Raw genomic sequence first — 115,343 nt, forward strand, 5'->3', positions numbered from 1 at the left:
CGAAACAAGCCGGGTGATGTTGAGCACTAGCTGGGACTGACTGGTTGGCGCTTTTTGCCAATTAGGCAGGCCGGGCTGGGCACAGACATCAGGCTTGTGCAGCTCGACAAATAAACTCAGAGCGAAACAAGCCGGGTGATGTTGAGCACTAGCTGGGACTGACTGGTTGGCGCTTTTTGCCAATTAGGCAGGCCGGGCTAGGCACAGACATCAGGCTTGTGTAGCTCGACAAATCAAAAAAATCGAACCGCTAAATTTCTATAAAGCAGAAATTAGTGGTTCGATTTTTTAATACAGCGATCTCATAATCATGATTCAACGTTGATATCTAATTGCATGGCCGTTTGCGGATCTGGATTCAGGTGTTCAACATAAGTTAATTCTGCACGGTCAAGCTCGTGAACAATTTCTGCTTCAACCGTCGCTAATGGTCGTTTGTCGTTTTTTAACTGATTAATTAGCAATGTGATCTTACCATCGTGAGGCGCAGAAATCGTATAAGCCACGTCCTCAGTATTTAAAATTTCCGTAATTAACTTGCGTTCTTCCATCACCGCTGCCTCCCAAATTTAACCTAAACTCATCATAGGCTTCTTTGGAGGACTTGTTAAGCCAGAAAACCCTTAATAGCACCAAATGACGATCAAGCAACTAGGCTGTAACTCAGTCGATCCGTGCCGGTCGAATGCGTTTGACATAATACCAAATGGCGCCAAGGATGAATAAACCCACGAGTCCCACCGTGATAATGGTCGAGAATGTATCAACAGCCCCAGAAACTTGGTTCCAAGCGCGGCCAGCTAACCGGCCGAGTCCAATTAAGACAATGTTCCAAATCATGGTTCCACAGGCTGTCAGTAGAACGAACGGCTGCCATGGCATCTTGGTCATCCCCGCCGGAATTGAAATCAAACTTCGCACGACCGGAATAAAGCGACCAAAGAAGATTGTCTTGCGTCCGTGACGATTAAATAACCGCTGTGCCTTTTCAATATCTGTCTGTTTTAAACGCAAACTCCGACCTAGCCGACTGTTAATTAATCGTTCTAAGCGCGTAACATTTAGCCAGCGGCCAATTCCGTACAGCAATCCGGCACCGATAACTGCACCACTCGTGGCTGCGATAACGCTCCCCGTAATGGTGAGGTCAGCGGCTAATGTCATAAATCCAGCAAAAGTCAAAATAACTTCAGAGGGAATCGGCGGAAAGACGTTTTCTAAAGCAATCAATAAAACAATGCCGATATAACCAAATTGATTCATAAAATCAATTAACTGTTGTTCCATTAGTGTCACCTTTCAATTGGATGGCAGAGAGGGGCAACTGATACATCGAGACGCTTCTCGATAAAATTAGTATCATCATTATTCCTGATTTACGTGCTCCCGTCGAGGATTTACTGCTAAACTGACAATTTCTTAATCATTTTCAGCTATACTGGAAAAAATACTGAAGAAAAAGAGGCTTCTTGTGCAGAATCGTCAGGACACGCAACAACGTTTTTTATGGCTCGTGATTTCAATTCTTTTAAACGCAACTTTCAATGCGCTAACGATTACCACGAATATGGGGAGTGCCGTTTGGACTGCATCAGCCGTCAACTTGGCGCATTGGGTAACCCACTCGACTAACCCCGCCGTGGCTAGCCAAGCCCTCGGTCTCGTGCTGACCATCTATGGTATTCTCGTGGCATTTTTGGATCTACTTTTGATTGGTCGCTTCGATTGGCGCCGACTCTTGCGAAATATTTTATTTGTCGTGCCTTTTAGTTACCTCATTCAATTCATCGTCCCCTTTTGGTCAAATATTGTGGGCATTAAATACTTACATGGGGATCTAAGCCATCCAATTCAGTTAACGATCTTGGTCATCGTCAATATGATCGGTCTGTTTGGTGTTGGCGCTGCCGTCTCACTCTATCAGCGAGCTAACTTAATCATGCATCCAAATGATGATTTGTCCTATATCATTCGTTTTCGCTACTTGCATGGATTGGCCACGGCATCCCAAATGCTCAGTTACCTACCCCCAGTCATCATTATGATCTGTTGCTTCTTCGCCAATCATCATACCTTATGGGCCGTTAATTTCGGCACAGTCTGGGCATTCTTAACGCAAGGTTGGGTTCAAGGCTGGTCAGATCGACATTTTGTCAAACAACTCAAACACCATTTCACGCAAGCACCGACCAATACCACGAAAAAGTGACTGCTCCAAGAAGTAATTGGGTCCACACGAAAAGCCAGTGTCCACTACCAGACGCTGGCTTTATTCTGTCTCGAATTATCAATTTCTTTATTTTATGCCATCAGCTTATTAGGTAGCAAGATTCTACCGCTAAAACGGTTTAAACAAAACGTCGCTTAAATAAAGAGAAGCACACTCAGCACCGCGAGTAGTGCCGGTAAGCCTTGAACAACAAAGATCCGCCGGCTGACCGTCACTGCACCAACGATCGCGGCCACCACGACAAATCCCATGAACAAGATTAAGACAGCTCGCATCTCTAATGTGGGTAAGGCAAATAATGACCACAAAATACCGACCCCAATAAACCCGTTGTACAGGCCTAAATTCTTGAACAATGCTTTAACCTGCGACTGCTCCAAAAAGCTTTGATCCCCACCGAATGTTTGTTGGGCAATTCGACCGGTTGATTGAAACATTTCTAGCCACATAATGAACAGATGTTCCAGACCAACCACACCGACCAATCCAAGCGTAAATGCCAACACGACTTGTCACCTCATTTGTATTAATGAATGAAGCCTACGCCATTTATGACCACCTGTCTACTGACTCGTTAGCATCATGCCGTAGCGACAGCAACTTTTAGTAAGCAGGAAACTAGACCAGTATCAGATTACCCTTTTTTCAATGTGGTTTACGGTCACTGAACCCGCGACGCAAGTTATCAGTTCTGAAAACTTGTTGCTCAATGTCGATCACGCGAGTAAACTATATTGGTCGCATTGTTCGGCCATGAGCACCTGTGGCTCATAAAATAACTCAAACAAAATTTCTCCGTCTAATTATGGAGGTTTATTGATGTCTGACAAAATGAAACAAGCGGTTAAGCATAGCAGCTGGCTAATGCTCGGGATAATTTTACTCGGATCTAGTTTGCGGATGGTGATCACCGTCATCCCACCAATTCTAGCGCCAATGTCGCGGACGTTACACTTATCCAGTGGTGTTGCCGGTAGTTTAACCACGATCCCGTTATTATGTTTTGCAGTATTATCACCAATTGCGCCACGAATTTCAGCCAAGATCGGAACCGAAGTCGCTTTGCTAATCGCACTAATCATTCTGGCGGTCGGCAACTGGATGCGAGTATACTCAGCCACGGCCTTAATCATCGGTACATTGCTCGTCGGCATCGGCATTGCCTTTTTAAATGTTTTACTCCCTGCGTTAGTGGCTGAAAACTATCCCGGAAAAATTGGTGAAATGACTAGTCTCTATTCATTTTCAATGACCTTTTTCTCAGCAATTTCGGCCGGAATTTCTGCGCCACTAGCCGGAAAAATTGGTTGGCAATTAACCATTCAAATTTTCACGCTAGTTGCTTTAGTCAATATCGTCACTTGGCTACCGAATTTACGCTATAATCATCGCGCTAACACGACCGCGGTGTCGAAGACAACGGCTTCACGTGGCTCTGTTTGGCGTCAACCAACCGCTTGGGTGATGACGATTTTTATGGGATTGCAGTCATTTGTGTTCTACACGTTGATCACCTGGTTACCAACCTTGATGGTCGATCGGGGCATCTCTGCCAATACGGCCAGTCTGCTGTTAGGGCTGTATCAAATTGCCTCATTACCTGCTGCTTATGCTGTACCGGTCATTTCAGCCAAGGCTAGCAGTTTACGTAATCTGTTACTCACGATCGGTCTTAGCTTCGTTTTAGGTATTGGCGGCTTGTTGCTCCCCATTCACACGGTCTGGTACTTTGCAATCCTAAGTATCATCTTGGGATCAGCCACTACCGCTTCATTTGCTTTAGCCATGACGTTATTCAACCTCAAAACAAGTACGCCACAGGAGACTGCTGATCTATCCGGAATGGCGCAGTCTTTCGGCTATCTCATTGCAGCGATCGGCCCCATCGCCTTTGGCACACTGCATGTCCTCCTAGGTGGCTGGAATTTATTAATGGTCATTTTATTAATCATCGCGCTGCTAACGATTGTCACAGCACTATATGTTGACCATAAGCCTGACGTTTTTCATTAAAACAAGCTCCAACTAAGTTCATAAAGACAGCCTCACTTTCAAGTTTCAGGAAAGTGGGGCTGTTTTATTAGTATACTATCGCCATCATCAGCGCTCAGTCGATCACCTTTTTTGAAGGTTGGCGTAAAATTTAAGTGGACGAGATTCTAAGAAAAAAAGAGTGTTCCTGCTAATGCTAGATTGTTAATTGGAACAAAACAATCTAAACACATTGGTGGAATCACGCTTATCATCAATAGTCCAACAGAGTTTTGCCCAGTATGCGATAGTGGTCTTGTCTAATAGGCGAAAATTGTTTTTGGTCTGCCTAACGAAAGCGATCACGCTGCAAGTCGACAGATAGATGAGTTAACTGAAAAATAGACCAACCTGGACGTAGCGGGCATCGGTTCAGCCTGTGAAACCGGTGCTTTTCAGAATTCAGAGCAGGCCCACGGCGTTCCAGCCGAATGCCCGCACAGTCCAGGTTGGTCGGCAGTGAGCAATAATATAAAAAGTTTAATCTAGCACTACTCTGTGTGACTAACCAACTAACAATTGACGCCATCTTTTTGAAGAAAGCAAATTGAGTCCTTGGGTTAAACATGATACGCTCTTGGTATCACTTAACAAAGGAGCGCTCGCCATGTCAATCAAAATGATCGCTACTGATATTGACGGCACTTTTATTCGGACGGATCATCAATTTGATCACGACCGTTTCGCGCGAATTTTACGCCAACTCTCAGCCCGCCGCATCCATTTTGTGATTGCGAGTGGCAATCAACTTCGACACCTTACTGATATGTTTGCTAACTTTGACGGGATCGATTTCTTAGCTGAAAATGGTGGCCTGGTTGTCAGTAATCAGCAAACCTTATTCAGCGAGACGATTTCGCCAAACCTCTTGCAGCAGACGCTGTCTCTAATTCATCAGTCACCCATGCTGCAAGGCGGCGCGATCGTTGTTTCTGGTCTCCACGGGGCCTATTTAGAAACACCGGTAACTGATGAATTGCTGGCCTCGGCCAATTACTTTTACACAGATTTACAATTAGTCGCCGATTTACTCGCAGTTCAAGATGACGTCTTAAAAGTAGATCTAGTCTGGCCCGATAATTTAGCCGATCAACGCGCCGACTGGCTAAATCACCGACTACCTACCTCATTAACTGCAACTGCCAGTGGCTTTGGCGGTCTAGATATTATTCCCAGCCACGTTAATAAACAAGACGGTTTAGCCGTGCTTGAACGTCATTGGCAAATTCCCCCGGATCAAGTCATGGCCTTTGGTGACAATGATAATGATATTGCCATGCTACGCCACGTCGGTCACGGTTATGCTATGTTAAATGCGGCACCCAGAATTAAAGCCGCTGCCAATCAAGTGACGCTGAAAACCAATGACGAAGATGGTGTGCTTGATACCATTGAGACTGTGTTAGCCCTCCCACATTAACCCTTCACAAATCAACCCAAAAGGAATTTTATGAAGACAGAAACCTCACACTATTTCGCGCTTTCAGATGCAGATCAACATGCAATTGCTCAATTAAGCGATCACTATTGGCCCGGAATTGTTGATGATCCCAAACAAGTGCAACAACTTCGCTCATACTATGAACAGATGTTGGTTTTGACGATGAAAGATGACGACGGTCAATTAGTCGGTTCATTAAAGATCCCATCAACCAATGTCGTGATTGCTGATCATCGCTATCAAATCAGTGGTTTATCAGAAGTGATGGTTGCACCAAAATATCGACGAAAAGGCTTCGGTATCTCGCTAATTATGACAGCTTTTGCCTTGATTCAACATGATGATGCCGATTTCTCAATTTTTACCTGTGCACCCGATCTGGTCCCCTTCTATGAACAAGGCGGTTGGACCAGTTCACCGCAAACTGTCTTGATTGGTGGAACCACTGCCGACCCGATTGCCAGCGACAAGATCGGCACTGTCGCAATGCTCAGCCTCTTCACTCCAACCGCTTTAGATCACCAAGCTGCTATCGCTGGCGCGACAATTGCCCTTGGCGTGGGCGAGCGCATTATGTGGTAACGCTTAGCGTTGATGACCGCGACGATGCCGCGAATAACGGCCTTCTTCTCGGTCTTGCTGACGTTTGGTCAATTCAACCAAATCTAATTGACGTGTTTCATCTGCCTGTAGTTGTCTGATCGCTTGGTCAACAGCGGCCCGCTGATTCACCATCGTTTCTGATAAGACGACCTTACTGGCATCAACCCACGTCATAATTTCAATAACGCCAGCTAAGCGCGGCGTTATCTTTTCCGCGATGACCGCTTCGTAGTTTGCTTGGGTGGTGACGTGCTTTTTGAGCCGGTTGGATGCTTGCATCATGTCAGTGACAGATAACCAGCAACCATTAATAATTTCGGCCATTGCCGTTTTGCTGAGTGTCAATTTGCATTTGCTCCTTTGCCTAACACTAGTTTCATAATTAACCTATTATAGATAAGGCTTGCAACTATAATAAGCTAAAATAGACTAAAATTCCCCTTCGATATCAATCGAACTAAATTAAGTTAAGTTCTGATAATGCGCGTGCGCGTATTTGTCAGAACTTTTTTACTAGGTCAAAAACCACAGCCTTTTTGACCTCAGGCCCTAACATCGGCGTTAAGGAGCAAGCATGTCTAAGATAATCCTCAGGCAATTGTGACTATCAATGCTCAGAAAATTAACGATTACCGTCCTGGTTCAAACGTCGCTGCATTTCCGAACCACCATGAAATTTGGCAAGCCGCCGTGCCGAAATCCGAACCGACTTCCCTGTTGTCGTGTTAACAAACCGCGCTTGACTAGTTCGTGGCGTAAACGTACCGAATCGTCGCAACTCAACGCGATGATTCCGCGCCAATTCCTCAATAATAGTTGTCAGAAATTCATTAAGCACGCGTCGCGCTACCACCTGTGACACACAGCTGTGTTGCGAGACATGTTTGATCAGATCATTTTTAGTTACGCGTTTAATTATCATTACCTCCTTCACAAATAACCTCAATGGTCACCACATTAGCCGACAGTGATTTTTAAAAAGTAAGTTCGATAATTTTCAAATTTCGATCAACGTTATTGAATTTTATTTTAAATAATTAAGTCAATAAAGTTAGCCTTACCTCAAAAATAATATACCAGGTTTTAATTTTTGTGTAGATTTCTCCTAAAAAAGTTGTATGATGTGACAGTACCGAGAAAACAAAGGGAGGTATTCTTTTGGATACAATCGAGAAAAAGCCAAAAAAGGAACGGCTCATTCATTATGCGAACGGTCCGTCCTTAGAAGAAATCAATGGAACCGTGAAAGTTCCACAAGGCAAGGGATTTTGGAAAACCTTGCTCGCTTACTCTGGACCTGGTGCGTTAGTTGCCGTTGGCTATATGGATCCAGGTAACTGGTCAACCTCCATCACCGGTGGTCAAAACTTTCAATACTTGCTAATGTCCATCATCTTGATATCAAGTTTAATCGCCATGCTTTTACAATCCATGGCGGCTAAACTGGGTATTGTGACGCAAATGGATTTAGCGCAAGCGATTCGGGCCCGCACAAGTAGAGCATTGGGCATTGTGCTATGGATTTTGACAGAATTTGCCATTATGGCGACCGATATCGCCGAAGTTATTGGGGCAGCGATCGCACTTTATCTATTATTCAATATTCCCCTCGTCATCGCCGTCTTTATTACCGTATTTGATGTCTTGCTATTATTGCTGCTAACCAAAATTGGTTTTCGTAAGATTGAAGCCATCGTCGTTGCGTTAATTGTTGTCATCTTCGTGGTCTTTGCTTACGAAGTGGCGCTATCGAATCCTAATTGGGGTCAAGTCATCGTTGGCTTAGTGCCAAACGCCAAAACGATTGCAACATCACCGACTGTTGGCGGGATGTCCCCATTAACTGGTTCCTTAGGAATCATTGGTGCGACAGTCATGCCACATAATTTATACTTGCACTCTGCTATTTCACAAACGCGTCAATTGGATCACAAAGATGAAGAACAAGTGGCTCAAACGGTCCGTTTTTCAATGTGGGATTCTAACATTCAACTAACAGTTGCTTTCTTCGTCAATGCCTTGTTATTGATCATGGGAGTCGCTGTTTTCAAGAGTGGCGCGGTTAAGGATCCATCTTTCTTCGGTCTACACCAAGCTTTGTCTGACACAGCAACCATGAGTAATGGCGTCCTAGCCAGCGTTGCGCGAACGGGTATCTTGTCAACGCTATTCGCAGTGGCACTACTTGCTTCTGGTCAAAATTCGACGATTACGGGTACCTTAACTGGCCAAGTCATTATGGAAGGCTTCATCCACATGCGTATGCCACTGTGGTTGCGTCGCTTGGTAACCCGACTGATCTCCGTGATTCCTGTATTGATCTGTGTTGCCATGACTAGTGGACAGAGTGCCGTTCACCAACATGAAGCGATCAATGATTTGATGAATAACTCCCAAGTGTTCTTAGCCTTCGCCTTACCATTTTCCATGTTGCCCTTGTTAATGTTTACTGATAGTAAAACAGAAATGGGTAAGCGTTTCACCAACCATTGGTACACCAAGGCAGCAGGTTGGATCTCCGTGCTTGCATTAACAGGGCTCAACATTATGAACTTACCAGCGCAGATTGAAGGTTTCTTCGGCGCTGGCGCCTCTAAGAGTGAACTGGCTTTAGCTGATGGAATTGCTGATGTAGCAATTGTTGCCATCATTGCTTTACTGCTCTGGATGATTTTCGACTTATATCGTGGTAACAAAGCATATGCCGAACATTTAGCCGCGGTAGCGAAAGAATCAGCTGGCACAACGACAACCCCTGAGACGCGTAAGTAGGAGGAAATGAATATGTCCGAATCAGAATCAATTGATAAAGTTTTCAAACGGATTCTTGTTGGTGTTGATGATTCCGCCGATGCGCAACTAGCCTTTCATTATGCGGTTCGACGCGCTGCTAAAGATCAAGCCACATTAATTTTGACCTCGATTCTCGAAAGCGATGAAATGAATGTTTATCAGGCCCTGACCAAAGACTATATTCATGGTGAGCGCGCAGAACTTGTTGAGCATATGAAAGATTATGTCAAAGCTGCTCACGACGGTGGCGTAGAAGATATCGAAGTCATCGTCGATGAAGGAGATCCTGGTGAAACGATTGTTGAAAATGTTATTCCGCAGGCCGATGCTGATTTATTGATCATCGGCTCGCTATCCAAAAAAGGGATTCGTAAGTATTTCGGTTCGCAAGCCGCTTACATGGCTAAATATGCGCCGATTTCAGTCATGATTATTCGTTAAGATTACCATCACGAGAACGATCAGAAACTCAGCGCAAAGCCAGCAGATTTAACCTTTACTGCTTTGTTCGACAAAAATACCCCGAACAAAATTCGGGGTATTTTTGTCGTTATTTTTTAACTTGTTAGGTGACTCATGTGTTCCCCGCCTGTTTCAATGGTTTTAATAACACAAATCCAATGATCAGAATTGGAATAAAGATCAGCAAATCAACGATAATTTCTGCCGTTAATGTTTGTCCCGTGACGACCGTTGCCAAGGCGTCCTTTCCTTGATAGGTCAACATAAAACTCTGCATATCAAAAACGGCGTGGATGACAATCGTCCACCATAAGGTGCCAGTACGTAACGTCACCGCACAGAAGTATACCCCCAAACAAAAAGCATAACCGATTTGTAAGGTCGTATTGATGGGCGTCTGCCCTAGGTGATCAAAAAAGTGCCCAGCGTGACTTAACGCGAAGAGTAGGCTGCTCACACCAACCGCTAATCTGACTCGTTTCAGGCCAAAACTGCGTAACAAGATTTGTAGAATCAGACCACGAAACATTGTCTCTTCAAAAAAGCCGACTAACGCTGCAACCACAATGGCATAAACCAGTGCCGCAATATTTTGATTAATCCACTGATACGCGATAAAGGTCCCACCATTAATGACAACGATCAGTACTCCCACCCAGATCACCGACCAGAACTGAGTCCCAGTCTGTATGCGATAGTTAAGCAGTTCGCGTAGCCGCCAGTGATTCACAGCTAACATTGCTAGAATCATCACTGCTTCGACACTAAAAGTCATGATATTCAATGGCAGCAATGGTTTAAAAATTGTTCTCAATCCCCACAGCAGCAACATCATCCCCCCGGTCAAACCGGTGACGATGCTAAGTGCCACCCGGGGCGATGTTTTTTTGGCGGGTGTCTTCACGGAAGTTTTACCAAGCATTTTTGATTCACAACTCCTTCTTGACAAGTCTACAATACAGCCAGCAAATAAAACGGAGGTACTTTGATGCAATCACAATCAACTCCTACGGCAAGCAACAACTGGTGGGTGCTCGTCGCATTAGGAATTTTTGCTTTTATGTCTAATTTAGACGCCAGCATCGTCAATATCGCAATGCCGGTTATGAGCAAACAACTGCGGATTCCCGTCAATCAAATCGAATGGATTGTTTCCCTTTATCTCATTTTGATGTGTGCCTTATTGCTCTTTTTCGGACGTCTGGGTGATATGTACGGAAAAATCCGGATTTTTCGAATTGGCACCGGCGTATTCGTTTTAGGCTCTGCTCTCGCCGGTCTAAGTCATGCTTTCACATTACTCTTGTTGGCTCGGGCAGTACAAGCTTTTGGCGGTGCGCTCACCTTGTCGAATACTTACGGGATCGTGACTAGTACCTTTGACATCGCCCATCGCGGCCGCGCCATGGGCTTTGTTGGCACCTTTGTCGCATTAGGATCCGTTGCCGGTCCTGCTCTAGGTGGCTTAATTCTTGCAAATGGCACTTGGAATGATATTTTCTGGATTAATGTTCCGATCGGCCTCTTTGCAATTGGCGTGGGGATGGTCGTCTTGCCAAAAAGCGAACCACGACCTGGTGGGGCCATCGACTGGCTCGGTTTATTAAGTTGGACAATGACGATCGTCGGTTTATTTGGAGCCGTCTTCATTGGTCAACAAGCTGGCTATACCGCACCGATACCGATTGGTGGCGCCGTAATCGGGTTGCTTAGCTTGCTGATCTTCTTATGGCAGGAAAATCATAGTGGTTCACCTATGATGCCATTAACCATCTTTAGAAATCGGCCGTTTACACTTGGGGTGACGGCAGCTGTCTTTATCTTTTTGTCAAACTTCTTCAGCGTCGTATTGATGCCATTTTACTTAGAAGACAGTCGTCACTTTACACCCGGTCAAGCTGGCCTGCTATTGATGATCTTTCCGATCGTCTTGGTCTTGGCTGGCCCGTTCGGTGGTTTTTTAGCAGATAAACTTTCTCAAGCAAGTGTTGCCAGTACCGGATTGGCATTGATTGCCCTGTCTCAACTAGGGTATGTGTGGTTTTTAAATGCGACAACCCCCATTTGGCTCTATGCCCTAATCACGATGATCATGGCGATCGGCACTGGCTTGTTCCAATCTCCAAATGGTGACATTGTCATGTCGGTAGTCGCCAAAAATGAATTAGGGGTTGCTGGCAGCGTTAATTCATTAGCACGGAACTTAGGGATGGTCGCTGGCACCGCTGCTGCAACCACCACCTTATTTGCGGCGATGAGTCAGCGGTTGGGTTATCGGGTGACCACTTACTTGCCTAAACACCCAGATGTTTTCTTGTATGGTCTCAAGGTTGCTTTCATCGTCTCATTTATCATGATTGTGCTAGCACTCTTAACTTCCCTGCGGTTAGGAAAAATTATGAAAGGTCGGCAGTTGAACTAGTCCGTGCTTCGTTCAATCGCCACACGTAAAATTGTTTTTCGCTTCGCCTCCGCCACTCTGCGAAAGTCAGATAAATAAATTTCCTTGTGGTCTGGATGCGTTCGTTGGTAGCCTTCTGCATGCAAATAGTAATCCAATCGCTCAAAATCAGTCGATTCTGTATCGAATGAACCAATGTGTAAAATCATTCCGACTAATCCTTCTTTAATCGTAACTAAGCGCAATTGGGCAAGTAATTCAGGCGCAACTTTAGCTTTAACTAATGTCAGCGCGGTTTGAAAGACTTGCTCATTCACAAAGTGTGGTTGTTTAATCATCATTTGATAAATCAACTGATCTTTATCAATCATGTTTCCCGTCGGTTTGTTCGGCAATGTCCACTGCCCTTCCAGCGGATAAACGGTATAATCAAATGCTTCCGGAAATGAGATGCCCTTTTTGGGTGCCATCTTGATTGCGTAACTGATTGCATAGAGCGCTGCAACTTGCTCGGCAAATTCAGGACGGTTGGGATTGCCTTGACCGCTTAAAGTAATAAACTTCTGTTCAGGAATCGTTGTAATCGTTGGCCGTTTCATTGTTGGATAAATTTCGCGTTCGTCTTTACGCCACTCATATTTGGGTTCAGCCATTTTAAAAACCTCTCATTATCTTTTTAGGACTAGGTTCATTATACTGAGATTGAACTTAAATCTGTCATAAAGGAGCCAATCAATATGAAAATTGGTGTAATTGGCGCGACTGGTAAAGCCGGGGCCCTAATCATGGCTGAAGCACAAAGCCGTGGCATTGACGTCGAAGCCATCGTGCGGGATCATCATCGTCTAAGTACCCCTGTTCCTTATTTAGAAAAGGACGTGATGTCATTGACAACCGATGACATTGAAGACCTTGACGTGCTTGTCAGTGCCTATGGTGCCCCACGAGGAGAAGGTTACCGTTATCCGCTGGTGACGCAACATTTAATTGATATTACCAAACAAACGGGCATTCGGTTAATGGTTATCAGCGGGGCTGGTAGTCTATTCACAAATCAACATCGTACCAACCGGCTCTTTGACGAACCTAGTTTTCCGGAAGCCTTTAAGGACACTTCGACTAATATGGGGGAAGCACTCAAACGTTTACAGGCCAGCGATGGTGTCGATTGGACTTATATATCGCCAGCCGAAAATTTTGTCTTCAACGCGCCCAAGACAGGCAAATATCAATTAGGGGCTGACTTCTTAAGCTTCAACGCTGATGGACGTAGCGAAATCAGCTATGCAGATTATGCCATTGCCTTTGTCGATGAAATTCAAAATCACCAGCACCGTAATGAACATATTTCCGTTGTTTCTGTGTGACTATTGGTTGATAATCTTAGTTTTCAGGTCAATGCAAATACAGTATCCGGCCGGCAAATATTTGATCAAAAAGCAAAAATCACCCGTCTCCAATTCGGAGAATGGGTGATTTTTAATTGGGTCCTTTTGACCAGTTTGTTATTGGTCCATACTACACTATGCTTCACTACACTTCACTGTACTTCAATTTACGCTAGGTATAAGCGACGCAATTCGGCAATCTTTTCATCAGACAACTGCAATTTGTCAGACAAATAATGGGACAAATCGTCAGCCTGTGTCTTGACCTCATCCATCGCCGCAGTGAAATAATCTTCATGAACCGTCCACAAAGCACGGATGTTGTCTTTCACTGCTGTCGAAGCACCTTCGCCATCTAGCCGTTCCATATTGGCATCAAGGACAGCTTTAGACACTTCATTGGTCAGCAGATAATCCTGCAAGATGGTCGTTTCTGGGACACCTAAGGCCGCCAAGAACATGATCGCACCAAGTCCCGTACGATCCTTCCCCGCGGTACAGTGAAACAGCACGACGCCTTTTTGATTGGCAATTAAATAATCAAAGAAATTGCGGTAAGCTTGCTGCGAAAAATCATCGGCAATCATCTCATGATAGGTTTGAATCATTTGCCGATGTCCATATCCAGGCTCTGATAGATCCTCGCGGAGTTCTTCACGGGTAGCCGAACTTCGCGTATCATCAATGGCTAAAATGGGATTATGATAATCCTTGGCCCCACCAGGAACCCGATCCGGTGCCCGCAACAGTTCTTGGTTTGTACGGAAATCAAGAATGGTATGCACGCCATAGGCCGACAGCGTAGCTAGATCTGCTCGGTCCAGTTGATTCAAGGCAGCTGAACGTACTGTTCGTTGCCACTTAGTCGTGTGACCATCAGTTGTTTGGTAGCCGCCTAGATCTCGAAAGTTATAGCCATGCTTAATATCTAATAGTCGTTCGATCGTTAACGCCCCCCTGTATTCATTATACTTGCCATTTAGTATAACGTTTTCACGGCTTCGACGAAAGTAATCCTTTGCAGCCAGAGCGTGAACCAGATTGGGTGAGGCCGAGCAACAACGGACAAGCACAATTGGGCGTATTTGGCCCGGTTGTGCTTGTTGGTTGTGCACAGGACTCAAGTCTGGCGAACGCGTTTAAGAAAGAGCGTGAACCAGACCGGTTTGAGGCCGAGCAACAACGGACAAGCACAATTGGGCGTATTTGGCCCGGTTGTGGTCGTTGGTTGTGCGCAGGACTCAGGTCTGGTGAACGCGTTTACACCAGAATACGAGCCATCACTCTAAGGGTTGTTTAAGCTAGCACTGGCTGGCGTTCAGTCTTTTTATTTCGGAGTTCCGACTAAAACACGACCGTAGATAAGAAAACTACGAGAATATTCGAAAGCGTTTTCTTTTCATTGTCATTTTTAGTATGATGATAGTGAACCGTCGGTAGCGACTGTGAGCGTTACGCCACGGAAGAATATACTGGAGGAATCAACATGACTTATAAAGTAATTATGGACACCGATCCCGGAATTGACGATGCAGCGGCCTTAACAATGGCCTTAAATGACGCCAATATCGACCTGCAACTCATCACGGCTGTGGCCGGCAACGTCACTGTGGACAAGACCACTAAAAATGCCCTAACCATCGATAATTTTTATGGCAAGCACGTTCCCGTGGCGGGCGGTGCTAAAGCACCATTAATTAAAGAATTCGAAGACGCTGCTCGGATTCACGGCGCCTCAGGGATGGCTGGCTATGATTTTCCAGAACCAACTGACCAAGCGCTAGAAAAATCTGCCGTTGAAGCATTACACGATGCGATTATGGCTAGCGATGAAAAGATCATTTTGGTCCCAACTGGTTCTTACACTAACATTGCTTTACTATTTACTGAATATCCAGAAGTCAAAGATCGCATCGAGCGGATCATTGCCATGGGTGGCTCATTGGGTCACGGCAACATGACCAGTGCTGCTGAATTCAATGTTTTCACTGATCCTCATGCCGCTCAAATCATGTATCAATCTGGCGTTCCAATTGTAATGGTCGGCTTAGATGTGACCATGAAAGCCTTAATCACTGATGAAACCTTACAAACCATCGACAAGATGGGCCGTGCCGGTCACATGCTACATGAAATCATTAGTCATGATTTCGATCACAGCGATGCCGGAACTGCCGTCCACGATGCCAACACCATTTTCTATCTCTTACATCCAGAAGCTTACACGACCAAAGATTACTGGATCGATGTCATTACTGAAGGTCCCGCAAATGGCGAAACAGTTGCCGACGTTCGGGCCGCTTACCATGATGGTAAAACTAACGCTAGCGTCTGTGTTGACGTTGATGCGGCTGCCTTTAACCAATGGTTCATTGACGAACTAAAAGAAATCAGCGCTCAAGAATAACAAGATCTACGAGATACAACTGCACCCATGCCACTTCACTATTGGTATGGGTTTTTTTTGGCCTTTATTTGTGACCAACAAATTCAAATCACAAACTAATGCGGATTAACCCGCAAAGAAATATACTAAAATTACTGACATACTTTAATCATGGGAGGAAGACACATGGACATCGTTCTTATTGGCGCAGGCCCTCGCGGCTTAATCAGCGCCGAGCGTTTGATTGAATGGCAACGCCAAACAAACACCTATCATCAGTTAAATATCACTTTAGTAGATCCATTCGGGGTCAGTGGCCGCGTTTGGCAAGTTGGTCAACCCCACGAACTGGTGATGAATACGAATCCTGATTTCATTACGTTGTTTACTGACGAGACCATTAAAATGGACGGACCGATTGCCAAAGGGCCCAACTTATTTGAATGGGCCCATCAACAGGCACCGGGTTTCTTATTTCATCACGACCTACCCAATCGCGCAGAATTGCTTAATGAAGCGGCAGCCCTAGTTCATAATGGCTACTCATCACGCAGTTTATTTGGCGCTTATCAATTGTGGTTTTACGAGTATTTGCAACAGCGGCTCACAGATAAGATCACGCTAACCATCCTTAAAGAACAAGCACAATCGGTGCGCCAAATTGAGGCTACCAATCGTTATTTAATCAAAACTGGCACCCATCGTTTTCAAGCGGATGCAGTTATCATGGCGCTTGGTCACTTTGAAAATGATTTAACCGAAGAACAGGTTGGTTTGATGAATTTTGCTGACGAGCATAACCTGAACTACATTGCCCCCACCCAACCGCAAGAGTATCAGTTCGACCATGTAGCAGCCGATCAAACAGTGATTTTACGCGGGCTAGGATTGAGCTTCTTTGACGCCGTAACCATGCTAACGCAAGGCCGCGGTGGCCACTTCACGCAAGACGAACATCAACGGCTCGTTTATCAACCTTCTGGCATTGAACCGCATATTATCGCTGGATCACGCCGTGGTTTTCCTTTGCGCGCTAAGGGGCGTAATGAAAAAGGGTACGGCGAGCTTGATCAACCACACTTCTTCACCGCTGCATGGTTTTCTCACTATCAGGCCGGCTCCTTATTAGGAACCCGATTTATCGAACAATTTCACCATGAAGCCGAGTACGTCTATTACAAACGTTTGTTAGCACTCAAGTATCCACAAGTAGACGCACAAGAATTTCTGCGTGAATTCGTTGCCGCACCTCAACCATCAGCCGTTGTCTTCCGATCACCGATTATTGAAAGTGACTACCTTAATTGGAATCAGTTACTGAATCCAGCCGAATTTTTAGCCCATAGTGAAGACTCAAAAGTCATGGCCGATTATTTACAAGCCGACGTCGAGGCCGCCTTGGCGGGTACTAAGACTGGACCATTGACTTCGTCGCTCGAAATGTTTCGTGACTTACGTGACGTGGTTCGACGGGTCGTTGACAATGAATTAATCCGCGCCGAAGACTTTCGCAATCTATTCCTAGGCCAATTTGATAATGAAAACTCCTATCTATCAGTAGGCCCGCCAGAAAGTCGCATCGCGGAATTACAAGCTTTGGTGGAAGCTGGCATCGTAACCTTACTGGGTCCAGGTATGTTGGTATCCGGCGATGAAAATAGTCAACGGTTTGTCACTTGGTCCAAGAGCGTCCCCGATCAGACTTATCAGGCTGATTGCCTAGTAGAAGCGCGTCTCCCTGCCGTTTCAGCTCGTCACAGCCAAAATCCACTAATTAAACAGCTCATTAGTGCAAAGCTAGCACGACCACTGCAATTAACGATGGAAGACGGGACCATTTTTGAAACTGGGGCTGTCGATGTTGATATGCATACCAACGAATTGCTTGATCAAAACGGCCAAGCTGTCGCTGGTTTGTACTTCTGGGGTGTTCCCACTGAAGGTAAACACTGGTTCACCACCGCTAGTCCCCGCCCAGGCGTCAACGACAGCGTCTTACGTACCGCTGATGCAACAGTTGCCGATTTGTTTAACCGCTTTGCCGACCACTAGGACTGATTTTATGGAAAGAAGATCCTAATATGACCGTTGAAAAGGCAATTAGTGCCCAACAAGCGCGTGCGTTTGATGATTACACGATTAATCACTTAGGCATTCCCTCACCTGTTTTAATGGAGCGTGCCGCTTTAGCTGTCACACAGCGACTAACGACCAGCATCAATTTTGATTTGACTAACGTGTTAATTGTCGCTGGCAGTGGCAACAATGGCGGTGATGGTGTAGCAGTAGCCAGGTTACTACATCTGCGCCACGTGCCAGTGACGGTCTGGCTAATTGGTAATTTAGAGCATGCTTCTGAGCAACTCACGCAACAATATGAAATTGCCAAACATTACGGTATCCACATTACGCAAACGAAGCCAGCCCAACTTTCAACTTTTACCACAATAGTTGATGCGATATTTGGTGTTGGTCTCTCACGACCAATCGTGGGGCAATTAGCTGAGAACATTCAAGCATTAAATCAGATCAACGTGCCCATTTTAGCCATCGATATCCCAAGTGGCGTTGATTCCGATACCGGTCAACCCATGGGCGTTGCCATTCAGGCAATGGAAACCATCACCATGAGTTATAACAAAACCGGTTTAACGACCAAGCTAGGGCAACAGTATGCCGGCCGCATCACAATCGCTGACATTGGTATCTATGATCCTGAAACAATCGAACAATTAAAATAGTCGTTTAACCAATAACAAATTTTTCTGGTGCTAATCCGCGCCAAAAGAGCGAGTTCCGAAAACGGAGCTCGCTCTTTTTGAATTACCATTCAAAATCAGATTGCACATTATTAAAAGTAATCCTTAAAAGCTTAAATGGCTCGAATACATCAGGCTATCGTTGGGCAATAATCTTATTGGCTTCATTTTCCAAGCGAAACATGGTCCCCTCAGGACTTTGTCGATAATCATTGGCAAACGTCTCACTCATTGGACTCACGCGTCCTACAGGTTTGCCCATCACATCAGTTACAACTAAGTCTTGATCCACCCACGTAACTTCATCGTAATGACCATCAAGTAAGTAATCAACCCAGTATTGTAACGTATCGTGAACTGCCGCCGTCATGACATCGGCTTCCGTAACCGGCGCCTGATCGCCGCGTTGTTCGTTTAAGGTTTGGACGCGCAACCTGACTTCATTCATATTCTCTGGAATTGTTTCACTCATAAACGCACCCACCTCACTTTTTTGACTACTCTTATTATATCGTTTCCTCGTACGACGACAATTAAAAAGCGTAAACCATTTTCGGTGTTATAAGTCACGAGTCACTTTATGGGCATTTTCGGCCATTTCCTGCTAGGCTACTGGTGTAGTTTAATCACACACGCAATCCTAGGAGGCAAAAACTTATGGCAAATATCGGTATTAATGGTTTTGGTCGAATCGGTCGTGACTCTTTCCGACGGATTTTGGAATTGGATGACCCAGATTTGAATATTGTTGCCATCAATGATTTAACTAGCCCGGCTATGTTAGCTTATTTGTTTAAATACGATTCTACTTTTGGTCGTCTTAACGCTGAAGTAAGCTCCACTGACGATTCATTAGTCGTAAACGGCAAGAAGATTCGCGTTTACTCTGAACGTGACGCGCATAACATTCCGTGGGTTGCTAACGACGGCGTTGATATTGTGCTTGAATGTACTGGCTTCTATACATCCAAAGACAAATCACAAGCACATATTGACGCCGGCGCCAAGAAAGTTGTTATCTCAGCACCAGCAGGTCCCATTAAGACAATCGTGATGGGCGTTAATGACGATTTAATTGAACACGATGACCAAATCATCTCGGTTGGTTCATGTACAACTAATGCGCTGGCTCCAATGGCTTACTTCTTGAACAAGGAATTTGGGGTTAAAGTCGGCACGATTACCGCGATCCACGCCTTCACCAGTTCACAAATGATTCTAGATGGGCCAAAGGGTTCCAAGTTCCGTCCGAACCGGACCGCATCTGCAAACACGATTCCACATTCAACTGGTGCCGCAACCGCAATTGGTTTAGTTATTCCAGAATTAGATGGTCATCTCAGTGGCCATGCTCAACGGGTGGCAGTTGTCGATGGCTCTGTTTGTGAGTTAGTTTCCATCTTAGACAAAGAAGTCACTGCGGACCAAGTTAACGAAGCTATCAAGCCGCACACCGAAAACAATCCTGCTTTTGGTTGGAACGAAGACGAAATTGTTTCCTCCGATATCATTGGCGACACACACGGTGCTGTATTTGACCCAACCTTAACTGAAGTAACCCAAAATGGTGACTTCCAAGTCGTTAAGACAGCTACCTGGTTCGATAACGAATACGGCTTTGTTTGCAACATGATTCGGACACTTAAGGCAGAAGCCTTAGCTTAATCTTGGTACTACACTAAGTTTGCTAGCATATTCGTCCTTCATCTGATAATTTATATCCAATTGGACCAAAAATAAACACCACCGGCTAACAATTTGCCGGTGGTGTTTTTGTAATATCAAGGAGTTTTATTAACTTAATCAAAGTTGTCGCCCATGGAGCCGGCAAATTCTTTGATTTTGCCTTCGCCTTCCTTAACGTTGCCGCCGATTTTATCGCCAGCATCGCCTGTAATCGCTCCCTTGACTTGCTGAGCTTTGCCTTCTGCTTCATCACTGAAATGATCAAATTTCTGTTTCAAATCTTTCATCTGGTCATTATCTTGAAGCAACATATAGCCCAAGGCCACATTGGCTGCCAAACTGAAGCCTAATAGTAAGTTCTTCATCACTTGTTTCCTCCCGACTTAATCTTTTTTCTTATCACGACTTGAATCATCTTTTTGCTGAGCTTGCCACTCTTCGGGGGTCAGTAAATCCTTCACGTGAAGTTTGATTGAGGTGACCTTATAGCCAGTCATTGAGCGGACGGCAGCGATGATTTTACGTGATAGCTTATCAAAAATATCATTCGCATCACGGCCATACTCCAGCGTGCCATCTAATTCTAAGTCAACAGTTTGATCATCTTCATTAACATCCGCTGAAACACCATGTTCAGGACGATTACCACGAATTTGCGTGGCTAAATTATCCATTAGTCCACCGGAAAGTGACAAGACGCCGTCAACCTCATGGGCTGTTTTACCGGCAATTTTTTCTAAGACATCATCATCAAAGACGATTTGCTTCTTCGTTGCTGCTTCAGCCATTTAATTTCCTCCTTGCACCATTACTTCAAACGGTCGCGGTTATTCAACATGTTTCGCTTCAGGCGCATGTTGCGAATTTGGTTTACCTTTAGTCTGTTCTTGCCAATCACGTTTACTCATCACGTCGTTAATGTGTAAATTCAATTCGATGACATCCAAACCGGTAAAATTGCGAACATCGCGGACCACCCGCTCACTAACTTGCTCAAAGATCTGATGAATATCTTTTCCATATTCAACCGTTGCGTTCATGTCCAACGCAACCTGTTTTTGCCCGACTTCTGCGTCAATACCTTGTGTTGGGTCGGCTTGATTCCTAAAGCGATCGGTAATCCCGCTTAACATGCCACCGTCTAGCGACAAGATACCATCAACGTTACGAGCTGCTAAGCCGGCAATCTTTTCAATGACCCCATCATCAAATGATAAGGTGCTTTTTAAAGGGGGTGTTTTTGTGTCTGCCATTATTCATTCCTCCTATGTGATTAATTTGACAAAAACCGATTAATTTCTTGTTTTAATTGACGGGTACTTGATGGCCAAAAATGACTCACCAAGCTACCAAGAATCGCAATTACAGCGACGAGAATCATGCTCCAAAATCCAGCTAGAACCCAAGCTAAACCAAGGATCAAGCCGACCAAAGTACCAAACATCATTCGATTCATTTAACCACTCCTTTCTAAACCACCCGGGCAGGATGGGTATCAGGGGTTGCCGGTCGGACTTCAATCCGTGGATGCCGGAGGGTTAAACCTAAACTTTTTTGCAAATAATCGGTCACTACCTGCAAGGCTTCTTGCCCCACTTGTTGATAATCCGGATCGGTAGTCAGCGCCGACACCTTCACATCAGCCTGTTTGTGACGACGCACGGTTAATGAAACGTGGGGATGATCTAAACGACCGTTTTCGGCCAAACGATACTGTAAATCATGTTCCATTGCGGCGATCGGCAACCTAATCTCGCCATGATTCTTCTGGTAACGAAGCACTCGCAATCGTTTGCGTTTAAAAATCCCAATCAAGAGCAAGATTCCGCCAGTCAATGCGGTAATGGTATTTAGGACTAATAAGACCCAGCGTGTCACCTGCGGGTTAATTAACAACCAATGATTGAGCGTGCTAGTGACCCCAGGAATGTCAAACGCTAACAAAATTGCTAGGCCACCGGTCACTAAGACAATTAACCCAGTGAGACTAATGATCCACTTACTAACTGGTCTCATCGAGTGACCTCCTAACTAATCTTTGCGTTTACGCACGTTCATAATTAATGACAGGATTAAAACTAAAATGATCGCACCCAGAATTGACGGGATGACTGCCATTCCGGCCAACGACGGGCCCCAAGATCCTAGTAAAGATTGTCCAATCCAAGCACCAATCAGTCCGGCGATAATATTACCAATCACACCGCCAGGAACATCCCGATTGATAATTAAGCCGGCCACGAATCCAATCAAACCACCAACAATAATTGACCATAACCATCCAAGCATTAAAACCACTTCCTTCCTTTTTTGATTAACTTAATCTTATGGTATTGATACACTCAATCGCAAAAAATCCGCTTATAAACGTCGCATATTAAACTTACATACCACCTAGAATGCATCTTTTTCCTTGCTACACAAGGGAAAATAAAAGATAAGACACAAAAATTGGTCTAACAATGCCAAATAAAAAAGTTCGCCTTGGTGACTTCACCAACACGAACTTTCTATCAAGTTGCATATAGTTTATTTTATCCTGCAATATTTTAAAATCTTACAAGTTAACATCCATATTAAAGGTCAGTTTAGACATTCCCAGTCCGTCTGTCACCAATTGGCCGATGAACGCCATCGTCTTATCCCGCATCTGGTTGACGACTTCGTGGTTTTGTTCTGTCAAGTAAGCAGTTAAGGCCTCACCACTTAGCGTCTGTGCTTGCCGGTCAATCGTCTCAATCAATCGACGTAACGCCTCACGACATTCCTTCAAATAATCAGTATCAGCCTGAATAAAATGACTGTAGTGACTTTCGGTTAACATCGAAACGGTCCGGTACATCCAATAGGCGTCTTTCACATTATACGTCATGGACGTGTTAGCAAAGCTGGGGTCGGTGTCCCTCGCATTGGCGTAAAACGGCAGATATGGCGTATAAGCCGGGATTCCGATGGAAATCCACATCACCGCAGAAATTGCCGCTGGGACATTAGTCCGAATCTGCAAGATGTGACTCTGCTGTGTCCGGTTCAATGAAATCGCTCGATAACGTGTCTTGTCTTCGTCGCTACCGTGACCTAATGGATCAAAGGGTGTTTCATTGTAGTGAGAACTTTCGATATATTCAACATCTTCCAAACTGATTAACCGACTAGCATGACAAATAAATGGTAAATCGCTCGACTCCGGATTTTGCTTGATCTCTGGGTTTAAATACCGTTGCGCAAACCAAACGCGTGGTGTGTTGTAATGCCGGTCTTTTTCTGTGTCGGTACCAAAGATATGGCGAAAGTTCCAGCCCGTTTTGTCCGGATTCAAATGATGCTCGGCGACAAATTCACGAATCCCTTCTGACCACATAAAGTTGTCCGGATCATTAAAATCGATTTGTTCTTGCCCGACCTGATTTGCGGCTACGACATAAGCATCGTCTGGAATCCGGGAAGCCACCCAGTGATGTCCCGTCACGATTTCCATATACCAAATGTCGTCTTGATCAGCAAAAATAACCCCATTACCTTCTGGCGAACCGTATTTTGCCACAAGTTCCCCTAGATAACGAACACCATCCTTAGCAGAATCAATAAATGGCAAGACCATCGTCTGCATCGTATCTTCTGCCATGCCGTCTGGAATCAGTGGATCGTAAGCAAGTACCTTTTCGTTGGCATAGACACTTTCTGTGGCAGACATAGCAACATTTTTCTCGTTAAAGCCGCTTTCATCGTAGATACCCTCACCAGCGACATCGACATTTGGTGTTGCTTGATAACGATAACCATTTTCCGGAAGTGGTGCTTTAAACCCATTCTGCGTTGACGCCAGTTCTTCATGCCGACCAGTGACAGCTGGTCGCATTATGACCCGTTGTGGTGCAATTGGCAAAAAGGTGTCGTCATTTCTGGCAACCATGACGGAGCCATCAATTGAGGCCTTTTTTCCGACTAACACGGTAGTACAAGCTTTATCCCATTTCATTACTGGTTCAATCCTTTCTTAATATCCATTTTTATATTTAAAAATAAGTTTACTCCTCTTTAATTTATGAAGCCAGAGCGTGAGCCAGACCGGGTGAGTCCGAGCAACAACGGACAACCGTAATTGGGCGGTCTTGGCCCGGTTAGGGTTGTTGGTTGTGCACAGGACTCAGGTCTGGCGAGCGCGTTTACACCAGAATACGAGCCAAACCGGATGAGTCCGAGCAGGGTTTCTGGTTGGGCACGGTTTTCATCTGATTAATGAAACAGCTTTTCTCAGTTCTATCAATCAGCTCTGGTATAATTAATCTAAATTAACTCAATAACGGTGGAGGCTACTTTTAGATGCAGAACTTTCTTTTTGATGTAGATGGAACCTTGCTTGATTCTGAAAAAATGTACATGCTTGCCATGCAGCAGGCATTAGATGAAACCGGTCGGCATTTTGAGTATGAGCGACTGGCCCAGACATTTGGCACGACCGGCAAAATTGCATTTCAACAACTTGGCATCCCCGATGATGAAATTCCAGGCTTAATCGATATTTGGCAAAATTATACAAAATCGACCTATGATACGATGCGCATTTACCCTGGCATCGAGGCCGTTCTCCAACAACTCCACGAAAATCCTCGGCTAACCACAGCCATCGTGACGTCAAAGCTAGCGTCTGAATATCAACGTGATCTCGTGACTAATTTTCCATTAGATCAGTTCATGGATGGCCACGTAACTGCTGATGAAGTTCAACGCGGAAAACCGTCGCCTGACTCACTGCAACTGGCCCTGACTAAATTAAGCTTAGCACCTGACCAAACAATCTATATCGGCGATACAATTTATGATTTACAAGCAGCCCATGCAGCGGGACTTACATTTGGTTTAGCAACATGGGGTGGCCCAAAAGCCCAATCGCTTATTCGTGATAGCGATGAAGTCTTGGATCAACCGCACGATTTACTGAATTTAATTGGGTAAATGACAACTTCATCATTATAAAAACGGCATCCATCAAGAATAAATGGATGCCGTTTTTATAATGTTTTTTAATCTAATTAACGTAAACCAACTAAACTAGCAAAGACTGGCACGACTGCATTGACAACGATACCAATGATGACCACCGCGATGGCCCCCATTGATCCTTCGACTGACCCTAAACTCAAGGCAAAGGCCGAACCAATCGTGTGACCAGAGGTTCCTAAACCTAACCCTGTCCCAATTGGATCAGAGTCTAACCGGAAGACCTTCACTAGCCACTTACCTAATGCGTAAATAATCACTGCGTTAACGATACATGCCATAGCCGTAACTGCCGGACTGCCACCAATCGCCGCTGAGATTGGTAATGCGATCGCGGTCGTCGCAGCCTGTGGCAACATTGATGCAATCCCTAATTTGCTTAATCCAATGGCCTTAGCTACTAGATAAATCAACGTTAAAGAAATAAAAGAACCAACAACTAACGCTAATAAGATCTCTTTCCAAAATTTCTTCACAATATCATTACGCTTATACAATGGGACTGCAAAGGCAATTGTAGCCGGGTTCAAGAACCAAAAGATAATGTCACCACCCGGCTTATAAGCTTGCGTATAAAAGGCCGCGGTGCTCATCCCAAGCAGCTTGGCTAACGCCATTAACGCTAAAATCCCGGCAACCATGCCGACAAATAAGGGCTGAAATAAAAAGAACCCATGCGAAATTTTAAATAACCATTGACCCAGTAAAAAGACCACAATCGATAGAAAAATGCCAAAAAATGGGGTAACAAAGTAGGCCAAAGGTCCTTTAACAACGGGTGCTGTTGCCATTAGTAACGTACCAATTGTCATTTTGCTTACCTCTCATCTTTCGTTTCTGTGTCCACGTGAGCATCTTGGTGCAACCAGTGAACGCGCATCCAAATAAAAAGCCGCGTACAATAAGCAATCGTAACCAGCAAGATCACCGTCGAAATTATGATGACAACAATGAGCTTCCAACCCTCTTTGCCCAGAATATCAAGAGTACCAGCTAGTTGAATCCCTGATGGAACAAACAAGAAGCCAATAATGCCAATCAAAAAGGCCCCCAAGCCATCCACCCATTCAACTTTAATAATGTGCAAATTCAAAGCGACATATAAGAGCACTAACCCCACTACTGGTGTCGGTAGTGGAAAATTGGGAAAGGTTTTCGCCCCCCACTCAGAAATCAACCAAGAAACAAACAAGACAGTTGCATAAACGCCAATTTGAATCAAAATCGGTGCAGGCTTTGGCGCTGATTTTGGTGTGTTCTTTGACTTCTCCATCAACGTTTCCTCCATTCAATTGAGCAAGCTTGAGTTTGTGAAATTGAGTTTCTTTTCTTGCATTATAACTGATCACGTATCAGATTAGAAGCTTTTGTATCGGCATTGTAAGCGCTTTATAATTTATCGACATTTTGTTAAAGTTTGTTCATAACATTTAGGCCAAATCACAAAATTCACAAGCTATTCGTAGGAACAACCCAAATTTGATGCTAATCACGACTAGTTGATGGTTTTCCGCGATTAGCTGATCGTAAGCTTTAAAAGCGATCCGAAACTAGCTTTACCTCAAAATAATTGATCTGTGGTCAAAAGACAGTTTAGTCACACCACGCTATCTTTCCAATGATCCCGTTATCATATGCTTGCACGTCAAAAGCGCATAGAAACGGGCCTATTGCCATTTCTATGCGCTTCTTTGTTTAATAATTGGTTGCTATTTATCGGCCATTTACCTGATGATCGGCAAATAACACTTACGGCTAGTCCTTATGAAACAGATATTCTAAAGCCGAAATCAAATTAAGCAACTCGCTACCTCTGCGTAGACAGCGCTTAATAATAAACTATGCGTCCTTTATCTCATACAACTTTCGTTTGAACAGATTTATGATGCCTGTTTTACTGATGCAGGACGCTACTTTCCAAAATTACTGACTCGTAAAAAACTTCAAACCCAGGTTCCAATGCCAAGTCCTACATCATGTCCAATACTTGGTTTTTGCAAAGCGGTATAAAGCGCCAGTGCTTCCGCCGAAATGTTCTTTGATAAAGCTAATTTACCAAAGGCTTGTTGTAAATCTTTGATGACCCGTCCCTCATCGACGCCCGAGTTCAATTCATTGATGCCTTCGACAATGATTTTTTGTTCATTTTGCTTTTTTAAGTGCAGCTGTTTTAGCTGACTTAACCAATCTTTGCTCACGTTAACTCATTCCCTTTAAGAGATCTCGTATGAAAATGTTGAAACCAATCATTTATGATAGTTCAACTTAATTGCGATGCAATCGCGTGCTGTTATTAGGACTACATTTGTGCGGTTTAGTGTTACAAAGTGCATCTCACTCAACTACGACAATCACCCAATCCTGTTATAACTGATTACACCTCAGATTAGAAGTTTTTACGTCGTTCATGTAAGCGTTTTATGATTTATCGACCTCAATATTTTGTTTCCGTACCACCAAAAAAACGACACGTTGTCTCAAAGAGACTCAGTGTCGTCACTACCATCATTAATGGTTATTCTAATTAGTGTAAATTAACAATTGCCGAGAAAATCGGTACAACGATATCAATCACGATTCCGATAATAACCACCGCAATCGCAGCCATCGAACCTTGGGCTGAACCGAGTTCCAACGCGAACGCTGAACCAACGGTGTGTCCAGAAGTTCCTAATCCTAGTCCAGTCCCGATTGGATCAGAGTTCAAACGGAACACCTTAACCAGCCAACCACCAAGCGCGTAAATGATCACGGCGTTCAAGATGCAGGCCATGGCCGTAACGGCGGCGTTACCACCGATTGCGGTCGAAATTGGCAAGGCAATCGCAGTCGTTGCTGCTTGTGGGAGCATTGAGGCAATACCGATGTTACTCAACCCGAAGGCCTTTGAGATACCATAGATGATGAACAAGGATACAAAGGCCCCAATAATGAGCGACAGCAGAATTTCTAACCAGAATTTTTTGACAATATCATTACGTTTGTACAATGGCACGGCAAACGCGATCGTCGCTGGGTTCAAGAACCAGAAGATGATATCGCCTCCTGGTTTGTAGGCCATCGTGTAAAACTTCGCGGTATCCATACCTAACATTTTTGCTAACACAATCAGTGCAATAATCCCTAAGACCATACCGACGAATAAGGGCTGAAAGAGAAAGAAGCCATTGAACTTCTTAAATAACCATTGACCTAACAAATAAACAATTACGGATAAGAAAATGCCAAAGAATGGTGTTGCAAAGTAAGCTAATGGTCCAGTGATAACTGGTGCCGTCGCTGCAAGAATGGTAAATGACATGATTGTGCTCCTTTCTACTGTTTATCCTTCGCGTCAACTTCTGCGTCACCGTGGAATAAGTGGACTCGAATCCAAATAAATAACCGTGTCGTGTATGCTACCACGACCAAGAGAATCACAGTGGATAAGATAATGACGACGATTAGCTTCCACCCTTCATGTTGCAAGATTCCCAAAGTACCAGCCAACTGGATCCCTGAAGGCACAAACAAGAAACCAATCAGGCTAATCATGAAGCCGCCGAATGAATCTACCCACTCCACCTTCACGATTTTCAAGGTTAATGCTAAGTACAAGAGCACTAAACCAATCACTGGTGTTGGCAAAGGAAACTTGGGAAAGGTTTTCGCAAAGAATTCTGAGATTAACCACGAAATAAAAAGAATCGTGGCGTAGATCCCAATCTGAATAAGAATTGGTGCTGCCGGCGTCTTTTCGCCAGTTGCTGCCTGTGGTGCTGGTTGATTAGAGCTAGGTTGCTTTGCTGCCATGACAATGACCTCCTAGTCATGTGAATGATTGCGTAACAATGATGAGAACATGAATTCATCTCACCTAACATCATCATTTTACGAATATCCGCGCTCTAATTGCTGTTTCACTTGTCAAAGGTCAAAAAACGCGCTCGAAATGCCATAATCAAGTGATGAAATGACAAGCACATCCGTTGACTTTGATCACGTTTGAACTTATGCGTTTGCTGACACCTAGCAAATACGATAAAACGCATAGTTAAATCAACTAGCTATTCACGACACCAGTAAACCTGTCGTGCCAATAACTACAAACAACAAGCTGTCGTCAGAAAAAGCTGAGACCAAACTAAAATCGCCAAAACGCGGAACAAAGTAAGCTGACTTTGTTCCGCGCGCCAAGATTTAATCAAATTGTGATCGACCTTACATGTTCAACCGCTGTTTCATGTCTTTAACAAAAGAGCGGCTGACAGGCATCTTCTCTCCATTTGTCAGCGTGATTTGGTACGTGTGGTTAAACCAAGGTTCGACCTCTGAAACCGCGTTTACATTCACAACCATGCTGCGATGAATCTGCATGAATTGCTCAGGTGCCAAACGGGTCAGTAACCAGCTCAACGTCTGGTGTGCCCCAATCCGTTGCGTGCTAGTGATAATGACTAATTCTCCATTTTCGACGAAGCCCGCCAGAATATCGCGTTGTTTCAATACCCGTGTCTTCTCATCTTCGGTAATCGAGATCACTGCATTTGCCCTCGGCATCGGCATGGTGTTTGTTTCCGGCTGGTCAACACCGCGCGTCTGCAAAGCCGTCTCAGCTTTGGCAAGGGCTTGATCAATTCGTCGTTGTTCAAATGGTTTTAGTACGTAATCAATCGCGTCAATATTAAAAGCCCGAACCGCGTACTGATCATAAGCGGTCGCGAAGACAACAAGCGGTGGTGTGGCTAATTGGTGCAATTTATCAGCTAAATCAAAGCCATTTTCGTTACTTAACGAAATATCTAAAAAGACCAGATCCATTGGTGTTGCAACTAGCTGGGTAATCGCCGCAGCAATGGAGTCCGCTTGTTGCACTTTAGTCACCACCTGATTTTGACTTAACAAATACTCCAACTCATCACGTGCCAATGGTTCATCATCAACGATGAGCACTTTCATCACCGACAACCTCCTTTTCCGGAATGATCAAACTTACGCGAGTTCCTGTCACGCCCGTTTCAAAATGTAAACGACTCATTTGGCCATAAAGCCCCGTTAGTCGAGCGTTCAAATTTTCCAAGGCGGTTCCACTCCCCTTGGCCGACTTAACAATTTGATGGCCGAGTTGTGGCAATAACTCGGCATCAATCCCTAAGCCATTATCAATCACTTCGATCTGCAGTGCCGCCGACAGTTGGCGGACGTTAACCCACACCTGATTACCGTACCGTCGATCACCAAACGCATGACGCAGCGCATTTTCCACTAGCACTTGAATGGTGAATGGTGGCAACATGACGGTATCTTGAACCGAAGTATTGAAATGAATCTGATATTTATCAGGAAACCGCGTTTGCTCAAGTGACAAGTAGGCTTCAACATGCTCACGTTCCTGCTGGAGCGTAATTTCGGTCTCACGAACGCCCTGTAAATTAGTCCGAAAATAAGTCGACAGCTGTAACAACAATTGTCGTGCTTTATCCGCGTTCGTTCGCATTAGCGCCGAGATCGTATTGATCGCATTAAAGAAAAAGTGTGGATTAACTTGAGCCTGCAAAGACTTAATCTCCGCATCTTTGACTAGTTTCGACTGTTCCTCAGCCATTCCCAAGGCCAACTGACTAGAGAAAATCGAGGCCAAACCAGTTGCTAACTGTTCTTCGACGGGCGTTAAATTCTTCGCATTAGTAAAGTACATTTTTAGGGTGCCCACGACTTGTTGCTGCACGATCAGGGGAATCACTACCGCCGCCGCTAATGGGCAATCCGCATGCGGACAACCAATTTCTACTTTGCTATGGGCAATTCTCATTTCGCCAGTTGCTAGGACCGTTTTCGATAAACTGGTCATCACTTCTTTTTCCGGAATATGGTGATCACTGCCGGCCCCAACATGGGCCAACACATCGACGGAATCAGTAATGCCAATGGCATCAAAATTCGTATAATTGCGAATAATCGTGGCCGCCTGCTGCGCGTTGGCCTCATTCAAGCCAGAACTAAAAAAGGGTAACGTTCGATCAGCCAGCTCCAACACATCGTGCGTTTGCACAGCCCGTAGTTGCTCTTCTTGGTGTAAATAAGCCGAGATGACTGACATAAAGATCGATGTCCCCACACTATTTAAAATCATCATGGGAAAGAAAATCAAGCGGACCAGTGCAAACCCAGCATGACTAAACCCAAAAATGAATAGCATTTGCACTGCTTCCATTGACAGGCCAAGCAATGCTGACGTTGTCGTGCTGGGATACTGATTTCGATCTGCATTGTGTTGACCAACAAGCCCAGACAAGATGCCCACCAACAGTGAACTGGCAATGTAAAATAAGTCAGAGCCATTTCCTTGGATCACCCGATGAACCCCGGCAATTAGGCCAACAATACTCCCCACAACTGGGCCACCGACCAAACCAGCGACTGTGATCGCCAGTGTCCGAGTGTTGGCAATGGAGTCAGTCGCCGGCAGGCCAGTCAACCACGTACTGGAGATGAGCGTATTATGGGCGGTAATCTCCACGCCGGTTAAATTAGAAATAATGGCAAATAACGCAAAAATAATGATTAAAATCCCTTTAGCCGGCCACGTATCCCGATCTTTTAGTAGCTGACGAAAGTAGCGAACATTAACAAGCATGAAAGCCAAGATAATGATTAGGCCGACGCGCTGCATCATTAGTAAAAATAAAGTCAGCATGGTTACATTCCTCTCACAAACTTACATCTATTATACGCGTGACAATCGCATCTCTGAAAGACAAACGTGTTTAAGCGGTTAACGATTTAGCACTAAATGCCGCTGGTGCCGAATCTTCCATAACCATTTTTAAACGGTCAAGATGCCTATTAATCCTGTCTCCAATTCGATGCTCCTCTAAATGTTGTCGTCACCTATCCGCTTGCGGGTCTGTCTTGAAACCCTTATATTAAACGTGGATGTCGCGTCGCATTAGTAGTTAAACGCGCATAACTACCATAACAAGTAAGGAGCTGCTCATATGCCATTAGCCTCGCCCAAACGGCCTGCCAGTGTTCAAGCGTTGTTCACCAAATTGGCACCACGCTATGATCGCATGAACAATATTATTTCACTTGGTCAGCACAAAAAGTGGCGACAACGCGCCATGTCAATCACAACTATCTTACCAGGTGATCTGGCCTTAGACCTTTGTTGTGGCACAGGTGATTGGACGATTGCGTTAGCTAATTGTGTGGGGTCTAAAGGTCAGGTCGTCGGCGTAGACTTCAGTAGTGCAATGGTTAGCATCGCCCAGAAAAAAATCGCGTCCCAAGATTTGACCGATCAAGCAACCGTCATCGTCGGTGATGCCTTACACTTACCATTTCCAAACGACACTTTCGCTGTCGTCACGATTGGCTTTGGTTTACGTAATTTAGCCGATCGAGCAGCCGGTCTCGCAGAAATTTTACGCGTTTTGCAACCAGGTGGTCAGCTGATTTGTTTAGAGAGTTCACAACCAACTGCGCCAATCATTCGGCCGCTTTGGCATTGGTACTTTAGCCGAATCATGCCGTGGCTTGGTCAAGTGTTCGCTCATGCTCATGATGAATATGACTATTTACAACGCACAACGGCCACATTCCCTAGTTACCAAGCGTTATCAGAAGCCTTTGAAACGGCAGGATTTACTAACGTCGCCTTTCAACGGTTTACCTTTGGCGCCGCTGCCTGCCACACTGGATTTAAACCAACCGCAACGCCCGTTTACAGTCATTAAAAATTCGCGTACACTAACACCAAATCACGTTATGAAAGTCAGGGATTCATTGTGTCGGAAGAACGCTACTATCAGCCCAAAGACAGTAAGGATGCAATGCGCTACATTGAGCGACTCTTTAATCGTTACAAAGACGCGCCAATAACCCAAGCATTAGTCGATTATAATCACAATTTAACGGCTTCATTAAGAGACGATATTGCCACTGCGGCAGTTAATGAGGGCGCCCCTAAACGTCGCGACACGGCCCTGTCGATGGCCAATGAAATGGATCGTTGGGCCCGTGTACGTGCTGCGGGGCAACCCTATCATGGGCGATTGCGCCATTTTAAATTTGAAGGTGAGGCTGCTTCGCTCAGATTCAAAGCGAACCAACTGAAAAATCACCAGACTGGTTCTTTGCGCGCCACGCGCCATTAAACTTGGCTTCTTTGCGCTAGTATTTAAATTGATCTGAATAATAGCGATCCCTATCTTCAGCCTGTACTGGCAAAAAGATAGGGATCGTTTTCGTTTATTCGCGGTTCAAAACACGTTATTTAAACAACAACTTCGTCACTAATTTAAAACTCCTCACCGTCGTATGAATTTGGTGATGATTCATATGCTTGAGTAAAATTTCATGATAATTTGAGATTCGTCCGGCGGTCAAATAACGTAACGACTGAGCTTGAACGATTGGAACAGCATTATCCGTATCTTCGCCATCCGTTGACCCATAGACATTATCAATCTGGGCATTACGATTGGCCAATAAATGTGGTGCATCGACCATTAGTTGTCGATAAATCCGGGTGGGACGTTTCGGCTTACCATTGCTGAATAAGTCCTTGGCATGATTAGCGCCTTCATCTACCGGAGTTCCCAACAGTACCATCCGATTTAACCGAGGCAACCGCGTGTCATTGCCGTAGCGGATCAACTGACTGACTAAGGCACTCCCACCCCAAGAATGACCTACGGCGTTATATTGTGTCACCCCATAGCGTTGTTTCAAGAGGATTAAAATCTGATTGAGCCATTTGACCTGTGGCTGATACGTGTTCGCCAAATTCCGGGAGAAGGTTACTTGAATCAGCGGATTAACATCAGTCGCCTTCAAACGACCATACACATGGATATGCCCCAACCAATCAACATTGATTCGCATTACTTTGCCGGCTGTATGTTGTTCTTGCATGTAGCCAATCATTTGATTAAATGAATTCGCAGAGGTGCCCCAACCAGGCATAAAAATGGTCGGGATATGGGTCTGATGAACGTTTGCGTTCACCTTAGCAGCAGTCAAAGGCTCTGGCGCCACGCCAATACTCGTTACTTTTTTGAATAAGGTAAAGCTGGCGCCCAAGACAAGAATTATCGCACCTGCAATGGTCCAAATGCGTCTATGCATAGCCTTTCCTCCCGTGAATTAATCATTGTCACTGTACCCCTTTTGTCCACCGGTGACTAGCAGTGTTACCACCCTTTGAGAAATCTTTAGTTGGTTCACTTTTGTAAGCATTAAAGACAGACATTGTGACACGACACGCTTATACTCATTTTGAACAACCCTATTAAGGAGGAACAATAAAAATGGCAAATCCAATTTTAGCAATCGTCGGCGTTGGCCAGACAGGTTTAGCTCAAGGTCAAGCAAAATTATTTGCACAACACGGTTTTGATATCGCCCTAATTTCTCGCGACCAAGCGGCATTAAAAGCGGCTGCCAATGAACTGGCGGCTTTGAATATCAAGACCACAATTCTGACCGCCGATTTAACCAAATTAGACACGATTACCGTTGCCTTCGACCAAATTAAGTCGCTCGGACAATTACGAGCGGTTATTTTTAACGCCACTTACCGACCAGGAATTGCGCCAACTAAGATGACGGCTGAGCTGGTCCAGACCGGCCTCACAATTGGTGCGGTAGCTCCTGTCGCCATCGTTCAGGCTGCCCTACCGCAATTAACTGCTACTACTGAACCAACCGCGTTATTATTTACGAACAGTATTGCGGGTGCCAAGCCGTCAACAAATGCTGCCTTGCAGGCCATGGAAAAAGCTGCCATGCGCAACTATGTGATTACTTTAAACGAAGACTTAACGAAAAAGAAGTCAGCTGTTTACGCCGGCATGGTCACCATTAATACGTATATTCGCCAGGGCAAAAAGGAAAACCAAGATCCAGATAATATCGCGCGAGCCTACTATAAGTTGTTTGAAGAGCGAACTCCGGTTGAATTACCCTATCATGATTTAATTCCTGAATAGTTCGCCATCAAAAAAGAGTGGGGCATAACGCCGAATTGAGAGCGATCACTAGCGAAAAAGTGGGCACCTTCCAAAAGTATGGAAGGTGCCCACTTTATTGCTAGGTACAGCGCTCAGGCGCTTGTCGCACGTTTTGACCATGGCGACGTAGTACACAAAAGACGAAGCCAACCACCTTTTATAAGTTATGTCCCAAAGGCTTTTATTAACAAATTTTATTTAAAACAAATCTATTTGGTGGTCACTCGGTGTCACTTCATCCACTGCCGACTGCGCCTTCGCCAAAGGTTGCACGCCATCGTGTTTACCGGTTGGATTGTCAGCACTCATGACATCCATCGTTCGATTCAACAATTCATCCACAAATACATTCCCGCGATTATCTGCATGCCCCTTCGTCCATTCAAAACGAAGCTGTTTAAACTGGGACAGCACCTGGCTCATCGCTTGCCAAAGTGCTTGATTAGCCACAACTTCGCCATTGCTCTTGCGCCAGCCACGCCGTTGCCATCCTACTAGCCATCGTTGGGTAATGGCATCTAACACATATTTCGAGTCGAGAACCGCTACGATTGGTGCCTGTTGCCGACCAGTTGCGACTAAGGCACGCAACGCCGTCAATAAACCAGTGAGCTCCATTTTATTGTTGGTTGCGCCAAATTCGCCTTGTGAGTCAAAATATTGATCTGTCGGCGTTTGAACTAAGTAGGCCCAGGCAGCTGGATCACCACTTCTGACATGACCACCAGCGACATTACCCGTGTTTCGTGAACCACCGTCGGAGTATACGACAATTTCATCAGGTCGTGGATTACGAACTCGATTAATCGCTGACTTGGCCGTTGCCTTCTTTTGATATTGACCACCTGCATCTAACCATGCTTGGGCTTCCTGCCTAGTTGGGAAACTCTTATATCGCGCCCCAGCCACGCCGTCGACTTGTTGTTTAGCTTGCGACCAAGTGGTGTAAATCCCAGGAACCTTTCCCTTAGCAATTGCGTAAAACTTATGACCTGCCATGCTTAGCCTTCCTTCCCTTTGTTGGACTCGATAACCTTCGTCCACGCTCGCCATAGCTTTTGTTGTACCGTTGGCATCGCAAATTGCGCAAAGGCTGACGGTGCGATCACTTGACCAGGAAACAAGCTTAGGTCGGGGTCTACTGACAATGTTGCCTGAACCAATTTCAATTGCCATTTTTGATGCGTAAATGTGTGGCTGACACGACGTCCAGGAACCGTCGAAAGAGTCACTTCAATCCCGGTATCGGCAGCAAACATCTCGGCTGCCCGTTTGATTAAAATCTCTTCGTCAAGTTCACCTTGTTTTTCGTCATCTTGCACTAAATCAGCTTCCAACTGCAACGGAAAGGTCCACAATTCTGCCAGCATCCCGGTCGAAGGACGCTGTGTGAATAAGTAGCCCGTTGGCGTTTGGATCACCAAGGCCAAATAAGCCATTGGCACCGGTCGTGGTTTTACGCTTCGAACGGGATAGTCCAGCTCTTTTCCATCTATGAAGGCTTGATTAAATGCACGAACCGGTGAATGTTCACTATCCGGCTGCTTGGCCGTCATGTAGCTACTACCAAGGTCCATAATCGCTTGATTGAAGTCACCCGGCCGGTTAGGATCAATAACTTCGCCAATAACCTGCTCAAATAATTGGCGTGTTTGTGGTTTTGTAATATCGGCGTCGATTTCCATCAACCGGCTAAACACGCGAAAGGCATTACCATCGACCGCTGGTACCGGTTCTCCAAAGGCGATGCTGGCAATTGCGCCAGCCGTATACGGACCAATCCCAGTTAATGTCTGTAATTCAGCTGCCGTCGTTGGCCACTGACCATGACGCTCATTAACGATTTCTTGAGCAGCCCGCTGCAAATTGCGCGCCCGCGAATAGTAGCCTAATCCAGCCCAGGCACGCATCAATTGTTCGGTTGGAGCACTCGCTAATGCATTAACGGTCGGAAACATGGTCATAAAGCGTTGATAATATGGAATGACCGTTTGGACTTGAGTTTGTTGCAACATGATTTCCGAAACCCACACATGGTAGGGATCGTGATCCTTACGCCAAGGTAGCTCCCGACCAGCTTCGTCATACCAAGACAGTAGCGTTTTGCGAAATGCGGTTATTTTATTTGGCGACCAGTGTTCCACGTATAGCGCCTCCCTAAATTCAGTGCTGTTATCGTAGCATATTCTGGGCCGCCACCTTGATTTTATATTATAAGATTAAACAAACCTTTGTACCCAAGTGAGACTATCGGTTCGAGAAAATAAAAGAGACGTTTCATTTCTAATGACTAAGCACCCCAATCAACAAACTCAGAGCGAAACAAGCTGGGCTATAGCTCGACAAACACTGACCTAATTACGCTGGGGTATTAAAATGCTTAACCCTTGTTTACGTAACGAAAATGACAGTGGAATCCAAGCGTTGGTGGTCCGTCGAACTGGCTTACCCGCAGCAATTCGCGCCATCTGCATTTCATAATAACTCAACCCAATCATCGAACCGATCTTACCATCCAGACTTTTAATCCCAGTAGATAAGAAATCTAAAGCAATCGATTGAAATTGGCCAGATCGAATCTGCCTTGGTAAGTCTGGCACTAATGTCAAAACCCGGGCCGTCCCCACCATTTCAGTGGCACCATCGGCCACGGCTGCGTTCATCCCCGCGGCTGTTTTAAAACCACCGGTCACGGCAATGGGCGTCGAAATTTGAGCCTTGACCTTTGCCGCATAGTTAACGAAAAAAGCGCCACCAGTTGTCTTGATCATTTCAGGATTTTCGTAGTTACCGCCAGAAATTTCAATCAAATCGACCCCTAGTTCAGACAACTTTTTAATCACTGTCAATGAATCCGCTTCACTAAAGCCGTCCTCACTGAAATCAGTTGAATTAATCTTAACTCCGATGGAAAAATCATCGCCAACGGCTTCACGCATCCCCGTATAAATCTCAACTAAGATTCGCATCCGATTAGTGAGATTACCTCCATATTCATCAGAACGACGGTTATCATGTGGAGACAAAAATTGATTCAGCAAGTACCCATGTGCCGCATGAATTTCCACCCCATTAAAACCAGCCTTTTTAACGATTTCTGCAGATCTGACAAATTTACGAACGATCTCGTGAATTTCATTGACCGTCAACTCACGTGGCTCATTAAATGCGAAGCTGTTAGCACCTGCCATTGGGACCGCGCTGGGGGCTACAGGATGCTGACTCACGTTACGTGGCGATTGCTTACCTGGATGATTTAATTGCACCCAGATTTGCGCGCCATTTTGTTGACCGGCTTCAGCCCAGGTTCGTAACCAGCCTAGATTACTTTCGTCTTCAATCACAACATTGCCGACCTCACCAAGGGCATTTGAATCGATCATTACATTACCGGTGATGAGTAAGCCTGTTCCACCCTCTGCCCAACGCCGATATAAATTGATTAGCTGTTGCGTCGGACGATGGGCTTTATCTCCCATCACCTCACTCATTGCGGGCTTCAGAAAGCGATTTTTAATTACCGCACCACTAGCTAGTGTTAATGGCGAAAATAAAGTTGATGTCGTCATAAAACGGTCTCCATTCCTTTTGATTGTAGGTTTAAACGAGCGAACTTATGAATTTTAAAAACAGACAACGTTGACCGTTGTCTAAATAATTCTATCCTACGTTCGTTTGTTTAAACCCATTAAATCATAATGATTTTTAGTTTGCAAGTTTAGCTTTTTATGAAACAGTGACTTGCTCACCTACTTTCTGCAAATTAAGTTTATGGTCGACCAATGACACGCCTAACCAGTCGCAATCAATCCGGTATATGGACCACTTTACAGGATCATCGTTGATGATAATAATTTTTCATTGACCACCGCCACGGCATGCTGAATCTGATTTTGGTCATGATGTTCTTGTTCAAAAACGAGTAAGTCATAAGAAAATTCATCGCAGTAAACATCGGTGGCAATCGCGCCTAAATTGCTACCTCGCCGAACGCTAACTTTAACTTGTTTAACGCCTAAAGCTTGCGCAATGTCGGCTAAATCAGTTCCAAAACGCGACGCCTCGGCCATTAAATTAGTCACGTAATTTGGCGTTAATGCATCAAAGATGCTAATTTCATCGTCGTCTACCCAAACGATAATGCCTAGTGTCGCTTGATTCGTTAACGCCGTTTGGAGCGCATAATCAAACCCGTCGACGTTTTGCGTCTTGGCATTAACGACAGTTGCAACAAGGTCAAAGCGAGTCGTATCGATTAATTGCATCCAAATCACTTCCTTCTCGTGAGTATTGTTTCTTTTGGAAACTTTCATGAGTATAACACCCATTGTTTCCTAAAGAAACATTTTGCGTTAAAATAAACCCACAAACCGATTTTGCTTTTAATCGACTATCCTATTCACAAAGGAGAACTAATGGCACAGGATCAATCAAAAAGCCAGGAACTAAATGATCTTTACTCACAATTAATTAACTTCGAAACCGCGCGTCAGCCGTTCGACCAACGTTTTCAACAAGTCATCGATATGCACAGAGCCCATGGTCATCATGGTGATTTTCCGAGAGGGATCGGCTTCGATCCTCACGACATGCATAACTGGCAGCGCTGGTCGGAACATTTTAAGCATCATTTCCGTGAACCTGTTCGCAATGTTTTAATCACCATTCAAAAGAATCCTGGCATTAATGCCCGAACGATTAGCGGTAAATTAGATCTTCTGCCAGGCACTTTATCTAAATATTTGAAGGCCTTGATTGGCCGACGACTCGTCAAGGAAGAAACCAACCCTGACAACCGGCGGGAAAAGTTTTATTACTTGACCGATAATGGCAAATGGTTGCTTTCCTTAGTTCAAGATGTCCAGTCGGATGATCAGCAAGCTAAAACGGCGGTCTTCGACGAGTTCAATGAAGATGAACAAGCTGTCATCATCCGTTTTCTATTGGCAATGCGTCATCGTAATGACGACTAAAAAAACCGGCCGATGGTGACATCAGCCGGTTTTATCAACCTAATTAGTCATGAAATAATGGCGTGGACAAGTATCGTTCACCATTATCAGCCGCTAAAGCCAAGACTTTCTTACCCTTAGGCAGCGCCTTGGCTTTTTCAATCGCTGCCCAAACAGCAGCACCACCAGAGAAACCTAATAAGATGCCCTCTTGACGGCCAATTGCTCGAGCAGTGGCAACCGCATCTTCACCAGTCACATCTGTCACACCATCATAAATCTTAGTATCCAAAACATCTGGGACAAAGCCTGTCCCAATTCCCTGAATGGGGTGTTTGCCAGGGTCGCCGCCATTTAAGACTGCCGAAGCAGCCGGTTCTACACCAATAATTTCGACGTTAGCATTGGTTTCTCGCAAAAACTTGCCCGTTCCGGAAATGGTGCCACCAGTGCCAATTCCGGCAACAAAAACATCAGGCGTTCCGTCGAAATAATCGACGATTTCTGGACCGGTCGTTTCATAATGAGCTTGTGGATTAAGTTCATTAATGAATTGGCCTAAACGAATATAGCCACCTTTTTTTAGCGTTTCATTAACTAGATTAATAGCACCGTTAATCCCTTCTGCGCCTGGAGTCTCAATCAATTCCGCGCCATAAGCACGCATCAATTGTTTACGTTCCTCACTAGCAGTATCCGGCATGACAAGCACTGCATGATAACCCTTAGCCGCAGCCACCGCAGCGATACCAATTCCAGTGTTCCCAGAAGTGGGCTCAATGATGGTTGTCTCAGGGGTCAACGAACCATCCTCTTCCGCGGATTCAATGAGTTTTAAAGCGATCCGATCTTTAACAGAACCGGCCTCGTTGAAGAATTCCAGCTTGACATAAACGTCAGCAGCATCCACCGGTGTCGAACGTTGTAATTTTACAATTGGTGTGTGACCGATGTAATCCAAAATGCTTTCTTTTTTAATCATAATGAAGTTCCTTCCTTCAATTCAGGTTGTTGGTTATAGATATGAATAGCGGGAATTTGTTGTTGCCAGGGTCGAACAACATGTGCTGGGTTACCCGCAACGGTAGTCCCTGAAGCAACTTCCTTGAGCACTACACTACCCGCACCAATTTTAGCTTGACTGTGAACCGTAATCGGCCCAAGGATTAGCGCGTTGGCGCCGATAAAGACGTGATTGCCGATTTTAGGATGTCGGCGGCCGGTGATTGCATGACGTGAACCGAGTGTAACGCCATGTAGTAAAGTCACATCATCACCAATAATTGCGGTTTCACCGATAACCACTCCCATCCCGTGGTCAATAAATAGACGACGGCCAATGGTAGCACCAGGATGGATATCAACACCGGTATGATGACGGGCCCAGTGGCTAATTAACGCGGCCGTTAGTCGATGACCGTGCCGCCAAAATCGATGAGCTACTCGGTATAACACAGTCGCTTGATAACCTGGGTAAGTTAAAACCACTTGCAATCGACTTTGCGCTGCAGGATCTTCTTTGATGATCCGATCAATCGTGTCAAACACGCCTTTTCCTCCTCGTAGGTCAAATTAAAACGCATCCACTTCCGGTAACTCAGTTGAGACCAAGTCAGGGAAGTGGATGCGTTGACGCCGTCATTTAAAAGGTGCTACTGGTTAGCCGACTAGGCCTCCACACAGCTAGCAGTGGTGCTAGACAGATGACGTTTCCCAAAACTTAGTACGCAATCGATAGCACTACAACAAGTTAAGTTAGTCATCGTCCACACCTCTTTTTCCGTTATAAATTATTTGTTAGTGTACCGACTTCTTTTTTGTAAGTCAAGTAAAATCAGAGCAGAGCGTGAACCAGGCCGTTTTGAGTCCGAGCAACAACGGACACCCACAATTGGGTGTATTTTACCCGGTTGTGGGTGTTGGTTGTGCACAGGACTCAGGTCTGGTGAGCGCGTTTAGAAAGAGCGTGAGCCAGGGTGACCCTGCGCATCACTATAGCCTTGAAGAACTGATACAATTTGACTAATGTTCGCTTGAACATCCACTAGCTCATGAAAATTCTGTCATGAAAGGTTGTGACCCATATATGGAAATTATGTTTGCGGTTGGTATCTTAATTGTGGCAGTCATTGCCGCTGAAATTATTTATCAACAATTTTCTGCGATTCCCCTCGCTTTTTATCAGATTGGGGCTGGGGCTTTGTTGTCGTTGACGACCTTGTACCACCACTATCAATTTGATCCTGAATTTTTCTTGTTAGCTATCATCGCACCAATTATGTTCAATGATGCCCAAGAAACTTCGCGCAAGACGCTCTCCCGTAACATCATGGATACGCTATCTTTAGCAATTATGTTGGTGATTACAACCGTTTTAATCGTTGGTTTTGGCGTTCATTTAATTTATCCAGCGTTAACGCTATCTTTGGCTTTCCTGTTGATTGCCATCGTGACGCCAACCGATGCGACAGCCGTCAGCTCAGTCACGCAAAACTTGCAGCTACCTACTGGACTGATGGATACCTTGAAAAACGAATCCTTGTTCAACGATGCTTCTGGAATTGTCGCTTTTGATTTAGCGTTAACTGCTTTTATGTCAGGCGATTTCTCTGTTAGCCATGGTGTCATCTTCTTTTTAGAAACATTTTTCGGCGGTCTGCTGATCGGTGCATTCCTTGGCTGGCTAATCACAGCACTCCGAATTGCGTTGATACGATGGAATATTGAAAGTGCCTCTATCGCCGTGCCAGTTCAATTATTGACCCCATTTGTGATCTATTGGGTGGCTGAAGAACTCCATGTCTCCGGCATTCTGGCAGTTGTCGCAGCCGGTCTGATTCACGGAATCGAACGAGACAACTTACGACTAACTTCTACCAAAATCCAGGTTGTCAGTACCAGTGTCTGGGGGCTATTGACCAGCCTGTTAAATGGCTTTGTCTTTGTGCTACTAGGCGTTAGTTTACCCACTATTATTGATAACCTATTGGCAAAACATCAAATTTCCATTTTGATACTGACAGCCCTAGCCATCGGTATTTATGCCTTGATGATGGGAATTCGTTTTCTCTGGATTCGTCAATTTATCCGATTACCCTTCGGCAAGAGCGTTAATCTATCCGCCGCCCTGCTAAGTCTTAGTGGCGTTCATGGGACAGTAACGCTGGCGATGGCTTTTTCATTGCCATTAACCTTGACAAACGGAACGACTTTTCCCATGCGCAACGAACTCATTTTTATCGCTGCCATTATCATCCTACTCAGTTTAATTGTCCCATTATTCACTATTCCATTTATCCTGCCAGCACAGCAGTCAGAGGATCAAGACGACTTCGATACGGCCCATCACGCCATGTTAGATTATGCGATTGCCTGGTTGAAGAATAACGCAACGGAATCAAATGCCCGCCATCAAGTTATTGAGACGCTTGCCTTTGAAAAAGGCTTGCGCACACGTCCGGACCGTAAACAGGTAGATGCCCTCTTCAAAATGGCAACACAAACAGAGGTGGCTGCAGTAAACCAGCGAATTAATAGTGGTGAACTAACCAACTTCGAGCAGACCCTTTATCAACGCTACGTTTTCATGTTGACGAGTCGGCAAGCAAGTCCGACTGGCCATACACGGATTGGTTTGCGGACAAAATACATTTTGGCCAAATTGATCCACCCGTTCAAACGCTATAAAATGCGCAAAAAGGCCCACCAAATTTACCAACAAGCCGATCTGCGGCAACGCGAATCTTCACAGCGGTCGACCAGCGATCAACAAGTCGCTGTTACCCGCACTAACAAGCAACAGCCGATTAGCCAATCATTGATTACGGCGGTAAATGAACAACCTTTGGCCACGTTAAATCAATCACGTCAAATTATGATTAACGTTGAGCAGCTTGGCAATCAAGCGGTGATGACTTGGCTAAAGAATCAACAGGTGAGTTCCGATCAAGCGGCCATAAATTTTGTCCGGGATACCTATATCAAACGAAGTCGGCGCTTCAAGCGCGATGACGACAAAGCCGATGATGAGATGCTCAACGCACTCTATCTAGCTGCCTTCCAGGCGGAATATCAATTTGTTCAAGATGCCTTAAGTCGCGATAAACTCTCAACTAGTTTAGCCAAAAGCCTACGCGAACAAGTTTCTTACGATCAAATGGTCTACATGCAAAATGACAATCTTTAACCACTTTAGAATTCATCCAGATGGAATTGCCGTCGCAGTTTAGTGACTATCTCATCGCTGAGCGTTTCACTGGTAAACCGTTGCAATGGCGTCCACTGGTGACGATCTTTAAACGCTACCGGTTGCGTTGCTAAAACAGCGATTAGTAAGTTGTTTTCTGTTAAAAATAACTGACCAAGTTGTTTAAAATGACCACGAGTATGTTTACCAGTCCGCCAATCGTGAAGCTTTGACCCTGGGGCAACCACATAATGTCCCGCCGGATCAGTCGTCACGGGAATGCCAATGTAGCGGGTCACTTCATACTTTGCTTTCATAATTATCTCCCTAAAAACTTTCTGCGCTGATTTTACCACAGCTGGGTTTTAGTCAAGTAAGCAGGTGAAAACGTCGGAGACAGGAAAATATGCATTTCCCCTACAAAACGGCTACAATAAACATGTAATCTTTTGTGAAAGAGGTGAATGCACATGGCACAAAACTTTCCAACTGGTCAAGAAGCTAACGAAGAACGGCGGACAGTGAACGTAGATGGCGTTGAAATTACGTTATTTGTTCGTGATGACACGATTGTTAATAAGTAAGGCATAAAAAATAAGTTGCGATCCCTAACCGGACCACAACTTATTTTTTATGCCTGCAGATCACACCATCACTTTAATTAGTTTATCAAAGACGCGGGTTGGCAAAACCGTATGCATAAACACTGATACTTTAGCGCCATAACCAACTAAATATCGTGGATGCGGGTGCGGACTATTGGTAGCGCGAGCAATAGCATTAGCGATGACCATTGGATCTGACAAACGGTTAGAAGTATAGGTCTTTTGCATCTTGTCTGCTGCTTGATCAGCCATCTGCTCATAGACCGTGCCTTTGGATGAATCGCGTAAATGATCGGCAGCGATTAAGCCCCAGTTTGTCTTGATTCCACCTGGTTCGATAATCACAACATCAATGCCAAATGGGGCAACCTCCATTCGCAAAGCATCACTAAAGGCCTCTAGCGCATACTTTGTTGCATGATACCAAGCGCCCATGTAAGTTGTAATTCGACCAGCCATTGAAGAAATATTAATGATCTTACCCGCATGTTGTGCCCGCATATGTGGCAACACCAATTGAACCAAACGAGCCAGACCAAAGATATTTACTTCGAATTGGTTTTTAGCTTCGGAAATTTTCACATTTTCAATGACGCCATACGAACCGTAGCCAGCGTTATTAACGAGTACGTCAATGCGGCCGGCCTGATCAATCACGCTTTGGACCATTTCAGCGATTGAGTCCTCATCCGTAATATCCAAATGGACGGGCGTTACGCCCAGCTGAGTCAAACCAGCCATTCGGTCAACGCGACGGGCCGCGCCAAAAACTCGATACCCTTGCTTGGCTAACTTTTCGGCCGTCTGATAGCCAATACCACTACTGGCGCCAGTAATTAATACAACTTTTTCTTGATTCATCAGAGTGCTCCTTTCACTTAAAAACAATGTTATTGTCAGATAAATAATCATTTGTTTAAACATCTGAACCAATTAGCTAAAAACAAAACCGGCCTATTCCGTGCCGGCCTTACTTGCAATATCTGCTTCTAAAGAAGCCGTTAGCTCCTTAAGTAAATCTAACGCATTTCCCATATGGGCGCTGTAATAACGCTCCGTCCCAATCTGGCTAACCGACAGAATTCCGGCATCACGCATGAGCTTTAAATGATGTGACACTGCGGGACGAGAGAGTGATAGTCGGTCCGTAATCTGGTTAACCGTCATGTGATCCGTCTTGCACAACATGACCAAGATTTGCTGGCGATTTTCATCTTGCAGCATCGTGAAGATGGGGGCACCTTCTTTAAAGATTTCTAGTGTTCTTTCTGCCATTTACTCATCCCTTCAATTAGTAAAATAATTCCTATAAACGTCCATGTTCTCAAACCATTTAACGATATTTGCTTAAATTTGTCAACAAATCTTCGTTGACAGCAGACAACGAACGCGCTAAAATTTCCCTCGTGATTAGTTCAAAAGATTAAACTAATAAACTCAAAACTGGAGGAGAAATTTTGACAACAACAATGAAAGCAGCCGTGATCGATCGCTACAAGCAACCAAAGCCAGTGATCAAAACCGTACCACGCCCTAGCATCGGACCAAATGATGTGCTGGTTAAGATCATGGCAGCCAGTATTAATCCCATTGATATTAAGACCAAAGACGGCGGTTTGCGAATGTTACTCAAATATAAAATGCCCATGATTATGGGGAGCGATTTTGCTGGCATTGTGACTGAAACGGGTTCTTTTGTATCAGATTTTAACGTTGGTGATGCCGTCTACGGTCGTGTCCAAAAGAATCGCATCGGTACCTTTGCTGAATATATCGCCGTGGGTCAAGGCGACATTGCTAAGAAACCGGCGAACTTAACGTTTTCACAAGCTGCTGCGATTCCCCTGGTTGGATTAACGAGCTATCAAGCCCTACATGACATTATGAATATCCAACCGGGTCAAAAGGTGATGATTCAAGGTGGTTCTGGCGGAATCGGTGTCATGGCAATTCAAATCGCCCACTATCTCGGTGCATACATTGCCACGACAACCAGCAAAGACAACTTTGATTTAGTTCGTTCGCTGGGCGCTGATTACCCGATTGATTTTCGGACAACTAACTTTGCTAATGTGCTCAGCGATTATGATTACGTATTTGATACTCGAGGCGGCAAAACGCTTACCGATGCCTTTAAGATCGTAAAGCCTGGTGGAAAAGTCGTCAGTATCTCTGGCTTACCAAACGCCCGTTTTGGCAAAGAATATGGCGTACCCTTGTGGAAACAACTGGCGTTTGGCTTCGTGACTCGTGATTTAACCAAATTGGAAAAGCAAACGGGCGCCTCGTACACTTTCCTATTCATGAAACCAAGCGGCGTTGAATTGGAAACATTGCGTCAGCTCATTGAAGCTGATATTTTGAAACCGGTCATTGATCGCATACTGCCTTTTTCTGCTATTAACGAGGCTTTGGCATACTCAGCTTCCGGTCATGCAACCGGAAAAATCATCCTGAAGATGACTGATGATAGCAGAACGGAGGCCTTGGCATGATCATTTCTGTCGTTAGTTTCCTCGTTGCTATAATCATCACGATGTTACTTCGCCGTCAAACGAATCGGCAACCAACTGCGACTTGGCTGGTAAGTGAAAGCTTGTTCACAGGTTCAACAGGCTTTCTATTTGCCTTAATGTTATGGTTAATCGTTCAGCAGTGGCGGATACCAATTGGCTCCTTTTTAACCAGTCTACTCTGGTTAATCATGTTTGTTGGGGAGGTCATCGCGGTTCGACTGCTAGGAACGCACTTTGCTGCACTTAGTCAGACTGCTCCTAGTTCTTTGAACATCGCAAAACTAGTGGACGGTTTGTCCTATCATGCAGCAACTTTTTGGCAATTGATGGTTGGCATTATGTTGTTCACAATTGGCACCACCCACAGTTGGCCAAATTCGGGTCTCCTAATTGGCTGGAGCTTTGTAATGAGCGTCGCAATTACTTTGCAGAGCGCCGTTAAGTTATTTCATGTCGCGCTTTATGATTAATGATTGAGACAAAAAATTAAATATGAATCGTCGTAAGCAAGACCTGAGTCCAAATTCCAATCGACTCAGGTCTTGCTTTTGCTAACCTATAGGTACAAAAGTTTGGGACATAACTTATGTAATTTGTTGTTCTGATGCACCATGCCGCCACAGTCAAAATGTGTGACAACCGTTTGAGAACTGTGACTAGCGAAAAAGGGAGAATCTTCCGTACGGAAAATTCTCCCTTTTTCGCTAGTGCTCACGCTCAGTTTGTCAATATGTCCCACGCTTAAGATAGAACCCTCTATTTAACTTCGTTGAGTAATAACTTAGCCACTGCTCGAACTGAAAACGGATTTTGCCCTGTTAGCAAATGACCATCTTTAATAGCATATTCACTGTAGAAACGTTTCTTTTCAAAATGAGCACCATGGGCTTCGGCGGCTGCCTTGTTTAAAAACGGGACAACTGATTTCTTACCGGCAATGATTTCTTCAGCGGTCGTAAAACCTGTGACATTTCTTCCATCAATCAAATAATCGCCTTGATCATTCTTGATGTTCAACAAACCCGCAATTCCATGGCAAACCGACGTTACATACCCATCATTGCGATAAATAGCCATCGCTAACTTTTGTAACTCAGGATTGTCAGGAAAGTCCCACATCACCCCGTGACCACCCGTATAATAAATAGCAAAATAATCGGCTGGATTAACTTGATCAGGTCGTAACGTATTCTTTAACGCACGGTCAACAAAATCCTGACTTTCATATACCCGCATAATGGCTTCATCGGTATACTTCATACTTCGCGGATCGAGTGGAACAAAACCACCCTTAGGACTGACAAAGTCGACATCAATCCCAGCATGGTTCATTTCGTCGACAAATTCGGCAGCCTCACCTAACCATAAACCGGTCGGATCCTTGGTGCCTTGATACCGTGTTGTGTTGGTTTCAACCACTAATACTTTTTTCATATCAGTTACTCCTTGTCATGATCTTGGTGACATCGTTTAACATCTGTTGTAATTTATCAAGCGTTTGTGTTTCATGGGTCAAAAAATAATAGTTCTTTGTCCCGACACTATGACATTGCACTAATTGGGCGGCTTTAAGAATCTTTAGATGATGAGAAACTGCCGGTCGCGACAGATGCGTCGCTTCCGTCAGTTCAGTAACTCGCACCCCCTGACAAGCCTGATCCTCTAATAAACGAATGATAATGGCTTGACGCTTTTCATCACCTAACGCGATCAGGAATTCACGACAAGTGGAAAATTCCTCTTTCAATGCGGTAAATTTTGCCATATTGCATCTCCGTTCATCATTTTAAACTATTAAACCATCGAACGCTGTCATTGTCAAATGACCCTGACCAACTTACAGCCACAACTTGAAATAAAAATTGCGTTGAATATTACTTTCAAACTAAAAAAGCAGAACGTAAGGTCACTTATCGACTTACGTTCCACACTCTGAATATAGCTTTAATTAAATAAATTTGTGATCAAACTTAAACTCAATGTTTGCTTAGTGATTTCCATTCATGATCCAATCTGTCGCCATTGTCATCGCTGCTCGAGTAGCATTGGTCTGATCTAATGAGTTAACCATCACAAAATCATGAATCATCCCTTGTAAACGCAATTGCGTCACGCTAACTTCGGCCTCACGCAGCTTGTTAGCGTAGGCCTCACCTTCATCACGCAATACATCCGCTTCACCAGTTACGATCAGCGCCGGCGGCAGTTCTCGTAACTGTTCAATCGTCGCGCGTAAAGGTGACGCGGTTATTTCTGCTCGTTGTTTTTCGTCTGCCGTATATTGATCCCAGAACCACTTCATGCCGTCCTTCGTTAGGTAATAACCGTCCGCAAACTGATTGTAAGACGCCGTTGTAAAATCAGCATCAGTCACCGGATAAAAAAGCAGCTGCTGTAAAATTGGTAATCCACTGCGTTGTTTCGTCATCAGGGTCATCACCGTCGCCATATTCCCGCCGACTGAATCACCGGCAACGGTCAGTCGACTGAGATCAAACTTCTTACTTTCAGCCAAGTGACTCAATTGCTGTAAAACGGCGTAGTTTTGCTCAATTGCTGTAGGATACTTGGCTTCCGGAGACCGCGAATATTCGGGGAACACGACAACTGAGTTCGTCCGCACCGCCAACTCACGAACTAACTTGTCATGCGTTTGGGCACTACCAAAGACCCATCCTGCACCATGAATATAGAAGATGACAGGCAACTGGCGATAATTGCCAGCTGGACGAACAATTCGCACTGGCACGTCGCCCCACTTACCCGTTGCAACAAGGATATCTTCAATATCAACGTTATATTTATTAACTGGTGACGTTTGTACTTTTTCCAATAATGCACGGCCGTCTTTGGGCGGTAATTCATAAATTCGTGGATGCGGTTGATTGGCTTCACAGAAGGCTTGTGCTGCTGATTCAAGAACGATTTTTTGATCCATCAGAATGCTCCTTTACTTAATTACGGTCGGTAATGAGACGACTGCGGCAAGGTACAATTCACGTTACATGCCTAGGATAACTAATTTCCTTAAATGAGCAAAAATTTCAGCCTATGGCCCAACAGAACAGCGACCTAGCCTATCACAATTGGGCAAAAAAATATTTAAATTAAAGTCGAGCATTTTTGTTGTAAGCGTTTTCTCAACGTGCTACTATACTGGTGAGGAAAGGAAGTACCCTCCTCAATCGACGCCTTCTCATCATGATCGTGCCGGGATGGTTCTGGGAACCACGGTCGACGATCATAGCTACCCCAGCGTTTGAAAAGCTGGTAGTCCGCAGGTCACGTAAAGTTATGGATGTTGAGAAACATTTAGACCGCGCCTTGTCAACGAGATTAGCTGACCGCGCGAAGTGTTGGTGACACAGTAGGTTACGGTAGCACCGGAATGTTGAACCATGTTTTACCCGCTCCAAGTTTCAAATTAGGTTTTAAAGTTTCAAGTTGGTGAGCGTGTTGCATCAGTTTTTCTGAGAAACAGCAGGTGATTCCAATGACCCAAGTTGTTTAACGAAACTCGTAATGTGAGTTTCATGCGTACCCTGCACCAAATAAATCACGTTCCAATTTGGAGGTGTATGACTGATAGCTAGTCATATGTGTTCCACGCGTGATGCCTATACCGCCGTTTGCCTGTCGATCAAATGGTGATGAGCGACCAGTCACGAGGTAGTCGTTGACTTCGCCCACATTAGCAGACAGTTTACAAGTGGACAGGTAGGTCAGGACAAGGGATTGCGTAAATTTAATATTGAGGTGTTAGCTCATTCAGAATTGTAAAACGAATGTCGCGCCGATTGAGGATCTTTCCTTGATTAACTAGGTTCCGGGTAGAGAAGGCTCGGAGCCTTTTTTGTCGCTGATTATTGGCGCTATAAAGAGCAAGAAGGTTTCTTAGTGCGGAGCTTGAGACTATGCTATGCTTCTTTTGAATAATAAGTGAATCAAAAGGAAGTGGTCTCATGAAGTATACAATCACAACTAATACTACGTTTCCTGTCGTGGATCTGGCTTTGGCTCAAGATGAAACGATCCAGATCGAATCTGGTTCTCTGATCTATCATAATGGTCTCGTAACCTTAAGTGGTCACATGAATGATAACGGTAAAAAAGGGCTTGGGGGCTTCGTCAGTGCTCTGGGTCGTTCTATGACGAGCGGAGAGAGCTTTTTTATCACAACAGCGACTGGAACTTCAGCCGATGCTAAAATGACCATTGCGCCGAATAACCCAGGAGCCATTAAAGCGCTCGCTATTGATGCTGATCATCAATACCGACTGAACACGGGTGCCTTTCTCGCCATGGATTCAACGGCCAGTTATAATATGGTTAGTCAAAAGACTAGTGGTGCAATCTTTGGCGGAACTGGTGGCTTCTTCATCATGGAAACTTCTGGTACAGGCACTGTCCTAGTCTCAGCCTATGGAGATATTATTCCAATTGAATTAGATGGTAATCACCAATATGTCGTTGATAATAATCACGTGATCGCTTGGGATAGTAGCTTAGAATATTCCATTAAGCCTGCCAGCGGGGTGGTTGGTTTCAAAACTGGTGAAGGCTTAGTCACGGAATTTAGTGGTAATGGCACAATCTACATTCAAACACGAAATCTACAATCGCTGGCTAATTTGATCCAACCATTTTTACCAAGCGATAAAAAATAAACTAATAAATTCGTATTTTTTACTGGTATACCGCTTAAATAAAAGGCAGCCTTCCCGAATAAATTGGAGGGCTGCCTTTATTTGGTCGACCACAAATAGCAACACGCATAATTCAATTATATTAAGGTGTCGTAGTGGTCAATTAAAACATTTTAATTTTCCTGAATGATGACTATTTTGAACGATGCACATCAAAAACAATTCTTGGGGTTCCTTTGGCCTGCCAGGCATCTTCAAAGTCAGCCAAAGGCACTTGTTTAAATGCAAAACTAAATGGCTGCTTAGACTCGGATTGAAGAATTTCTTTAAATGATTTTATAATATCGTGAACACCTACTGATCCTTGTCCAGAGCCAATTAACTGCAACTTAACTGCCCGAAAAGCTGCTCCTGGTAACGGCGCTGTCTGACCAGCCGCTGTACCAATCGAAACCCACTTTAATTCCTGCTCATCATCATTTCGATGAGGAATAATCGCCCACATCGCATTGGCAGTAACCTCACCCCACAGATAATCTAACACAACATCAATATCTTGCCCGGCCAGCGCTAATGTCTTTTTAACCGTGTCAGCTTCTTGACCCAACTCAATCACTTGGGTTGCACCTAAGTCTGACAGCTCAGATTGAGCGATGTGGCGGCCAACGGCAATAATCTCTCCGGCGCCTAAACGTTGGGCAACCTGAATAGCGATTTTTCCAGCATTTCCGGAAGCACCCAAAATCATCACTTTTTGGTGCTTTTTAAAATTGGCCCGATACTTTAGCGCCATCCACGCTGACAATGCAGGATTCATCAATCCAGCCACTTTAAATTCATTGACGTTATTTGGTAATTCAACCCAATGGCCCTTTTCAACCGCTACTTGTTCAGCAAAACTTCCATCAGCGACGAAGTAAACCTTCTTGCCGTTGGGTAGCATACCCACGCCATCAACCCCAGGCACCATGGGTAATTTTCCAGTCGCAGTGTAATGCTGGCCGGTGGCGCTTGACCGTGCCCGATTGGATAGGGACGATGCCAACACGTTGATGATCACCTCATCTGCCTGTTCATTTGGTGTTGGATAATTCGTTTCAAATTTTGGTCTCTCATCAAAATTTCTTACGACAATTGCGTTCATCATTTTTAAGACTTCCTTTTCACTTTTATATTACATGTAATATAAAATCATTATAATCACAGCATGCTAGAAAGTCAAAATATATTACTGGTAATTTAAAACAATCTAGCTTGTAACTCGCTTAACATGCCATACTAAAAAAACTACCCGCCAAAATGACAGATAGTTAAACACGATTTCTCAGTTGACGCAACGCACGATTAGTATAGTCAGGTGTTAATACCAACTAGGCTTGTCTCCGTCAGTATTTGGTTTATTAACCCCCAAAGACGCTTTTACATGTTGATCAGGGTGCGCAGCAATATCGGCCACCAACGCACCGATGCTCTTACGGGAAACCTCGGTTCCTTTAAACGGTTCGCCTTTATTCGTTAGCTCATAGCTCACTTCGTCTTCATTCTGTAACCAAGCAGGTCGAATGATCGTGTAGTCTAAGCCAGAGGTTTCAATGACCGTCGCTGCCGCAGTATATGTTGGCAAATAACCATCGTCAAGCATCTCATGATTCCACTCACCAAATGCACCAGGCACTTCATCATAAATTCCAAGTGTCGAGATCCAGATCAATCGTTTAACACCAGCATGATCCATCGCCACAACAACATTTTTCGCCTGTTGTTCAATATTACTACCAGCTAAGTTGGCATAAACGATATCTTGACCGACCATCGCTTGATTCAATGCCGCGGCATCCGTAACATCACCTGTGACCACCTTTTCATGATCTGGGGTTACCTTTTCTAGCTTATCAGGATGACGCAAGAATAACGTTAGTTGTTGGCCTTGTTCGACCATAAATTGTTCAGCAAATTGTGCGATTTGACCACCCGCACCTAAAACTAATACACGACTCATGAAAATAACCTCCTCGATTAAAATGACAAGCACGATTCTCACACATTATCCGGTGTGGTTAACCCTTGATTTCATCTGAGTCAGCCCCACTGTTTAACTGTAATTATAAATATTACAATTATAAAAACAAGCAAAAAGACTCGACAATACCTCAGAGCGAAGCAAGCCGGGTGATGTTGAGCGCTAGCGGAGGTTGACTGGTTGGCGTTTTTTGCCAATTAGGCAACCTTGGCTAGGCACAGACATCAGGCTTGTGTAGCTGGACAAATACCTCAGCGCGAAACCACCCGGGAGAGCCTGTATACTACCGGCACCTCCGTTACATCAGCGTTTTTAACACAGCCAAATCAGCTTCAACTAGCGGCCGTTTGCTGGGGAACCGGCGGACATATGATGGATGAAACATCGGGAAAAGTGACCTGATCGGGTTGCCAGCTTCATAACGTTTAACTGCCGGATGGTACTGTAACAATGGAGCCTTGATAAGTTGTCCGTGAACTTGGGTAATCTTGTATTGCGGACCCAATAACCGTTGTAAGCCGGTGTTGCCCAACGGTAATATCAGCGTATTGAGAGGAATCCGCGCTAGCTCATGGTCTAACAAGGGCGCAAATGCGGCCACTTCTGCAGCAGTTGGTTTACGATCCCGTAATCGTCCATCGTGCTCATCAAATGGTCGCGCACGTACGGCACCGGTGATATATATTTGATCACGAGTTAACCCTAATTGGGCCAGCCATTCATTTAATTCCTGTCCAGCGGGGCCTTGGAACGGGTGCCCCAACTCGGCCTCTTTCGCTCCTGGTGCTTCACTGATAATAGCCAATTTAGGTGTTAGTGAACCTTCACCAGGTACAAACCCGGTTAACTTTGGATTAGCTGCAATTAGTTGTTTCGCCGTTTCAATTTCAGCTGTCGTCATCATGGTGGTCATTTATCCCGCTCCTTCACGATCTTGTTGCCAAAAGTTATTGATACAAGCAGCTAGCTGATCAAGCCGGTTGACTGATCGCCAATATCGCCAATGTGCCGGAAAAAGTTGGGTATAGCGAGGCTGGCTAAACCGCTGATCCATTAACAAAATAATTCCTTGGTCATGCACACTACGAATTAGACGTCCGGCCGCTTGGAACACGTTGTTTAGTCCTGGTAATTGATAAGCATACTCGAATCCATGCCCATTATGCGCGTCAAAGTAATCGCGAATTAAGTCCGTCTCTGCGTTAAGACCAGGCAAACCGACGCTGACAATGCCAACCCCGATCAGGCGATCTGCTGGTAAATCGATTCCTTCCGAAAAAATCCCACCTAGTACGGCAAATCCAACTAAAGTCTTCATTGGTGACGCCTCAAAACGAGCTAAAAACATGTCGCGGTCAGCACTCGTCATCGCGCCAGTTTGACTGAGCGTATCTACATCCGGGCAAGCTTGCTCAAATGCAGCGACAACTTGCGTTAAATAACCATACGACGGCAAGAAAATTAAATAATTGCCCATTTTGCCAGACACGAGCGCTTGAATACTAGCCACAATTCGTGACAAATTGGCTGCTCGCTGTCGATAGGTGGTTTGAATATAATTCGTGATGAGAATTGCTTGATGCCGCGGTTCAAACGGTGATGGCAGTTGATAGGTCGGACCGTCTTCATCAACACCTAAAACTCGTTGATAATAGTCCAACGGCGATAAAGTCGCAGAAAACAGGACCGCTCCCCGACCTAGGTGCAGCGATTGATTCAAGAATTCACTCGGGTCTAAACAAACCAAACGTACGCTCAAGCCTTGATTTGTACCTACTAACCGGGTTCGATAGGTAGCATTGTATAGTTCACTCAAACGTAGGTAATCTAAACAACTAAAATAAACCGTCAAAACCTGTTGCAGGTCTTCAGATTCCTCTTGATGTGGTAACCAATCCCCTAGATAGTCAACAAAATGTTGCACCTCATCCGTAAACGCATCAAGCGGCGGCTGAAAGGTTAATTCGTCATTTTCCTCCGCCTCAAGTAGCTCATTGAGTGCTTTAAAGGTTTTTACTAGCGAATTAACGCGTCGATGAAAACCCCGTTCACCTTTAAACAATGGTTTTACCGCGGACACCGTTTGCTCATCCAAGCTCGTGGAATACATCTCGCGGGCGCGGCTCAATAAATTATGTGCTTCATCAATAAGGAAGAAGTTATCTTCATCAGGTTCACTAAAAAAACGTTGTAAATAGACTTTAGGATCAAACAAGTAATTGTAGTCACCGATAATAACATCGCAAAAAAGACTAGCATCAAGTGAGAATTCGAACGGGTCCACGGTATGCTTGCGCGCGTATTGCTCAATAACTGGTCGCGTCAACGCATCCTCATTCGTTAGTAAATCCATTAAAGCCGGCTTTAGCCGATCATAATACCCCAACATAAAGGGATTATCCGCCGGTGAAACATCCGCTTCTTCAGGAAACATAATCTGTTGTTTGGCTGTCAGCGTGATACTCTTTAAACGCAATCCTTGTTGCGCCATTAGCGCCATGGCTTCTTCAGCAACTCGGCGCGTACTTTGTTTGGCCGTTAAGTAGAAGGTTCGTTGCATCAGCCCCGCCCCCATCGCTTTTAACGCTGGAAACAAGGTTGAGATTGTCTTCCCAGTTCCGGTTGGTGCTTCGACTAACAATTGTTTTTTCAAAAAAATAGTCTTATAGACCGCCCCTGCAAGTTCATGCTGACCCGTCCGATAAGCTGGATACGGAAAGTTCAGCGCGTCTAGTGAGTCGTCGCGCTGGTGCCGTAATTGAGCACGTAAAATCAACCATGATTCATATTCATCCACCAACATTTGAAAGAACTCATCGGCGTCAGCTTTTGTTAATTCCTGTTCGTTAGTGGTGATGCGGTCTTCACCTGTTTGATAATAGGTAAGCTGTAGGGTGACCGAATCTAATGCCTGATCCGCCATCAATAGATATCCGTAGACTTTAACTTGACCCCAATATAAGGTGAGTGTACTGTCCGGCACATCAGTAAACGGTAAATCAGATGTTTTAATTTCTTCGATGTGGGCATGAGCTTGATCATAAAAAAGACCATCTGCACGACCATGAATCACGTAATCTTGGTGGTTCATGGTCACCGTTGTCTTCAAGCCAACCTCTTTTTGATAGTCGGAATGCGCCGCCAACCGTTGTTTTTGTAAACGACGATGAATTCTGGCACCGGTTAAGGCCGTGTTATTACTGCCAGCCGTTTGCGGATTTAAATCCCCACTGCGCAACACGAATTCAACCAATTCGCGAATGCCAAGTTTAATCATCGCCATCGTCTTCACCTCATCCGTTCAGTTTCTTGATCTACTTTAGCACAAGTTCGTCACTTATCAGGATCCATTGGTCACACCTTCCAAAAGATAACTCTTAAGATTTTGCCCACTTTAAGGAACATTAACAGACCTTTGTGGCTCAGGAGCGTATTGTTATGTACAGAAAAATTTTAGTTTGCTATGAGGTTAAGCTATGCGTCAAACTCCCTTTTTGCGCTATTTGGTCATGATTATATGCCTAATTGCCGGACTAGCTTCGTTTCAGCCAGCTAATGCGGCGACCAAGCCTGGCCAATTCAATGGCCTTACACTTGACGTTGCTCGTCACCATTACCAAATTCAGACACTCAAAAAATTCATCCACCAAGTCAAAATCGATCATGGTCAATTCGTCCAATTGCATTTAACCGACAGTCAGTCATTTGCCATCGAAAATGAGACAGTCGGTCAAACCCTGACCAACGCGATCGAATCAGATGGTGTATGGCGTAATCGAACCACCCATCAAGCTTTTTACAGTAAAGCTCAAATCGCCGCGTTGCTTGTCTATGCTAAACAACAGCAGGTGACATTAATTCCAGAAATCGATACCCCGGCCCATCTCGGTGGCTTGGTGGCAACTTTGAAGGCTAACCATCAGCAAGAATTAGTTCAACAATTGATCACGCAAAACCACAGTTACGGCCCAGAATTCAAACTCACCAACGCCAGTATCGACTTTGTCAGTCAAATTGATGCGGAAGTCGCCCGTTCCTTTACTGGTCAGGCAAACGCTCGTTTTCACCTCGGCGGCGATGAATTCACTGATAATACAAAGCCTAATCCGGCTTATGTGACCTATCTTAACCGACTTGCCGCCAACGTCGAACAGCTGGGTTTTATTCCCGAAGCTTGGAACGATGGCTTTCAAACCCATGATCTCCCAACCTTAGATCATCAAATTCAAGTCACTTATTGGAATTGGACCGCTGATGAAAAGGGGGCCGCCGGGCGAGCGCGTAAACAGAGTTGGGCGACGATGCCACAGCTTATCCACCATGGCTTCAAAGTGCTGAATTATAACGATTACTATTTATATTTTAATGTCACCAAGGCCAATTTAAAACCAGCCAACGTCACCTATATGAGTTCCGATATGAAGCAAAATTGGGATCCAACCATTTGGGACAATGATGCTCAATCCAGTCTCAATTCGCTGCATGGTATCACAGGTAGCAGTATTTCAATTTGGTGTGAATCGGATAATTCCGCCACTGATAAGCAAATCTATCAAAGCGCACGTTCATTTTTAAAAAACTTTTTAGCCCTAGCACGTCAACCAATTTAATCTTCAAATATCTCGGGGGAATTCATGAATTTAATTAGTTCTTACGTCATTTTGTATCCAGTCATTATTTCGATTGTCTGGATTATCAGTTCGATCTTTTTTACGATTCAACAACGCACCGTTCCGTTAGTCAATCAGCATCCAAATCGCGCAGGTGAACTCGTTTCCGTGCTCATCCCGGCCCATAACGAAGGTGAAACCTTAAGTGGTGTCGTTGAGTCAGTGGCCGCTTTGAATTACCAAAACATTGAACTTTTGCTCATTGACGATGGTAGTGACGATAACACGCTTACCGTCATGCATACTTTGGCAAATCAATTTGCGACGCGAATGCCAATTAAGATTGTTCCCGTTACGCCTAACCAAGGGAAAGCGAACGCGCTTAATGTTGGTGCTAAACAAGCTAATGGTGCATTTCTATTATGTCTTGACGCTGATTGCTATGTCGACAAGGATGTCCTCACACCCATGTTAGCTCGCTTCTACGACGACGATCGTTTGGGCGCCGTCGCTGGCAAGCCAATTGTTCGTAACCGGACAAGCTTATTAGGTCGTTTGGAATTACTCGAATATATTGGCGTCATCGATATTATCAAACGCGGTCAATCATTTATCACTGGTCACATTACGACTGTTTCTGGCGTGGTCGTCGCTTACCGTGCTGAAGCAATGGCGGATGTAGGCTGGTGGAATAAGGAAGCCTTAACGGAAGATATCGATGTAACCTGGCGCTTATATCAGCACAATTGGCATGTTAACTATTGCCCGCAGGCTGTGGCATGGATTTTAGTACCTGAACACGTTGGGGCTTTAATTCATCAACGCCAGCGCTGGGCGCGCGGTGGTTTTGAAGTTCTGTGGCGCAACAAGGGAATGTTTGTCCGCGGACCTTTAAGTGCTCAAGGACTCTTAATTGATATGATTCTAAGCGACACATGGGCGATTGCTTGTGCCCTCGTCCTTCTTTTTTACGTCTTCACCATTGCGTTTACGCAAACACTTGTCTTAGATGGCGTTATTTTATTTCTGCTATTGTTGATTAGTCTGGTGCAATTTCTCATCGGCTTCGCGGATTCTAAAGAATCTGATTTCATTGCCGGTCGTGATCTGCTCTTATTACCAATTTATATCGTATTCTACTGGTTTATTAATTTAGTCAGTTGCTTAACTGCTCTGGCATCATTCTTCTTGGACCCTCACCACACTGGCACCTGGCGGAGTCCAGATCGGGGGTTGTAATGAAAAACAAACAGCAAAAATCAACACTAATTATTCGCAAACGGCCCTCCCTTTTCGCCCTGCTCTATCGAGCGATTCTTTTAACTGGGCTGTGGCTTGTCACCGGTTTTATTATTTACATCAACGTTTGCTTTCTGTTCAACGTTTACTCTGATGATTTAGTGTCAGATTACTTAGTCTTGAACTTATCATTGCATCTCTACAAAGTCTTAGGCATCTTAGTGATTGTCGTTGCTGCGCTCATTACACTCTTCGGCACGATTCACATTAATCGGTTGAAAAGGAGGGCCCTTGATCGTGAGCAAAACAACGCGTAAATGGTTACTCGCTGGCTTCTTAATTTTAATTTTCGCCTGCTTAGGAATTAGTGTGCAACGTAATATCAAATTTGAATTAGGAAACAAAACCAGCTACGCCATCTCGACCCACGACCAGAACATGCGAGCAGGCATTATGGTCTTTTGTTACCACCGGGTCTTAAAAAACACCCCCACGGTTCGTTTAGATGAACGCTTATCATCCAATAGCCAATTTCACGATTTCAACGTCAATTTAAACGATTTCAAGGCCCAAATGGCTTATCTACACCGCCACCACATTCAAGTCATTTCAACGGCCGAAATGATTCAATTAGCCATGTCACACCAACGTTTAAAGCATCGCTACGTCGTCTTAACATTTGATGATATTGATCGCACAACGATTGATAATGCCCTTCCTGTCATGATGAAGTATCGCGATCCTTTTACCGTTTCCATTATTACTGGCGACACTGGCGCGTATCGGGCTGGAACAAAACTGGCCACGTGGCCGCAAATTTTAAAAATGAAAAAAATTGCTGGCGACCTTGTTACTTTTGGCGTTCACACGAACAATATGCATTATTTAACGGCATCTGGCACACCAATTTTTAACGTGCCCAGTCAATTTAGTCGATTTAAACGTGACTATGCGACTAGCCAAGACGTCATGCAAAAAAAGATCGGCGCCGAAACACCGATCTTCACATACCCTTATGGTAGTGGTGACACTCAAGTACAGACCTTTCTCGAGCGACAACCTTTACAAGTCATTTACACGTTAAATACTGGTATTGTGACACCCCACACCAATCTGAAATCAACACCGCGCGTCATTATCAACACAAATAGTTGGCCAAGTATTACCAAGTGGCTCAATCAAAAAACAACGGGATAACTTCAAAGAGAGAGTGGGACATAACGCCGAATTGAGAGCGATCACTTTATTGCTAGGCACAGTTCTCAGGCGTTTGTCGCACGTTTTGAACATGGAGACGGGGTGCACAAAAATGAAGCTTTTATTAAGTTATGTCCCAAACTCATTTTGGCTATTTAAAGTTGGCAATGAATTTTAGTTTGGTCCCAGACTCAATTGAAGCTAGTGCAATCACTTATTGATGATCACCATCAGCTAACCAAATTCAACACCAGCTTGACTTAAGGCGGTTAGGTAACTGGTTGTGAATAAAGTCCGCACGTTATCAACTTCAGCATTTTTGGCAAACATGATCACTGAAACAGCTAAGCCCCCGGTTGCCGGTAAGATGACTGGTCCTTGCACACTGACTCGACCGACAACTTCTGGATGTTTTGGTAATAGCCGCTCATTAACTTGCTTGATAACTTTATTGACTTGGTTAGTCGAGGTTCCTGGTTTGATTGGCAAATCAATCTGAACGCGCAAATGATTACGTGATTGATTAGTGATAACCGTTATACTGCTATTGGTAATGTAATTAATGCCACCATCTGCATCCTTGATTGTCGTCAACCGCAGGCCAAATCCCACGACGCGACCAGCGACTTTATCATTGATGATGACATTATCACCAACTTCCATTTGTTGTTCCATTAAGATTAAAAACCCGGCAATGACATCGCGAATGATACCTTGTGCGCCAAGCCCAACCACTACGGTGACAATTCCGGCACTCGCAATGAGTGTCCCGATTGGAAACCCTAGTACACTTAAGATTGTGTATAGATAGAAGAACACGACAATGTAGCGCGTCGTATTCTTAATCAAGGTATGTAGTGTTTCGGCCCGCTTTTGATTGATGCGCCGGTTACTCATGTAAGTATCAAAACTACGATCGATCAAAAAAATCGCCAGACGATTGACCAACCAAAATAACACTGAATACAAGATGACTTGTAAGACGCCATCGAACAGTCGCGGGCCTACTTGGCGCCATCTAAATTGATTGAAGTAAGTCGTAACACCATTTGTTAAAATTAAATTCATCTTCATTCCCCACCATTAATTCTGTTACTCACCACTTTAGCACAGCCAAGCAGTATCTACGGCACTTTTTTAGCTGACAGACTACTGATCTTCTGGCGGTAAAATTTTATGTGAAATCTCTGTTTTTGTTTATTGACTTCTAATAAACCAATTGATAAACTTACCCTATTGATATATTTTTCTTATTGCTCGGTGGCACAATGGTACTGCGCTCGACTGTTAATCGAGAGTGTGTTGGTTCGATTCCAACCCGAGCAGTCTTTACCTCCAAAAGTATGAACCATGGATCCCGGCGCATCGGCTGCGAATGCTGATGCGCCGGGATTCTTTTATGCATTCATATTATCAACCTAACTTACAAAGAAACCATATTAAACCATCTGAAACGACCCAGTTGGGCGCGATTTGGACCCTAAATGACTTCTATCACTTCCTTTTTTGACGAGCGGGTGGCTCGGGTAGGCTGGGTAGGTAGCTTTTTAATTCAAACTAATCACCGACTACTCTTGACGTCAACAAGACAAATCTTTTTGATATTGTTTTCTAAAAAAAGACGCCCACTTATCGGGCATCTTCTTGTTAAACTAATTATCCTAACGCTTTAAGAATCTTGACGTCTTCATCTTGCTGCAATTCAGGCAGAACATGAGCGTAAACTTTCTCTGTTATATTGATGGACGAATGTCCTAGTCGTTTAGAAATGGCCGCAATTTTAACACCTTTATACAGCAGGTAAGAGGCATGTGAATGTCGCAGTCCATGAAAAGTAATCGGTTGGGCAATACCAAGATTTAACTGCATTTTATTCAACTTACGGTTGATCCATGGTGCTGCAATCACCTGACGTGTTCGGCTACCGATCAACACCCTTTTCTTCGGATTTTTGATGCCATTTTTTAATTGCCACTCGTTACTAGCAACACGGTATTTCTTTAATAAATTAACTAGCCGATCAGAGATAGAAATGGTTCGATTAGAGCTAGGTGTCTTTGGTGGTTGTTCCTGTTTATTAGCTGCGTTCCAAGATTTATTGACGGTTATGGTTTGTTTTTGAAGGTCGATGTCAGACCATGTTAAAGCTAAAACCTCCGCTATCCTCAAACCGGTATCCCAACCGATAGCAACTGCAATAAGCCAATTATCTTTAACGGTGATGGCATGACTAAAAATTTCATCGCGTAGCTTTTCGAAATCAGTTGCACTTAAATATTTTAGTTCTTCCGATTGTCCTGGTTGTCCGTTCAACTTTAAGTGTACAATCGGAGATTTAGTTACCATCCCATCAGTTAACGCATCCTGGTAAAAAGCATTAAGATGAGTAAGGCGCCGCTTCAGCGTTGCCTGAGATTGGTGCTTGCCTAGTTCGTCCAAAAAGTTCTGGGCTTGAGACCGAGTCAACTGATCGACAGCTACATTGGCAAATGACTTTTTTAAAGCTTCTAACGTTGCTTTGTAGGCCGCTAAAGTCACTGGAACTATTCCGGGAGCTTTGTAACGCATAACCCATTTTTCAAAAGCGTTAGGCAATAGCATACTTCCAGCCGAAAAGTCCTTACCCTCAGCATCTTCAATGCAGACTTTATTGGCGAAGTCATTTGCTTCCGCTTTCGTTGAAAAGACTCGCTTAAAGCGTTTTCGCTTCTTAGTTACGTCGGTTAGTGAAACAGACACTTGCCAAGGCTTCCCACCCGGGGCCTTGTTTTTCATGATTTTAATACTTGCCATTAAATAACTCCTTTTATGTCAATCAAATCGCTTGTTGCGGCCAAATGTCGTTGACAAAGCGCAATACGGCCGTTCGCGGATAACGCCGCATTTTTCCTACCAAAACACAGGGGAAATTTGGTTGATGAATTACGTACCGATCTAGCGAATCCGGCGATAATCCAAGCAACCTGCCCAATTGTGCCCGTGTGAGAAGTTCTCCTGCTTCAGTCGAGTGATTAGCCTTCGAGGAACAACTTGCTGATTGGCTGGTCATTGTTTTGTCCCCCTTCCGGCAGAGGCTTAAGTTTGAAGCCAACAATGACCGATTTCCCGTGTACAGTTTTTGTATGGTCAACAAATCGGCGACCAACGACTTCGCCATCAATCTTTTTCATTTGTTTCCAAAAACTGACTTTATCGCCAAAAGTGTACGTATCATGCTGACTAACTCGACACCATTCCAGAAAAGCTGGAAAGAACTGTGGTTGATCGACTCTAGTTACGCCATCCCAAGTGATCTGTTCACGCATGAAGAGACGCACAGGATCATTGTTAAAGACGTACTCCTCCAGCGTTTGATCAATATCATCATCGGCGGCAAATTCATAATCCTTTGCGCGAAGCTTTCGTAAAGTTTCAAGCAACTTTGCAGAAATACCTGGTAATTCGTCGACCAACTTGTCGTTTAACTTCAGGTCCTGTTTCCCGTAAGTAAAGGTATTGGGAAACGTTAAGAGTCGAAGTCGGCGAGCAAGTCCATACGTATTTTCCGGTAAAAACGGTAATTGATTGAAGCTGAAAATGAACTTTGTATCCAATACCTTGTTCGTTGCCGATTGGTTCTTACGGTCAGCGGCAATAACATCACCTCCAGTTATGGCCTTCAATGACGTTGCACTGAAGACTGTGGAATCATCTTCACCGGCAATGTTAACCCGCTTAAGCACAGAGAGACCAAAGTGGTCACTTAAGTTAGCAAGTTTCTGGCCCGAAACGTTGTCCTGCCCGACCAAGTTACCCACTAATGTTGTAGCAACGGACTTACCACTACTTCCGTCAGAGTAGAAAAAGAAGAAATACGGCACTGGCCGACCGATCTGATAAGCCGTGTAAGCGATGATTTCCATAAAATATTGACGCTCGGCATCAGTGTTAAAAGTAGTTTTAAGGTAATGGTTAAATACGGGAGTTGCCACATCAGTATCAGGCGCATATGGAACAGATTTCAAACAAAGATGACTTGCCTCTTGCGGGACAACCGCTAAGGTCTCGAGATTTAAATCAACGCCGTGAGCCATTGATAAGAATTTCTGGTCGAAGTCATCAATATTGTACGAACCAACTTTTAGATTCAGTTCCGCCCTCACTTGTCCTTCTCTGTCTTTTGTCCAGACATCACACTGACGAAGTACAAAATGAATCAACTGTTTCAGCATTCTCTGGCTGTTCATCCAGACTCCAGAGTAAGTGTTGTAAACAATCATCATCGTGCGTTCTTTTTCCGAAATTTCTGTTCCCGATTGCCGGGTAACGGCAATATCAAACAGCTTCCGGATGCCCAACACAATCCGCTCGAAATCTTTCGTTGTGGTACTTTCATCGTCAACATCGAGACCCATTAGGTGAATCAACCATTCTTGACTAATTTGCTCGATCAAACTTTCTAACTCTACGGGTATGCCCCCTTTAGTTCGCTCGACCGACTCGGCATGTGCTTCACCGATTATTTGAATGACCTGACTACTAATTGCAGTCCCAAGTGCGCATTCTTCCGATTCTAGATAACAGAATAAAAGGCCAAGTTCGTTGTCTGACATTGATAAAACTGTTTCTTTAAAGCGTTTTCCATTAGGCAACTGATCTAAATCCATGTCTGCGTCACTTCTTAGGCACTGTTTGACCGTTCGCTTCTCGTCATCGATATTTTTTTGATTTTTCACTGATTTATTCATGGTTTTCCCCCTTGTACTCAAATCTTCTCTGATTGACGACAGTCGACTTTTGTCGGATGGATTGTCGTTGTGCGTACCCTCGTTTCCATCGATCATGGTCAAACAATCCTTGAGATTTAAAGTTAAGCGGGAAGATGACTCGCCAGAAGTAATAACACTTTTATCGTTTAGCACACTCACAATGTTTAATCGGAATTTGAGTAAACCAAGTGATAGTGACAATATAATTAAAACATTTAACAAAGTCATTGATTAATAACCTCCAGATTTAAATTATTCATCATCCGTCGATGATCTTGTACGTATTCGCGAATACATAATTTAAGTCTAGCGGAAACTAATTTTTGTGGACGCGTTTTTTTTAAAAAGTATCAACTAGCCAATGATTAGTAGATAAGTTGCAATTCCTATTTCTTTTTTTGGGATTTTTTAGCTTTTTTTGTGCCATTTTTTGTTTTTTGTGCTAGTCCTATTTTCACTTGATTTTTAGTATCTCGGTACAAATCGCGATGATAATTTTTAATGAAATTCTAATTCCGATCTTCATTTTATATGTCCTTAAAAAATCCCAACGCCATTTGTGACGTTGGGATTTAGCCTATTTATTCATTTTCATCGTCTGAATCATCATTATTAGCACTCGACGTGTCCGGCCCCATAATGTTACCACCAATTGATGGATAAGAGCTTACAACCCGTTCATAGAAGACTCCAATATCCCCACCTTTTTCTTCTGATTCAGTGTACTGTTGCACCAAGAAACCATCAGGTACAGATCGCAATGCTGCTGCATCACAACCAAAGTTACTAACTAGGTCACCACGCATTTCTTCAGCTGTAGCGCCATCGGGAGCTACTGTTGGTGCTGCGGATGTAGCTTCGCTACTACTCTGGTCTTGACTTGATGATTGTTCTGAATTCACTGTAACCGACGACGCTGCACTACTCTGGCTCTTTTGATGCTTTAGCTTTTCATTTTCTTTCTTCAAACTAGCTAAGCGACGACTACTAGCTGCTTGACTAGATGTATCACTTTTCTTTTGAGTATGGTTGGTACCACATGCTGACAATATCAGCATTTGTACTACTGCGATGCCCAGTAAAATTGATTTATTCTTCATTACCTACACTCCAATACTTAGCCTATTTGTTGAATTAATTTCTTTAATTCGGCTTGAGCTGCAGAATCACTAGATCGGGTAAACGACAGAGAAGTCTCATTGCCGCGTTGTCCAAAACCTGTGTCAGGGCTGATCCTTCCTGAACTATTCTTCAGTTCATAGACCACACCATTGGACCCCAGAAGGTACTTGCTAGACGATTTACTGAAATCCATGTTGGTGGAATAACCGTCAGCAAACGAACCACTCTGTAGTCGATTATCCAACCCAGTCGTTCCATCCCTAGATGTATAGAAGATCACTCCACCTAATGCTTGGATTTCATATGATCCCGCATCGTTCTGCACATCTTGGACTAACACCTTTCCATCAGGTGTGTTGGCAACCCAGTCCGCCGCTTCGTCAGATCCATGGTCAAAATACCATGGACTTACTGCCATATTGCCAATCTTTGCTCGTTCACTGGCCCAGTCTAAAAAGGCTTGGTTGATCTGTTCTTTTTGTGCATCACTGAAGCTCTTCGGTGCAGTTGCTTGAGTACTTGTCTCTGATGCCGAATCACTTGAGGATCGGTCTGCCTTTAGCTTAGAGTTCTCCCTGGCTAAACTACTAGCTTCATCATTATGCTGCTCTTTTTTACTCGTTTGGGTACTACCGGCCTGCTGATGAATACCAAAATACCAGTAACTGCCCCCAGCGCTGACTGCGACAAGTAAAATTGCAAGCAAAATACCAAGCCAGATGTGGTGACGGGGTTGAGGATGATTGGGTGACGGGGTTGCAGCTGAGGGGGTATTGATCGGTGCTTGTGAGTAATTAGTTTGTCCTTGGTCAGTCTTGGTAGCTTCAACTGGCACAGCCGAAATATCAGTACCACAGTTACGACAAAACTTCGCACTCGCTGGATTTAACGTGCCACATTGTGGACATTTCTTCATATGGTTCACCTCCTAGACGTAATACAATTCCATGTCGAACGTGCTATGGTCGCCAGCAATATTGAAATAAAAGTCCCCTTGCAATTGCCGGTCTCCCTGTTCCCCGTTAGCTGTGAACTTATATTTACCTGGGAAAAGGCCTTGCTTCAATTCATCAGGTTTAAAGGATTGCTTCTTGCCATTGTTAGTAAACGTAAACTTCAAATCATTCAAATTGTAGATAGACGTCAAGTCAACTGATGTTGGCTTTGCTACCAAGTAGTAAGAATCGAACAGTCCTAGAACCTTCTTTGATTCAACGTAGAACTTATAATGAACGGACGTCCCACCAACAGTTCGTTCATTAACGACCTGCTCCCCGATTTCTTGTAGTGGCAGTGACGCATGATCGTGCCACTGCTCAACAACGCTTTGAGAACCAATGTCAGCAAACTTCAAATCTTGGCTATCTTGATCGAACTGCTTTAGAAACAGTTCGCCATCCTGGTTTTGGACTGACTTGGTGATGTTATCTTCAAGCCTAGCCTTCGAAATAATAAAGTGACGTTGAAGACCTACGATAAGTGACAATCCCATGATGATTAACAATCCAATTAAAATGTAACTTCCAGTCTGCTTTTTCATGATTTTCATCACACTATCCTTTCGTCACTTCCACAGGCTCTGGACCATAATCATTGGTGCCACGGGTTCCATGGTCCAAGGACCAGATCAATAGGAGAATGGATCCAACGAGAGGAATTAATATAAACAAATAGTAAGTTCCTGCTTTATTAACATCATGTAACCTTCGAATCCAAATAGTCGTTGCCGGAATCATAAACGCAATATCCAGCAATAGACCAACAATCGGAACTAAGGCCATGATGACTAAGATACCTAACCCAATTACGAAAAATCCTAACATCGCGTACCAAAAGTCTGCCAGTGATGTCCGTCCATCAATTGTGACAATCTTATTAAACGCATCCTGCGTGGCCGCAACGGTCTTTGTTATGATGTTACCTTCTGTTGCTGCTTGACCAGTAGTTGGTCCCTGCTGAAAGCTATTACTGTTATTAAATGTTTGCTGAGCCTGTGACTGTTGTTGATACTGCGATGCGGATTGGACATTTTGTTGTCGCGGTTGTTCAACTGATTGAGGTTGAACAACTTGTTGTGCCTGTTGAATAGGTTGCAGTTGTTCAACTTGTTCTTGAACTTGGTCACTAGTCACTACCTGCGATGATTCTGCTGATCCGTTACTAAACTCCTCTTGCGCTGCCCCACAAAAGGGACAGAACTTAGCGGATACACTGATTTTCTTCCCACATTGATTACAAAATTTCGTTGCTACATCTGCCATAACTGTTCCCCCGACTCTTCATTTATTTAGTCTTTTTTTGATCGATTGGCCTCGTTGATAACTTGGCGAACCCAGCGCTTGGTAAACCCATATTTCCGTGCCAAAGCATCCGCATTGGACCCGTTGTAATCCTCAGTAATCTTTGCCTTAACTTTGGTTCGATCGTTCAAGTGCACAGGAAAATTCACTTCTTCACCCTTAAATGCATCCCATAACGCCAGCAAGGCCGCCTCACCAAGCAGTTCGTAAATACGTCGGTAAACTTCTGGCAAGGCCGCCGGATCGACGTGTTGGTCCTTTGACATAACATCACTCCTATCACATTATTCATAATATCAACAGTTAAATGTTGTTACTAATGCACGGCGAACGACTAGTGTCATGCGTTAGTGAAGTAACTTCATCACAATTACTAATCAGCTTAAATAAAGTTAGCTTTTTGGACCAATTACGCCAATTACAGGATCTATTGATTCTTAAGAACATTCATCACCGTACATAAGACTTTCGTCGTTAATCTTGCTAATTTCTCATCTGGGACCAGATCACTTTACCTTGTTCATCGATAATTCCCTCGATAAACGGGTCGTTACGACCTTCTGCATCGCGAATAAAATACACGGTGTATGTCCTGTCAGCTTTATCCCAACCAAACATATCGACCATCAGCCATTGCGGCAAAGTCCAAATAACAACGTCCTTCAATAAGGCGTCATCAAGTTCGTCAGGAGCTAATACCACTGATTCCTGACTAACTTCACTACTCTTGGCTGTACGATCAGCAAACTGTCTAATCAATGCTAATGCCCGCGCTTCTTCATTCATGACTTCAACTTAAAAAAGCCGACGATCATAGTCGTCAGCTTTTATCCTTTCAATTGATTTTCTTCATATAAATGCCAGTCGCTTCTGATTTCGGGGGTGAGTGGGTGGCTAGGGTGGTAGCGTTTCGTTCCAAGAAATTTTAATTTAGGGGATGGCTTAGCAGACCTAACCAACCCGATTAATTGAGTCTGTTCATCTGCAGCTATTTCATTAAGTCGCGGCAAAGAGCCAGTCGCAATAATAACAACGTCAACCTTAGTAATTAGACTGGTGATTTGGGCTAGGTTCTCTGTACTAATGGCCTTTTTTAGCCTGGACTTAGTTCGGGTCGTTAGCCCTACTTGGCTGAACAAATTTACCAAGATTGCCCCGCCATATCCTAACAAATGAACATGTTTGATAATCTGATGGGTTGTTTCATCCAATTTCAAAGGGTCAATGGATCCCGGCCAATTAGTCACAATCATCGCTAATGGCTCTTTGTCATTCCACTTATACATCGCACTGTAACGATGAAAACCTGATTCAGTCCTTATGACTGTGATGTCTAATTTCAGTTTATCAGTTACAATTTTTTCAACCATCTGCTTACGCTCCTTTTTCATTTATGAATCATTCAGATAATATATGTTTGTAATTGTTAATCAATCAGCACTCGAGTCTGGACTCGAAAAAAATAACGCAAACATCAACGGACGTCTGCGTTACTTTGCTCTTAGTTCTAGTTGTATTTCTAAATGATTAATTGACCTATTTTCCTTGTTCCACCAATGTTTTCTGATGCTTCTCTTGCGTCTTGTTGTGACCCCCGATTTATTCTACCTGTCCATTGCATGTTTAAAGCCTCTTTAATGATTGTCAAAATGGTTTGGTCCCGATTTGGTCCCAATCGTAATCGACTTTTCTTAGTTTGCATCAGATCTTGTCGATGTTTCGTGTTCAACCCGAGCAGTCTTTACCTCCAAAAGTACTAACCTTAATGGCTTAATCACTAACACCTAGTGATTAAGCCATTTTTTATTTAAGCCCATCGCAAATTTATTAACTAAGGGTTCAGAATCAGGTCAGATAAACAAGCATTATCACTGTAAGCTGACACCATTCGATTAATAGTAATTTGCTAGAACAAAGGCTATTCTAGGAGCGCTCAACTAAAAACTAGTGTTTGAATTAATTCAAACACTAGTCGTATTAAAATTTTGATTTTTTCAATGCTTTATCTTTTCATAGAAAATGATTAAACAACGTTGGCCAACTTTAGCACGATTATCCCTGCCAGTATTATCTATGGCTACATTCATTACCCTTTGGGCTAAGAACCTGGCAAATAGATAATACCGTCAACGAAAATTAATCTGAAAATGTTCCAATCCCTCGACTCCTTGAACGTTTACCTGCATTTTATCAGTTAATTGTCCCGCTATCCAAAAACCAGTGTGTTTGTGTTCGGCAAAGCTAAATCGGTAACGAACTTCACCATTATGTGTCTCGACCGTAAGCTGGCAATGAGAAATATCTGATAACGTAATTGCTTGATCTGCTCTTTGTGGATCAACATAAATTTGAGTCATCTCACTCACCTCCGGCTACATTGTAACAGCAAGCTATTAGCAGGTACACCTAAAAATATTTTTAGCTAATCAAAAATCGTCCATCTTGAGGATGAACGACCAAAATTAATGCAATATATTATTAGGTGTTTCGTAGATGGCATCTAGTCCGATCTCAACGAGGTAAACTAGCTATAGAATAGCTTCATCTCAATATCTTGATTATAATTACCAAAACCATGTCCAAAGATCGTGCAACCGCCACGATTTTGGGCATTTTTTTTAACTTCAAAGCGAACCGTAATTGTATCCCCATCAATCTTTAGATCGTCTAAAGACGCGTCGGCAAACGGTTGTCCATCTAAGTAACTGCCATGATCAGTCACCCGAAGTACCTTTAGTATCCCATATTGATTGACATTGTCAGGCACCCATAGCGGTGTGTATTTACCGCGCGTATCAGAGAAGTCTCCAGGACTCGTCCACAAGCCAATATCATGGCCATTGATTGAAAACGTAATATCTGAAGGCCAGACATTGTTTGAAAACGGAAATTCAGAACCTAGCTCCATAGAAAGGTCTAACATTTCAAGCTGGTCGTTGCGCGCTAAATAATTTGGAAATTGATATTCAACAAATCCTTGTGTCCACCAGATCATTCCCGCATTGATCCGCTCTGGATCCATGAAGTAAGCTGGATTATCCACTTTGCCAATGTAGTCAGTTTTTCCAGCCAACCCACAGGACGGGGCCACCGAAAAATTCGTATAGTGTCCTACCGGGACTTGCGTCGTATACAAGTCAAAGGCTGTGTAAATTTCCTGAGGAAAATTGACATTAATATGATCGACCTTTAGGCGTGAAACCTTATTATGCCCTTGCCGCTCAAATTCTATTAAACCAGCCTCAGCTAATTTATTCAGGTGCATTAAGACGATCGTACTACTCAGATGTAATTCGGACGCGATCTCTTGAACACTCAACTTTTTGTAAGAAAGACGTCTCAAAATCTCTAAACGAACATCACTAGCTAACGCCTTATATGTTTTAAGCGACGTGTCAGATAAATCTAGCTCCATTTTAATAGCAACCTTTTCATTATAATTAACTTCAAAACAAACAAAAACGTCATTTTATTTGAAGAAATAGTGAACTCTTCGCCATTAATAGTAACATAACTGTTAATCAAATGGATATTTTTATTCCTAAATAACAATAACAATGTTGTAAGCGATCGTGTAAGCGCTTACGATATATATGTACACATGTGAACAAACATTAACTACGTAGCGAAAGGAACTTTTGCTTATGACTTCAACAAACAATTATGTTAATCCGCTAATTATTCAGCGGGCAGACCCGTTCATTTATCGTCACACCGATGGCTATTACTATTTTACTGCTTCAGTCCCGGCTTACAACCTAATTGAGATCCGTCGGGCTAAGACACTCGCTGGCTTAGCCCACGCGGCCCCTCGCACCATTTGGCGTAAACATGATCACGGTCCCATGAGTCAACTAATTTGGGCGCCCGAGCTGCACTTCATTAACGGTCATTGGTTTATTTACTTTGCCGCAGCAGAAACCACTACCTTTGATCAAAATGGGATGTTTCAACACCGCATGTTCTGTCTAGAATGCGACAATGCAAATCCGATGCGTGACGAAACCGACTGGCATGAGCATGGTCAAATTGTCACCCCACTTGATTCATTTTCTTTAGATGCAACCTGTTTTACTGCCGACAACCGACTGTATTACGTTTGGGCTCAAAAAGATCCTGCTATCAAGGGCAACTCAAATCTATATATTGCTGAAATGAGCAATCCTTGGACGCTCTCATCCGCTCCCGTGATGCTGAGCAAACCGGAATTCGAATGGGAAACGCGCGGTTTTTGGGTTAACGAGGGGCCGGCTGTTATTCACCGAAATGGTCGCTACTTCATCACCTATTCTGCCAGTGCCACTGACGAAAATTACTGCATGGGGCTATTAAGCATTTCAGATGCTGATGATCTACTCGATGCAAATAATTGGCAAAAATCAGACCATCCCGTCTTTCAAAGCGACATCGCTCACAACCAATTTGGCCCAGGTCACAACTCGTTTACGATAGCTGAAGATGGACAAACTGACATCATGGTTTACCACTGCCGTAATTACACCGATATTAAAGGTGATCCGCTATATGATCCTAATCGGCATACCAAAATTCAGGCATTCACCTGGAATGCAGACGGAACACCAAACTTTGGCATTCCAGTGCCTTATAACTACGAATAGGGGGTTCGTTTATCATGGAAAAAAGCACAACAAACAAACACTTCTGGGGTTTCCCCATTACACACTTTAGTTATTTCTTTATCTGGGCAACCGTATACGGCTATCTGACCTTATGGATGGAACAGGTCGGACACCTTAACGGAACCGAATCTGGTGCAGTCTTTTCAATGATGGCCGGTATCTCGTTAATTTTTCAACCTGTCTTTGGTGTCGTCTCTGACCGGCTCCTTTTCAAAAAGAATCTTGTGCTTTTAATTGCGGTTGTTGCTATCTTTATCGGCCCTTACTTCCAGTGGGCCTTTCTACCGCTGCTGCATATCAACGCCTTTTTAGTTGCCATTGTCACTGGGACGTTCCTAAGTTTCGTTCTAAATGGTGGTGTATCAGTAATCGAACAATATGTCCAACGCGCCAGCCTAGCAAACCACTTCGAATATGCCCATTCTCGGGTTGGTGGATCAGTCGCCGGGATCGTTGCTTCATTAGTCGCTGGCCGTTTGTTCTTATGGAATCCAGATTCAATCTTCTGGGCTTGTTCTGCAGCTGCTGTCCTGTTAACGCTCCTACTTATCTTCAGTGACAAAATCGACATGGAAAATGCTTCAGCTGCAGGTGACACCTCTAATTCACTAGATTTAAAAACCGTCGCCTCCGTGTTTAAAATTAAGAATCTTTGGATTTTAGCCATCTTTTATATGGGTGCTTCTGCAATTTTTGATGTTTTTGATCAACAGTTTATTATCTTCTTTAAAACATTCTTTCACACCGCGGCGCAAGGTACACTTGTCTATAGTTATATGACATCTGGCCAAACCGTGATTGAATTTTTACTGATGTTCCCAATGCCATGGATTATCAACAAAATCGGGTCAAAGAACGGCCTAATTATTTATGGTTTTCTAACTTGTTTGCGGATCTTAGGGTCTGCTTTATCGCCAACCTGGGGCTGGGTCGTCTTCTTCCGTCTGCTCGCTGGGTTAGAAATGCCATTGCTGTTAACTTCTATCATGAAATACATCGCCGGTGCTTTTGACATTCGTCTCTACGCGACAATTTATGCACTCGCCTCTAATTTTGCCAAACAAATCTCCGTTTTCATTTTCTCATCAGTTGCGGGTAAATTATACGACGTGATTGGTTATCAACATACGTATATCTGGATGGGGATCATCGTCTTTATTATTACATTATTCGCAGCCTTTACATTAAAGAAAGAAGATCCTGTGCAAGCTGGTGAAGTTTCAACCAATGAAGTTATTTCAAAAGAATCAGATAGCAAATAAATTTTAAAAGTTGTCAAAATCGTTAACCTAATAGGACCGGTTAAATGCCTGCCGTGAAGCAGACATTTAACCGGCCCTATTGTTACTTCAACATGTACTTGATTGAACAATGAATTTTACGATCATCTCAGCTAAATTTGTCTTCATCTAACTGTCGCAGCACCTTAGCTGGATTGCCACCAATGACAACATTACTACCAAACGAGCGCGTCACAACACTCCCTGCCCCTACGATCACGTTGTCTCCTAAAGTGACCCCAGGACAAATTATTGCCCCGCCGCCAATCCAAACATCATTGCCAAGATTTACGGGCCGACCGATACCCATGGCCCCATTTCGACGTAACCGAGGATTATCTGGATGGTTAACCGAATAAATCTGTACGTGAGGGCCAAGTAGACAATGTTCCCCAATTCGGATTGGCGCCACATCTAGCATCACACAGTCGTAATTAGCGAAGAAATCATCACCAACATAGATGTTGTACCCATAGTCGCACCGAAAGGCCGCATGAACATGACACGCTGCCCCAGTGCTACCAAACAATTGTTTGATTAAATATTGACTTTGATCAGGATCCCGTTCACCCAGTGCGTTAAATTGCTCTACTAGCTCACGGGCGGTAGCTCTTTGAGCAACCAATTCTTCATCGTAGACCGAAAAAAGTTCTCCAGAGACCATCTTTTCTTGTTCAGTTTTCATTCACATTCTCCGATTCTAAAAATGGTCGGCCCCTTGATGGAGTCGACCACTTTTTACATTCAATATGACCTTGCGATTTTAATCAATTACAACTGATTCAACCCCAAACATCGTGGCTAAATCATTAATTTGTTCCTCGTCTAATGCAAAGGTAAAGACAGTGTGGTGCCCGCCCCCATTTTCAATCCATTTAGTTGCCCCAGCCTTCAGACCAACTTTTGGCGTCCATAACTGTTTAGCCACTGGTAAGTTCGGCGTCTCTGCTTCTGGCTTATTAGCATCAACTGGATAGCTAATAAACTTAAAACCATCCCGGAAGTCAGACACTGTCACATCAATCGCTTCACCTTCAGAACCTGTAAAGACTAAGCGAGCGGGATCTGCTTTTCCACCAATATCTAATGGGTGTACTTCGACACGCGGTTTATCACTGGCAATCGAAGGATCAACTTCCAACATATGTGAGCCTAAAATAGCTTCGTGACCTTTGCGAAGATCTAATGTGTAATCCTCCATGAAGGCCGTCTTCTGATTATGTGACATGATCTTAAGTAACCGACCGAGTGCTGCGGTCTTCCAGTCACCCTCGGCACCAAAACCATAACCATCACGCATCAACAATTGTGAAGCCAGCCCGGGCAATTGTTCCATCCCCCACAAATCTTCAAAGTTCGTGGTAAAGGCCGTATAACCGCCTTGGTCGAGGAACTTCTTAATGCCAAGATATTGTGCCAACTGAACTCGCACAGCATGTTGATATTGATCTGGATCGTTGTCGCCTGTCACCAACGTGTATTTAGCTTCAAGATCAGCATAAGCGGCATCAATATCGGCGTCACTAACTTGATTAATGACTTCAACCAAATCACCGATGCCATAATAATCAACCGTCCAGCCGAGGTCAATTTGCGCCTCCACCTTGTCACCTTCAGTGACAGCAACATTACGCATCGTGTCACCAAAACGAGCTACCTTAAGCTTAAAGCTTTCGTCATAGGTAACAGCAACATCTTCCCACTTAGCGATCTCTGATTGAACTTCTTCATCGCCCCAGTATCCGTAAACAATCTTGTTATGAACGCCTAAACGAGCATTGATATAGCCATATTCTCGGTCACCATGAGCACTTTGATTCAGGTTCATGTAATCGAAATCGATCGTGTCATACGGAATTTTGTTCAGATACTGAGTCGCTAAGTGTAACAATGGTTTCTGCAATAATTTAGTCCCACGAATCCAATTCTTAGCTGGTGAGAACGTATGCATCCACGTAATAACCCCTGCTACCTTGTCATTATAATTGACTTCTTTCATGAATTTCGTAATTCCATCAGCAGTGGTCATCACATCTTTAAAGACAACCCGGTAAGGCAACTTACCACTCGCATTAAGTTGATCAACAATGTCGCGAGCATCATCGGCAACTTGTTTCAGTTGCTCTTCACCATAAAGAAATTGACTCCCTGTGACAAACCAAAATTCATAATCAGGTACAGCTAACATAATCGACACTCCTTAAATTTATTTTCTTACTGCATGTTCTTTTGATTTCGCATTGCTTTGCCCGTAATAAGCATTTTTTCCGTGTTTCCGGTAATAGTGCTTATCCAATAGGTATTGCGGCAAAGAGCTATCGTCTCGCGTCAACTGCAGTGCATGATAGTCTTCTTCGGCCACAACTTCTAAAACTTTTGCATTATAGACAGCCTTGGCCGGCGTTGGTCCCCAAGAAAAGGGACCATGCTGACTAACCAGTGCCGCTGGAATTGCTTCATAGTCAATTCTACGTTCAGCAAACGTTTTAACGATTGCTTTACCAGTATTGCCCTCGTAATCAGCTTCAATTTCTTCTTCTGTCAGTGCATCCGCCGCTGGAACGTCACCAAAGAACGTATCCGCATGGGTGGTATTTAAAGCTGGAACATCCATCTTCGCTGCAGCAAACGAAACAGCCCATGGTGAATGGGTATGCACAATCCCGCCAATACTAGGGAAGGCATTGTACAAAACCGTATGGGTTGGCGTATCACTGGAGGGATTTAAGTCACCTTCCACAACTTCCCCATCTAAATTAACAACCACCATATCTGCCGGCGTTAAATCACCATACTCAACACCGGAGGGCTTAATCACGAATAGCCCCTTTTCACGGTCGATCCCAGACACGTTCCCCCAGGTGAACGTGACTAATCCTAGCTTAGGCAGTTGCATATTTGCTTCATAAACTTCTTGTTTTAATTCTTCTAACATGAAGATTCAGACTCACTTTCACTCTGAAATTACCGTGCCAGCCATTGCTTCCACCGGCAGACCGGCCTGATAACGTTCAATAAATTGTTTGTATCCTGACACGCCATTGGGTTCAGGACTCAACGTCATCGTCTTAGGATCAGCAAACACTTCTCGGTCTAAGAAATCCGCCAACGATTCTTGTTTTCGTCCATGAATGGCATAAATTGCCAGCACCGCCATTCCCCAAGGACCACCTTCACCAGCCGTACTCATCACGGTAATTGGCAAGTTCAGCGCATTGGCTAAGACCTGCTGGCCAATCACAGGTGTCTTAAATAGCCCGCCCTGCGCAATCATGACATCTGTTTTAATATGTTCTTCATTAGTTAACACATTCATGCCAATCGTCAGTGGCGCAAATGCTGCGTAGAGTTGAGTTTGCATAAAGTTTGGTAACGTGAATTTACTATTTGGTGTGCGAGCAAATAACGGTCGGCCAGCATCAATCTTTGTAATATTCTCACCGGATAAATAACTGTAATTGACTAACCCACCAGCATCCGGATCTGCGTAAGCCGATTGCAAGAAAAGCGTTTCGTACAACCGATCTGAGGCTAATTCAACACCCAATCGTGCCGCAAATTCTTTGAATAACGCTAGCCAAGCGTTGATATCAGACGAACAATTGTTGATGTGAACCATAGCTACTGGTGCACCATCCGGTGTCATCACGACATCAATATCTTGATGAACTGCCTTTAAAGGTTGGTCTAATACCACCATGGAAAAAGCTGAAGTTCCGACTGAGATATTCCCGGTCCGCTCTCGGACACTATTGGTCCCAACCATACCTGTACCAGCATCACCTTCTGGTGGGGCCATGACGCTCCCAGCCTGTAAGTTACCAGAAATATCTAGTAGCTTGGCACCGGCCGCCGTCAACACACCAGCCTGTGTTCCCGCTGATTGAACAGTTGGCAGAACATCCTCTAATCGCCATGAATATTGTTGAACCTCTGGCAACCGGTTAAACAAAGTCAACAAGTCGGCGGCGAATGTATGTGTCTGTTCATCAATCGGAAAGACCCCAGATGCATCACCAATGCCCAATACGCGTTGACCCGATAATTGCCAGTGTACATAACCCGCCAATGTTGTCATAAAGTTTAAATCGGTCAAATGTGGTTCCTGTTTTAAAATAGCTTGATACAAGTGGGCGATGCTCCAGCGTTGAGGAATATTGAATGAGAATAATTTGGTCAGTTGGTCGGCAGCCTCCCCAGTAATGTTATTTCGCCATGTGCGAAAGGGAACGAGTTGCTGGCCATTTTTATCAAACGCCAAGTAACCGTGCATCATCGCACTAACACCTATCGAGGCAATGTTAGTCAACGGCGTATGATATTTGCTTTGAACTGAAGCGGCTAGTTGTGCGTAACTAGCCTGTATGCCTTGCCACACTTGCGTTAATGGATAGGTCCAGACGCCATCAACCAACTGATTTTCCCAAACATAACTGCCAGTTGCGATGGTCGCAAAATCACGTGTAACTAACACTGCCTTGATCCGCGTGGAACCAAGTTCAATGCCAAGCGAAACATCTCCTGCTTGAACAGCCCGCGCAGTTTCAATTAAATCCATGTCAAACCTCCTCACCTTCTAAAATTGTTAAAAGCGTTTTCATCTGCTGATGACCACAGTGTAAAATATTCATTCGAATAAATCAACACATTTATTATTTATGCTAATAAAAATAGGCTAGCTTCGTTTCGTTCCTTACTCGTTCATCAGTGTCGTCGCACTTATGTTTTCGTTGATATCATCCCATTCAAATTTAATACCAATCGTCCAATCAAGTTTGTAACCATTTAATGATAACGACCAAGGATTACTCATTCGGCGAAATTAGTTCGTATAACTTAAAATTACATTGATTTATTCGTACTAATGTCGTAACCTAATTTCGAAAGCGTTTTCAAAAATACTGATAATTCATTTTCTGCTATTGCTATTTTTTATTTCGTCCATTTAAAGGAAAGTGGGGTTCCATTTTGAAAAAAGTTTCGAACGGGTTTATTTATACATTTGGGGCACTAGGCGGTTTGCTATTTGGATACGACATCGCTTCCGTGTCAGGTGCCATTCTCTTTATTCAAAAGCAGCTCAATCTAGGTTCTTGGCAACAAGGGATGGTTGTCAGCGCCGTTTTAGTCGGTGCCATTATTGGTGCTCTCGCCACTAGTAAATTCCTTGATAAATATGGCCGACGCCGGTTATTGATTTGGGCGTCAATCATCTTCTTTATCGGTGCAATCGGATCTGGGTTCGCCCCTGAGTTTTATGTTTTGCTGGTAACTCGGGTTATTTTAGGGATTGGGGTCGGAATAACATCGGCGTTAATCCCCGCGTACTTGCAAGAACTGGCACCCAAGAAACAACGTGGTGCGGTTGCAACAATGTTCCAACTCATGATTATGATCGGAATTTTATTGGCTTATATTCTGAATTATTCTTTTGCTGGTCTCTTTACCGGATGGCGTTGGATGCTTGGCCTAGCTGCCGTTCCAGCTGGTATTCTATTCATTGGGTCATTTTATTTACCTGAAAGTCCACGTTTCTTGGTCAAAGTCGGTCGTTTAGACGAAGCTAAGGCAGTCTTGGATAATACAAATAATGGCGATGAAGCCGCCGTTGCTGCCGCCTTAACAGACATTCAAGCTCAAGCAAGTCAAGCTACTGGTGGCTGGCATGAACTCTTCGGCAAAACAGTTCGGCCTGCACTAATCACCGGTCTAGGTGCCGCCATTTTTCAACAAGTTATTGGTAGTAATACCGTGATTTTTTATGCGCCAACTATTTTCACTAAAGTCGGCTGGGGAGTTGCCGCGGCCTTGCTCGCCCACATCGGCATCGGGGTTATCAATGTTATTGTGACAATCGTCGCAATGCTTTTGATGGATCGAATTGACCGAAAGAAGATGTTAATCTTCGGTGCCTCTGGTATGGGATTGTCTCTACTAGTCATGAGTATCACACTGAAATTTGATACGGGATCACGCTTAGCGGCCATTGTCAGTGCGCTTGCGTTGACTGTTTATGTGGCCTTCTATGCGGCAACTTGGGCCCCCGTAACCTGGGTTTTGATTGGTGAAGTTTTCCCACTCAATATTCGCGGATTAGGGACTTCCCTATGTTCAGCAACCAACTGGGCTGCTAACATGCTTGTGTCTCTCACCTTCCCAACGATGCTTAGCACCATGGGATTAGCGAATTCATTCATCTTTTACGCGGTTATCTGTGGGATTTGCATCTGGTTCACACACGCTCGTTTCCTAGAAACTCGAGGCAAGTCGCTTGAAGAAATCGAGGCCGGTCTTCGTCAGGCAGCTGGCGAAACAAAGACGGTTAATAGTGAAACGATCGCTAAATAGCTTTGTAGTTTCAATCTATTTTTTCGATTAATTCATTTATTAAGGTCATTACTTGTCGGTGTCTGCGCTGGCCCAGTTGCCGAAAAACGTTGAATTAGCTGGGGCTGATAGATGATGTCTTGAACTGACTCCCCTTTGATTAAATCAATGACCATCTTGCCTGCATCACGACCCATCCGTTCCTTTTCATGGTTTAAAGTCGTTAATGCGGGACTCATATAGCGCGCCATTTGATAGTCATCGAAGCCAACAACAGAAATATCTTGCGGAACGCGATAGCCTTGGACTCGCAATTCATCAATGATTTGAATCGCGAGTTGATCGTTATAACATGCGATAGCCGTGGGACGCTCGGTTAAAGTTAAGTAAGACTTGAGCCGAGTGACAATTTTTTCAAAACCGTCACTAGATTGATACATGATCAAATTACTTTGAAAAGAAAATTGAGGATGTTTTTGATAAGCGCGAACAAACCCGTTCATTCGGTTGACCCCTTGCCGATCATCGACCTGAAAAATCCCCAGCATACTTTGATGACCTAAATCAAACAGATAATCAACGATCTCTTCTTCCGCTGACTGATCCGCCGTTGTGACACTAGGAAATGATAATTCTGGATACTTCGCATTGATAAATAACGTTGGTAAGCGATCCTCACTAATTTCTCGGTATAAATCCATGTTTGGATTTGGCAAGGCACTTTGCGTCGGCTCGATGATTAGTCCGGCGACTTTCGTGTCCAACATATTGATTAGACTCTTACGTTCTTTTTCGTGATCGTTGTGGGTATTACTAATTAGCAATGAATACCCAGCTTCAGAAATGACCCGATCAATGCCAGAAATGATGTTTGGAAAAATATAATCGGCAATGTGCGTCGTAATCACACCAATAATTTTGCGATCAGTTTCGGCCGACCAATCTTTATGCCAATCCTGAACAAACATTCCGCCACCCTGGATTCGATAAACAAAGTGATCATCCTCCAAGTCTCCCACGGCACGACGGACTGTATAACGTGATACCTGGTACTGTGCCATCAATTCAGTTTCAGTTGGCAATTTATCATCTACTTTATACTGTCCACCTAAAATCGCCTGTTTCAATCCGTCTTTAACTTTTTGGTATTTGTTCTCCATCTTGTTAACGTCACCTAAAAACCATTTCAATAAATTTGCGTACCTATTCCACAACTATATATTTTACGCAAAATCCACCTAGATAGCAATTTATGACGAATCATAGTCTCAAAAGAAGCTATGATTCCTATTTGGTGGATCAATTTATCCGGACCAATAAGAACACGAAAACCACTTTTATTTGCGTCATCATATCAATCGTACATTAATAAGCATGTTTTTGTCAGTTTAATTAAACCATCCTCACAGATGAGTAAAAATAGCCCACTAGAAATTTATTAATCAAAATTTCCAGTGAACTATTTTTATTTGGTAATAACCGAAATTACGCTTTATTCATCCAGACACGCATTTCACCATTTCGACGATTTGCCCAAGCATAATAGGGAACTAAATGTAATTTAACATCCTTGAGTCGTTGCTGTGTATCTTCGATATAAAGTTCTGCTTCGTGATCTTCAATTGGCAACTTGGCATTAAGTGTGATGACCTCCACTCCATTCAGCAAATCTGATTTAAAACTTGCCTGACTTCCTGCCGTGGTTGAAACCATATATCGCCAAAGTTCAGTTTGATTATCTACCTCTTCTGCGCAAAAGACGATTGGGCCGCGCAAAACTGCCACCTTACCAAAATCCGCTGCTACATTCGTATTCGCCTGCATCAGCTTCACTGTCATATCAAGTTCAAGATCAACCATTAAGCGCTTTTTGTTCAACGGTATATACAAATATCCGTTAGATAATTCTGGTGTCAACGTTGTTCCATCAAGCTTAAGTGTATAGGTTTTAGCCGACCATTCTGGTAGCCTTATGGCAAACTTGCGGGTTGAGTTGTGCGGATTTTTAATCTCGAAGTGAATATGCCCACTCCACGGGAAATTGCTGACTTGGTTAACCTGAATGCCATCAGCAAATTCGGCTTGATTTGATATAAATTGATCGCTTAAAATTTTATCCTCTTTTTCGGTATAAATATACTGATCGAGTGACGTAATTAATCTGGCTAAGTTCGCTGGACAACAAGCACATCCAAACCAATCTGCCCGACGAGTTAACACATGTGCTTTCCCTGGATTAAGCCTTGAAGCCTTAGGATCTGCTTCTAGTGGATTCACATAAAAAAAGTGTTTACCATCTAAAGCCATTCCCGACAATGCACCATTAAATAACTCTTTTTCGATTACATCCGCATATTCACCATTTGTATCCATTAAAAGCATTTGTCGTGCAAAAAAAGTTAATCCCACTGATGCACAGGTTTCACCATACATCGTGTCATTTGGCAAATCGTAATCGTAAGTGAATGATTCGCCGGTTGTCGTCGAACCAATGTTTCCGGTGATATACATTCGCCGTTTAATAATATCTTGCCAAAAACGATGACAGGCAGCCGTTAGTTCTTGATCACCAGTCAAGCGAGCAACATAAGCCATGCCGGTACACAAATATACCACTCGTACTGCGTGTCCGTTAGCGAACTCTTGCTCGATAATTGGTTGACGATCTAAATAATAATCTTTGCCGACCGTGCGCATCCCTGAGATAATATCTCGTTCCGATCCATCTTGTTGATTTTGCTGTTCAAAGAAGCCAGGCTCAGTTCCACGTACCTTAAGAAAGTAGTTCGCCTGATTAAGATAATCCTCATCTTGAGTTACTTCATAAAGTCGTGCAAGTGCTAATTCGATTTCCGGATGTCCATCATACCCATCAATTTGTTCTTCGCCAGTCCCAAACCTCTTCACGATGCAGTTGGCCATGCGTTTTGCAATCGTCAGCGCCTTCTGACTCCCAGTAGTTCGGTAGTAGGCGACACCAGCCTCAATGTAATGTCCCATTGTGTACAATTCATGAGATTGCTGTAATCGTTTGAACTTTCGCTCCGGTGCTTCAATTTGGAAGTATGTGGAGAGATAACCGTCGCTATCTTGTGCGTCGGCAATTAGGTCAATGAGATGATCTGTAATTGTCTTTAATTCCGGATTAGGGGCGTAAGAAAAAGAATATGCTGCTGCTTCCAACCATTTGTAAACATCTGTATCCTGAAATGGAAATCCGTAATGATGTCCTTGCGTTCTTCCCGCAGCAATTTTAAGGTTTTCAACTGCATGACTATTTTTATTGACACCTTGATTATTTTGCGGATCCTCTGGCATCTTAACATTGGCTTCATCATTCATAACTTGCCATTGATAAGGTAAAACTTCTGTCACAACTAACTCACGATACCTCTTCCAGAAATCTGATGTGATTGTTACTCGCGTTAACTTTGCTTCATTCATCAACTATTAGTCCTCCTGCAGTTGAATTCTCATCATTACATATTTTCATTATCGGCTAGGTGTCGTTTAGCCAAATCCTGACTAACAATTGGCTCATGTTGTTCCCATTTACGATAGAACACCATGCAAAGTGCACTTAGAGCATAAATCAGAACTGGTACCCAAATAAATGTCAGTTTAATCGCCCGCAAACTCGACGCCGTTTGAATGGTCTTGGCAGCTGTAAAACCAAAAACAGATAAAATGTGAGCGGCGATAAAAGAACCAAATCCGGCACCCATTTGAATACAAAAGGAGGCCCCCATGGCAGTTAAAAATCCGTTAGCACGAATCCCATTTCGCCATTCACCAAAATCGACCGTGTCACCAACCATCGAGAAAAACATGGTCATCGCCGATCCTGAGCCAATACAGGCAATACACCAACCAATTAAGGCCGAGGTAATGTTACTTCCAGCAAATCCAATCCAGACTTGTCCTAACATCGTTAAGAACAACATCAAAATCGTTGTTCCCCATTTGTGAAAATATTTAACAAGTAACGGGACAGAAGCCATACCGATAATTTGAATGATCGAAAATCCATTAAAAATCGAAATCAAACCTTTATCATGCAAATTATATTGGAAATAGTAAGGTAACGCCGCGTTTCTTGCTGAGTAAGCAGTCCATAGTAGTAGATTAGCACTTACGATTAAAACCCATGGCCAGTTTCTTTTAGTTGCTTGGAAACTTTCGCGAATCGTAATCACCTTTTCTTCACCAAGGTTCTTTTCGCGCATATCCATAAACGCAATCATCAAAAAGATGAATGCCACGATGGCATACAACCCAACCGCGATCGACCACCCTCGTTGTTCATCACCCTGACCAATGGCGGCAGCAAGTGGCATCACAAAAGTAACAGCGAAAAAGTTACCTACATTCCCTAAAACCATCCGAATTGAATTAGCTGAAGTTCTTTCACTAGAACTAACGGATAGGTTCGGTAATACTGAAGTAATGGGTGTTGATAAAGCGGTATAAGACAATTCGGCTGCAATATACATAATTCCCGCATAGATGATTTTCCACGTCATGTTGAGTACCGGTGTCGTGAATAGTAACCAGACTGAGATTGTAAACGGCAGTGCCATCCAAAGAAACCACGGGCGATTTTTCCCATATTTACTATGGGTATGGTCGACAAGAACACCCATAATTGGAGCACCTAATGCGTCAATAAAGCGCCCCAACAAGAGCAAAACACCAGCTGTACCAACATTAAGGCCAAATACATTGGTAAAAAAATAAAGCATATATGACCCAATTAAGGTGTATAACAAATTTCCTGCCATATCTGTAAATCCATAAGTTAGTTTTCTATGAAATGGTAATTTGTCCTTTTTCACGATTGCTTGTGTTGGCAATATACCTTGATCACCATGATTTATGTTTGAACTCATTTCGAGCCTACCTCCATTATCGAAATCAACTTTTGCAAAACCGTATTCATTCCTTTGACCGTTGCCAAACTTTGAATGCGCTTTCATAATAATTGTTTCCAAGGTATTTCATAAGGGCTATAATTAGCAAAAAGGGGATTATTTCCGACTTTATTTTTGGATAATTCCCTGTTAAGTATGTAAATCATGATAAATGGTGACTATTTCCGACTATGAATCACGACGTTCTTTGGCCGTTAATCTAGGGGAATTTAAGATGAAATTTTTTTCATTTAACATTGATAAGCCATTGCTGTACTACAAAGGTGGTGAGTTCGTATGCAACCAGACTTGGTCACATAAGCCGATGTTTCATCAAGGTGACTTTGAATTGATCGTTGGTTTGTCCGGACAACTACATCTAACTATTGAATCGGATGCTATAACCATTGAGCCACATGACGTGTTGTTGATTCCGCCTGATACTCATTTCAAAGGCACCTCGCCTAGTCAAAATATCGACTTTTATTGGCTCCACTTTTTTGTTCAAAGCACCTTCAATTCCTTTGAAGCCGATGAAGATCAGACAATTAAAGCATTTACTTCGAAAAGTACGCCTGATAAAACCGTCCTTTTACCTACATTTTTTAAGCTTGATGATTATGAACCAATCGCTGTTTTGCTTCACCAAATTCTGTCAGTGACCGTTAGACCACCTTCTGTTGATACGCGTGGCTTCTTAGTATCGGCGCTATTAATTCAAATTTCACAAAGCTATTTATCGCAGCTACATCCATTTGGTGAAAGTAATCGGATTAATTCTTTAAAGGAGTGGATCCGGGCAAATATGTCCAGTTCATTAACCGTCGCCAAAATAGCTGATCAAGCTCATTTGAATGTAGATTATCTCACTCGACTATTCAAAAAGTACGAGGGCATCACCACCTTGCAATACCTGAACCAATTAAAAATCGATGTCGCGATGCTTTTATTAACACGAACTGAGATGTCCATCAAGGAAATTGCTGAAAATGCCTATTTTACTGATCCTAAAATTTTTATGCATCGGTTTAAAAGTCAAACTGGCGTCTCACCAACTCAATATCGCAACACTTACAATACGATTCACTTAAATAACCCACATGTTGACCCACAGATCCCTTTGCCTAAACAACTTTCCGATTCGATTGATCCAGTCGCGGAGAACGGAAATGAAAACGAACGAATTTAAACAAATAAACTCTCTCCATGTCCAAAATGCATGAAGAGGGCTTATTCAGTTAGAGGAGATATAAACACAACATTATTATACTTTTAGACCCGCTAACTTCCTTTATACCACTGCCAACGCCACGAAGTTCACGATGAACAGTAGTGAGACAATCCAAATCAGCGGATAAATCTCGCGTGAGTTACCTAAAACGACTTTGATGAAACTTATTTGTTGTCAGAAAGAAGCAAACCGATACCCTTAATTACGTCAATTATCACTCGGAATAACGGCCCATATCACTAAATAGACAATCAATCCCGGGAATGGCGTTAAAGTCAGTAGTACCCACAGCACCCGTAGAACATTAGCATTCCAATGATACCGATCTGCTATTCCACCAAGAATTCCTGCCACAATTCGATTAGTCCTCGATCTTCGCAACTTCATGATTAGTCTCCTTCTACTGATTGATGAGCCTCTTTATAAGCTTTAAGATCAATACCCTTCGTTAACGGATATTTCGTATCTAACTTCGGTTGTAGCCAAATCGTGTTAACAACGCTAAAGATAATGAACCCAATCGGCCACATAAATAGCCAAAAAATCCACAGCAAGCCGGTTTGAATGAACGATGTCAAGCAAATCATTGTCAGACCAAAAATAATTTTTGCAATAACGTATAGCTTATGCGCGCTTCTACGTTGAGTCACCTGATTCTGCTGTAATTCATCATAATTGGTAATTTCTTGTTCCTTATCGTGATTTGCAATTGAATCAAATAAATCGCCAATTTTGACGTCCAATGCCTGAGCAATAACATTTAGAGTGGAAATATTCCCATCTTCACCTGACTCTAAACGTTGAATCGTTCTGACACTTAGATTACATTTTTCGGCTAAAATTTCTTGGGTCCAACCTTTCTGCTTCCGTAAAGCCGCAATTAATGTTTTGTTTTTCATTATTATGCTCCTCATCTTTGTTAGTCCACACCACCATCGAACACCAAAATCAGCCAACTGTGGCAATTTCGTTACTGCTTGAAATCACTCAGCTTGCTTTGCTCTGATTTATACTTCTAGCATAAGAAACCCTGAAGATAAAAGCTACGTCATTAACCCGACACTGACACGAAATCAACCCGCCATCCCGCTGTATTTACCGACTTTCACTAATAAAATCAGTTATCAGCCCATAGTTCAGTGCTTTAGCATATTAACTGGATCAGTTCGTAAAATGGGCACGACCACTCTTCTGACCAAGCTAATCTGGTCAAATTAAAATGGCACCATCTTCCAAAAACTAGAAGATGATGCCATTTTAATTGAGCCAGCCGTTCGCACACTCGAAGCAAGCACAAATTCACTACGATTGGATCATTTGAAATGATAGACAGCTAATCCTGACTACGCCAAGGTTTACGTTTTACAAACTAGCCTGTCCTTAAAGCAACGATTACACCACAGCCAAGACAACAAAGTTCACGACAAACAGTAATGAAACGATCCAAATCAGCGGATGAACTTCTCGCGGTTTACCCAAAACAGTCTTAATTAGGCAAAAGAAGATGAAACCTGCTGCAATGCCATAAGTAATGTTATAGGCGAAGGCCATGATAAATGCGGTCATAAACGCAGGAATGGCTTCGGCCAAATCATTCCATGGAATTTGATTGAACGAACTCATCATCATAATTCCGACCAGAATTAACGATGGCGCGATGGCGGCGCTGGGAATGATCGATAGCAGTGGTGAAGCAAGTGAACTAAGGAGGAACAGTACCGACACTACGACGCTCGTTAAACCAGTTCGACCTCCAGCGCTAATCCCTGCTGAGCTCTCCACGTAAGTCGTTAAGTTAGAAGTTCCAAAAATCGAACCCACACCGGTCGCAATCGAATCTGCAAATAACGCTTTATCGAGCTTCGACTTAAATCCTGGCTGAGCTTCTAATGCCAGCTCCTCTTTACCAGCGAAAATGCCTGTTTGGCGGCCAGTCCCAATAAAGGTGCCTAAAGAGTCAAAAATATCCGACAAGCTAAATGATAAAATCGTCATTAACACCAGCATAATTCGATTTTGACTCGCAAATAACGATCCCATCCCTTTATCTGAAAAGGCTGCTAAAAACGTCGTGCCGAGTGAATGCCATGATGCTGCAAAAGAGAAATTACTGGATGGGTGAATATTCGTTACACCCATTGGGATCCCAATCACGGTTGTAAGTAAAATACCCATTAACAAAGCGCCGGGAATCTTTCTGACTTTGAGCAGGACAGTAATGATTAAACCAATCAAAGCCAATAAAACGCTCGGTGAACTGAATGCCTGCAGCGCCGGCACAATGCCGCCACCGGTGACCACAGTTTCAATGCCGTGGCCAAAATGGTGTTGAGTCGCTGAAAACGTCGTGCCATTAACAGACAGTATATTACCGGCATCGCTGGTAAATTGCAGGAAATTCGCGTTTTTCAACCCGACATAAGCAATAAACGCACCAATACCACCGCTGATTGCCAACTGTAAATTGAGGGGAATCGCTGAAATCAGCATCTTTCTCACTTTAGTCACGGTGATCAGGATGTTGATGACGCCACAGAAGAACACCAGTGCCAACGCTTGTTGCCAACTGAATCCCAGTCCCATCACAACGGTGTAAGTAAAAAAGGCGTTAAGACCCATCCCCGGTGCTAACGCATAAGGAACATTAGCGAACAAACCGACGACTAATGTACCAGCAACTGAGGCAATAATTGTGGCTAGAAAAACGGCTTGAACAGGCATCCCAGTCTGGCCCAAAATCTGTGGGTTAACAAAAAGAATGTAAGACATGGCAAAAAATGTTGTAATGCCTGCCCCGATTTCGGTTCCTACGGTGGTGCCATTTTGCTTCAGTTTAAAAAAGTCGGTCACAATCTTCCCCTCCATATACGAACAATAAATATCATCGTTTCAATATAGTTCTCTTACAACAAAGAAAGTGTATCACGATAGCCAAAAAATCACCATGTTTTTCTTTAAATACGAACAAAAAAACAAAAATAGGCCTAAAAATACCGAACATTTCTCGGATTTTCAGGCCTATTTTTGTTATTATGCGGTAATTTCATCGATCTTCGCTAATTCAGCCGGTGTGAAATCGAGTCGATCCAGTGCTTTTAAGTTATCCAGCAATTGGCTAGGTCGACTAGCACCGATGAGTACGCTGCTGACGTCTGGCTGTCGAATCAACCATGCCAAAGCCATCTCCGCCAAGCTTTGTCCGCGTGATTGTGCCACTTCATTAAGCTGCCGAATCTTAGCCAGCGCTAATTCGACCTGGTCTTCATGCAAAAATGGACTATCCGACCGATGCGCACGTGAATCGGTCGGGATTCCTTGCAAGTAACGACCCGTTAGTAACCCCTGTGCCAAAGAACTAAACGTCACTAGTCCGGTATGATCTTGACGCAATTGTTGCAGCAGACCATCCTCCACGTGCCGATCAAATAAATTGTATCGATCCTGATGAACAATATAAGGCGTATGTAAATCTGCAAAGACAGCTTCAATTGCCGCCGTTTGTTGCGGATTATACTTTGAGATCCCAATATACAATGCCTTGCCTTGTCGCACTAACTTGTCTAAGGCATACGCAGTTTCTTCAACCGGCGTGTCCGGATCAGGACGATGCGAATAAAAAATGTCCACATAATCTGTTTGCAACCGCCGTAAACTTTGGTCAGCACTCGCCAAAATATTTTTCATTGAACCACCATCACCATAAGGCCCTGGCCACATCCGATGACCTGCCTTGGTTGCGATCACGATTTCATCGCGATATGGTCGCAAATCCGTGGCCAATAATTTTCCAAAATTGGTTTCCGCGCTCCCCGGCTCTGGCCCATAGTTATTGGCGAGGTCAAAATAGGTAATACCTGCGTCAAAAGCTGTTCGTACGATATTTTTTTGTGTGTCGAACACATCAACACTGCCAAAGTTATGCCACAGTCCCAATCCTAATACAGACAATTTTAGTCCACTACGACCGGCACGCCGATAAAGCATGGTTTGATAACGTTGTTCATTTGCCAAATACATACCCATCCCTCGTTTCTCATTTCTTTTAGTATACGGCTTTTGTGCACCTCATTTGAGCGATTGTTTAATTATTGAATAGAACTGGCCTGCCCCTCTGCCCCAGACTTTCAATTTGCCGACAGGCGTTCATCGTTAAAGCTAAGTTCATATCCACTGGGCTTGCCTTATTTTCATTTCGGATAAATTTAATTGTTGCATTTTTATCGGCATTGGTTATAATAAAGTCATTCATTTATCACCCGATAAATAAACTTAAGGAGCGAATAAAATGTACTTAGGATTAAAAGAAATGCGCCGCGAACGACTCCGTTTCAGTCTACTCACCGGTGTTATGGTACTAATCGCCTTAGTTGTTTTTGTCTTGGCGGGATTGGCCAACGGGCTTTCGCAAGGAAATCGCCTCGCAATCGACCAGTGGCAGGCAAAATATGTCTATCTCAATAAAGACGCCAACAAGAACATCTCGGCATCGCAACTCACGACTGCAGCCAAGAATGACGTTAAGGGGAGTAAGATCGTGCCGGTTAGTTTGACCAACACAGCTTTACAAAAGGACGGCAAGTCGACCAAGATCAACGTATCCGCGCTAGCGACCAACCGCGATGCTTTCGTCATGCCAAAGGTTACCCACGGTCACGCCGTTAATGGCAAAAACCAAGTCATTATTTCCAAGAATCTGAAAGACCAGGGCGTAAAGATTGGGGATCAAATTCGCTTAGGCTCTAACACCCAGCTATTGAAAGTCGTCGGTAGTTACGGCCAAAGCACTTACAGCATTGCACCAACGTTATATACCGACATCAGTACGTTGGCTCATATCAAATCTGTCGGTGGCGTACCTGTCACTAAGCCACTGCCGATCAACGCGTTGGTTTCAAAAAACAGCAAGCTGACCTCAACCGATCACAACTTACAACGATTACCAATCAACACGTTTATTCAAAACCTACCTGGTTACAGTGCTGAACAGACAACGTTAAATACGATGATTTACTTCTTATTCGCAATGTCATTAGCGATTATCGGGATCTTCATGTACGTCTTAACGCTACAAAAACAATCTCTCTTCGGCGTGATGAAGGTCGAAGGGATCGGCACTAAGCATATCCTTGCCAGCGTTGTGACGCAGGCGACTGTGATGAGTCTCATTAGTGTCATCATCGGGCTGGCCGTTACGATTGTAATGGGTAACGTGGCCCCAAGTGGGATGCCCTTTGCCTTAAATTATGGTCAATTAGGTCTCTACGGTGTTTCACTAGTCGTCGCTTCGATTCTCGGTTCCTTGCTCTCATGGCGCTCCATTGCTCACATTAACCCAGTCATCGCGATTAAATAGGAGGTTCACATGGCAAACGTAATGGAACTTGTTAAAGTCACCAAACAATTCGGTAGCGGTCACGTGGCCGTTAACGCGCTGACCAACGTCAACTTTCAAATCGAACCTGGACAATTTGTCTCGGTCATCGGGCCTTCAGGTTCAGGAAAGAGTACCTTTCTCACAATTGCAGCTGGTTTACAACAACCAACAAGTGGGCAGGTCCTACTCAATGGCGTTGATATCGCCCAACAGACGGAGAAGCAACGTCTTCAATATCGCTTTGATCACGTCGGCTTTATCTTGCAAAGCTCCAACTTAATTCCGTTCCTAACCGTCAGCGAACAATTTAAACTCATCGACCGTCTCGCGCATCAAAAATTCCAAGCAGATGAAATGCGACAATTACTCGATCGCTTGGATCTACGTGATATGGACAATGCGCTGCCAAACGAATTGTCCGGTGGTGAACGCCAGCGAGTTGCTATCGCCAAGGCATTGTTCCATAATCCTGACGTCATTTTAGCCGACGAACCAACCGCCAGCCTCGACTCTCAACGTTCATTCGATGTGGTTGATCGTTTAGTTAGCGAAGCTCATGATCTCAACAAAGCCATCATTATGGTGACTCACGATGAACGACTAATTACTAAAAGTGATGTAATCTACAAGATTGAAGATGGTCAGATGACGCGCCAAACAGCGGTCACTAAAGCTTAACCAATCACCCTACCAAGCCTGAAATTACTGAACGGCTTGGTTTTTTATTGCCTACGAGGAATTCTTGGGGGACAATAGGCCCATGAAATTAGGACTAGTTTTTACTACGAGAGTTCGGTATACTAACTTTTAGTTCATAATTTCACAAGAAACAGAGGTTTTTACACATGACGCAAAAAGTCGCTTTTGTTACCGGTGCTGGCCAAGGAATTGGTGCTGCCATTGCTGATCGTTTGTCTCGTGATGGCTTTGCCGTTGCGCTCATCGGTCGGACTAAGACTAAATTAGATGATGTCGCTGCTACAATTACAAATCACGGCGGTAAAGCCATCGCACTCGTGGCGGATGTGGCGGACCGTGATCAGGTTTTCAAAGCTGTCGATGACACAGTCGCTCAGTTAGGCGATTTAAACGTTATCGTCAATAATGCTGGTGTGGCACCAACCACCCCAATTGATGATGTGACGCCTGAACAGTTAGCCGAAGTTACGATGATTAACACTGGTGGTGTCGTTTGGGGCACACAAGCTGCTCACGCCGCCATGAAACGGTTAGGCCATGGTGGAAAAATCATCAACGCCACCTCTCAAGCTGGCGAAGTTGGCAATCCGAATTTAACTGTATATGGCTCAACTAAATTTGCCATTCGTGGTATTACTCAGACGACAGCTAAGGAATTAGCCGCCGACCAAATCACCGTTAACGCATATGCACCAGGAATTGTACGGACACCAATGATGATGGACATTGCTCATGAAGTTGGCCAAAACGCCGGCAAAGACGACGAGTGGGGCCTACAAACTTTCACCAAGGACATCACATTAAATCGCTTGTCTGAAGCAGAAGACGTTGCTAACGTGGTTAGTTTCTTGGCTGGAACCGACTCCGATTACATCACCGGTCAGACGATCACGGTCGACGGTGGCATGGTCTTCCATTAAACTTTAAAGCTTGTATCTGAAAAGGCCACCGACTTTGATATCGGTGGCCTTTTGGTTGTTCATTTAATCAGTTGAACGATTTTAACGATTGCATAATTAAGGCGATAAACCGTGATCGATCAATTTTTAGTAAAACGTCAGTATTCTTCGGCTTGCCCGTTAATTCATAGTAATCGCAAACTGTTTCTCCTTTGACCAAGTCCCCGGTTGTTTCTACATCGACATTCATTAAATCACTTTCAAACATCGTGGGATCGATCAACCAAGCGATCGTGCACGGATCATGTAGCGGTGCACCAGAAAAGCCCCATTTTGGGTTCTCATGGTAAATTTCAAAAAAGTTTAGGAGACCGTTGAAAGCTTGCGCCACCGGGTTATTAATTGTACCGATTGACGCAATTTCATCTTTCATAATTTGAGCCTGGTGGGTGACATTCAATGGTGCCATTGTTAATGGAATCCCTGCGTTCATCACAATCTTAGCGGCTTCTGGGTCAACATAAATATTAAATTCCACCGAGGGGGTCCAATTACCCAATCCCATCGCACCGCCCATAAAGACAATTCGTTCAATCCGTTCGGCTAATTCTGGATACACCCGCAAAAATAATGCGGCATTGGTCATCGGCCCAGTCACAACTAAAGTTACCTTCTCAGTTGCTTCTCGGATCGTCTTCGCCATTAATTCGATTGCCGTCATAGCTTGGGGCTTGAAGTCCGGATCCGGTAAGTCCGCCCCATCTAACCCTGTTTTACCATGAACATTGCCGGCAGTCGCCAATGGTTGCACCAGTGGTGTTTTATTACCACTGGCGACTGGGATATCTTGCCGTTGCAAAAGGGTCAACATCCGCATGGCGTTATTCAATGTCTTTTCAGGCGTTTGATTGCCAGCCGAAGTCGTCACCGCCGCCAAATCAATCTCCGGTGAAGCGACCGCTAACATCATCGCCAAGGCATCATCATGCCCAGGATCACAATCAAGAATAATTTTCTTCATAAGGAACTCCTTTATGTTTAATGTCGCAGCACTTAACAATAGTGTATCAAAGACCAACGCGTTAGCAACCGCTTACAATAGCTCTCCGAGTCCGGCTTGCAAAATAACATAAACGGTTATATGATAACCGCGTCATATGAAAGGATGATCATCTGATGACCTCATCGTCACCTCGCTTTATTGAAGAACGACACCTCAATGAAGCTCACACATTATTTCAGTTACTTAGCAACCCCACGCGCATGCAACTACTGTATTTACTGGAACAACAAGATTTAACTGTGTCACAAATCAGTGATCAACTCGGCTTAGAACAGTCGGCCACCTCACATCAGCTGGCTAAGCTGCGCGAGCATCAGCTCATTAGTGCAACTAGACAAGGCAAGACAAATGTTTATCGTTTGGATGATCCACATATTTTAGATGTCTTAAATGAGGCACTGGAACACGTTGATCATGTCATTAGGGGAGAAAAGCATGGACACTAATGTCAAAACACGTTATATCACTCAGGGTTTGCACACCGAGTACTTTTCGGTCGCTTGGATGGCATTTGAATTTTTAGTCGGGTTATCTGCCGGAATTAAGGCCGGTTCTATCTTATTGGTCGCTTTTGGTTTGGACAGCTTCCTAGAAATCATCGCCGGCATCACTCTCGTTTGGCGACTTCGTCAAGAACAAGCTGGTGCTAGCGAAGAACGAATTGAACAAGCTGAACGGCGCTCCGGTCGCATTGTCGGCGGTATTCTATTACTGTTAGCCGTTTATGTCACCTTGACCGCTGGTTATAATCTCTTCACTCACCAAGCCCCAGAATCAAGCTTTTCAGGGATGGCCATTGCAATCGCTTCAGTTCTACTGATGCCGATTTTGACCATGCGCAAACGATCTTTGGGCCAGAAAATTAATTCACCAGCCTTAATTGAAGATGGGATGTGCAATATCACCTGCGCCTACATGGCCGCCACTGTTCTGATCGGCGCAATTGCGACAGCGTTATTAGGTTGGTGGTGGGCCGATTCAATTGGAGCACTCGTCCTGGTTTACTTCATTGCCAGCGAAGGCTGGGAAGCCTTTCATGGTGAAGATTAATTTCACCAGTTAAATCGATGTCATAATGCCCCCTTGGCGTCAAGGGACGATATGACTGATCAAGCGTTTTTAAAAATTACTACAATTCGCAAATTAATGATCACGGTTTTTTCTCCAACCATTCATTTTGGCAGCCTCAATCGGACTACCATTGTGCTCGCACTTTACTTCATCACAGCCTATAATGAGGCTAGCTTAAATGTGAGGAGCGTGATCATTACGGCAAAATATAAAGCTAAATATAAACCAAATAGACAATCCGACAAACACAAAACTAACATGTCCGCCGCCGTTGAAGCTGGTTTAATCGCTGGCATCATCTCTGGCATGGTCAAGATTGGCTGGGAGGCACTACTGCCCCCGCGCACACCCGCACGGGACAATCCCAATCCGCCACAACATCTGTTAGAACAATTGCACTTACCGCCACGCCTTTTAAACGCCAGTTACACTTACTCAAAACAGCAAATGCCAATCGCCGGTTTCCTCATGCATTTTGGCTTCTCGACAACTTTTGCCGTTGCATACGCGCTAGCCGGACAACGGCTGCCAAAAGTAAAGGCTGGTCACGGCGTTGTCTTTGGTTTAGGTGTATGGGCGGCTTATCATCTGTACTTATTGCCAAAAATGCATACCATCCCGGCCGCAAAGGATCAGCCACTAGAGGAACATGTATCTGAAGCTCTTGGTCACGCCGTGTGGATGTGGACCAACGATGTCTTTATCAGCCACCTCTACCAATCCCTAAATCACAAACAGTGAGGACATTTTCATGACAAAACAAACTTTTTACCACGCTTGCTGGTATGTGGTCGGTGGATTAGCAACCCTCGCCATGGTAACTGGCATCCTCGAAGCAATTCGCTTAATGTTACGCATCTTACTTAACTAAATCTGGACACCTGAAAGTTGCCCAAGGTAACAACTATATTTATTGACGCTCTTCGGAACCATCGCCTTGCACTTCTAACCGTTACTTGTCAGAATTAGACATTACTTGATTCGTTAGCTCGATTGGTTAACGACGATTAGGAGTTGGTTTCATGCCACGTTTACAACGTTATTTCGTTCTTGAACCAGATGACCAGGCAGAGATTACTCTAGTCTTTCGGCTAGGAAAATCGACTTGGTTGGCATGGTTCTTGATTATTTTAACCGCAACCTGTGGCGTGCTGAGTGAACTATTGCCAGATTTACAGCATGTCCATTTGCTCCCTAAAGCCCTCCCTGTTTGGTTAAACAGCATCATCGTTCTCGGTGGTTGGTATAGCTATTATGTTGCGGGAGTGGCGTTCTTCTTTTTCTGGCAATTAAGTCGTTGGTTGAGTCGGCGTCAACAAGTTGCACCGCCTCGGCGGACCGGGCTTGTCGAATCATTCTTGGCTATCATTATCATTACCTATTTGGGTGGTGTCTTGGACAATTGGGCCAGCCAACTGGGAGCCGCCGCGAAGATTAAAAATGTCGCGGACTCCGCTGAAAGTTTAATCACCGTTCATGGCAATGCGTGGCAACGCTTCGTTACCTATATGATCAACAACTGGTACGAGCTGCCTAGTGAAGATGTCTTCAGGCTGAGTCTATTCACGATTTTATTTGTAGCCTTGTGGTGGATCAATCGTCCTACCTTACGCTACTGGTTAGCATTTCTCATGACCGCCTTACTATTTGGTGCCTGGCATTATAGTTCCTATGGTTACAACCTGCCGGAAGCCGTCTTTGAAGTCGGCTTACCTACCATCGTTGACGGCTGCTTATGGCTACGAACACGCAACCTATGGGCCTTTACCGCCAGCCACTTTTTGTATGATTATTCCGGAAATTTTTAGGCAAAAAAGTCTTTAAAGTAGCGCAACTGCGCCACTTTAAAGACTTTTTCATCGTTCCCCTTTTACGGCTTTCGTCGCTTCCACAAACGGCGCCGCAATCAACTGTGGCCGGGTGATAATCGACCCCACGACCACACTATAACATCCCAGTTCCAATACTTTAGTCACTTTTGCCGGCGTATCAATTTTCCCTTCTGCAATTACTGGTGCCTGGGCAGACTTTAGCACAGCCTTCAGATAAGCGAAATCGTCATCAGCAATATTTTGTCCCGCGGTAGCCGGCGTATAACCGTGCATCGTCGTGCCGATGAGATCAAAGCCAAGTTGATTAGCAGTCACGACATCATTGATAGTAGCAGTATCGGCCATTAACAGCGTGTTAGGGTATTCATCGCGCATGGCAGCCACAATGTCGGCTAAATGTTCGCCATGCGGCCGCGACTGCCCCGTCACCTGACAAGCAACGGCTGCGACACCGGTGGCCGCTACCGCCCGCATTTCCTTAAGCGTCGGCGTGATATAAACTGACGAATCTGGATAATCGACTTTATCCAGACCGATCAATGGCAATTTAACGACATCTTGAATAGCCTGCAAATCGACAATCGAATTGGCACGAATCGCACTGGCACCAGCCATCGCCGCCGCCTTTGCCATCCGACTCATGATAAATGAACTGTGCAACGGCTCGTCTGCTAGTGCCTGACAGGAGATAATCAATTTACCTTTGATCAGCTCTAAAAAATCTGTTTGCATGTCGTCACTCCTCAGTTTAAGTAATCGCTTACATTAAGCATAGCGTGAACATCGTCCGTTCACAAGTTACCCTGAGCAAAAAAGCGTTCCCTAAGCTTATCGCAGGGAACACTTTGTCGCACAATGATTAGTTTTCTTGAACGGTTGGCCGCAAGAGAATTTCGTCGATCCCGACATTTTCTGGTTGGTCAATGGCATAAAGAACCGCATTGGCTAAGTCCCACATCGTACTCAGCGTCCAATAATGAATTGAAATTAATCACCACCAATGCCAATAACTTTAAAAAGTTTAGCCAAACACTTCAACTACAGCAAAAATTATTTAATTCGCATTTGTAAACAACACACCGACCTAACCCCGGCGAATCTGCTACAACGTATCCGCATCAAATACGCCCAAAACTACTTAGAGTAAACCGACCTCTCCGTCAACACGATCGGCATCAAAGTCGGGCTTGATCCTAACTACCTCACCAAGCTCTTCATCAGACTCGTCGGCCAAGCACCCTTAACCTATCGCAAAAACAGCCGTGCTGAACATGAACAAAACATCACCCTCGTTCAATCATTTAACCAGCAGAATGAACCCGCGGTGAAACAGGCGGGAAGGTATTCGATGGATTAAGAAAGTGAGTTGTAATTACAAACCACATATTGGGTTTGTAATTACAACTCACTTTTACTTTTGTGCATTCAAAAGTGCATTTCTTAATTGATCGTCAACTGCGTAAATATACAGTCCTTTTACCCCACGTGTCAGTAATACATTTAATTCATTTGGCAATAACTCATCATATATTTTGGATTTTCTTCCGGAAGCTAGTGTCCGATTTCTAATAGCATTTTTGTTTTTACTCAATGCTGGATCAAAAACAATTCGGTTATTACGAAATTTTACGGATGGCCCGATAATTAAGCCAGCATAGTTCAGATCAAATCCCTGAATTGTATAGGTGGAACCAATTTCATTTATTGTTTGATTTTGTTCTGCCCAAGCTAAATTTTTTCTCTGTCCTTTTTGAGACTTATCAATTGGTAATTGTAAGTTCCATGGCAATCGTAGCTCGCCTATTTTGTTGTCGGATTTCACTTCAACCATCCAATAATCACCATCATCCGGATGACCTTTGCTAACATAGTCCCAATCAAAAGTGGCTAACATTCGTGACAACCCATCATCAGAATTATCATTTTTTGCTTTAATTGCGGTATACAAGTCTGCCGGATTCTCAAAAATTTGGAGGTCATATGCGTTGTCCTTAGGGATTTTACCCACTATCCGATCCTCAGTTAAATTTCTAAGCCAACTGATCGTTGCTTCACTTGCATTCATTCGCAATTGATTATTTAAAACGATTTGATTTCCTTGAACTCTAGCCAATGTTTCCATTGATTCAAGTTGCTCTTTCTCAACGTACTCCTCTGTTTTGAGAATTTGGTGGGGGTCAAATACAGCTATCGTAACTTTTGCGCATCGCCGAATATCCTCCAATTGGTTCTGTCCACGGTAACTTTGTTTACCTTGTGTCCATAGTAAATGCGCTTCATCAACCAAGACCACATCCAACTTGATCGTCAGAGCTATGCGTATTAATGAAGCGCGTTGGCTTACTGATACTAGTGGCGTCAATGCCTAACTTTCGAGCAATATCTTGATAGACCTTAAGCTGCTCATCATGATTCACAAGTAACGCCGCTGTGATTTCTCTACTACTTCCGATCGACTCCTTAGAAAATTGCGTAATTAAATAAAAAACAGTACTGAGTAATACTGTTTTACCCGAACCGGCCTCTCCCTCCACTAAAATCAATTGATCAGGTTTTCCCTTGATAAGACTTTCCCAAACCCTTTGCAAAATCTTCTGCTTTGCATCCTCTTGGTTCTCGGTTAAGTCGTGGAAAGGTGATGCTTTAAATAGTGCAGAGTTCTTAATGATTTCTTCTGGTGGAAAAAGCTTCTGATTCTTTTTCGATAGTCTTTTCCAAATGGCCGAAAATATCTGATCTTTTTCTTTCGAAGTATAATAATAACGTTGTGGATTATCACGTCTATTATTGAGTTGTTTAACACTGCCTACGCCAGACATGTACAACATTAATTGATTTTCTAGATCCAATGTTAGCGATTTATTAAAATGATCATGACCAATGATAATTAATTTTGATTGCTCAGAGTTTTTTAACGTGTTCCAGTCTTCTCTCGTCCGAGGGTCTTCCAACAAATGTTCTATACTACGTCTTCTGATATCATTTGTTTCCCCAACGTAAACACTATAGGTATTTGTATCATTTTCATCGTAAACAATGTAAACGGTCGGATAATCAAGGATAATATGTGCATCGTCTTGACTACCAAATTCTGCTTTTAAAGCATCGATACTGTCCAGATCATAATCAATTTGAATCACTCGTGGAATTTCTTTTTTTACTGTCATTCATTTCACTTAGCCCATCTATAATAATGTACAAGAAACCTAATAACAGCTTAACTTATGCAATCAAGCTTTAGCAACGTAAAGGAGAACTTTCATGGAAAATGATCCAAAATATCTACAAACGATAAATGAATTGCTCAAATTCAGAAATGAGAAAGCGTGGGAAAAGTATCATACATTAGAAAACTTAACTAAATCAGTTTCTATAGAAACTTCAGAAATGTTGGAACACTTTCAATGGACCACTGAATCCAATCTATCTGATGAAGAAAAAAAGGACTATCAGCTTGAAGTGGCTGACGTCCTTACGTATCTTTACTACATTTGTTACCAATTAGATAAAACACCAAATGAACTTGTTATGGAAAAACTGTCTATTAACCATCAGCGAACGTGGGATATCTAAAATCTTATATGCGTGAGCATCCAAAATGTTTATACCCATAGTATTAGAACATTCAACTATCTCGATCCATTCTTTGATCATTTTGTTGTTGCAACAATTCCACCACCCGATGCGCTTCCACCGCAAACCCGAACGCCAGGCACCAGCCAACAACAGCGGTCACACCGATCCGAAACCAGATCCAATCCTGCCAACCAAGCCAGCGCTCGATTTGCCATAGCAGAACCAGCCAAAAGACATTGCCTAAAAAGGCGCGATAGGCATAAATCGCGAGGAAGTGAATGATTCCTAGCCAGCGCACTTGCTGGCGAAGGCACCAATCGGCTAACACACAAATGAGTCCAATCAGACATAGCGCGTAGATCGTTATTGACGGTTTCAGATAGGGCGCATTTGCCAGTTTTACTGGAACGCCGAAGCTACGCAGCTCTGTATTGGCCCGTAGCCACGCCATAATTGCGACAATCAATAGTCCCCACCACCAACGCCGAAGCCAGTGCATCATGGAATCGTAAAACAACCACATTGATATGCCTAAAATCGCATAGGGTAAGTAGCTGATGAATAATCGATCGGCCAAATACCATTGATGTTGGTGCAAGCCATTAAAGATACTGAGGTCATAAACGGCCAACCACCAACTAAATCCGCTTGCAACCATGATTAGAACGCCAATTTCCCGCTGTGGATGACCATTTAACCAACGTGCAAGTGCAAAACAAAGCGGCATTAGTATAATAAATTGCAACATCATCGTGTTGTACCACAGATGCGGTGCAGCGTTTCCGTTGATAAACTGCCAGTTGAAGGTCGCAATACTGTGATAAGGCGTGTGCTGTTGCTGGCCTGGCATAAAGGTTAAGTACACTGCGGTCCACAAAATCGTGGGCATCATCAATGCGTGCCATTGCTTTTGCAAATAATGGCCGTACTCGTGACGACTCATCAAGGGCGTCGTCCGCAACGTTGTAAATAGGATGCCAAAAATAAACGCCGGCGCCGTGAATTTAACGGCATCGTACACAGCAATCAAGCTACGTTGCATGGCCCAGGGTAGCGCTAATTTGCTCGCCAAACCTAAAACCGTTTGCAACATCACGGCACTACAGGCAGCGACTTTCAAAAAATCGCCTAAATCCGTTCGATTCGGATCAAGCTGAATCCTTTGATCGGTCATTCACTCACCTCCCAGTCATCAATGCCTTCACTGTACCATGTCTAACAAAATCTGATAACTGGCATTCAAAAGTGTTCTTGCTTGGCTTCTTTCTCAGCAGGTGCCTACAATAACGGCAAATAGTTTAATTTGTCGGGGGGGAACTTCTATGCGAAAGCAATTTTGGGGCGGTCTGATCGCGATGCTCGCTGTTATTACGGCAGTCATCTCGTGGACAACCTTCACCGCCCATCAAGCGACAAACAATTATACGTACAGTAATATACCGACCTTATACTTACATGGTTACGGTGGCGGTGCGTCAGCCTCTAATCATCAGATTGCCGCTGCTGAAAAAGCCGGCGCTGCCACCAAAGTGTTGACTGCTCGCGTGACAAAAGCTGGTCATGTCAAACTCAGTGGTCACTGGCGCTCAGGCAAAGTGAATCCATTAGTCCAAGTTATCTTTGAAGATAACCGTAACCCGGACTTTAAGACCGATGGCCAATGGCTGAAAAACATTTTGACGACACTGCAATCGCGTTATCACATTAAGCAATTCAATGTCGTTGCTCATTCGATGGGCAACATGGCCATCATGTACTATGAAACCGCCAACGGTCAAAACAAAAAATTACCACAATTAAATAAACAAGTGGATTTGGCTGGTCACTTTGACGGCATTCTTGGCCGTGGCGACAAGCCAAATCAAAATCGTTTACTAGCGAACGGGCAACCCAAAACAATGGATCAAAACTATCGCTATCTATTGGCGCACATCAATAACTATCCCAGCCGCCAAGTTCGTGTGCTAAACATTTATGGCAACTTGGAAGATGGTAGTAATTCCGATGGCCGAGTCAGCAATGTTTCATCGCGTTCACTCAAATACCTACTTGGAAATCGGCCAATCAGTTACCAAGAACACATGATTAAGGGCAAAGATGCCCAACACAGTAAATTACACAATAACGGGCAAGTTAATCGACTAGTGATCAACTTTTTGTGGGGCAAGTAACAACTAACCTGTGCTATAAGCATTACTGACAAGGCCGCCTTCTAATGATCGTAGAAGACGGCCTTGTTGCTAGTTGGCGAAGCGCTCAGTTATTTGTTATCCACATTATTTCTCGCGATCAACTCTTTTACCAAAAAATCCGCTTTCGTCATCGTCTTCATTTGCTTCGATATTCGAGTCCCTTTTCCCCCTTTTTTCGTCAAACCCTTGTATCCTAGCGGTAAACAACATCTAGGAGGCACGCAACATGGCAGATTCAACACCACTCATGACTGTTGTCGTCACCATTTACAATCTCGGTCACTTTTTGGCACCGTGTCTAACCAGCTTACGGGATCAAACTTATCAGAATTATGAGGTACTCCTTGTCGATGATCACTCTACTGATGAATCAGCGACTGTCGCTGATCGGTGGGCACAGCAGGAAACAAACTTCACAGTGACTCACCTTTCCAAGCACAGTGGCGTTTCTGTTGCGCGTAACTACGGCATCGAACACGCTAACGGCGCGATTATTGTCTTTGTCGATGGCGATGACAAGTGTGAGCCGGCATACTTGGCCACGTTTGCAGAAGGTCTGGCTGATCCGAATGTCGATTTAGTCACCGTTGGCTCAAGCTGGGGTGGCTGGGCGCGCGGTGCCGTGCGACAACTTTCAGGTTGGCATGAGATTTCACAGGCAGACATGTTGGCTGAGGCAACTGAACACGGCACTCAAATTGGTGGTTACACGTGGAACAAAGCCTTTCGCATGAGCGTAATTAATCAGCTGAAATTGCGCTTTGACACCAGTTTAGCGTTAGCAGAAGACTTGTTATTTACCGCTGAATACGAAGCAGGCGCCACCCACAAGTTCCTCTTTAATCCGGCGATTCTTTACGACAAGGTCAGCCGGCCAGGCAGTACCATTCACTCGGCGACGCGCCAAATGCGATCCCGCGAATGGGAGATCGACCAACGCATTGACGATCTACGCAACCATCTTGCCTAGTAATGAGTCGTCACTTTGTCGCACCCTGATTTTGGCGTTTACGCGACACCGCCTTTACGCTAGAATGGCGCTAGTAAACCTAGGAGGTGCGGCTTTTGGAATTAAACGAAAACGCAATGACACCGGCAAGTTATCGCCAAATACAAGCTGACATTGATGCGTTAACTGCCGATCGGCCCCGCCGGATCAAACGTTTGGCAGAAGCGGCTGCACTAGGCGACCGCTCAGAAAATGCTGAATACAGTGCCGCTAAACGTGATCTACGTTGGTTAGAAAGTCGCCTTCATTATCTCAATAAATTGCAACAGTACGCTGAAGTCACCACACCACAAACCACTGACCACGTTGAATTAGGCCGCACCTTTACCGTGATGTTTGATGCTGATCCCACCGATACGGCGACTTATGAACTAGTTGGTAAATTTGAGGCTAACTTAGATGAGGGCAAAGTTTCGTTTGACTCACCACTTGGCCGGGCCGTTTTAAACCAACCGGTTGGCGCCACCCAAACGGTCGCGGCACCCAATGGCAACTACCGGGTGACGATCACTGAACTGAAACTTTAAGGTCTGACTTTTTTCATCACTCAAAACTTTTCTCTCCACGGCTGTCATGTTATGCTGTAGTTAACAAAGTAAATGATTCCACCGGGAATTTGTCAATGAAGACAACATCAACATTTCGTTAGGTCTGAGAAGAAATGTTGACGGTTGTCTATTTTTTTGGAGGTATATGTATGTCATGGATTTATCTCGTTTTCGCCGGTTTATTTGAAGTTGTCTGGGCGTCGGCCATGAAATTAAGTGCTGGTTTTACTCAGATTTTTTGGACTGGCACTACCGTAGTCGGCATGATCTTTAGTTTTGTGATGCTATCGTTATCCCTAAAGGATCTCCCTTTAAGTGTTGCTTATCCGATTTGGACCGGTATTGGCGCCGTTGGGTCAATCATCGTCGGGGCCTTAATCTTTCAAGATAAATTTTCGCCCCTCACTTGGTTGTTTATCGGCTTACTCGTGGTAGGGCTAATTGGCATCAAGCTAACGACATCTCATTAATCATTAAAATACGGTTCCATCTATCTGCAAACCTTGACTGCAGGGATGGAACCGTATTTTTTATTTGAATTTAATTTGCATGCCTTAGAAACGTGCGCGGCCTAATGCATGTTGGGCAGCTAAGTTTAGGACACTCCACTGCCGGTCAAATCCAGGTTGGAAGAAGAAATCGGCTGTTGCCAGATCTTCAACCGTCAACTTGTGGGCAACGGCTAATGCAATCACATTGCCTTGTGCGGTAATGTCGTATTTAGACAGCACAGCGCCGCCTAACAGTTGGTGAGTCAATGGATCAAACGTCAAACTGACGTAAACATCCGTGTTGCCTGCCCGTTCTGGGACGTAGTTTGGCCGCAACGAATCTTGATAATAGCTTGTCGATACGCTGATCTTTGCCTTGTCAGCGGTAAACGTGTTCAAACCGGCAGCCGCGAAATGGTAATCAAAGACACTCAACGCTGAAGCGCCGACGACCCCCTTAAATGGCACTGCTGGCGTTGTTTCAAATAAGTGGTCGACAACGTATTGGGCTTCACGTCGTGCCGTCGTTGCCAAGGCAATTGGCATCTTTTGTCCCGCCGGAATCGATAACGGTAAAATCGCATCCCCGATGGCATACACGTCTGGCAAGTTGGTTTGTAAGTATTCATCCACGTCAATGAAACCGCGGTCGGTTAAGTTCACTGTGTCTTGCAGCCAGCCGGTATTTGGACGGACACCTGCTGCACAAATAACTAAGTCTGCCGGATATGTCGTTGATTTGGTTGTAACGCCAGTCACGGTATCCGTTCCTTCAAACTTCTGAATAGCTGCACCCATGGCTAATTCAATCCCGTGACCAGTCAATTCTGGCGCGATCAAATCCGTCAATTCTTGGTTAAGGTAGTTACCCAGTGGGCGATCAATCATGTCGAGTAACGTGACATGTTTGCCCGCCTTAGCAAAGACTTCCGCCGCTTCGATCCCAATATAACCAGCCCCAATAACCGCAACGTTTTGAATCTGGTCATTAGTCAAGGCTGCTTTGATCTTTGAAGCCCAGTCGTAACCACGCATTAAGTAAACATTCTTTAACTCGTGTCCTGGGACAGGCAACGTGGTTGGTGTCACCCCAGAACTCAAAATCAATTTATCATAAGCCACTTGTGTTGTTTCCCCACTAATGACATCCTTCACACTAACTTCTTTTTTGTCCGCGTTAATGGCTGTCACTTCATGATTATTCAGCACATGCCCACCTTTTTCGGTGATAGCTTCTGGCCGGAAATTACGCACATCATCTTGTGCAGTGACTTGATCCTCTAAGAATAATTGCATGCCACAGGACATGAATGAAACAAAGTCACCGGCTTCAAAAATTGTTACATCAACATTCTCATACTTGTCTAAAATCTCAATTGCTGATTCATGACCACCATGAGATGCCCCTACAATAACAACCTTGGTCTTTTCCATTTTCTTTCAGCCTCCGTCTATTTTTTGTCAGTTTAGAATTATTCTAATTACTCACCAACATACTAACCATACGACAGCCGCTCACCGGATGCAAGTATATTTCAACACAATTTAATTGTGAACAACCTTTTTGAATCAAGTGATCCATAAGTTCTCGATAAATATTATCATTTCAATTGAGGTCACTTTAACGGAACCAGCTCATCATGCTATACTAGTTGGACAAAATAATCTTTATAATTAAAAAGGAGTTTACTTTCGATGGAAAATGACACACACGCCGCCTCTGATGCCAAACCTGGACCCAGTCCGATCTTTACCGTCAGCACCGCAACTGTTCTAGCTCAGTATCAAACCGATTTTGAACAAGGCTTGACCACTAAGACGGCTGCTGATCGCCTGGCAAAAAATGGGCCCAATGAATTAACCACCACCGTCACCCCCAAATGGGTGATTTTTCTCCGCCAATTTAACAATGTGATTATCTACATTCTGTTATTTGCGGCGGCTTTTACCCTCGTGATTCGTCATTACTCAGATGCCGTGGTAATCGGCTTAGTGGTGATTATCAATGCGTTAATCGGTTATTTCCAAGAAGTAAACGCCAGCAATGCGCTCGAAAAAATTAAATCAATGCTCTCGACTGAAGCGACCGTCATTCGTGACGGCACACGAACTGACATCCCTGCGGCAGACTTAGTTACTGGTGACATCGTTTACCTAGAAGCTGGTGACAATGTTCCTGCTGACCTGCGTTTGTTAGATGCCGACAATTTACGGATTCAAGAAGCGGCACTAACTGGGGAAGCAGACGCAGTCACCAAAACGTTTGCGCCATTGACTGATCAAAAGACGCCACTGGCTGACCGGACCAACATGGCCTACGCCAGTACCGCCGTCACTAATGGGAGTGCAACCGGGGTGGTGGTTGCCACCGGTGCTGAGACCGAACTTGGTCAAATTGCGACCGATGTCACCGATGTCAAACAGACTAAAACACCGCTCATGCGTGAACTAGACGGCTTAGGCACGTGGATTTCTTACTTCATCATTGCGGTTGCCATCGCGCTGTTTGTCTTCGGCTGGCTTCGGCACCTTTACGCGCTCCCAACCTTGGCTTTGGCAGTGATTACGATGGTTGTCGGTTCATTGCCCGAAGGCCTCCCTGCTTCAACATCGGTCATCTTAGCTATGGGTGTCAACAAAATGGCTAAGAATCATGCCATCGTCAAGACGTTACCGTCTGTTGAAACGTTAGGCGCCGTCGACGTGATCGCAACTGACAAGACGGGAACTTTGACCAAAAATGAAATGACGGCTCAAGATATCATTACCCAATCAGCGCATTACCAAGTCACCGGTACCGGTTATGCGCCTAGTGGAAACATTACTTTAGCGGGCCAACCGGTTGACGTCTCCGCCGAAACAGCTTTAAAGCAGCTGCTCATCAGTGGCTTTGAGGCCAATGACACGATGTTATATGAAGAGGCTGGACAGTGGTTAATTAACGGCGAACCTACTGATGGTGCGTTTTTAACCCTGTACCACAAAGGATTAGGACCGACCGCCCCCGATTATCAAGAGCTTGATCGTATTCCCTTTGACTCCGATTATCGTTACATGGCACGTTTGTCCGTGAATGAAGCCGGTCAACATGAAATCTTCATCAAAGGGGCCCCGGATAAGGTTTATGAAATGGCGCAAGCTAACGATCCATTATTTGATCGTGCTAAGTGGGACGCTGCTATTCATGACTTAACCCAAGCTGGTAAACGAGTCGTAGCAGTCGGTCATCGATTGGTGCCTGACACCGTCAACCAAATTGACCATCAAACACTCGCGCAAGGCATCGAATTTCTTGGCATCGTGGGGATCATTGATCCGCCACGTGAAGAAGTTATTGCCGCCTTAAAAGAAATGCGGACCGCCGGCGTTAAAGTGAAAATGATCACCGGTGATCACCCAGATACGGCTGCCGCAATTGGTCGCCAGCTCGGCTTAGCTGCAGACATTCAAACGATCACTGGAACTGAACTTGACCAACTTTCTCCCGAAGAATTAAAAGCAACGATCAACCGTTACGATGTCTTTGCTCGCACCACCCCTAGCAACAAATTGGCGATCATTTCCGCTTATCAAGAAACCGGCAAGATCACGGCGATGACTGGTGATGGCGTCAATGATGCACCGGCGCTGAAAAAGGCGGACATTGGGGTCGCCATGGGGATTAAAGGAACCGATGTTGCCAAGGACGCTGCGGATATGATCTTGGTCGATGACAACTTTACCACGATGACTAAAGCAATTCGCGAAGGTCGTCGTCTCTACGACAACATCAAAAAGACGATTGCTTTCCTCCTTCCTACTAGCTTTGCCGAAGGATTGATCGTGGCCTTCAGTATTTTAATGCAACAAGAATTACCGTTGGTGCCAACCCAACTGTTGTGGATTAACATGGTCTCAGCGATCACGATTCAATTTGCATTCATCTTTGAACCAGAAGAAGATGGCCTGATGCACCGCCCACCTCGTCGCACTGGGGCTGCGTTAATGAATCGGCATGACGTCTTTCAGATGATTTATGTGTCAGTGCTGATTGCCGTAATGGGCTTATGGATGTTTGATCTGTTGACGGATCAAGGTGTCAGTCAGGTCATTGCTAGCACGATTACTGTCAATGTGATCATCATGGGTAAAATCTTTTATCTATTTAACATTCGCACGCCACATCCCGTCATTTCGCGTAGTTTCTGGACCAACCCAATGGCTTTTGTTGTGATCGGCTTGTTATTACTGCTACAAATCGCTCAAGCCTATCTACCATTTATGCAAGCGATCTTTAAAACCGGGCCCATGTCGCTCAACCAATGGGGATTAGCCATTGCTGCCGGTTTTGTCACCTTAGTTGTCACTGAAATCGACAAACTGATTCGCCTAGGTCTGAATAAACAGCGTCGGCAGTTTAAGGAACATGTGGAATAACAACAGAGCGTGAGCCATCACGGGTGAAGACGAGCACCAACAGGCAAGTGCAATTGGGCGCATTTTGCCCGGTTGCGCTTGTTGGTTGGACACAGGCTTCAGTGATGGCGAGCGCGTTTACAACAGAGCGTGAGCCAGACCGCTTTGACCCTGAGCACCAACACCACTCAACGATAAAAGACCGAATTCAGAAAATTATTTATTAAACTTTCTGAATTCGGTCTTTTCGTGGAAATTTTGACTTTAAACCCTAATTTACGATTTAAACGACTTTTATGACCGAAAGATGCACGGTATCAGGTAAACTAAATTTATCGCAGAACATCAAAAAACGGAGCAATTATTTCATGACAAAAAAACATCCACTGCTGACATTACTCACCGCTTTACTCATCGTTTTGGGCGGCGGTTACTTTGCTAATCACACTAAAACTACTGACTCATCGCCAGTGACTAGTTCCGTTCGTCGCGCCACACGCCATCTAGCGAAATCTGCTAGCCAATTAGTGGGCACTTCTTCAGCACCCCAACCTCATGGCGCCAAAGTTGCCCGTGATGCAACCGATACCCAACTACTCGCATTACAATTTGATCCGACTAAATACCCAGAAAACTATGCCAATTTAGGTAAATCTACGTTGACTGATTTACAAATTAAAGATGCCTTGGCACACAATCATGAGCGCGCGTGGGTCAGCATCGATCCTTTAGATGCTTTAGGACGTAGTGGTGCTGGGCAAGCATTAGTGACCTATGACTCCGTGGAATCAACTTCACAAATGAAACGCCCACCGTTTGCTGAAAGTGCCGATCCAACTGGTTATCGAGGCAATAACCGCATCGCGCAACTCACCGGTTACCGCGGTTATTTCTATAATCGTTCCCATACGATTGCCTGGTCGTTAGTCGGTAATCTTGGTGGCCCAGACTCATCGGCTAATACCGTCATGCAGCGACCGAACCTCACAACCGGCACACGGGCCCAAAATGTTGGAACTAATGGACGTGGCACGCATAGCGCTGGTGGAATGGCCTACGCAGAGACCGCCATTCGAAACTTTGTCCGTGCCCGGCCTAACATCCCGGTCTACTACGTGGTCACCCCATTGTATCAAGGCAATGAACTTGTTCCACGTGGAACGCATGTCCAAGCCGTTAGTGCCTCCGACAATGGGGCAGCTTTAAACATCAACGTCTATGTGTTCAACAATCAAAATGGGGCCACGATTAACTACGCCACCGGCAGCTGGACTCAGAATTAAAGTCAGCTCACCTTCATAACTCATAAACAAAGAACTCAGAGCGCAGTCAGCCGGGTGATCCTGAGAACTAGTAAGTTGGCACAAGGATCAGGCTGACGGAGCTCGACAAAAAACGGTCGCATTTTCCACGAATTTTCCGTGAAAAATGCGACCGTTTTAAAGTCATTTAAGCATCAATCAGCGATTAATAAAACGAAGTCCAACTAATTGATTTTACGTTTTGGGTTCAGTATCCCCATTGGGTCCAGTAACGCCTTGATTTGATGCTGCACATAATCAACGTTATCGCCCAATTCTTCATTAACCCACTGATTTTTCAGCATGCCGACAGCGTGTTCGCCGGAGATCGTGCCACCTAGCGCTAAGGCTTTTCTAAACATCAGTTGTAAAGCCTGAATCACATTGTCGGGTACTTCAGTCTGCTCCCTGGGCCACGTTAGCGTCGGATGAACATTACCATCACCAGCATGTCCAGCTGTGAAGACATTGACGTGCAATTGATCGGCCACTTCGGCAATATAGTCCATCATTGGTGCCAGTTGTGACATAGGCACCGCCATATCTTCCATCACATGGTTATTGCCGGCAAAAACGGCCGGCAACATGTCTTGACGTAACTTTTCAATGCTGGCCATCTCTGCATCATCGGTGGTGACGTGTAAGTGATTTGCGCCATACTGGTCGAGAATCTTTTCGGTCACAGCTAATGCCTCATCACCACCCACATCTAACCGTAAAATCAACATTGCGCCATTATTCTCTGCGTAGTGCGTGCCTTCATAGACATCAAGCGCCGCCACTGTTTTGGCGTCTAATGCCTCTAACATTGCTGGATAAACCCCTGAAGATCGCACCTCGGTGACCGCTTTTGATAGTGCAGTCATGTTGTCAAAAAAGGCTAATCCCATCACTGCTTTGCCAAGCGGAATCGGTAACAGCTTGACAGTAATTTCCGTAATAATTCCGAGCGTTCCTTCCGAACCGACAAATAAATGCGTTAAATCATAACCAAAGGCCTGTTTAAACGTACGGCCGCCAAGCTTTAACTCGCGACCGTCAGCTAAAATAACTTTGAGTCCCAACACGGCATCACGTGTGGCGCCATACTTCACGGTACTCATGCCACCAGCATTGGTAGAGGCGTTACCGCCAATACCTGAAATAGGTCGCGAACCAGGATCGGGCGCATAAAACATCCCAATTTTATTCGCCGCTTCGTTCAAGGCCTGGTTAATAACGCCAGGTTGCACCACGGCTACTTGATCTTCACGACTGATATCCAAAATTCGATTCATTTTCGCGGTTGAGAGCATTAGGCCGTTGGTTTCAGCATCCGAACCGGATACGGTACTTGTGGCCGTGGTTTGTGGAATCACCGGCAAATGATATTTTCGCGCCGTCGCTAAGACCCCTTTAATATCATCAATATCACTAACTTCAATGTAGGCCAATAAGTCGCCATCGGCATCGCCAATGCCATTTGGATCATTTTTATGCTGCGCTAACGTGTCGGCATCCGTGTAGATGTCAGCATGCGGTGCGGCCTGTTTTAACGTTGCGATCATCTCTTCATGTGAATATGCATTAAACACTGCCATGATCTGTGCACCTCCGATTATTTGTGAACACACTTACCATAAGGATTTCCTCATCGAAGCGCAATTATTTGTGCCGGTAACTAGCAAAATCCGCCAACCAACAGTAGAATGAAAGCCATTATGAATCATTATTTGGAGTAATCATGAAAAAATTAAAAAATCGATTAGATGCCTTTAGTGACGCCATCATCGCGATCATCATTACCATCATGGTTCTGAACTTACATACGTTTATCAGTAACGATCTCAACGCTTACCTCAATTTGGCTAAAGAAATTGGTATCTATCTCATCAGTTTCTTTTATGTCGCTAATATGTGGTATCAACATGCGACCGTCTTCAATGAAATCGACACGATTAACTATCGCATCATTATTTTCGATTTTATCTTTCTATCAGGCCTGTCATTAATGCCAATTGCCACGAGTCTAATGGCTAACAACACGACGCAAATCAACGTCATTATCTACGGCCTATTATCAGTGGCCATCTATTTCCTATTTCGTAGACTGGCCAAAACGATCATTCACCTCAAATACGTTAACAAAACAGATATGCAAAATGTGTACATTAAGATTTATGGTACGCACAATCAAGGGCTGCTCGCCATCAACGTTGCCGTCATTATTTTGGCGTTAATCAAACCCACCTGGGCAGTCATCTTCTATCTAGGCTTCCCTATTTTTGACTTCTTGATTAATAGCGATGATCGTCAGGAAATGTATGACGTAGAACAACTGACGCCTGAACAGCGCGCCGATTTTCTAACTTTCGACGCCGCTGGTCGTAAGGCTTTCCGCCAGCAGCAACAAAAAATTGCCGCTTTGGCACAAGAAAATCTGGCCGCTGGGATGACAACTGATTCATCCCCAGCAGTTGTCGACGAATCAACAGCAACATCAACCACTAGCCAAGCAGCTACCTCAGCAGCTGAAACCCGTCCGCGGACACCGCGTTCCAGTTCGCCAAATCCTCACGCGCCTAACCAACCTAATCATCCACAACAAAATCGCCATCAAAACTATTGGCAGCAGTGGTTAGATTCGAACCCTGATATGCGTGAAAATGTGACCAATCGATTAAACGCCCATCAAGGACTCACGCGTGAGCAAAAAGAACAATGGGCCACTTGGTTTAAACAACGGCGACAACAAATGCATCAGCGGCCAAATCGATCAAACCAGACTAATCATCATAATTAAACGACTTCAACACAAAACCCGTGGCTTCCTCATTTTGGAAATGCTACGGGTTTTGTGCTGAGCGCTTCACCACTAATCAATTCAAAATATTTCACATTTGTGGTACATTCACACTTGTGTTACATTCACATCTGTGATATAGTCTTTATATGAAGGGAGGGTTACTGAAATCATGATGCAAATTGACATCAAGACGTATTTGTCAGAACACCATCTGACCATTTATGAAGTTGCTAAACGTAGCGGCTATGGCTATACCACCCTGCACAAATCATTTAATAAAAAGCAGACTGACGCAACACCCCTTAACATTCGTGATTTAGACGCACTTGCCCAAGCGCAACACGTCCAAATGTGGGAGATTTTACGTGAGTTAGAGAATCGCTACATGCAGTAAATTTTATTT

Annotated in this window: 116 protein-coding genes, 1 tRNA gene and 1 pseudogene; 47 read left to right on the forward strand and 71 right to left on the reverse strand. The window is 44.2% G+C overall.

Going from position 1 to position 115,343, the window contains the following annotated elements:
• Positions 1-308: 308 nt before the first annotated feature.
• A complete protein-coding gene (locus tag AC27FN_RS04260) occupies positions 309-551 on the reverse strand; it encodes a hypothetical protein (RefSeq protein ID WP_487166778.1) in 243 nt (80 codons plus the stop codon).
• A 112-nt stretch (positions 552-663) separates the two neighbouring features.
• Positions 664-1,287: a DedA family protein gene (locus AC27FN_RS04265; RefSeq protein WP_487166779.1), complete on the reverse strand. Its 624-nt coding sequence runs from the start codon at positions 1,285-1,287 to the stop codon at positions 664-666.
• A gap of 184 nt (positions 1,288-1,471) precedes the next feature.
• On the opposite strand from AC27FN_RS04265, the gene AC27FN_RS04270 reads away from it, so the two are divergent.
• Positions 1,472-2,209: a DUF6198 family protein gene (locus AC27FN_RS04270; protein WP_487166780.1), complete on the forward strand. Its 738-nt coding sequence runs from the start codon at positions 1,472-1,474 to the stop codon at positions 2,207-2,209.
• Between the two features lie 155 nt (positions 2,210-2,364).
• Here the strand turns inward: AC27FN_RS04270 and AC27FN_RS04275 are convergent, their stop codons facing one another.
• Entirely contained in the window at positions 2,365-2,736 is a 372-nt protein-coding gene (locus AC27FN_RS04275; protein ID WP_487166781.1) for a DUF1304 domain-containing protein, read from the reverse strand.
• A 313-nt stretch (positions 2,737-3,049) separates the two neighbouring features.
• Between AC27FN_RS04275 and AC27FN_RS04280 the strand changes: the two genes are divergently transcribed.
• From AC27FN_RS04280 to AC27FN_RS04290, 3 genes are all read left to right on the forward strand, one after another.
• Positions 3,050-4,243: a CynX/NimT family MFS transporter gene (locus AC27FN_RS04280; protein WP_487166782.1), complete on the forward strand. Its 1,194-nt coding sequence runs from the start codon at positions 3,050-3,052 to the stop codon at positions 4,241-4,243.
• Between the two features lie 625 nt (positions 4,244-4,868).
• Positions 4,869-5,681, forward strand: coding sequence for a Cof-type HAD-IIB family hydrolase (locus AC27FN_RS04285; RefSeq protein WP_487166783.1), 813 nt, complete (start codon positions 4,869-4,871; stop codon positions 5,679-5,681).
• A gap of 30 nt (positions 5,682-5,711) precedes the next feature.
• Complete coding sequence (locus tag AC27FN_RS04290; protein WP_487166784.1) at positions 5,712-6,284, forward strand: GNAT family N-acetyltransferase; 573 nt, start codon at positions 5,712-5,714, stop codon at positions 6,282-6,284.
• A 3-nt stretch (positions 6,285-6,287) separates the two neighbouring features.
• Here AC27FN_RS04290 and AC27FN_RS04295 read toward each other — a convergent pair whose 3' ends face one another.
• Together AC27FN_RS04295 and AC27FN_RS04300 are read right to left on the reverse strand one after the other, a co-directional pair.
• Positions 6,288-6,650 (reverse strand): hypothetical protein, encoded by a 363-nt coding sequence (locus AC27FN_RS04295; protein ID WP_487166785.1) that lies wholly within the window; start codon positions 6,648-6,650, stop codon positions 6,288-6,290.
• 277 nt (positions 6,651-6,927) lie between these two features.
• Entirely contained in the window at positions 6,928-7,227 is a 300-nt protein-coding gene (locus AC27FN_RS04300) for an HU family DNA-binding protein (protein WP_487166786.1), read from the reverse strand.
• A gap of 236 nt (positions 7,228-7,463) precedes the next feature.
• On the opposite strand from AC27FN_RS04300, the gene AC27FN_RS04305 reads away from it, so the two are divergent.
• Together AC27FN_RS04305 and AC27FN_RS04310 are read left to right on the forward strand one after the other, a co-directional pair.
• Positions 7,464-9,077 (forward strand): Nramp family divalent metal transporter, encoded by a 1,614-nt coding sequence (locus AC27FN_RS04305; protein ID WP_487166787.1) that lies wholly within the window; start codon positions 7,464-7,466, stop codon positions 9,075-9,077.
• A gap of 12 nt (positions 9,078-9,089) precedes the next feature.
• Positions 9,090-9,539, forward strand: a complete 450-nt coding sequence (locus tag AC27FN_RS04310; RefSeq protein ID WP_487166788.1) for a universal stress protein — start codon at positions 9,090-9,092, stop codon at positions 9,537-9,539.
• A gap of 133 nt (positions 9,540-9,672) precedes the next feature.
• Here the strand turns inward: AC27FN_RS04310 and AC27FN_RS04315 are convergent, their stop codons facing one another.
• A complete protein-coding gene (locus AC27FN_RS04315; protein WP_487166789.1) occupies positions 9,673-10,482 on the reverse strand; it encodes a CPBP family intramembrane glutamic endopeptidase in 810 nt (269 codons plus the stop codon).
• Between the two features lie 66 nt (positions 10,483-10,548).
• Here AC27FN_RS04315 and AC27FN_RS04320 point away from each other — a divergent pair, with 66 nt between their 5' ends.
• Positions 10,549-11,982 carry an MFS transporter gene (locus AC27FN_RS04320; protein WP_487166790.1) on the forward strand — a complete coding sequence of 478 codons (1,434 nt, stop codon included), beginning with the start codon at positions 10,549-10,551 and terminating at the stop codon, positions 11,980-11,982.
• Here AC27FN_RS04320 and AC27FN_RS04325 read toward each other — a convergent pair.
• Positions 11,979-12,614: a GyrI-like domain-containing protein gene (locus AC27FN_RS04325; RefSeq protein WP_487166791.1), complete on the reverse strand. Its 636-nt coding sequence runs from the start codon at positions 12,612-12,614 to the stop codon at positions 11,979-11,981. The genes AC27FN_RS04320 and AC27FN_RS04325 overlap by 4 nt on opposite strands.
• Before the next feature lie 84 nt (positions 12,615-12,698).
• On the opposite strand from AC27FN_RS04325, the gene AC27FN_RS04330 reads away from it, so the two are divergent.
• Positions 12,699-13,328 (forward strand): NAD(P)-dependent oxidoreductase, encoded by a 630-nt coding sequence (locus AC27FN_RS04330; protein WP_487166792.1) that lies wholly within the window; start codon positions 12,699-12,701, stop codon positions 13,326-13,328.
• 188 nt (positions 13,329-13,516) lie between these two features.
• Here AC27FN_RS04330 and AC27FN_RS04335 read toward each other — a convergent pair whose 3' ends face one another.
• The gene (locus AC27FN_RS04335) at positions 13,517-14,464 is read right to left on the reverse strand and encodes a tyrosine-protein phosphatase (protein ID WP_487167049.1); all 948 of its coding nucleotides are present in this window, start codon (positions 14,462-14,464) and stop codon (positions 13,517-13,519) included.
• 371 nt (positions 14,465-14,835) lie between these two features.
• Here AC27FN_RS04335 and rihC point away from each other — a divergent pair, with 371 nt between their 5' ends.
• The 3 genes from rihC to AC27FN_RS04350 all read left to right on the forward strand — a co-directional run bounded on the left by rihC (position 14,836) and on the right by AC27FN_RS04350 (position 18,476).
• The gene (rihC, locus tag AC27FN_RS04340; RefSeq protein WP_487166793.1) at positions 14,836-15,756 is read left to right on the forward strand and encodes a ribonucleoside hydrolase RihC; all 921 of its coding nucleotides are present in this window, start codon (positions 14,836-14,838) and stop codon (positions 15,754-15,756) included.
• Between the two features lie 165 nt (positions 15,757-15,921).
• A complete protein-coding gene (locus AC27FN_RS04345; RefSeq protein WP_487166794.1) occupies positions 15,922-17,787 on the forward strand; it encodes an FAD/NAD(P)-binding protein in 1,866 nt (621 codons plus the stop codon).
• Between the two features lie 29 nt (positions 17,788-17,816).
• Positions 17,817-18,476: an NAD(P)H-hydrate epimerase gene (locus AC27FN_RS04350; protein ID WP_487166795.1), complete on the forward strand. Its 660-nt coding sequence runs from the start codon at positions 17,817-17,819 to the stop codon at positions 18,474-18,476.
• A 154-nt stretch (positions 18,477-18,630) separates the two neighbouring features.
• Here AC27FN_RS04350 and AC27FN_RS04355 read toward each other — a convergent pair whose 3' ends face one another.
• Complete coding sequence (locus tag AC27FN_RS04355; RefSeq protein ID WP_487166796.1) at positions 18,631-18,966, reverse strand: hypothetical protein; 336 nt, start codon at positions 18,964-18,966, stop codon at positions 18,631-18,633.
• A 185-nt stretch (positions 18,967-19,151) separates the two neighbouring features.
• On the opposite strand from AC27FN_RS04355, the gene gap reads away from it, so the two are divergent.
• The gene (gene gap, locus AC27FN_RS04360; protein ID WP_487166797.1) at positions 19,152-20,159 is read left to right on the forward strand and encodes a type I glyceraldehyde-3-phosphate dehydrogenase; all 1,008 of its coding nucleotides are present in this window, start codon (positions 19,152-19,154) and stop codon (positions 20,157-20,159) included.
• A gap of 134 nt (positions 20,160-20,293) precedes the next feature.
• On the opposite strand, the gene AC27FN_RS04365 is transcribed toward gap, so the two are convergent.
• The 7 genes from AC27FN_RS04365 to AC27FN_RS04395 form a co-directional block, all read right to left on the reverse strand.
• Positions 20,294-20,545, reverse strand: coding sequence for a CsbD family protein (locus tag AC27FN_RS04365; protein WP_487166798.1), 252 nt, complete (start codon positions 20,543-20,545; stop codon positions 20,294-20,296).
• Positions 20,546-20,563: 18 nt separating this feature from the next.
• A complete protein-coding gene (locus tag AC27FN_RS04370; RefSeq protein ID WP_487166799.1) occupies positions 20,564-20,968 on the reverse strand; it encodes an Asp23/Gls24 family envelope stress response protein in 405 nt (134 codons plus the stop codon).
• 39 nt (positions 20,969-21,007) lie between these two features.
• Positions 21,008-21,433: an Asp23/Gls24 family envelope stress response protein gene (locus AC27FN_RS04375; RefSeq protein WP_487166800.1), complete on the reverse strand. Its 426-nt coding sequence runs from the start codon at positions 21,431-21,433 to the stop codon at positions 21,008-21,010.
• 20 nt (positions 21,434-21,453) lie between these two features.
• Complete coding sequence (locus tag AC27FN_RS04380) at positions 21,454-21,636, reverse strand: DUF2273 domain-containing protein (protein WP_487166801.1); 183 nt, start codon at positions 21,634-21,636, stop codon at positions 21,454-21,456.
• Positions 21,637-21,650: 14 nt separating this feature from the next.
• A complete protein-coding gene (amaP, locus tag AC27FN_RS04385; protein ID WP_487166802.1) occupies positions 21,651-22,196 on the reverse strand; it encodes an alkaline shock response membrane anchor protein AmaP in 546 nt (181 codons plus the stop codon).
• A gap of 15 nt (positions 22,197-22,211) precedes the next feature.
• Complete coding sequence (locus AC27FN_RS04390) at positions 22,212-22,469, reverse strand: GlsB/YeaQ/YmgE family stress response membrane protein (protein ID WP_487166803.1); 258 nt, start codon at positions 22,467-22,469, stop codon at positions 22,212-22,214.
• Between the two features lie 268 nt (positions 22,470-22,737).
• Positions 22,738-24,159, reverse strand: coding sequence for a C69 family dipeptidase (locus AC27FN_RS04395; protein ID WP_487166804.1), 1,422 nt, complete (start codon positions 24,157-24,159; stop codon positions 22,738-22,740).
• Between the two features lie 344 nt (positions 24,160-24,503).
• On the opposite strand from AC27FN_RS04395, the gene AC27FN_RS04400 reads away from it, so the two are divergent.
• A complete protein-coding gene (locus AC27FN_RS04400; RefSeq protein WP_487166805.1) occupies positions 24,504-25,136 on the forward strand; it encodes an HAD family hydrolase in 633 nt (210 codons plus the stop codon).
• Positions 25,137-25,213: 77 nt separating this feature from the next.
• On the opposite strand, the gene lrgB (AC27FN_RS04405) is transcribed toward AC27FN_RS04400, so the two are convergent.
• From lrgB (AC27FN_RS04405) to AC27FN_RS04435, 7 genes are all read right to left on the reverse strand, one after another.
• A complete protein-coding gene (gene lrgB, locus AC27FN_RS04405) occupies positions 25,214-25,972 on the reverse strand; it encodes an antiholin-like protein LrgB (protein WP_487167050.1) in 759 nt (252 codons plus the stop codon).
• A gap of 26 nt (positions 25,973-25,998) precedes the next feature.
• Entirely contained in the window at positions 25,999-26,454 is a 456-nt protein-coding gene (locus AC27FN_RS04410; RefSeq protein ID WP_487166806.1) for a CidA/LrgA family protein, read from the reverse strand.
• A 670-nt stretch (positions 26,455-27,124) separates the two neighbouring features.
• Positions 27,125-27,379: a hypothetical protein gene (locus AC27FN_RS04415; RefSeq protein WP_487166807.1), complete on the reverse strand. Its 255-nt coding sequence runs from the start codon at positions 27,377-27,379 to the stop codon at positions 27,125-27,127.
• A gap of 326 nt (positions 27,380-27,705) precedes the next feature.
• Positions 27,706-28,482, reverse strand: coding sequence for an antiholin-like protein LrgB (gene lrgB, locus AC27FN_RS04420; RefSeq protein ID WP_487166808.1), 777 nt, complete (start codon positions 28,480-28,482; stop codon positions 27,706-27,708).
• A gap of 14 nt (positions 28,483-28,496) precedes the next feature.
• Complete coding sequence (locus AC27FN_RS04425; protein ID WP_487166809.1) at positions 28,497-28,973, reverse strand: CidA/LrgA family protein; 477 nt, start codon at positions 28,971-28,973, stop codon at positions 28,497-28,499.
• A gap of 408 nt (positions 28,974-29,381) precedes the next feature.
• On the reverse strand, positions 29,382-30,119 hold the full coding sequence (locus tag AC27FN_RS04430) for a LytTR family transcriptional regulator DNA-binding domain-containing protein (RefSeq protein WP_487167051.1): 738 nt from the start codon (positions 30,117-30,119) through the stop codon (positions 29,382-29,384).
• The gene (locus AC27FN_RS04435; protein ID WP_487166810.1) at positions 30,100-31,857 is read right to left on the reverse strand and encodes a LytS/YhcK type 5TM receptor domain-containing protein; all 1,758 of its coding nucleotides are present in this window, start codon (positions 31,855-31,857) and stop codon (positions 30,100-30,102) included. Before AC27FN_RS04435 ends, AC27FN_RS04430 begins: the two co-directional genes overlap by 20 nt.
• A gap of 301 nt (positions 31,858-32,158) precedes the next feature.
• Here AC27FN_RS04435 and AC27FN_RS04440 point away from each other — a divergent pair, with 301 nt between their 5' ends.
• Positions 32,159-32,899 (forward strand): demethylmenaquinone methyltransferase, encoded by a 741-nt coding sequence (locus AC27FN_RS04440; RefSeq protein ID WP_487166811.1) that lies wholly within the window; start codon positions 32,159-32,161, stop codon positions 32,897-32,899.
• A 51-nt stretch (positions 32,900-32,950) separates the two neighbouring features.
• Entirely contained in the window at positions 32,951-33,319 is a 369-nt protein-coding gene (locus tag AC27FN_RS04445) for a hypothetical protein (RefSeq protein WP_487166812.1), read from the forward strand.
• Between the two features lie 115 nt (positions 33,320-33,434).
• On the opposite strand, the gene AC27FN_RS04450 is transcribed toward AC27FN_RS04445, so the two are convergent.
• Positions 33,435-34,292, reverse strand: a complete 858-nt coding sequence (locus AC27FN_RS04450) for an alpha/beta hydrolase (protein WP_487166813.1) — start codon at positions 34,290-34,292, stop codon at positions 33,435-33,437.
• Between the two features lie 182 nt (positions 34,293-34,474).
• Between AC27FN_RS04450 and AC27FN_RS04455 the strand changes: the two genes are divergently transcribed.
• Positions 34,475-35,155: an SDR family NAD(P)-dependent oxidoreductase gene (locus tag AC27FN_RS04455; protein ID WP_487166814.1), complete on the forward strand. Its 681-nt coding sequence runs from the start codon at positions 34,475-34,477 to the stop codon at positions 35,153-35,155.
• Between the two features lie 219 nt (positions 35,156-35,374).
• On the opposite strand, the gene AC27FN_RS04460 is transcribed toward AC27FN_RS04455, so the two are convergent.
• The 4 genes from AC27FN_RS04460 to AC27FN_RS04475 form a co-directional block, all read right to left on the reverse strand.
• The gene (locus tag AC27FN_RS04460) at positions 35,375-36,175 is read right to left on the reverse strand and encodes a ribonuclease H family protein (protein WP_487166815.1); all 801 of its coding nucleotides are present in this window, start codon (positions 36,173-36,175) and stop codon (positions 35,375-35,377) included.
• Positions 36,176-36,177: 2 nt separating this feature from the next.
• Positions 36,178-37,320, reverse strand: coding sequence for an A/G-specific adenine glycosylase (gene mutY, locus AC27FN_RS04465; protein ID WP_487166816.1), 1,143 nt, complete (start codon positions 37,318-37,320; stop codon positions 36,178-36,180).
• Between the two features lie 210 nt (positions 37,321-37,530).
• Positions 37,531-38,745 (reverse strand): NADH:flavin oxidoreductase/NADH oxidase family protein, encoded by a 1,215-nt coding sequence (locus AC27FN_RS04470; protein WP_487166817.1) that lies wholly within the window; start codon positions 38,743-38,745, stop codon positions 37,531-37,533.
• Between the two features lie 258 nt (positions 38,746-39,003).
• Positions 39,004-39,441 carry a hypothetical protein gene (locus AC27FN_RS04475; RefSeq protein WP_487166818.1) on the reverse strand — a complete coding sequence of 146 codons (438 nt, stop codon included), beginning with the start codon at positions 39,439-39,441 and terminating at the stop codon, positions 39,004-39,006.
• Between the two features lie 150 nt (positions 39,442-39,591).
• Here AC27FN_RS04475 and AC27FN_RS04480 point away from each other — a divergent pair, with 150 nt between their 5' ends.
• Positions 39,592-40,149 carry a MarR family winged helix-turn-helix transcriptional regulator gene (locus AC27FN_RS04480; protein WP_487166819.1) on the forward strand — a complete coding sequence of 186 codons (558 nt, stop codon included), beginning with the start codon at positions 39,592-39,594 and terminating at the stop codon, positions 40,147-40,149.
• Positions 40,150-40,192: 43 nt separating this feature from the next.
• On the opposite strand, the gene cysK is transcribed toward AC27FN_RS04480, so the two are convergent.
• Complete coding sequence (gene cysK, locus AC27FN_RS04485) at positions 40,193-41,110, reverse strand: cysteine synthase A (protein ID WP_487166820.1); 918 nt, start codon at positions 41,108-41,110, stop codon at positions 40,193-40,195.
• A complete protein-coding gene (cysE, locus tag AC27FN_RS04490; protein WP_487166821.1) occupies positions 41,107-41,676 on the reverse strand; it encodes a serine O-acetyltransferase in 570 nt (189 codons plus the stop codon). The genes cysK and cysE overlap by 4 nt, the downstream gene beginning before the upstream one ends.
• A gap of 538 nt (positions 41,677-42,214) precedes the next feature.
• On the opposite strand from cysE, the gene AC27FN_RS04495 reads away from it, so the two are divergent.
• On the forward strand, positions 42,215-44,314 hold the full coding sequence (locus AC27FN_RS04495) for a cation:proton antiporter (RefSeq protein ID WP_487166822.1): 2,100 nt from the start codon (positions 42,215-42,217) through the stop codon (positions 44,312-44,314).
• A gap of 5 nt (positions 44,315-44,319) precedes the next feature.
• Here AC27FN_RS04495 and AC27FN_RS04500 read toward each other — a convergent pair whose 3' ends face one another.
• From AC27FN_RS04500 to AC27FN_RS04510, 3 genes are all read right to left on the reverse strand, one after another.
• The gene (locus tag AC27FN_RS04500; RefSeq protein ID WP_487166823.1) at positions 44,320-44,631 is read right to left on the reverse strand and encodes a DUF7671 family protein; all 312 of its coding nucleotides are present in this window, start codon (positions 44,629-44,631) and stop codon (positions 44,320-44,322) included.
• A gap of 327 nt (positions 44,632-44,958) precedes the next feature.
• Positions 44,959-45,780, reverse strand: coding sequence for an oxidoreductase (locus tag AC27FN_RS04505; RefSeq protein WP_487166824.1), 822 nt, complete (start codon positions 45,778-45,780; stop codon positions 44,959-44,961).
• Between the two features lie 93 nt (positions 45,781-45,873).
• The gene (locus AC27FN_RS04510) at positions 45,874-46,194 is read right to left on the reverse strand and encodes an ArsR/SmtB family transcription factor (protein ID WP_487166825.1); all 321 of its coding nucleotides are present in this window, start codon (positions 46,192-46,194) and stop codon (positions 45,874-45,876) included.
• A gap of 194 nt (positions 46,195-46,388) precedes the next feature.
• On the opposite strand from AC27FN_RS04510, the gene AC27FN_RS04515 reads away from it, so the two are divergent.
• Together AC27FN_RS04515 and AC27FN_RS04520 are read left to right on the forward strand one after the other, a co-directional pair.
• A complete protein-coding gene (locus AC27FN_RS04515; protein ID WP_487167052.1) occupies positions 46,389-47,414 on the forward strand; it encodes an NADP-dependent oxidoreductase in 1,026 nt (341 codons plus the stop codon).
• Positions 47,411-47,905 (forward strand): hypothetical protein, encoded by a 495-nt coding sequence (locus AC27FN_RS04520; protein WP_487166826.1) that lies wholly within the window; start codon positions 47,411-47,413, stop codon positions 47,903-47,905. The genes AC27FN_RS04515 and AC27FN_RS04520 overlap by 4 nt, the downstream gene beginning before the upstream one ends.
• 286 nt (positions 47,906-48,191) lie before the next feature.
• Here AC27FN_RS04520 and AC27FN_RS04525 read toward each other — a convergent pair whose 3' ends face one another.
• The 3 genes from AC27FN_RS04525 to AC27FN_RS04535 form a co-directional block, all read right to left on the reverse strand.
• On the reverse strand, positions 48,192-48,869 hold the full coding sequence (locus AC27FN_RS04525; protein WP_487166827.1) for a type 1 glutamine amidotransferase domain-containing protein: 678 nt from the start codon (positions 48,867-48,869) through the stop codon (positions 48,192-48,194).
• A gap of 1 nt (position 48,870) precedes the next feature.
• On the reverse strand, positions 48,871-49,200 hold the full coding sequence (locus AC27FN_RS04530) for an ArsR/SmtB family transcription factor (protein ID WP_487166828.1): 330 nt from the start codon (positions 49,198-49,200) through the stop codon (positions 48,871-48,873).
• Between the two features lie 222 nt (positions 49,201-49,422).
• Positions 49,423-50,373 (reverse strand): alpha/beta hydrolase, encoded by a 951-nt coding sequence (locus AC27FN_RS04535; protein WP_487166829.1) that lies wholly within the window; start codon positions 50,371-50,373, stop codon positions 49,423-49,425.
• A gap of 1,024 nt (positions 50,374-51,397) precedes the next feature.
• Here AC27FN_RS04535 and AC27FN_RS04540 point away from each other — a divergent pair.
• Positions 51,398-52,102, forward strand: coding sequence for a TIGR00266 family protein (locus tag AC27FN_RS04540; RefSeq protein WP_487166830.1), 705 nt, complete (start codon positions 51,398-51,400; stop codon positions 52,100-52,102).
• Between the two features lie 172 nt (positions 52,103-52,274).
• Here the strand turns inward: AC27FN_RS04540 and AC27FN_RS04545 are convergent, their stop codons facing one another.
• From AC27FN_RS04545 to AC27FN_RS04560, 4 genes are all read right to left on the reverse strand, one after another.
• Entirely contained in the window at positions 52,275-53,228 is a 954-nt protein-coding gene (locus AC27FN_RS04545) for a quinone oxidoreductase family protein (protein WP_487166831.1), read from the reverse strand.
• A 213-nt stretch (positions 53,229-53,441) separates the two neighbouring features.
• Complete coding sequence (locus AC27FN_RS04550; protein WP_487166832.1) at positions 53,442-54,080, reverse strand: SDR family oxidoreductase; 639 nt, start codon at positions 54,078-54,080, stop codon at positions 53,442-53,444.
• Positions 54,081-54,399: 319 nt separating this feature from the next.
• Positions 54,400-55,014 (reverse strand): uracil-DNA glycosylase, encoded by a 615-nt coding sequence (locus AC27FN_RS04555; RefSeq protein ID WP_487166833.1) that lies wholly within the window; start codon positions 55,012-55,014, stop codon positions 54,400-54,402.
• The gene (locus tag AC27FN_RS04560) at positions 55,015-57,384 is read right to left on the reverse strand and encodes an ATP-dependent DNA helicase (RefSeq protein ID WP_487166834.1); all 2,370 of its coding nucleotides are present in this window, start codon (positions 57,382-57,384) and stop codon (positions 55,015-55,017) included. It lies immediately after the preceding gene.
• A gap of 193 nt (positions 57,385-57,577) precedes the next feature.
• On the opposite strand from AC27FN_RS04560, the gene AC27FN_RS04565 reads away from it, so the two are divergent.
• The 4 genes from AC27FN_RS04565 to AC27FN_RS04580 are packed head-to-tail and all read left to right on the forward strand — an operon-like array spanning position 57,578 to position 61,147.
• A complete protein-coding gene (locus AC27FN_RS04565; protein WP_487166835.1) occupies positions 57,578-58,711 on the forward strand; it encodes a family 20 glycosylhydrolase in 1,134 nt (377 codons plus the stop codon).
• Positions 58,712-58,735: 24 nt separating this feature from the next.
• Positions 58,736-59,950, forward strand: a complete 1,215-nt coding sequence (locus AC27FN_RS04570; RefSeq protein WP_487166836.1) for a glycosyltransferase family 2 protein — start codon at positions 58,736-58,738, stop codon at positions 59,948-59,950.
• Positions 59,950-60,267 (forward strand): hypothetical protein, encoded by a 318-nt coding sequence (locus AC27FN_RS04575; protein WP_487166837.1) that lies wholly within the window; start codon positions 59,950-59,952, stop codon positions 60,265-60,267. The genes AC27FN_RS04570 and AC27FN_RS04575 overlap by 1 nt, the downstream gene beginning before the upstream one ends.
• On the forward strand, positions 60,248-61,147 hold the full coding sequence (locus AC27FN_RS04580) for a polysaccharide deacetylase family protein (RefSeq protein ID WP_487166838.1): 900 nt from the start codon (positions 60,248-60,250) through the stop codon (positions 61,145-61,147). The genes AC27FN_RS04575 and AC27FN_RS04580 overlap by 20 nt, the downstream gene beginning before the upstream one ends.
• A 234-nt stretch (positions 61,148-61,381) precedes the next feature.
• Here AC27FN_RS04580 and AC27FN_RS04585 read toward each other — a convergent pair whose 3' ends face one another.
• Complete coding sequence (locus AC27FN_RS04585) at positions 61,382-62,215, reverse strand: mechanosensitive ion channel family protein (RefSeq protein ID WP_487166839.1); 834 nt, start codon at positions 62,213-62,215, stop codon at positions 61,382-61,384.
• A gap of 186 nt (positions 62,216-62,401) precedes the next feature.
• On the opposite strand from AC27FN_RS04585, the gene AC27FN_RS04590 reads away from it, so the two are divergent.
• Positions 62,402-62,473: transfer RNA gene (locus tag AC27FN_RS04590), tRNA-Asn, on the forward strand.
• Between the two features lie 330 nt (positions 62,474-62,803).
• Here the strand turns inward: AC27FN_RS04590 and AC27FN_RS04595 are convergent.
• The 11 genes from AC27FN_RS04595 to AC27FN_RS04645 form a co-directional block, all read right to left on the reverse strand.
• Positions 62,804-63,940 (reverse strand): tyrosine-type recombinase/integrase, encoded by a 1,137-nt coding sequence (locus AC27FN_RS04595; RefSeq protein ID WP_487166840.1) that lies wholly within the window; start codon positions 63,938-63,940, stop codon positions 62,804-62,806.
• 218 nt (positions 63,941-64,158) lie between these two features.
• Complete coding sequence (locus AC27FN_RS04600; protein WP_487166841.1) at positions 64,159-66,123, reverse strand: DNA primase family protein; 1,965 nt, start codon at positions 66,121-66,123, stop codon at positions 64,159-64,161.
• Positions 66,124-66,476: 353 nt separating this feature from the next.
• The gene (locus AC27FN_RS04605) at positions 66,477-66,995 is read right to left on the reverse strand and encodes a hypothetical protein (protein ID WP_487166842.1); all 519 of its coding nucleotides are present in this window, start codon (positions 66,993-66,995) and stop codon (positions 66,477-66,479) included.
• Positions 66,996-67,012: 17 nt separating this feature from the next.
• Positions 67,013-67,933: a zinc-ribbon domain-containing protein gene (locus AC27FN_RS04610; RefSeq protein WP_487166843.1), complete on the reverse strand. Its 921-nt coding sequence runs from the start codon at positions 67,931-67,933 to the stop codon at positions 67,013-67,015.
• Between the two features lie 12 nt (positions 67,934-67,945).
• Positions 67,946-68,566: a zinc ribbon domain-containing protein gene (locus AC27FN_RS04615; RefSeq protein WP_487166844.1), complete on the reverse strand. Its 621-nt coding sequence runs from the start codon at positions 68,564-68,566 to the stop codon at positions 67,946-67,948.
• A gap of 4 nt (positions 68,567-68,570) precedes the next feature.
• Positions 68,571-69,278 (reverse strand): DUF805 domain-containing protein, encoded by a 708-nt coding sequence (locus AC27FN_RS04620; RefSeq protein WP_487166845.1) that lies wholly within the window; start codon positions 69,276-69,278, stop codon positions 68,571-68,573.
• A gap of 26 nt (positions 69,279-69,304) precedes the next feature.
• Positions 69,305-69,583 carry a Mor transcription activator family protein gene (locus AC27FN_RS04625; RefSeq protein WP_487166846.1) on the reverse strand — a complete coding sequence of 93 codons (279 nt, stop codon included), beginning with the start codon at positions 69,581-69,583 and terminating at the stop codon, positions 69,305-69,307.
• A 217-nt stretch (positions 69,584-69,800) separates the two neighbouring features.
• Positions 69,801-70,103, reverse strand: a complete 303-nt coding sequence (locus AC27FN_RS04630; RefSeq protein ID WP_487166847.1) for a hypothetical protein — start codon at positions 70,101-70,103, stop codon at positions 69,801-69,803.
• A 41-nt stretch (positions 70,104-70,144) separates the two neighbouring features.
• Positions 70,145-70,687: a DUF1643 domain-containing protein gene (locus tag AC27FN_RS04635; protein ID WP_487166848.1), complete on the reverse strand. Its 543-nt coding sequence runs from the start codon at positions 70,685-70,687 to the stop codon at positions 70,145-70,147.
• A 756-nt stretch (positions 70,688-71,443) separates the two neighbouring features.
• Positions 71,444-71,674 carry a hypothetical protein gene (locus AC27FN_RS04640; RefSeq protein ID WP_487166849.1) on the reverse strand — a complete coding sequence of 77 codons (231 nt, stop codon included), beginning with the start codon at positions 71,672-71,674 and terminating at the stop codon, positions 71,444-71,446.
• Between the two features lie 167 nt (positions 71,675-71,841).
• Positions 71,842-72,732 (reverse strand): ArsR/SmtB family transcription factor, encoded by an 891-nt coding sequence (locus AC27FN_RS04645; protein WP_487166850.1) that lies wholly within the window; start codon positions 72,730-72,732, stop codon positions 71,842-71,844.
• 229 nt (positions 72,733-72,961) lie between these two features.
• On the opposite strand from AC27FN_RS04645, the gene AC27FN_RS04650 reads away from it, so the two are divergent.
• Together AC27FN_RS04650 and AC27FN_RS04655 are read left to right on the forward strand one after the other, a co-directional pair.
• Positions 72,962-73,936: a glycoside hydrolase family 43 protein gene (locus AC27FN_RS04650; RefSeq protein ID WP_487166851.1), complete on the forward strand. Its 975-nt coding sequence runs from the start codon at positions 72,962-72,964 to the stop codon at positions 73,934-73,936.
• Positions 73,937-73,950: 14 nt separating this feature from the next.
• Complete coding sequence (locus AC27FN_RS04655) at positions 73,951-75,219, forward strand: oligosaccharide MFS transporter (RefSeq protein ID WP_487166852.1); 1,269 nt, start codon at positions 73,951-73,953, stop codon at positions 75,217-75,219.
• A gap of 127 nt (positions 75,220-75,346) precedes the next feature.
• Here AC27FN_RS04655 and AC27FN_RS04660 read toward each other — a convergent pair whose 3' ends face one another.
• The 4 genes from AC27FN_RS04660 to AC27FN_RS04675 form a co-directional block, all read right to left on the reverse strand.
• The gene (locus tag AC27FN_RS04660; protein ID WP_487166853.1) at positions 75,347-75,922 is read right to left on the reverse strand and encodes a sugar O-acetyltransferase; all 576 of its coding nucleotides are present in this window, start codon (positions 75,920-75,922) and stop codon (positions 75,347-75,349) included.
• Between the two features lie 78 nt (positions 75,923-76,000).
• Positions 76,001-77,425: an L-arabinose isomerase gene (gene araA / locus AC27FN_RS04665; RefSeq protein WP_487166854.1), complete on the reverse strand. Its 1,425-nt coding sequence runs from the start codon at positions 77,423-77,425 to the stop codon at positions 76,001-76,003.
• Positions 77,426-77,443: 18 nt separating this feature from the next.
• Positions 77,444-78,172, reverse strand: a complete 729-nt coding sequence (locus tag AC27FN_RS04670; protein WP_487166855.1) for an L-ribulose-5-phosphate 4-epimerase — start codon at positions 78,170-78,172, stop codon at positions 77,444-77,446.
• A gap of 18 nt (positions 78,173-78,190) precedes the next feature.
• Positions 78,191-79,795 carry a xylulokinase gene (locus AC27FN_RS04675; protein ID WP_487166856.1) on the reverse strand — a complete coding sequence of 535 codons (1,605 nt, stop codon included), beginning with the start codon at positions 79,793-79,795 and terminating at the stop codon, positions 78,191-78,193.
• A 410-nt stretch (positions 79,796-80,205) separates the two neighbouring features.
• Here AC27FN_RS04675 and AC27FN_RS04680 point away from each other — a divergent pair, with 410 nt between their 5' ends.
• Positions 80,206-81,585, forward strand: a complete 1,380-nt coding sequence (locus tag AC27FN_RS04680; RefSeq protein ID WP_487166857.1) for a sugar porter family MFS transporter — start codon at positions 80,206-80,208, stop codon at positions 81,583-81,585.
• A gap of 32 nt (positions 81,586-81,617) precedes the next feature.
• On the opposite strand, the gene AC27FN_RS04685 is transcribed toward AC27FN_RS04680, so the two are convergent.
• The 3 genes from AC27FN_RS04685 to AC27FN_RS04695 form a co-directional block, all read right to left on the reverse strand.
• Positions 81,618-82,724, reverse strand: a complete 1,107-nt coding sequence (locus AC27FN_RS04685; protein ID WP_487166858.1) for a GntR family transcriptional regulator — start codon at positions 82,722-82,724, stop codon at positions 81,618-81,620.
• 325 nt (positions 82,725-83,049) lie between these two features.
• A complete protein-coding gene (locus AC27FN_RS04690) occupies positions 83,050-85,008 on the reverse strand; it encodes a glycoside hydrolase family 127 protein (protein ID WP_487166859.1) in 1,959 nt (652 codons plus the stop codon).
• A 35-nt stretch (positions 85,009-85,043) separates the two neighbouring features.
• Positions 85,044-86,453 carry an MFS transporter gene (locus tag AC27FN_RS04695; RefSeq protein WP_487166860.1) on the reverse strand — a complete coding sequence of 470 codons (1,410 nt, stop codon included), beginning with the start codon at positions 86,451-86,453 and terminating at the stop codon, positions 85,044-85,046.
• A gap of 256 nt (positions 86,454-86,709) precedes the next feature.
• Between AC27FN_RS04695 and AC27FN_RS04700 the strand changes: the two genes are divergently transcribed.
• Positions 86,710-87,663 carry an AraC family transcriptional regulator gene (locus tag AC27FN_RS04700; RefSeq protein ID WP_487166861.1) on the forward strand — a complete coding sequence of 318 codons (954 nt, stop codon included), beginning with the start codon at positions 86,710-86,712 and terminating at the stop codon, positions 87,661-87,663.
• Positions 87,664-87,912: 249 nt separating this feature from the next.
• On the opposite strand, the gene AC27FN_RS04705 is transcribed toward AC27FN_RS04700, so the two are convergent.
• From AC27FN_RS04705 to AC27FN_RS04720, 4 genes are all read right to left on the reverse strand, one after another.
• Positions 87,913-88,092: a PspC domain-containing protein gene (locus AC27FN_RS04705; RefSeq protein ID WP_487166862.1), complete on the reverse strand. Its 180-nt coding sequence runs from the start codon at positions 88,090-88,092 to the stop codon at positions 87,913-87,915.
• A 2-nt stretch (positions 88,093-88,094) separates the two neighbouring features.
• Positions 88,095-88,604 (reverse strand): helix-turn-helix domain-containing protein, encoded by a 510-nt coding sequence (locus AC27FN_RS04710; RefSeq protein WP_487166863.1) that lies wholly within the window; start codon positions 88,602-88,604, stop codon positions 88,095-88,097.
• A 493-nt stretch (positions 88,605-89,097) separates the two neighbouring features.
• A complete protein-coding gene (locus AC27FN_RS04715; RefSeq protein ID WP_487166864.1) occupies positions 89,098-90,555 on the reverse strand; it encodes an NCS2 family permease in 1,458 nt (485 codons plus the stop codon).
• 180 nt (positions 90,556-90,735) lie between these two features.
• Positions 90,736-91,722, reverse strand: coding sequence for an aldo/keto reductase (locus AC27FN_RS04720; RefSeq protein ID WP_487167053.1), 987 nt, complete (start codon positions 91,720-91,722; stop codon positions 90,736-90,738).
• 268 nt (positions 91,723-91,990) lie between these two features.
• Between AC27FN_RS04720 and AC27FN_RS04725 the strand changes: the two genes are divergently transcribed.
• From AC27FN_RS04725 to AC27FN_RS04735, 3 genes are all read left to right on the forward strand, one after another.
• Positions 91,991-93,058, forward strand: coding sequence for an ABC transporter permease (locus tag AC27FN_RS04725; protein WP_487166865.1), 1,068 nt, complete (start codon positions 91,991-91,993; stop codon positions 93,056-93,058).
• 9 nt (positions 93,059-93,067) lie between these two features.
• On the forward strand, positions 93,068-93,757 hold the full coding sequence (locus AC27FN_RS04730) for an ABC transporter ATP-binding protein (RefSeq protein ID WP_487166866.1): 690 nt from the start codon (positions 93,068-93,070) through the stop codon (positions 93,755-93,757).
• A gap of 167 nt (positions 93,758-93,924) precedes the next feature.
• Entirely contained in the window at positions 93,925-94,698 is a 774-nt protein-coding gene (locus AC27FN_RS04735; RefSeq protein WP_487166867.1) for a (S)-acetoin forming diacetyl reductase, read from the forward strand.
• Positions 94,699-94,765: 67 nt separating this feature from the next.
• Here the strand turns inward: AC27FN_RS04735 and rihA are convergent, their stop codons facing one another.
• Entirely contained in the window at positions 94,766-95,698 is a 933-nt protein-coding gene (rihA, locus tag AC27FN_RS04740) for a pyrimidine-specific ribonucleoside hydrolase RihA (protein ID WP_487166868.1), read from the reverse strand.
• Between the two features lie 155 nt (positions 95,699-95,853).
• Between rihA and AC27FN_RS04745 the strand changes: the two genes are divergently transcribed.
• The 4 genes from AC27FN_RS04745 to AC27FN_RS04760 all read left to right on the forward strand — a co-directional run bounded on the left by AC27FN_RS04745 (position 95,854) and on the right by AC27FN_RS04760 (position 98,619).
• The gene (locus AC27FN_RS04745; protein WP_487166869.1) at positions 95,854-96,186 is read left to right on the forward strand and encodes an ArsR/SmtB family transcription factor; all 333 of its coding nucleotides are present in this window, start codon (positions 95,854-95,856) and stop codon (positions 96,184-96,186) included.
• Complete coding sequence (locus AC27FN_RS04750; protein ID WP_487166870.1) at positions 96,176-96,790, forward strand: cation diffusion facilitator family transporter; 615 nt, start codon at positions 96,176-96,178, stop codon at positions 96,788-96,790. Before AC27FN_RS04745 ends, AC27FN_RS04750 begins: the two co-directional genes overlap by 11 nt.
• Before the next feature lie 279 nt (positions 96,791-97,069).
• Positions 97,070-97,552 carry a DUF1440 domain-containing protein gene (locus tag AC27FN_RS04755; RefSeq protein ID WP_487167054.1) on the forward strand — a complete coding sequence of 161 codons (483 nt, stop codon included), beginning with the start codon at positions 97,070-97,072 and terminating at the stop codon, positions 97,550-97,552.
• Positions 97,553-97,833: 281 nt separating this feature from the next.
• Entirely contained in the window at positions 97,834-98,619 is a 786-nt protein-coding gene (locus AC27FN_RS04760) for a CPBP family intramembrane glutamic endopeptidase (RefSeq protein ID WP_487166871.1), read from the forward strand.
• Between the two features lie 48 nt (positions 98,620-98,667).
• Here AC27FN_RS04760 and AC27FN_RS04765 read toward each other — a convergent pair whose 3' ends face one another.
• Entirely contained in the window at positions 98,668-99,375 is a 708-nt protein-coding gene (locus AC27FN_RS04765; protein ID WP_487166872.1) for an N-acetylmannosamine-6-phosphate 2-epimerase, read from the reverse strand.
• 127 nt (positions 99,376-99,502) lie between these two features.
• Positions 99,503-99,595, reverse strand: a pseudogene (locus tag AC27FN_RS04770) (oxidoreductase); the annotation flags it as partial.
• A 48-nt stretch (positions 99,596-99,643) separates the two neighbouring features.
• Between AC27FN_RS04770 and AC27FN_RS04775 the strand changes: the two are divergent.
• A complete protein-coding gene (locus AC27FN_RS04775) occupies positions 99,644-99,790 on the forward strand; it encodes an AraC family transcriptional regulator (RefSeq protein ID WP_487166873.1) in 147 nt (48 codons plus the stop codon).
• Positions 99,791-100,054: 264 nt separating this feature from the next.
• On the opposite strand, the gene AC27FN_RS04780 is transcribed toward AC27FN_RS04775, so the two are convergent.
• Complete coding sequence (locus AC27FN_RS04780; protein WP_487166874.1) at positions 100,055-100,930, reverse strand: DNA/RNA helicase domain-containing protein; 876 nt, start codon at positions 100,928-100,930, stop codon at positions 100,055-100,057.
• Complete coding sequence (locus tag AC27FN_RS04785) at positions 100,923-101,810, reverse strand: GIY-YIG nuclease family protein (RefSeq protein WP_487166875.1); 888 nt, start codon at positions 101,808-101,810, stop codon at positions 100,923-100,925. The genes AC27FN_RS04780 and AC27FN_RS04785 overlap by 8 nt, the downstream gene beginning before the upstream one ends.
• A gap of 94 nt (positions 101,811-101,904) precedes the next feature.
• Between AC27FN_RS04785 and AC27FN_RS04790 the strand changes: the two genes are divergently transcribed.
• Positions 101,905-102,216, forward strand: a complete 312-nt coding sequence (locus tag AC27FN_RS04790; RefSeq protein WP_487166876.1) for a MazG-like family protein — start codon at positions 101,905-101,907, stop codon at positions 102,214-102,216.
• A gap of 52 nt (positions 102,217-102,268) precedes the next feature.
• On the opposite strand, the gene AC27FN_RS04795 is transcribed toward AC27FN_RS04790, so the two are convergent.
• Entirely contained in the window at positions 102,269-103,393 is a 1,125-nt protein-coding gene (locus AC27FN_RS04795; RefSeq protein WP_487166877.1) for an acyltransferase, read from the reverse strand.
• A 148-nt stretch (positions 103,394-103,541) separates the two neighbouring features.
• Here AC27FN_RS04795 and AC27FN_RS04800 point away from each other — a divergent pair, with 148 nt between their 5' ends.
• The 4 genes from AC27FN_RS04800 (at position 103,542) to AC27FN_RS04815 (ending at position 106,438) form a co-directional block, all read left to right on the forward strand.
• Positions 103,542-104,390 carry an alpha/beta hydrolase gene (locus tag AC27FN_RS04800; protein WP_487166878.1) on the forward strand — a complete coding sequence of 283 codons (849 nt, stop codon included), beginning with the start codon at positions 103,542-103,544 and terminating at the stop codon, positions 104,388-104,390.
• 247 nt (positions 104,391-104,637) lie between these two features.
• A complete protein-coding gene (locus AC27FN_RS04805) occupies positions 104,638-105,381 on the forward strand; it encodes a glycosyltransferase family 2 protein (RefSeq protein ID WP_487166879.1) in 744 nt (247 codons plus the stop codon).
• Between the two features lie 116 nt (positions 105,382-105,497).
• Positions 105,498-105,947, forward strand: coding sequence for a transcription elongation factor GreA (gene greA / locus AC27FN_RS04810; protein ID WP_487167055.1), 450 nt, complete (start codon positions 105,498-105,500; stop codon positions 105,945-105,947).
• 170 nt (positions 105,948-106,117) lie between these two features.
• Positions 106,118-106,438 (forward strand): DMT family transporter, encoded by a 321-nt coding sequence (locus AC27FN_RS04815; RefSeq protein ID WP_487166880.1) that lies wholly within the window; start codon positions 106,118-106,120, stop codon positions 106,436-106,438.
• An 84-nt stretch (positions 106,439-106,522) separates the two neighbouring features.
• Here AC27FN_RS04815 and AC27FN_RS04820 read toward each other — a convergent pair whose 3' ends face one another.
• Positions 106,523-107,893 (reverse strand): FAD-dependent oxidoreductase, encoded by a 1,371-nt coding sequence (locus AC27FN_RS04820; RefSeq protein ID WP_487166881.1) that lies wholly within the window; start codon positions 107,891-107,893, stop codon positions 106,523-106,525.
• 261 nt (positions 107,894-108,154) lie between these two features.
• Between AC27FN_RS04820 and AC27FN_RS04825 the strand changes: the two genes are divergently transcribed.
• Both AC27FN_RS04825 and AC27FN_RS04830 read left to right on the forward strand, forming a co-directional pair.
• On the forward strand, positions 108,155-110,875 hold the full coding sequence (locus AC27FN_RS04825) for an HAD-IC family P-type ATPase (protein ID WP_487166882.1): 2,721 nt from the start codon (positions 108,155-108,157) through the stop codon (positions 110,873-110,875).
• Positions 110,876-111,222: 347 nt separating this feature from the next.
• Positions 111,223-112,137, forward strand: coding sequence for a DNA/RNA non-specific endonuclease (locus tag AC27FN_RS04830; protein ID WP_487166883.1), 915 nt, complete (start codon positions 111,223-111,225; stop codon positions 112,135-112,137).
• A gap of 203 nt (positions 112,138-112,340) precedes the next feature.
• On the opposite strand, the gene AC27FN_RS04835 is transcribed toward AC27FN_RS04830, so the two are convergent.
• A complete protein-coding gene (locus tag AC27FN_RS04835) occupies positions 112,341-113,735 on the reverse strand; it encodes an FAD-binding oxidoreductase (RefSeq protein ID WP_487166884.1) in 1,395 nt (464 codons plus the stop codon).
• Between the two features lie 143 nt (positions 113,736-113,878).
• Between AC27FN_RS04835 and AC27FN_RS04840 the strand changes: the two genes are divergently transcribed.
• Complete coding sequence (locus AC27FN_RS04840; protein ID WP_487166885.1) at positions 113,879-114,937, forward strand: TMEM175 family protein; 1,059 nt, start codon at positions 113,879-113,881, stop codon at positions 114,935-114,937.
• Positions 114,938-115,112: 175 nt separating this feature from the next.
• Positions 115,113-115,334, forward strand: a complete 222-nt coding sequence (locus AC27FN_RS04845; protein WP_487167056.1) for a helix-turn-helix domain-containing protein — start codon at positions 115,113-115,115, stop codon at positions 115,332-115,334.
• Positions 115,335-115,343: the final 9 nt, after the last annotated feature.

This window comes from Furfurilactobacillus sp. W61-4 (genome assembly GCF_057545565.1).

Coding starts and splice junctions, on each gene's coding strand:
- AC27FN_RS04260 (WP_487166778.1), bottom strand. CDS start 551: ATGGAAGAACGCAAGTTAATTACGGAAATTTTAAATACTGAGGACGTG.
- AC27FN_RS04265 (WP_487166779.1), bottom strand. CDS start 1,287: ATGGAACAACAGTTAATTGATTTTATGAATCAATTTGGTTATATCGGC.
- AC27FN_RS04280 (WP_487166782.1), top strand. CDS start 3,050: ATGTCTGACAAAATGAAACAAGCGGTTAAGCATAGCAGCTGGCTAATG.
- AC27FN_RS04285 (WP_487166783.1), top strand. CDS start 4,869: ATGTCAATCAAAATGATCGCTACTGATATTGACGGCACTTTTATTCGG.
- AC27FN_RS04290 (WP_487166784.1), top strand. CDS start 5,712: ATGAAGACAGAAACCTCACACTATTTCGCGCTTTCAGATGCAGATCAA.
- AC27FN_RS04300 (WP_487166786.1), bottom strand. CDS start 7,227: ATGATAATTAAACGCGTAACTAAAAATGATCTGATCAAACATGTCTCG.
- AC27FN_RS04310 (WP_487166788.1), top strand. CDS start 9,090: ATGTCCGAATCAGAATCAATTGATAAAGTTTTCAAACGGATTCTTGTT.
- AC27FN_RS04315 (WP_487166789.1), bottom strand. CDS start 10,482: ATGCTTGGTAAAACTTCCGTGAAGACACCCGCCAAAAAAACATCGCCC.
- AC27FN_RS04320 (WP_487166790.1), top strand. CDS start 10,549: ATGCAATCACAATCAACTCCTACGGCAAGCAACAACTGGTGGGTGCTC.
- AC27FN_RS04325 (WP_487166791.1), bottom strand. CDS start 12,614: ATGGCTGAACCCAAATATGAGTGGCGTAAAGACGAACGCGAAATTTAT.
- AC27FN_RS04330 (WP_487166792.1), top strand. CDS start 12,699: ATGAAAATTGGTGTAATTGGCGCGACTGGTAAAGCCGGGGCCCTAATC.
- rihC (WP_487166793.1), top strand. CDS start 14,836: ATGACTTATAAAGTAATTATGGACACCGATCCCGGAATTGACGATGCA.
- AC27FN_RS04345 (WP_487166794.1), top strand. CDS start 15,922: ATGGACATCGTTCTTATTGGCGCAGGCCCTCGCGGCTTAATCAGCGCC.
- AC27FN_RS04350 (WP_487166795.1), top strand. CDS start 17,817: ATGACCGTTGAAAAGGCAATTAGTGCCCAACAAGCGCGTGCGTTTGAT.
- AC27FN_RS04355 (WP_487166796.1), bottom strand. CDS start 18,966: ATGAGTGAAACAATTCCAGAGAATATGAATGAAGTCAGGTTGCGCGTC.
- gap (WP_487166797.1), top strand. CDS start 19,152: ATGGCAAATATCGGTATTAATGGTTTTGGTCGAATCGGTCGTGACTCT.
- AC27FN_RS04365 (WP_487166798.1), bottom strand. CDS start 20,545: ATGAAGAACTTACTATTAGGCTTCAGTTTGGCAGCCAATGTGGCCTTG.
- AC27FN_RS04370 (WP_487166799.1), bottom strand. CDS start 20,968: ATGGCTGAAGCAGCAACGAAGAAGCAAATCGTCTTTGATGATGATGTC.
- AC27FN_RS04375 (WP_487166800.1), bottom strand. CDS start 21,433: ATGGCAGACACAAAAACACCCCCTTTAAAAAGCACCTTATCATTTGAT.
- AC27FN_RS04380 (WP_487166801.1), bottom strand. CDS start 21,636: ATGAATCGAATGATGTTTGGTACTTTGGTCGGCTTGATCCTTGGTTTA.
- amaP (WP_487166802.1), bottom strand. CDS start 22,196: ATGAGACCAGTTAGTAAGTGGATCATTAGTCTCACTGGGTTAATTGTC.
- AC27FN_RS04390 (WP_487166803.1), bottom strand. CDS start 22,469: ATGCTTGGATGGTTATGGTCAATTATTGTTGGTGGTTTGATTGGATTC.
- AC27FN_RS04395 (WP_487166804.1), bottom strand. CDS start 24,159: ATGAAATGGGATAAAGCTTGTACTACCGTGTTAGTCGGAAAAAAGGCC.
- AC27FN_RS04400 (WP_487166805.1), top strand. CDS start 24,504: ATGCAGAACTTTCTTTTTGATGTAGATGGAACCTTGCTTGATTCTGAA.
- lrgB (WP_487167050.1), bottom strand. CDS start 25,972: ATGGCAACAGCACCCGTTGTTAAAGGACCTTTGGCCTACTTTGTTACC.
- AC27FN_RS04410 (WP_487166806.1), bottom strand. CDS start 26,454: ATGGAGAAGTCAAAGAACACACCAAAATCAGCGCCAAAGCCTGCACCG.
- lrgB (WP_487166808.1), bottom strand. CDS start 28,482: ATGTCATTTACCATTCTTGCAGCGACGGCACCAGTTATCACTGGACCA.
- AC27FN_RS04425 (WP_487166809.1), bottom strand. CDS start 28,973: ATGGCAGCAAAGCAACCTAGCTCTAATCAACCAGCACCACAGGCAGCA.
- AC27FN_RS04430 (WP_487167051.1), bottom strand. CDS start 30,119: ATGAAAGTGCTCATCGTTGATGATGAACCATTGGCACGTGATGAGTTG.
- AC27FN_RS04435 (WP_487166810.1), bottom strand. CDS start 31,857: ATGCTGACTTTATTTTTACTAATGATGCAGCGCGTCGGCCTAATCATT.
- AC27FN_RS04440 (WP_487166811.1), top strand. CDS start 32,159: ATGCCATTAGCCTCGCCCAAACGGCCTGCCAGTGTTCAAGCGTTGTTC.
- AC27FN_RS04450 (WP_487166813.1), bottom strand. CDS start 34,292: ATGCATAGACGCATTTGGACCATTGCAGGTGCGATAATTCTTGTCTTG.
- AC27FN_RS04455 (WP_487166814.1), top strand. CDS start 34,475: ATGGCAAATCCAATTTTAGCAATCGTCGGCGTTGGCCAGACAGGTTTA.
- AC27FN_RS04460 (WP_487166815.1), bottom strand. CDS start 36,175: ATGGCAGGTCATAAGTTTTACGCAATTGCTAAGGGAAAGGTTCCTGGG.
- AC27FN_RS04470 (WP_487166817.1), bottom strand. CDS start 38,745: ATGACGACATCAACTTTATTTTCGCCATTAACACTAGCTAGTGGTGCG.
- AC27FN_RS04475 (WP_487166818.1), bottom strand. CDS start 39,441: ATGCAATTAATCGATACGACTCGCTTTGACCTTGTTGCAACTGTCGTT.
- AC27FN_RS04480 (WP_487166819.1), top strand. CDS start 39,592: ATGGCACAGGATCAATCAAAAAGCCAGGAACTAAATGATCTTTACTCA.
- cysK (WP_487166820.1), bottom strand. CDS start 41,110: ATGATTAAAAAAGAAAGCATTTTGGATTACATCGGTCACACACCAATT.
- AC27FN_RS04495 (WP_487166822.1), top strand. CDS start 42,215: ATGGAAATTATGTTTGCGGTTGGTATCTTAATTGTGGCAGTCATTGCC.
- AC27FN_RS04500 (WP_487166823.1), bottom strand. CDS start 44,631: ATGAAAGCAAAGTATGAAGTGACCCGCTACATTGGCATTCCCGTGACG.
- AC27FN_RS04505 (WP_487166824.1), bottom strand. CDS start 45,780: ATGAATCAAGAAAAAGTTGTATTAATTACTGGCGCCAGTAGTGGTATT.
- AC27FN_RS04510 (WP_487166825.1), bottom strand. CDS start 46,194: ATGGCAGAAAGAACACTAGAAATCTTTAAAGAAGGTGCCCCCATCTTC.
- AC27FN_RS04515 (WP_487167052.1), top strand. CDS start 46,389: ATGAAAGCAGCCGTGATCGATCGCTACAAGCAACCAAAGCCAGTGATC.
- AC27FN_RS04520 (WP_487166826.1), top strand. CDS start 47,411: ATGATCATTTCTGTCGTTAGTTTCCTCGTTGCTATAATCATCACGATG.
- AC27FN_RS04525 (WP_487166827.1), bottom strand. CDS start 48,869: ATGAAAAAAGTATTAGTGGTTGAAACCAACACAACACGGTATCAAGGC.
- AC27FN_RS04530 (WP_487166828.1), bottom strand. CDS start 49,200: ATGGCAAAATTTACCGCATTGAAAGAGGAATTTTCCACTTGTCGTGAA.
- AC27FN_RS04535 (WP_487166829.1), bottom strand. CDS start 50,373: ATGGATCAAAAAATCGTTCTTGAATCAGCAGCACAAGCCTTCTGTGAA.
- AC27FN_RS04540 (WP_487166830.1), top strand. CDS start 51,398: ATGAAGTATACAATCACAACTAATACTACGTTTCCTGTCGTGGATCTG.
- AC27FN_RS04545 (WP_487166831.1), bottom strand. CDS start 53,228: ATGATGAACGCAATTGTCGTAAGAAATTTTGATGAGAGACCAAAATTT.
- AC27FN_RS04550 (WP_487166832.1), bottom strand. CDS start 54,080: ATGAGTCGTGTATTAGTTTTAGGTGCGGGTGGTCAAATCGCACAATTT.
- AC27FN_RS04555 (WP_487166833.1), bottom strand. CDS start 55,014: ATGACCACCATGATGACGACAGCTGAAATTGAAACGGCGAAACAACTA.
- AC27FN_RS04560 (WP_487166834.1), bottom strand. CDS start 57,384: ATGGCGATGATTAAACTTGGCATTCGCGAATTGGTTGAATTCGTGTTG.
- AC27FN_RS04565 (WP_487166835.1), top strand. CDS start 57,578: ATGCGTCAAACTCCCTTTTTGCGCTATTTGGTCATGATTATATGCCTA.
- AC27FN_RS04570 (WP_487166836.1), top strand. CDS start 58,736: ATGAATTTAATTAGTTCTTACGTCATTTTGTATCCAGTCATTATTTCG.
- AC27FN_RS04575 (WP_487166837.1), top strand. CDS start 59,950: ATGAAAAACAAACAGCAAAAATCAACACTAATTATTCGCAAACGGCCC.
- AC27FN_RS04585 (WP_487166839.1), bottom strand. CDS start 62,215: ATGAATTTAATTTTAACAAATGGTGTTACGACTTACTTCAATCAATTT.
- AC27FN_RS04595 (WP_487166840.1), bottom strand. CDS start 63,940: ATGGCAAGTATTAAAATCATGAAAAACAAGGCCCCGGGTGGGAAGCCT.
- AC27FN_RS04600 (WP_487166841.1), bottom strand. CDS start 66,123: ATGACTTTGTTAAATGTTTTAATTATATTGTCACTATCACTTGGTTTA.
- AC27FN_RS04605 (WP_487166842.1), bottom strand. CDS start 66,995: ATGAAGAATAAATCAATTTTACTGGGCATCGCAGTAGTACAAATGCTG.
- AC27FN_RS04610 (WP_487166843.1), bottom strand. CDS start 67,933: ATGAAGAAATGTCCACAATGTGGCACGTTAAATCCAGCGAGTGCGAAG.
- AC27FN_RS04615 (WP_487166844.1), bottom strand. CDS start 68,566: ATGAAAATCATGAAAAAGCAGACTGGAAGTTACATTTTAATTGGATTG.
- AC27FN_RS04620 (WP_487166845.1), bottom strand. CDS start 69,278: ATGGCAGATGTAGCAACGAAATTTTGTAATCAATGTGGGAAGAAAATC.
- AC27FN_RS04625 (WP_487166846.1), bottom strand. CDS start 69,583: ATGTCAAAGGACCAACACGTCGATCCGGCGGCCTTGCCAGAAGTTTAC.
- AC27FN_RS04630 (WP_487166847.1), bottom strand. CDS start 70,103: ATGAATGAAGAAGCGCGGGCATTAGCATTGATTAGACAGTTTGCTGAT.
- AC27FN_RS04635 (WP_487166848.1), bottom strand. CDS start 70,687: ATGGTTGAAAAAATTGTAACTGATAAACTGAAATTAGACATCACAGTC.
- AC27FN_RS04640 (WP_487166849.1), bottom strand. CDS start 71,674: ATGACTCAAATTTATGTTGATCCACAAAGAGCAGATCAAGCAATTACG.
- AC27FN_RS04645 (WP_487166850.1), bottom strand. CDS start 72,732: ATGGAGCTAGATTTATCTGACACGTCGCTTAAAACATATAAGGCGTTA.
- AC27FN_RS04650 (WP_487166851.1), top strand. CDS start 72,962: ATGACTTCAACAAACAATTATGTTAATCCGCTAATTATTCAGCGGGCA.
- AC27FN_RS04655 (WP_487166852.1), top strand. CDS start 73,951: ATGGAAAAAAGCACAACAAACAAACACTTCTGGGGTTTCCCCATTACA.
- AC27FN_RS04660 (WP_487166853.1), bottom strand. CDS start 75,922: ATGAAAACTGAACAAGAAAAGATGGTCTCTGGAGAACTTTTTTCGGTC.
- araA (WP_487166854.1), bottom strand. CDS start 77,425: ATGTTAGCTGTACCTGATTATGAATTTTGGTTTGTCACAGGGAGTCAA.
- AC27FN_RS04670 (WP_487166855.1), bottom strand. CDS start 78,172: ATGTTAGAAGAATTAAAACAAGAAGTTTATGAAGCAAATATGCAACTG.
- AC27FN_RS04675 (WP_487166856.1), bottom strand. CDS start 79,795: ATGGATTTAATTGAAACTGCGCGGGCTGTTCAAGCAGGAGATGTTTCG.
- AC27FN_RS04685 (WP_487166858.1), bottom strand. CDS start 82,724: ATGGAGAACAAATACCAAAAAGTTAAAGACGGATTGAAACAGGCGATT.
- AC27FN_RS04690 (WP_487166859.1), bottom strand. CDS start 85,008: ATGAATGAAGCAAAGTTAACGCGAGTAACAATCACATCAGATTTCTGG.
- AC27FN_RS04695 (WP_487166860.1), bottom strand. CDS start 86,453: ATGAGTTCAAACATAAATCATGGTGATCAAGGTATATTGCCAACACAA.
- AC27FN_RS04700 (WP_487166861.1), top strand. CDS start 86,710: ATGAAATTTTTTTCATTTAACATTGATAAGCCATTGCTGTACTACAAA.
- AC27FN_RS04705 (WP_487166862.1), bottom strand. CDS start 88,092: ATGAAGTTGCGAAGATCGAGGACTAATCGAATTGTGGCAGGAATTCTT.
- AC27FN_RS04710 (WP_487166863.1), bottom strand. CDS start 88,604: ATGAAAAACAAAACATTAATTGCGGCTTTACGGAAGCAGAAAGGTTGG.
- AC27FN_RS04720 (WP_487167053.1), bottom strand. CDS start 91,722: ATGTATTTGGCAAATGAACAACGTTATCAAACCATGCTTTATCGGCGT.
- AC27FN_RS04725 (WP_487166865.1), top strand. CDS start 91,991: ATGTACTTAGGATTAAAAGAAATGCGCCGCGAACGACTCCGTTTCAGT.
- AC27FN_RS04730 (WP_487166866.1), top strand. CDS start 93,068: ATGGCAAACGTAATGGAACTTGTTAAAGTCACCAAACAATTCGGTAGC.
- AC27FN_RS04735 (WP_487166867.1), top strand. CDS start 93,925: ATGACGCAAAAAGTCGCTTTTGTTACCGGTGCTGGCCAAGGAATTGGT.
- rihA (WP_487166868.1), bottom strand. CDS start 95,698: ATGAAGAAAATTATTCTTGATTGTGATCCTGGGCATGATGATGCCTTG.
- AC27FN_RS04745 (WP_487166869.1), top strand. CDS start 95,854: ATGACCTCATCGTCACCTCGCTTTATTGAAGAACGACACCTCAATGAA.
- AC27FN_RS04750 (WP_487166870.1), top strand. CDS start 96,176: ATGGACACTAATGTCAAAACACGTTATATCACTCAGGGTTTGCACACC.
- AC27FN_RS04755 (WP_487167054.1), top strand. CDS start 97,070: ATGTCCGCCGCCGTTGAAGCTGGTTTAATCGCTGGCATCATCTCTGGC.
- AC27FN_RS04760 (WP_487166871.1), top strand. CDS start 97,834: ATGCCACGTTTACAACGTTATTTCGTTCTTGAACCAGATGACCAGGCA.
- AC27FN_RS04765 (WP_487166872.1), bottom strand. CDS start 99,375: ATGCAAACAGATTTTTTAGAGCTGATCAAAGGTAAATTGATTATCTCC.
- AC27FN_RS04775 (WP_487166873.1), top strand. CDS start 99,644: ATGCCAATAACTTTAAAAAGTTTAGCCAAACACTTCAACTACAGCAAA.
- AC27FN_RS04785 (WP_487166875.1), bottom strand. CDS start 101,810: ATGACAGTAAAAAAAGAAATTCCACGAGTGATTCAAATTGATTATGAT.
- AC27FN_RS04790 (WP_487166876.1), top strand. CDS start 101,905: ATGGAAAATGATCCAAAATATCTACAAACGATAAATGAATTGCTCAAA.
- AC27FN_RS04795 (WP_487166877.1), bottom strand. CDS start 103,393: ATGACCGATCAAAGGATTCAGCTTGATCCGAATCGAACGGATTTAGGC.
- AC27FN_RS04800 (WP_487166878.1), top strand. CDS start 103,542: ATGCGAAAGCAATTTTGGGGCGGTCTGATCGCGATGCTCGCTGTTATT.
- AC27FN_RS04805 (WP_487166879.1), top strand. CDS start 104,638: ATGGCAGATTCAACACCACTCATGACTGTTGTCGTCACCATTTACAAT.
- greA (WP_487167055.1), top strand. CDS start 105,498: ATGACACCGGCAAGTTATCGCCAAATACAAGCTGACATTGATGCGTTA.
- AC27FN_RS04815 (WP_487166880.1), top strand. CDS start 106,118: ATGTCATGGATTTATCTCGTTTTCGCCGGTTTATTTGAAGTTGTCTGG.
- AC27FN_RS04820 (WP_487166881.1), bottom strand. CDS start 107,893: ATGGAAAAGACCAAGGTTGTTATTGTAGGGGCATCTCATGGTGGTCAT.
- AC27FN_RS04825 (WP_487166882.1), top strand. CDS start 108,155: ATGGAAAATGACACACACGCCGCCTCTGATGCCAAACCTGGACCCAGT.
- AC27FN_RS04830 (WP_487166883.1), top strand. CDS start 111,223: ATGACAAAAAAACATCCACTGCTGACATTACTCACCGCTTTACTCATC.
- AC27FN_RS04835 (WP_487166884.1), bottom strand. CDS start 113,735: ATGGCAGTGTTTAATGCATATTCACATGAAGAGATGATCGCAACGTTA.
- AC27FN_RS04840 (WP_487166885.1), top strand. CDS start 113,879: ATGAAAAAATTAAAAAATCGATTAGATGCCTTTAGTGACGCCATCATC.
- AC27FN_RS04845 (WP_487167056.1), top strand. CDS start 115,113: ATGCAAATTGACATCAAGACGTATTTGTCAGAACACCATCTGACCATT.